Raw genomic sequence first — 115,343 nt, 5'->3', positions numbered from 1 at the left:
CGGGGGGCCACTCGTGGATGGCTTGGGTCGCGTGATCGGCATCAATACCGCGATCGAGACCCAGAGCGGCATGTTCGCGGGGATTGGCCTGGCCATTCCGATCGACATGGCTCTGAACATCGCTGCTGACCTACTGGACGACGGCAAGGTGGATCGCGGATTCCTTGGCATCCAGATGGATCCAGTGGACCCCAGCATGGCCGACTTTCTGGGGCTGAAGGACGAGGAGGGGGTGACGGTTACTCGTGTGGTCGAGAACTCTCCGGCCGCCAAGGCTGGCTTTGAGGAAGGGGACGTCGTGGTGGGCGCCAACGGTGAAAAGGTGGAGGAGCCCTCCAAACTCCGCCTCATGGTGAGTTCCAAGCGCCCCGGCGAGACGGTGAAGTTTGACGTGGTGCGGTTCAATGAGCAGTCCAAGAAGCCGGAGCGCATGGAGCTGAATGCAGTGCTCGAAAAGCTCGATACCGACAAGCTTGCTGCTGGTGGCGGAGCTCCCGGCGGGAAGCAGGCGAAGCCCACAGGCTTCCTTGAAGGCGTGCGCATCGAAGATGTGACCGAAGAGCTGCGCAAGGAGTACACGATCGAGGCAGATGTGACGGGCGTGGTCGTGACCTCGGTGGAAGAAAACAGCGCCGCAGCCAAGGTGGGCCTCCAGGAGGGTGACGTCATCCTTCAGGTAAACCGCCAGCCTGTGAAGACGGCTGCTGAAGCCAGATCCCACAAGGGCGACGCAGGAGCCGCGGTGCAGCTCAAAATCCTGCGTGCCGGCCAGACGAAGTTCCTGGTGATCCGGAACTGAGTATCTGCCCTTAAAGTTCCTACTCTGGCCGGGCTCCTCGGAGCCCGGCCTTTTCTTTTTCGCTCTCAGGCGGGCCGGGAGGCGGGCATTTCTTGACCCGTGCCGCTTCCGTGCTTCCTTGAGCGCCCTTTATTTTAAATCATGGACACCCATCACGATTCCCACGAAAGTGGCAGCTCTTTCTGGAGCGCTGTCAATGTTCTTATCGGCCTGGCATTTGGAGTTTTTGCGCTCGGTGCCGGTGCGGTGCTTATTGGGGGAGGCCTCATCAATTCGCTCAAGGGCAAGAAGACCCCAGAGGCTGCTCATGCTCCTGCGGCAGGTGCGCCGGCGGCGGCTCCCGCAGCAGCAGCTCCAGCCGCAGCAGCTTCTTCAGTGAAGGAAGAAGGCGGAGCGGCAGTGGTCACGCTGAAGCCCGGGGCGGCTAACCCCATGTCGTTCGATGTCACCAGCTTCACCGTGAAAGCAGGACAGAAGGTCAAGGTGACGTTTGACAACGACAGCACGACCCCGCTGCAACACAACTGGGTGCTCGGCGTTGCCGGCTCCAAGGACAGGCTGATCGCCGCTGCCAATGGCATGATGGCTGAGATGACCAAGTGGATGCCCCGCGGCTACGTTCCAGATGGTCCGGATGTGCTCGCCCACACGAAGCTTCTCAACTCCAAGGAAAAGGAAACGGTCGAATTCACCGCCCCTCAGGAAAAGGGCGACTATCCTTACCTCTGCACCTTCCCTGGCCACTCGATGATCATGCAAGGCACCATGAAGGTGGAATAGGCCTGCTTTTACGAGACTGATTCAATTTGAAAGCTTCCCGGTGAGAACACCGGGAAGCTTTTTTTTGACCAGAGGGGAGACTACTTCGGTGCGGGTTCTTTCCAGGTTCTGCCCCGTCCAGTGTGAATGGCGGCCATCACGCTGTTGTAGAGCGAGCCGAGGGCGGCTTCCGTTTGCAGCGCATACTCCACCGTGTGAGCGTGCGTGGAGGTCGGATAGTTTTTCACCACTTGAAGCTTTCCTGCGGAAGGGGCTACCCGGCTGGCGACCTGATTCTTCACCTCCTCCGCCCGGTTAAGGAGCATCTGGCCGGCGGCGATCGGGGTATCGCGCAGGACCGGTTCGAAGAAGTAGAATCTCGCGACCACCTCCGAGGAGGTGCCGATCGTCACTTCCACCACGCGAGCGGCAGCATCGGAGATGTACTCGTGTTTGGAGGCGCTGATGATGGCGCCCAGTTTCACAAGGTAATGACCGCCATTGCCAAAGGAGGCCTGCCAGAACTGGGGATTGCTATCCACTTCGTCAGTGGCACTGGCATTGGTGCTCGGGGCTGCTGTCTGTGCCGAGGCACTGGAAATGAAGCCTCCCTGCAGAAGGGCGATGGAGCCTAAAGTGAGAAAAAGTTTTTGGGTGACATTCATGAGAGGGCGAATCGTTACTCTGCGAGACTTGCAGATTCTGCCCCACAGGGAAAGTCCAACTTTTGGCGACACTCTTTCAGACGCCGTGTCCAGGACCTGTGTGGAAGGGGCCTCAGCACAGATTGCCGGGCGATTTCGCAACCGCTGGACACAACAAAGGCCCGGCCGCTCCACGCGGTCCCGGGCCTTTGTCGTTTTCCTTCGGTGTGCTGCGTTGGAAAATTTGAGTGGGTCTCTGAAGACCATGCCCGCTCACTTCATGAAAGGGCCAACCACAAGGAACAAGATTGCGATCAGGCGGATGACACGAAGCGGAGAGGTGATTTGCATAAATGATATCGTTTGCGACTACGCTTCGCATTATAGAGATGCTTATTCATCGGTCAACTCGATTTATAGCAAATATGCAAATCTATTTTGATTTGAGCAGATGGAGAATCTGGTTCCAGTTATGGAATCATCTCAAATATGAGATGTATTCAGTGAGTTTGGGCCCATTGCGTTGGCATGAGCGCCCGGCTCAATAGGTTGCCATGCCCCATTCGGAGGGGTGAAGAAGTGGTGGGATCGAATCGGCCTGTTTGCCGACCAACAGCTTCGGGCCGATGTCCTAATTCTGGCCGGTTACTGTACCGGCGTCGCTTTTGGGGGAACCCCTTCGGCCATCAACTGTCTGGCAATCCGCGTCTGTGCGCGCCCTTCAGTGATCATTTTACCCGTTTTCGGAAACAGGGTGACCTTTGTCCCTTGTTCAGCAGCAATCAATTCCTGGCCTTGTCCCTGAACCTTGGGCCAACCTGTGAGGAGCAAGGTGCCCTGTGCGGGAGTGTAAATGGCGGTGTTGGACTGACCGCGATACTTTTTCTCATCCGGCACGCCCGTGAGCTGCACATTCACTTCTCCTTTGGCCTCGGCGAACTTGAAAGACTTCTTGTCCTTCCCAAGGTGGACGATCAGCTGGGTGGCGGAAAGGTGGAACTGCGGGCTGGTCATCTTGACCTTGCCATTGAACACCACCCGCTCAGCCTGGATGTCCATTTTGGTGGCTTCATCCGCCGTGATATGGAATCCGGAATCGCTGGGGACGGTCTGGAAGATGGAGGTATCCTCCTCAGGGGCAGGGATATAGCCCGGAATATTCTCGAGAGTCTTCCCACTGGCCTTGGTCGCGACGTGACTAGGCTGATCAAGCCAGGGGACGGCTGCGCCTGACTGCCTGGAGCCCAGGGGGCGACGCAAAATATTGTCTCCCAACGTCGATCCGCCCACTGAGGGGTCAGTTTGGTCCCAGCCAAAGCGGCCGTGGTCCAATCTCGCGCCTGCGTCAGGCTCCGCATGCTCGCCTTTGTCAGGAAGAGGGGCGTGTCTCGCGACCTGCTGGATGTGCGAGGTGCGCGGAGAAGCCGCGAAACTGGTGTCCTGCATCCGGACTACCCAACCAGCTGCGGCAACGATGCCCAGCGGAACGGCAAGAAGGTATGACGATGGCGACACAACGTGGGCAATTTAGAAGTAATCCTAAAGATATCCTAAATATTGTCAATAGTTAGATGATGTCGCCCCCTCAAAATAGGGTCTGATGATTGAGCCTTAAAGATCACAATTTGTGCAAACTAAAGCACATCCCTATTGGAATCTCGCCAATCGGAATGGCTGGCTATCCGAGAGGTGTAAGGGGGGTAGGAAAATTCTTGTGGTCAGCAAAAAATTTATCTTGCTGGCACAAATGAAGTGGAGTGAAATCGGCCCAAATCCTCACCATTGAATCACTTGAGCAATACATTGTATATTTGCGATGCACCCGGATACCTGCTTTTTCAAAGCGTCCGGGAAGTGATTGTCTCCGCGGTGGGAGAGAAGTAGAAGAGATGATTTGGCCGCGTTTTCGAAACTCCTTCAACATGAACAACCTGAATTGTGGTTACACTGTAATGTTTTTGCAGCCTAAAGCCCTCCTTTTGGGAGCCGAGGCCAGCTGAGTTCAGGTTCGTGTTGACGATCATCTCTTGTTTCTAAATTTTTCGTTTCAAAAAAGACTCATCCAAGTTCGTATGCGCAAGTCCAGCCCACTCCTTCAAACCATGCGTCGACGCCTCGTCGTGCCGGTGAACGCTGCGCTGTTGGTCTGTTTTACAGCTTGGAGCTCAAAATCGATTGGAGGTGACGCCACATGGAATCAGACGTCATCCGGCGTGTATGATTGGGTTTCGGATGCAAATTGGAACCCGGCGTTGCACCCTGACTCAGTGGGGGCGACGGCCAGATTCACCCAGGCTTTGACTGGAAGCCAGACAATCGATCTGAATGAAGAGATTACCCTCGGGCGCTTAACCTTGGGAACGTACGGAAACCTAAGAGGCTACACGTTCGAGACGGGGGCCAGTGGATCGTTGGTGTTTGACGGAGCAGTTGTTGGGGGGACGGCTTTCTTGGAGCGCACCGGCCTGGGTACGGATGTCATCAATGCGCCAGTGACGTTGGTGGATTCTTTGACTGCGAATATTGGAAGCAATGTCAGCCTTTTGAACGCTGCCACTACGGCTGGTGTTTTCGACTTCTCAACTGTTAGAATCAATGGGGTTATCAGCGGTGGGTTCACCAGCACCTCAAACGCCATTATCAAGACGGGACGCGGTAACCTCATCCTGGCTGGAGATAACACCTACACTGGTCGCACGCTCATCAACCAAGGTGCGCTCACTGTATTGCATTCGAATGCGCTGGGTGGCGATGGAACGACCGTATCGGCCAGTGGGGCGCAACTCCGAATTGGTGGAGGTATTACCATCGGAGAAAACATCACACTTGCATCCCAAGCAGCAAACATTCGTCAATTCAGTGACGGTGGTTTGGTCAGCGTAGGGAACAACTCTTTGACCGGGACTCTGACTCTGACCGCCAACTCGAGAGTTTATTCCAATATTGGAACGCTGTCCCTCAACAACTTGGCGCTGGATGTGCGGCAAGTCATCTTCAATAGTGGTGGCAATGCCAACGGAAACGTAGTGCTCACAGGCAATGTGACCGGCACTTCGACTGCCGAAATTGTCAAAGAAAGTGGCGGCACGATGGTGTTGAACCCGGCTGATGCCACTGGATATGCGGGGCTTATTCGAGTCAACGGTGGAGTTCTGCGCGTGGACTCAGCGGCTGACCTGGGGACACGTACGGGCATTGATGCCATCCGGTTTAGCAATGCCACGTTGGAAGTTCGCTCTGACTCGCTCTCCACTGACACGGGCTTCGCCAACAAAGGCGTGACTGTGGATGTAAATACGGTGGGAACGATCTTCGTCGATCGAGCCATCGGTGGGACGGGTGTGAAGCAAAACATTACCCTCGCGGACTTGCAGATGAATAACCGCGACATCACCATGAATGGTCGCAACGGATACTCTGCAACTTTCGTTGACAGTGCAGATGCCGATACATGGGTGGCACGCATGACGGAAACTCGCACGTTCACCAACAACATGAACGGCGTCTTGACTCTTCAAGGTGACTTCTTGATGGACAGCACCGGCACTGCAAAAGTTGTCACTGCCGCGGCGACCAATGCGAACATCATCCTGACGGGTAACTTCATTCAGACTGCAGGTACAACGGTGGCGCATTCACTGGTAAAATCAGGCAATGCCACCATGATCGTACAGGGCACCGCGTCACAGTGGACGGGTACCACCAGCATCAATGCGGGCACACTAGAAGTTTCATCGCTTGCGGCACTTCCGACTGGGGCAATCAATATTGGAACAGGAACAACGGCTGCAGGGGGCACTTCGGCCCCGGCTCTTCGCTACGTGGGGGCTGGTGGAACGTTCGCCAGTGCTATCGTTCTCGCTGGAACGACTGGCAATGGTCGAATCGATGCCAACGGTACCGGAGCGCTCACCCTGAGTGGCAACATCACCTCAAGCGGAGCTGGCGCCAAGTCTTTGGTTCTCGGGGGCACGAATGTAGGAGCCAATACGATCAGTGGGGTGATCTCAGACAATGGTGGCACCAACACCACGGGCTTAATTAAGGTTGGAGCAGGAACCTGGGTGTTGTCTGGCAACAATACGTATACAGGGCTGACGCAGGTGATGAATGGCACGTTGCGGATCAATGCCAACGCAAGCGTCACCAGTGGTCTGGCAGCGACCGCTCTCACTTTCGCCGCAGTCGGTACCGGGGAAAACACGATTTTGGCACCAGGACAGACTGCCGGTGGAAAGTTTGAGTATGTCGGGAATGCGGCTGGTACGACGGAAAACTTGGGTGTGCTGACCTTTGCTGCTGGCGATGGCAGTGTCTCGCTTGAGCGGACCGGTGGAGCAACGGTGCTCGTCTTCTCAAACTTGGGAGCTCGTACGTCGGGTGCCACAGGAAACTTTGTTACCAGCGGCGGGGCCAATGGCACGGATGTGTTCCTCCGCCTTACTGCTGGAGGTACCAACGCCACCATTCTGAACAGTGGAATGTACTTTGGGGGAGCTGATTTTGCGGCCTACGACACCTCCAACGGGGGCTTCATTCGTGGGCTGGCCTATGGATCAGATGTGGGAACTGCAGCGTTGAACACTGTTGCAGCAGCCAGCCACGTCAAACTCACGTCGTCACCAGCCAGCCAGGCCTCGATCTCACTTTTGACCTTGAACCTGAGTGGCGCAGGAACCGACTTCGCCTTGAATGCTTCCGGAGTGCTCACTTTGAGCACGGGAGGCTTGATCAAAAGTGGAGGGGGGTCCAGTTCAATCACTGGCGGAGCCGGGGCATCAGTCACGACAGGTGGCGCTACGGAATTGGTCGTTCGAGTCGATCTCTCCGGGGAGACTCTCACCATCGGGTTGCCGATCACAGGGAGCACCGGTGGTTTGACCAAGTCCGGAGAGGGTACACTGATTCTTGAGGGGGCGAACACCTACACTGGCACGACAACCGTAAACAGTGGTACAGTGCGTCTTTCCGGTAGCGGAACCCTCGGTGCTGTCGCAAATGGTTTGACCACTCGGCAAGGGGGTACGGTTGACCTGAATGGGCTCAATCTTGGGGTAGGGGCGTTCGCTGGAAGCGGCACCATCAGCAATGCTGGTGCGCTGGCGACTCTTACCATTGGGAATGGCAACGGAGCCGGATTGTTCACAGGATTGATCACTGGCAACCTTGGCGTGTCCAAAACGGGAACGGGTGCCATCCGATTCACGGGCAACAACACCTATACCGGTGCTACCGTTGTGAACGGTGGCAACCTGGAAATCTTCACGATCGCAAACGGCGGCGTTAGCAGTGGAATCGGGCAATCGAGTAATGCTGCCTCTAATCTCGTGCTGAGCAATAGCGGTGCATTGGGATACTATGGCGAAACAGCCACGACAGACCGTCTGTTCAGCTTGGGGACCACTGGGGGGCGAATCAACAGCTTCACTGGGGCTCATCTACTGGGAGGGACAACCACCTATCAAGGTGCACTGATCTTTGCGAACACGGGAGCAATGGGCTTCGAAGGAAGCGGTAGTCGACTTCTAACTCTTGGCGGCGGTTCCTCTGGGGATAACGAAATTCGGCTGGCAATTGGTGACAATGGCGGTGAGGTGACTTCCATCACGAAAGTGGATGGCGGTTTGTGGATTCTTTCTGGAAGCAACACTTACACGGGTGCCACAACCATTAACGCTGGGGCATTGAGGGCCGTTGACGGTCAGGGCTTGTCAGCAGGCAGCGGGGTTGTGCTTAACGGTGGCGTGCTTGAGACGGACGGTACGTTTAATCGGGCCTACGGTACGGGTGCTGGCACAGTGCGCTTCACCTTGAACGTGAGCGGCGGCTTCGCGGCATGGCGTGACAAGCTGGTCGTCAACCTCGACACGAACGCCTATCCCTTTGACGTCGATCAGCTGATCTGGGCTGACACACTGGGAACTGGAGCATTGCTTCTCAGCAGTTCCACCGCGAACTATGAAACCGAATTCCAGAATCACCTGGAACTGGGTGGAGCCCAGCGCACGGTTACCGTCGGCAACAATGGCTTTCATACCATGGACTATGCGACCATCTCCGGAAACATTTCCGGTGAGGGTGCCATTCTCGCGAAAAACGGAACTGGTCTTTTGGTGTTGAGTGGGAGCAACAGCTTCACCGGCCCTCTGTGGATTCAAGATGGGCAAGTTGCAGTGAATACAATTGGAAGCACGACTGGCGCGGTCTATGCAACCAATGTTGGGGCTGCTGGTGGCGATGCTCCTATTGCCAGCATTCGGATCGGAAATGGCGGTACCGGTGCCACGTTTATCTACACGGGTTCGGGGGAGGTTACTGACAGGGTGTTTGACATGTTCGGCAGCACGGGTGCCGCTGTGATCGAGTCGTCCGGAACAGGGGCTCTCGTCATTACCTCCAATTTGGCTGTCTCGACCGCAGGTGCCAAGACGCTGACCCTTCAAGGTTCCACTTTTGATGCCAATGAGTTCCGGGGGATCATCGGAGACAGCACCAGTGGTGCCACAAGCCTGGCCAAGTCTGGCGCAGGATCTTGGATCGTCAGCGGAGCAAACACATTTACGGGTGGATTTACCTTCAACGGCAATGCTGGCACTCTGATCTTTGGCCACACCCAGGCCCTCGGTCTTGGAGCAAAGACGCTGACCTTCAATGATCAAACGGTCCTTGGGGCCCTTGTTGATTTCGCAATCACGTCAAACCAAACCGTGACTCAGGCGGGCAACATCTTGCGTTTGGTGGGGAACAAGAACTTCACTTTTGACGGTCTCTTCAACATCACTCGTACAGGTGACAACACCACGTTCGAAAACTTCCTGGAATACGGTGCAACCACCACCTTCAACAACACAATCACTTTCTCAGGAGATACCACGGCTCGCACGTTCGCGATGACCGGAAACGGCACGACCTACGTCAATGGCCTGATTCGCGACACCGCTGGCGCAGCGGATACGTTCCAAATCGCAGGCGGAATTTTGGTGCTTGGTGGTTCCGTTGCCAATACTTATGGAGGTACTACTCAGATCTCCAACGGTAGCACCTTCCTCAGAATCATGAGAAGCGGTGCCACCGATCCCATGGGGACCGCTGGCGTGCTTCAAATGGACAGCGGCTTCTTTGAGGCTGGCGTCAACCTCAGCGGTGCCAATGCCGTCAAAAACCAACTTCGGCTGAACGGCACTGGTGGTATTGTGGGGGCTGCTGATGTTGATTTCATCGCTGCTACCACAAACAGCGGCGGCGATCGCCGTCTCAACAGCAACCTGGCCGCAGCGAACAGGCTGCAACTGTCCGCCATCAACCTTTCCAACGATGCCACGAATCGCACTTTTACCATCGGTGGATTTGGCGCAACGGTGATCAGCGGCGTCATTGCAAACGGCGGTGGTAGCTCCGCCAGCGCGTTCACGTACAATGGCGGCTTGAGCGGCACGCTCACGATTGCCAACGGTGCGACGGCCAATACCTACACTGGGGCCACAATCATCAGTGGTGGCACGGTCATCCTGACAAATACTTCTGTGGACCAATTCGGAACAGGCACGCTCCAGCTGAATGGTGGCACGACAGGCGGTTGGCTCCAGTCCAATGTGGTCGGAGGTTCTACGATTGACAACGCCACCTTGCTGAACGGAGGCAACACCTTCTCAGTGAACGGTGCTCAGAATGTGACGTTCACCGGTGTGATGACCAACAACGGTGGGAACAGAACCCTCAACAGTGACATTACTGGCGGCAATCGGCTGACACTGGCGGGCGCCGTCAACCTTAGCCAGGACAATACCGGCCGGACACTGACTATTGGCGGCGCTGGCCTCACTAGAATCACAGGTGCGGTTGTCAACGGCGGGAGCGGAGCTGGTGTCTTTGTCAAAGCAGGCTCTGGCACTGTGACGATGCTGAACGACAACACGTACACTGGAGCTACAACAGTAATCGGCGGTGAACTGGCGCTGGACTACTCAACGAATGCAGCGACCAAGCTGGCCAGCGGTGCGGCATTGACTCTCGGAAGCAATACGTTCCCAACAATTACTGCCGTGACCAACTCCAACCTCGGGTTGGCCAATCCGACACTGCGGCTTTCCGGCAACACGTCAGCGGTCACTGAAACGGTCAACGGCCTGACCCTGAACCAAGGTGCCGCCAGGATCATTGTTACACCAGGTTCGGCATCACTCACTCTCGCGCTGGGTGCCATCACCCGCGGACAGACTGGAGCTACGATGGATGTTGCCTATGGCCCAGGAACTGCGGCCGTGACGACGAGCAATACGTTGACCAATGGCATCCTCGGCGGTTGGTTGACCGTAAACGGCACCGATTATGCCAAATTGAGCGGCACCACGATTGTGGCTCTGGCTGCGGGGGATTACACTACCACCAACAACGTGGCGTCCTGGGTAACTGGCACGACGAACATGACGAACAATGCGGCCTTTACCGGCACCATTGGATCGAGCATCGCCGTGAATACGGTGAGGTTTGGAGCCGCCGCTGCATCCACGATTGATATTGGAACCAACGCCACCCTTACGATTACCAACGGGGGGCTCCTGGTCAGCAGTGGTGTGGGTGCCAATGCCAGCAACATCACGGGCGGTTATCTTGACGCCGGGGTCGGAGGCGAATTGCTGATTCACCAGCACAACACTGCCGGTGATTTGACCATCAGTTCGAGGATTGCAACCGGCCGGGTCACGAAATCTGGCGATGGCGTCTTGGTGTTGTCGGGCGGGAATGCTTACTCTGGTGAGACCGTCATCAATGAAGGTACGGTTCGTGTCGTGGGCGGGTCGGGCATTGGTGACTACTCAACTGTTACTCTTCGCAACGACAGCACCGCTAAACTCCAGCTCCAGGCAAATGAAACGATCGGCAACCTCCAGGGTGGTGGTGATGTCGGTGGGAATGTTGAACTTGGTGCCAACACTTTGCGGATCAACCAGTCGGCGGTTACGAACTACGGTGGCGCCTTTGTCGGCAGCGGCCAGATCGTCGTTCAGGGCATCGGTCAACTTAGAAGCTTTGCGGCTTCGGCAGGGTTTACTGGCACTCTCTCATTGGATGGCCAGCAGGCTCTGTTGCTGCAATTGATGGGCGATGGCGTCCAGAACTTTGTCAACGCCAGCACCATCAACGTGAAGAACGCTTCACTGTTGATTGACAACAACGGCAGCAGGCCGACGGACAGGATCGGCAACACTGCCGCTCTCAAACTTGACAGCGCTCGCGCGCAATTTGGAGGCATTCACACTGGCCTCTGGGTTCGCACTGACCAGTCTAGCGCAGCCTACAACTGGAATCAGGCTGCCAACACCGCAGATTACACCAACCTCATCACCGAAGACGTGGGTGTACTCACCTTGGTGGCGGGTGACAACTATGCCCGGATGGAAAGCACGGGGGGCGGGGTTCTGCGATTCCGCGCTGACAGCCTGGTCCGTGGCGCTGGGGCCACCTTCGTCGTCAGGGGCACGAATCTTGGGCTTGGGCCAAACACTGGGGCCAACCCGAACACCCAACGTGTCATTTTTGGCTTCACGGGTACTGCGCCGACTGGCTCGCTCATTGGTGGAGCGGGAGCTGCCAACACGACAACCATCAGTGTTCTGCCATGGGGCATTGGTGAATCTGTCACTGGAAGCATCGCGGCAACGAACAGAGGGAACTCTTTCCTCACCTATGATTCAGTGACCGGCTCATTGCGCCCGTTGAACCTGACCACGGAATACTCTTCGAATTTCGATGGCCTCACCACAAACGTCCGATTTGCTTCAACAACCGCTTCGTTGAGCGCAATTCCCGGTGGTAATAACTCGGCGAACGTATTGGTGCTCGACAGCTCAGCGGGTGGAACGGTGACTGTGACCGGAGAGGCTCTTCGCTCTCTTACCCTGAACGCAGGGGGGATCCTCTCGACCTCACAAGGAGGCACGGCTGCGACGAACATCGGCGGCTTCTCCCAGATTCTCACCAACAGCAGCGAATATGTGGTATTCACCCAGGGCGCTCACACGCTCACCGTAAGCTCGGCACTGGCAACGGGCGGAGCTGGACTCGTTAAAGCTGGTGAAGGCCGTCTGATTTTGAGTGCCAACAACAGTTTCGGTGGGGCAACCTACGTGAACGATGGCGTACTCGAACTTGATGGTGCCATTGCCAATTCTTCCTCGGTCACAATCAATGGTGGAAGTCTGGTGGCTGATGTGGCCAATGCGCTCAACGACGCTGCGACCGTCAATTTGGCGGGATCTGGCACGACTTATTTCGTGAACGAAAGTGACACGATCGGCAAGCTCACCGGGGTCGCCGATAGTCGTGTTACTGTGGCCGCTGGGAAGATCCTGAAGGTGGTGGACAACACTGCTGGAAGCACGTCACTCACAACTGCAGTTTCTGGTGCCGGCGGATTTGAGAAGGCGGGCACCACCACGCTGGTGTTGAATGGAGAACTTCAGACTAGTGGTGACGTCATTGTCAGCAATGGAACCATGGTGCTTGGCAGTGGGCAGCCTTATCCAGAACAGATTCATGACCTTGCATCTGTGACGGTGCAGACGGGCGGCACTCTGGACCTGAACAATATCAGTGAAACCATCGGCTCTCTCGCCGGTGTTGGTGGCAATGTGGTGTTGGGTTCTGGAACCCTTACCGTGGGGCGCAATGGATTGAACGGGGTCTACGGGGGCACTATTAGCGGTTCCGGCGGCTTGATCAAAGTAGGCGCGGGAAGCCAGACCTTGTCTGGCACCGGGTCATTCACCGGCCCAGTCCTTGTCCGTGGAGGCAAGTTGGTCCTCAGCGGGGGCAGTGCCGTTGCTGACGGAAATGACGTTACAGTCTCCGGCTACGGTGCAACCCTTGAACTTAATACCAGCGAGACCATCCGCCTGCTCTCAGTGGCAGACGGCGCGACGGTCAACCTCGGCAGCGGTGCAATCTTGACCACCACAAACACTGGTGCGGCAACGATTGGGGGCTTTATAACTGGCCAAGGTGGTTTCACCAAGAACGGGGCCGGTGTTCTTTCCCTCGGTGGTACCATGACCCACAATGGTGCTACGACGATCAATGCAGGTTCTGTGGTGGTAGGTGTGGCCAACAAAAACGCGAACAACGTGCTCAGTGCCACGTCTCGTTTGCACTTTGCTGCAGGCACATCCCTGTCCTTCATCAATACCAACCAAAACATCCGCGGCTACTATGCTGTGGGGTCGCTGACAGGCGGTGCTGCCACAAACAACAGCATCAACCTCGTGAACGGCAGCAACGTCTCAACTTTGGTGGTTGGGGCTGACAACACGAACTTCAGTTTTGCTGGTGAGATCTTCGGTGACAACGCGGAGACCGCAGTGATGAAGGTGGGCACGGGCATCTGGGAAATCACCGGTGGCTGGGACGGTTCTGGCAATGGTTATGATGGTATCTTGCGAGCTGAACAGGGTACCATTGCCGTGAATACCGGAGCTATCGGCCTTGATGGTTCGAACAAGCTGGTTCTGAGCAACCAAACTGGAGTGAAGGTTACCTACAGCGTGGGCAATGCGACGGACACCATTACTGACATCACTGGCGGTGGTCGTGTGGTTGGCTTTACGCCCTACTCGCTCGGCGGCAATGCTGGCAATGCCAACTACGGTGGCAACTATCTCGGCCTGACAGGTGGTGAAATTGAAATCAACAACGTCAACACGGTGTTGTCGGTTAACTCTGCTTCTCCACGAGTGTTTGGTGGCGTTCTTTCGGGTATCGGTACTTTTGCCAAGACGGGCGCAGGGGTGTTGGATCTCTGGGGGGCAAACACCATCTCCAAGATTCGCGTCGATGGTGGTTTCCTCCGCTTGGGCGCTTTCGGCCAGGCAACGGGCATCGGTGGATTGGCTGCATCGGGCACGGGATCTCTGTCCGCCAATACAAATTTGACGGTGAATGCCGCCGGCACTTTCGACCTGAACGGTGCGACCCAAACTCTCAATACACTGACCGGAAGCGGAGTGGTCTCACTCCAAAACGGAACTCTCATCTTTGATCACGTGAATACCTCTATCGTATCCACGAGCGGGGCCTTCAGTGGTAGCATTCGTGGGAATGGTACGTTGATCGTCAACGGCACTACGGTGAACGGCTGGGATCTTTCCGGGGACAACACGTTCACCGGCAACTTGATCGTCAATGGCGGTCTGCTGCGGTTGAACCACACGGGGGTCCTTAGCACTGGGGCCGTCATGGATTCAGTGGTCGTCACGGTAAACAGTAGTGGCAACATGGTGGTGGTGATCGACGAAGCGATCGGCGCGCTTCAGGGGACCGGTGAAGTGGAGCTTCAGGGGAGGCTCACACTCACAGACGGTCGCGGAGCAGTGTTTGCGGGGATTCTCTCCGGCGGCGGGGGGCTGACTTTGAGCGGAGGAAGTCTGACACTGAACAATGCAAACACCTACGGAGGGGTGACCCGTATTGAAAATGGGGCTACCATCATTCTCGATCGCGGAGCCTCTGGGACAGATGTGGTGAGCAATTTTGCTGATTGGGAGTTGAGTGGGGCCACGGTGATTGTCGCTGGTTCTTCTGTCGGAACTGAGGAAAAAGGCAATACTGTGCTGACTGGCGGAGCCAACCGCATTGCTCAGTCTCTTGGGGTCAATGGAGTACCCAACTCCGGCGGTACTTTCGCGCTCAATGCGATTACCCGGGATTCCGAAAAAGGAGCGACGTTGCTAGTCGAAGGGGCGACGGCAACCACCGACACTTCCAACAACTCCACAGGTATTCTTGGGGGCTATGCTGTCTATAACAAGAACACTTGGGCTGTCAGCGATGTCGCTGCCAGCGACACGCTGATTACTGGACTGGCCAACAGTGCCTACACCAAGACTTCTACCCTTGGAGTTACCGCGCTCACTGGTGTGGAACACCTGGATGTTGACTCAAACTACACGACCCCTGGTGGAGACGGCCTATTCTTCGCGGATGATGCCGCGGCAACCATCCGGTTTAACAATGCGGCTTCACGGACGCTCACCATCATGTCGGAACTGACGTTGACTGGGAGCGGCATTCTCGTGACCTCGAATGTGGGAGCGAATGATTCATTCATCTCTGGCGGACGCTTGGGCGAAGCTGTGTCGCCCAGCGGAGGCACCAACACCTTGAACGAACTGATCGTGCATCAGTACAACGCCAAAGGGGACCTCATCATCAGTTCCGAGATCGGTGGAAATCTCTCGATGGACTTGACGAAAGTTGGCCAGGGGAAATTGATCCTGTTGGGTGACAATTCCTACGGCGGCACCACCTTTGTTCATGAAGGCGTGTTGGTCGTTGGTAATGGTGGAACCCAAGGCACAATCGCTCAAACGACAGATATTGTGTTGGGTGGCGTGCTGGACATCAACAAGAGCAACAACATCAGTCTCGCCGCTATTCGTAGCAGCAATCCCGGCACATCAGTCCCCGCATACCCCCGCGGATGGCTGCGCCAACTCGGAAGTGGTGTGACGGAACTCAAGTTCAACAACGCTGACTTCACTGGTCGGATCAGTGTGCGCAACGGCGTCTTGGATGTGCAACACTCTTCAGGTCTTGGCAGAAGTGGTATTGAGTCCGGTCAAACGACGGTGGAGGCTGGCGGGAAACTCCGGTACTCCGGGATTGCAGGGCTGACGATCGCCGAGAACATCTATTTGAAGGGCGGTACCCTTGAAGTTGCTACTACGGGCGGCCTCACCAGTGAGCAGTCAGGGGCTGTGGCTCTTATTGGCGCAACCAACAATGTCACTGTCGCATCTGGTGAGACACTTCGGATCACTGGCAGCATCTTGGGTTTGGAAGATACCAGCAGCGCCGTTGGCATGCAGAGCGCTGGTGTCGTCTTCGGTGGTGGCGGCACTGTTATTCTTGAGGGCACGAACTTGTACTATGGTCCTACGACCGTTGATTTGGGAACGACCCTTCGCCTGGGGAACAACTCGGCAGGCGGCAATTTGGGGCGCGGAGATCTCGCGCTGAACGGCACAATGATCCTGGATCGGACCAATGCCACGCTCTACATCGGGAACAAAATTTCTGGAGCAGGATCTATCAACGTGAATCGCACTGGTGTGTCCAACGTCGATCACCGCGTCTATTTCACGGGCGATCTTACTGGTGCCACCGGGCGTCTGAACCTCCTTGGGACAACCGGCCACACGGCGGTGACACTCGGCAATAACAGCTACATCGGTTCTGGTGTCACCCCAGGTTTCTCTGGGTACGACATCACAGGTAGCAGCACTGGGAACGTGGGAGTGCGCATCAGTTACATGGACAACGTGCAAGCAATTGCGGCGGACATTTTGATGAAGCCGGTCAATGATTCTGCTGGGACCAACAACCGGCTCAGCTTCTTTAACAAGACTGGTTTCGGCCTTTTGGAGCTGTCCGGCAAGATCGCTGGTGAGTTTGCCAGTGGTTCAACGGACGATCGTGCTTTCTTGCAGGTGGTCACGGGCGTGATGCGCATCAAAACGGATCAGGCGTCAGGCAACTACTTGATGGGGCTGACGGGTGGCAATGCTGACGGTTCCAAGGCCTTCGGAGGAGAGATCTCCCTCGCTGGAAACAACTCTGGAGCCCACGCCGCCACGAACTACGGCTATTTTGAGATTGTCGGCGATGCGAATCAGACCATCTTTGCCAACATCACGGGTGGCGGAGACACCAACAACGGTGGTATTTTCGTGTACAACAGCACGGGAACGACGGTGCTCACCGGCAACAATACGCTCTTCAACGACCGCAACCAAATCAACAAGGGTACGGTGGTTTTCCAAGGTGGAAATGCATGGCGTAACGACGGACGTATCTCAGTGGGGGCAGGTGCCACCTTGAGAGTGGACACTTCTGAGACCACCAACTACTCCATCATGCGTGGAGCTACGCTTGAGGTGGGGACTGGAGTGACCTTCAACAACAACGGGAATACGGGGGCATTCATTGGTGGCATTGTCACTGGGAACGGCGCGCTGCAGTTCAATGGCAACGTGACCAATCGTCTGCACTATGAAAACAACACCTATAGTGGTGGGACTATTCTCAATCGAGGCAGCATCCAATTCACTGCGGGCGGTTCATTTGGAACCGGCTTGATCAATATTGATGCGCTTGCAACGACGGAGGCTGAGGACAATCTCCTGCAATACGTGGGTGTGAAGCCTGGTACCCAGACGGTCACCAACGCAATTACCTTCAACGGAAGCAGCACCACCCGTCGTACGGGGTTGGCTTCCTATGGTGTGGGCCAGTTGATCTTCAGCGGACCCATCACCCTCAACCGCAATGCCTACCTTCGTGGCTCTGCCACGGGCATCAGCCCGAACTTGGCCCCGTTTGGCAACTGGACTGCAGGCACCCCAACCATCTCCGGATTGATCACTGGCGCGGGCGGTATCATCAAGGAAGATGCTGGCGCGTGGCTTCTCAGCAACGCAGGGAATACCTTCACAGGAAGCATCAGCCTGAACAACGGCAGGCTGGAAACCAACAGCATTGGTGCGCTCGGCGGTACCACAAAGACGTTCAACCTAGGATCTGGAGGGAACAGTCCGTCTTTGGTGTTCACCAGCGCATTCACAGGGGGAACTCTTGCGACCACCGTGGAGATGAACCTCTCTGGCACCGGAGGCACCACCCGCATTGTGAACCTGGGCAGCGGCGCTCTCACCATCGCAGATCCAACCTGGACTTCCACCGGAGCCGGATCGAAGACGCTCGCTTTGGGGCGATTCGATGACACGGCTGGTTTCGTGAACGTGATTCAGGGAGCCATCGTCAACAACTCCGGCACGAACATCACCTCGCTGGTCAAGGACGGGATGAGCACCTGGAGACTGAATGGGGTCAGCACTTTCACCGGCTCGCTTACCGTGAACAATGGTGTGTTGCAGCTGGGAAATAGTGCCGGCACCACACTCGATAACGCGGTTGACGTCGTCCTCAACAATAGTACCGGCCGCGGAGCCACCCTGGAATTGCTGTTCAATGAAACCATTGACCATCTTCAGGGCAACGTCGGATCGACTGTGGTGTTGGGAGCCAACCGGCTCACCATCGGGGCCAACAATGGTGCCGCCACGTTTAACGGTGTAATCTCCGGCACCGGTGGGGTAACCAAGACGGGCACGGGAACGATGACTTTTGGTGCAGCCAGCAGCAACGTTGGTCTTTTGCAACTTGGACAGAACACCTATACGGGTGCCACGCGCATCGAAGGCGGACGTATTGACACCTCAACGTTTGCCAACGGTGGTGTTGCAAGTGGTTTTGGGGCTTCCAGCAATGCTGCCAGCAATCTGGTTCTTGCTGGTGCAAACAATGTCAGCGACATCGGGATCCGTTACATCGGCACGGGACCAGCCTCGACAGACCGTTTGCTGACCATCTCTGGCAGTGATTCTGCCACCAGAACCAACAACAGCATTTGGGCGAGTTCCAGTCACGTTCTGGGCATCAACGATGATGCGGTGGTCAACTTCACCAACACTGGCAACATTGCGTTTGCTTCGGCGAACACCGTGAGCACGCTCACCCTGCGCGGCAACGAGACCGGGGCCCTTCTTGACCACACCTTTGGGTTGAAACTGGTCGACAATGGAACGGCGGCCTTCCACCTCAACAAGGTTGAGCTTGGCCTTTGGGTCATCACAAACGCCAACACTTATACGGGTACGACTACAGTCAGTGGAGGCACCCTTGCCATCACGAACAACACCGCCCTTGGGTCGACCACCGGCGGCACTACACTCAGCGGAGCTTCCGGTTCGGGCCTTCAGCTCCGTGGCGGCCTCACCATCACGGGTGAGACGCTCACCATCGCTACCGCTGACGCCTCATTGGTGGCAAAGACGGGTGCCAACGTTTGGACGGGTGGAGTCGTCTTGAGTCAAAACGGACGGCTTTCGGCAGCCACTGGCGCTTCGCTTGATGTTTCAGGTGTAATTAGTGGCTCAGGGCAGTTGTCCATCTTTGACACTGGTACCGTAGTGCTTTCCGGAGCGAACACACTTTCGGGGCAGACCAACCTTGCTGGCGGAACGCTGCGCTTGAACTACGCAACTGCCACGGGCAGTAAACTTGCAGATGGGGCGGCACTCGTGTTTGGCGGCGTCAATGTGGCCACTTTGGCTGGCGTTGATGACAATAACTACACGCTGTCATACCAGGTGGGCCTTTCAGGGGGGACGCTCGAACTCTCAGGCGGCAGCCATACCGAAGTGGTTTCTGCTACCACTATCAATGCTGGTGCCAACCGGATCATTCGCACTGGTGGCACTTCTGTCGTAGCGCTGAACGCCATCACCCGGGCTCAGGGTGGGACCATGGATTTCGGTGCTGCCAGCATCGCTACCACGGACACCAACAACACCAATGGCATCCTCGGTGGGTGGGCGACGGTAAACAAGACCGACTGGGCTCAGTCGATCAACACTGGTGCTGCCGACACCGCGATCACTGCGTTCACTGGATATGCTGCTAATACCTACACCTCGGCCAGCAACACCGATGTGACGACATTTGGGGCCGTGACGGCAGGCTTCACCACCAACAGCCTGCGCTTCAATGCCGCTGGTGGTGGCACGATCACTCTCTCAGGGACCAACAACCTGCAGAGCGGAGGTATCCTCATGACCGCAAACTCTGGTGCAGTGACCATTGGCGGTGGGGCGGGAGTGACGCTTCGGAGTGCGACGTCGAGTTCCACGGCTAACGCATTGGACGGACTGATCATCCACAATCACAGTTCGAACGATCTCACAATCGATGTTGTGATCGGACAAAACGTCACGGGTGCTGGCACACAAGGGATTACAAAGACCGGCGACGGCAAAGTGATCCTTACTCAGAACAATACGTTCCAGGGTCAGGTGTACATCACAGGTGGCATTCTTCAGATTGGAAACGGTGGCACTTCAGGCAGCCTGGGGACCGGAGGATCCTCCTTCAACCAGATCTTCATCCACAAGGGGGCCACGCTGCTCTACAACACGACCAGCACTTCCGAGTACAACTTCCAAACCCTCAGCGGGGAAGGTACTTTGAGACTCGCGGCCACCCACTCGCAGCCATTGTTGCTGGATGATGACAATGCCAACTTCGTCGGCAGTATCATTCTTGATGGAGGGATTCTTCGAGTCCGCGGGAATAACAACGCTCTCGGAAGCGGCAGGACGACGGTCATTGTGAACAGTGGAGCGAACCTCCAGGCGGCTGGAGCAGGGCAAACCTTCGGGGCTCTCATCACCTTCAATCAGGGGGCGACACTTTCGGCCATCTTTGGGAATGCCACGAACTCCACCGCAACCTTCAGTGGTCGCTTGGACTTCAACAACACGACTTCCGCTGGAATGACGGTGTTCACGGACCTGTCCCAGAACTTGACCATCAGTGGCATCATCAAGGGCAGCAACGGCTTCACCAAAACTGGGGACGGCACCCTCACCCTCAGTGGTCAGAACTTCTATGACGGTGCGGGGACGCTGTCTGGGCAAATCATTGTGAGCGGCGGGGTGCTCAACCTCGGAAACGCCCGTGCGTTGGGATCGTTCGGCATCGGCAACGAGACCATCGTGCAGAGTGGGGCGAGTCTCGACCTCCGTGAGCAGGATCTGAACATCGGCGACGATAGCAGCCCGCTTCGCGAGATCATTCATATCGCCGGTTCTGGATATCTTGGCACAGGTGCACTGCGCAACACGAACAGCACGTCGTCTGGTACCGTAAGCATCATCAAACTTGATGCAGATGCGTCCGTTGGCGGCAGCGCTCGAATTGACATGTCGGCCTATGACACTGACATCACTGCTGGCAACGTCGCCGTTCGTCCGACCATCGAAGGCAATGGCCACTCCCTCACGAAAGTGGGTGTGGGTGATTTTGCAGTGTTCGAAGGCGAGTTCAGCGGGCTGGATGAACTGATCCTGTCCGAAGGGGAGTTCCGCGCAGAGACGCGCACGCAGTTCCCCTATGTGGTGAACTCTCTCACTACCAATCCTAATGGTATCGGTGCGCCTGGAGTGGGGGGAGGAGCAACTCCGCTTACCGCCTATCCTCATACGCTGCTTTCACACACCACCATCACGGGCGGAGTGAAGGTGGTGTATGGTGGTCAAACAACTGACCCCAACAACGTGGCGATTCTGAACGCCATGGTCGGGGCACGGCTCGAGTTTTACCGTCAACACGGTGCCCACCACACGGCGGCGATTACCGCGTTCGGCCGCTCGGCTGCTTCTGGCGGCAATTTCAGCACCACCAGCTACATTGAGCTCAACTCGGACACACTGTCGAAGACCTATACCTTCTACGACGGCAGCATCACGTTGACTGGTCTTGCTGACGGCTCCAACACCTTCTTCAACATTGAAGGCGGTGGTGCGGGCACCAATCTTGGTGATGGTATCTTGGGCACGCAAAGCCCTGCGGGTGATCAGGTGGTGAATGCGCAGTCCATGCTGATCATTCAAGGAGCCATCACCGGGTCAGGCGGCTTTACGAAGTTGGGAAGCCGTGAGCTTCGCCTCACTGGCAACAACACCTACACGGGAGACACGGTGCTTACCCGCCTCACTGGTACGAGCCAGCCGATCGATCCTGACCAGGCAGATGAAGCACGTGTGGACTTGTTCGGGACCACTCTTTACGGGCAAGGTACCATGGCCAATACGGCGAATTTGGTGTTTGAGCGCCGTGGGGTGCTGCGGGTGGACAACACCAGCGATCTGGATGGGGCCAACATCACCTCGACACCTGGAGGATTCGGCAACACCAACATCGGTGCCAACTTGAGCAACCGCATCAATGACAATGCGACGCTGAGGATGCGTGAGGGCTACCTTGTGTTTGACAGCGGTTCCACCAATGTCACTGAAACTCTCGGTACCGTTAGGGCGGAGATTGGTCAGAACTACATCACGGTGAATCCCAAGAACGGATCCAACGCAGATACCCAAATCACCATCAGCAAGATTGAACGTTTGGCTGGTAGCACCTTGGTGCTGAGCAGTTGGGATTCCACGGCCACGTTCGGCCTCACAGATGCTGCTGCTGATGACAGCGTGCGGTTCCGTTTGCTGGACAGCAGTGGTCTGAGCTTCTCGGGTGCAGCGAACACTCAAACCAACAAGGCAGTGGCAAAAGGCCTGTTTGGTGGATTGGCACCCCTTGCAAACGATGAAGCGCACCTTTGGGGGAACGGTCAGGCTTCGGCCCAAAGTCGCAACAACCAGTTGTTCTCGGGACGTCACTTCATGACGCTTGATGGCGGTTATCTCCGCCCTCTGGATGATTCAGAGTACTACACCAACACTGCCAACATGGCGGGAGCGGCAGGGCAGAACCTCAATTTGAGTCTCCCCGCCACCATGCTCATGGAAAATCTCACCGTGAATTCCCTGAGATTCGGCAACTTGGATGACAACCTGAATAACAATGCTCCGGGATCCACGGTGCCAGGCACTCGCATGGTGGGCTGGCAGCAGTTCACTCCCACGCTGGTCATTGATGACAATGCCACGTTGAATATCACATCGGGTATGATCCTCTCCGCGAACATGGGGCAAGGGGTCAACCAGGACATGCAGACCTACATCAACGGCGGCACCATTAACTTCGGCGACAAGGAAGGTCTGATCGTCAATGTAAACGGCTGGTACAATACCTCCAGTGGCACCTACGCTGGTAACGCGATGTTCATCCGGTCCACTATTGCCGGAACGGTCGCTGCGAACGAAGTGGGGATTACCAAGGCAGGCTTCCAGGAAGTGTTCTTTGACGGCCGCAATACCTATTCCGGTATTACGAAAGTTACCAATGGCTCGCTGAGTCTGCGCCATGACCAGGCGCTGGGACAAGGGGGAACCGGCCATGGTGTCGTTGTGGAAGGTTCCGGACAGATCACCATCCGTGCGGGGATCAATATCGGTCACAAGAATGGCAACCTCAATGCCAGCCGCGAGGACATCTACGTCGGCACACTTGCGATCGACAACCAGAACGTCATCAGCAACATCGACTCCGTTAACCGCTGGTATGGCAACATCACCTTCGACAACATCAGCAATGGTGGTCAAACGGTGAACGCCACGATCGATCCTCGCATTCTGATTGGTGGCAACTCGACCCTGGTCATGGCGGGCAACCTGGGTGGTGGAAATACAGCTGTAACCAATGACACCTACTACATCAATCCCCGCCAATGGACACTTGATGGTGGTAGCAACGGGTGGCTCATCCTTCAGGGAACTGTGGGTGACAAACTCGACGCCAACGGGAACGCCATCTCGGTAAACGGGCCCATCTCGAACAAGCCCACGGGGACTGTCATTGGTGGCACAACCTACACCAACGAGAACGAGGTGCTGGTGTCGTGGCTCGGCGGCAGCGACGAAATGAATGTTGAGGCTCAGCAGCAGTGGAAGGCCGTGGGGCGAATCGAACTCATGCGCGGCTTCCTGCGCTACACGGGTGATGGGAGCTTCTACGACGCCAATACCCTGGATCTGATCAACCGCTCTGAGGCGGGGAATGGATTTGTCGGGTTCCAGATTGGTGGCAGTAACTACAAGACCGATCCTGGTGACAACTCCATGGTGAACTTCCTGCTGACAAAGGCTGGACAGTCGCTTGGGGTGAACAACTTCACGATCACCACCCACGCTAACGCCAACAACGGCGCGGTGATGATCGGCGGGGAGAATGAGTCTGGGGTCGTCACCTTCGGGGCGATTACAACCGCCACGAACAGCACGATCGCCTTGGGCCGTGATGTCCGGCTGTATGCTAACGCAGGTGGTACCGTGGAGTTCAACAGTCGCTTCACTGGTGGCAGCATCAGCAAGGTTGGTCGAGGCATAGTGTCGCTGAACGGCAGCGTCGTCGGAGCCTCCACTACGGCTTCATTCCTCATCAGCGGTGGCACTCTGAAGCTTGACTACACCACGCAGAATAACGTGCGATTTGCCGACAGTGGGGCGTCCAACTTCAATGGTGGTACCTTCCAGGTGGTGGGGAACACCGCTGCAAATACCACGCAAGGGTTTACCAACGTGAACAACGGCGCGCTCAATCTGCGTCCTGGAGCGACGGAGATTCTGGTGGAGTCCAGTGCAGGGCGGACCACCACTCTGAACCTGGGGCGACGTGCTTCGGCCACGGATGGTGCCAACATCAACCGCACCGCTGGCAGCACGATTAACTTCGTGGAAGCCAACAACGGCGGCACATCTGCAATCACGCTGGCGGCAAAATCATCCAACTGGGTGACCAACGTTCTCTTGGGCGGATGGGCCACTTACAGCAATACGGCACGCCAGGCTGCGGACTTTGCGATGATCAATGCCACCGGAAATGCGATCCAAGGGCTTACCCGGGTGGCGTCGGAAACTCAGAACGATGTTTCCAACTGGAGAAGCACGCTCGAGACAGGGGCCAACGTCACTGAAAATGGCACCGGCTTCACGGGGTCGCTCGGCACAGGTAGCAACCTGACGATCAACTCCTTGAGATTCGACACGGCATCTGACAATGCCATTGGACTTGGGACGACGACGCTTAACGTCTCGAGTGGTGGTATCCTTGTTTCCAGCAACGTGGGTCAGTTTAACAAGACCATCTACGGTGGCGTGCTGACAACTGTGAATGATGGCGAGCTTTATCTGCACCACTACGGGCAGAATCGACTGACCATCGCTTCGCAGATCGGGGCTGCTTCACTGGCCCCCTCGGTGGTGGTGGTGACTGGACCCAGTGTCACTGGAGCTGCTTCACTCGCCAACTGGGCCAATGAAGGAGCGCGTCAAGTCATCTTGACCGCAGACAACTCTGTCGCTGGCAAGGAAATGAAGTGGCATTTGACGGGCTCCGTGCTTTCCGTGAGCAACATGAATCAGCTCGGGAAGGTGGACTTCGCGGCTGCGACCAACGATGCCATCTACATGAATGGTGGTGCATTCCGGTGGACTGGAGGCACTGCTGATCTCGATAATGAGCGCAACGTTACGATCGGGGGCAATGGTGGTGTGATTGACATCGTGGATGGCGATGCCGTCTTCACCATCAAGGGGAACATCATCTCTGAGAACAACTACGCCTACGTCAACGGCTCGGCGAACGCAGGCTCGTTCGTCGGCGGCGATTTGATCAAGATGGGAGCTGGCACACTGGGGATCGAAGGGGAATCCGCTGCCAACGGCAGCTTTACGGGGATGATTGACGTCCGCGAAGGGACACTCCGATTGAATGGTGACAACACTGCCGCAACCAGCGGCACTCAGACCATTGCCATTCTGGGAACCAACCGGTCCTTCCTTGATGGCACCGTCTTCCGTCAGGGCACCAATTTTGAGGTGTACCTGGGTGCAGCCGGTGGTGGTGTTGAGTGGAGGATTGAAGAGTGGCTGCGCTTTGAGGGGAACAATACCATGCGCATCGGGCAGACTCCGGTCGCAGGGGTTACCAACCGGACGACGCACATCAACGGCGTCATCGACGTGCAAGGCACCCTCACGGTGGATGTGGCCGCAGGCCTGACTGCCCGTTTCAACCAGAGCAGTGGTGGGTATCTCACCGGTACTGGAGACATCATCAAGTCCGGCCAGGGCGTGCTGGAATTCCGTGACAACAACTTGCTCTGGTCTGGGGCGTTGAAAGTGGAGGAAGGTGTCATGCGTTTGATCAGCACTGGGATGGTTGCTGGCGTGGGCACCCAGGCCATTACTTTGGGAGCAAACAACCGTCAGGGTGTGGCCGAAATCCAGATGTACTGGGAGCAGGGCATCCCAGGTGCGGTTCATGAGGTGTTCCAGGACATCAACGTGATCTACAATCCGCTGCAAACGAAGCGCATCACCGCGGTTGCTGAAACAGCTGCTGGACTTGAAGCCTACTTCCATGGGGACATCACTCTTAGTGACAACCTGGGGCTCTATACGCAGCAGCCGTCCCGACTCAGTGGTGGCACCTACTCATTCATGTACTTCACCGGTGGGTTCAAAGACGACCTGATTAACGGTCGCTCCGGTAACCTTTCGCTGCATGTGGATGACACCAACAACGGCACTGCCAACAACCAGCAAGTGGGTGAAGGCATTGGTTACTTCGTGTTCCGCGGGGACAACTCGGGTTGGTCTGGCGATGTCATCCTTGGCCTGAACCAGAGCTGGGATCAGGACGAGCAAGTGGTGTTGCGCCTGGAAAATGACAAGGCCCTCACGGAGTTGAATGACGTGACGATGAATGGCTCGTCCAAACTTCAGGTGGCGGGTAGCAATGTCACCATCGGCAGCCTGCATACGAACAACGGTCCCCTGGGTACGACGACGCCCGGATCCGGCAACGATGGCCTGGGTAACTTCCAGGGAGTTGTCGGGAGCTCTGCATTCATTGAGAATGCCAGCACCACGGAAGGAACGCTGACGGTCACCCAGACGACACCCTCAAATACTGAGGCGCTTTGGGATGTGCATTTCCGCAACGGTACCTTGCCCAACCACCTGATCAGCAACAACACGGCGGTTAGCGCTGCGTTGCACGTGGTCAAAGCAGGCAATGGCTGGGCTACAATGACACTCGATAACGACTACACTGGCACGACCACGGTGAAAGCTGGTGTGCTTCAGATTGGTCGTGGCGGTGTGGGTGATACTGGAGCTGCAAATGCCCAGGGAACGATTGTAAAGGGTGGGGCAACTGTTGCTGGTACCGGATTTGTCCAAGGTGGTCTGACGTTGGAGCTAAATGGTCTCCTCAAACCAGGGGACAATGCTGGCAGCTCCATGGGCACTTTGACGATCAATGGCAACACCCTCCTGGGAACGGGCTCAGTCACCCAGCTCCAGATCCAGCGCGCCACCTACAACAACAGCTCGTATCTCGACTATCGCGATACGGACTATGCAAGTTGGGTGGCGGGCATCACCACTGACGAATTCTCCCATGCACTTTCAGATCCAGTCCTCGCCAACCAACACGACAAGTTGGTGGTGAATGGCACCCTGACCTGGACTGCTGGAACGAAGATCGAGGTGGTCAACAATGGGTACACCGCTACCGCAGGCGATGTCTTCAATCTCATTGATTGGTTCGCTGTGAGTGGCGGGATCAACACGGGAAGCGCCATTTACGCCGGCGGTATTTCCTGGAATGATCTGGTGCTCCCTGAGCTTGGCAATGGCTTCAGGTGGGACACGAGCCTGTTCAACAGCCAGGGGATCCTGTTGGTTGTTGCCCCGGAGCCTTCACGTGCTCTTCTGCTGATGCTCGGATTTGCGCTTCTCTTCATGCGCCGCCGCCGTCGTTAAGAGTCGACTCTACATTGACAGCTCCAGTGAGGATTGGCCTAAATGGCCCTCCCCTGGAGCTGTCGCTGTTTTGGGAACAATTGATCAACAAATGTGAATCTTTCTCTGCCCGGAGAAGGCGCAACTTCTCTTTTTTGTGATTTTCTTAACTTTTGCGACCCGGGTACTTCGACTTTTGCGGAAATCTCCCCGTAGGCACGTGTCTTTGTTGGTTTAATATCGCCAACTCCAACGAAATGAAGACTCTGCTTAATGAAAATCGGGAAACAGCTTGTCATTGTCCGCCAAAACGGAGATAAAGAGACCACTTCGTATTTACAATGAAAAATCCCCGTTCGTTGCAGATCCTCAAGTCCTGCTCCACAGCCGCTGCTTTGGCCCTCGGTCTTTGCGGTTCCGCTGCATTTGCTCAAGTAAGTTTCACTGAATGGACCGCAACAACTGGCACGCCAGGTTGGGGTACGGCGGCAAACTGGAGCCCCGGCGTCGTGCCGTCTGCGCCAGGAGCCATCGTCAACATCAATAGTAATATTGGTGCTGCTGGTTTGGTGATTACGATCCCCACTGGCACCACTGAGGTGGTTGGTGTGCTCAGTTTGGGAGATCTCTCTGGAAACGAAGGAGCGTTTACGATCAATGCAGCGGGGGCGGGTGCCACCCTGGAAATGAACGGCAATGGCGGATGGGCGTTCATCAATCGAATCACGGGCGCTTCATCCGCTGCAAACGTGATCAATGTGCCGATCACCTTGTCCAGCCTGTTGAATGTCAACATCAATACGGCGAACAACAACGCGGGGTTGACGATCAACGGAATCATCTCGGGCAGCAAAGGCCTCCTGCTGTCAGGTGGTGGCAGGCTTACGATGACCGGGGCCAACACTTACACCGGCAACACCCAGATCGCCAATAGAGGCTTTGGTGACTCGGCCAACCCGAATTTGATTCTTTCAAACGTGTCGGCAAATGTGGCTGACAACGCCATTGCGGGTCACTTGTTGATTGGCAATGCCAGCCGTGGTGGCACTGGATCCGCTGTCGTTCATTTAGGGGCCAGTGAGCAGATTGCTGATGACAAGTACATCCGCATGGATGGCACGAGCGGGAACAACGGCTTTTTCAAAATGCTCGGTCACGAAGAGACCGTACGAGGCATCATTGACCACACCCGAGAAGGTGTGATTGAAGTAACCCAGGATGAAGGTACCCCGACTGGAACTGTCGGGGGAATTGGGGCACAGGCGAATTCAACCCTCACCCTCAACACCCAGGCGGGGGACGTTTTTTACTATGGAGGTTACCTTAGGAATCGCAGCGGTGGCTCCAGTACCGCGGTGTTGAATTTGATCGTTAAAGGGGCCGGCACCCAAATCCTTGCTGGTGACCGCATCAGCTACACTGGGGTCACTCAGGTGGATGGGGCCACCTTGGTTCTCTTCGACGTCCGGGACGGCAGCAGCAACAACCGCTTTTCAAGCGATGTGACACTCTCGAACAATGCGACTCTTGAGTTTCGCGTCAATAACACTTGGAACGGGTTCAACCGCATTGTCTCAGGCACAGGGAACATCATCCGCACGGGTGACACGACGGCGACTCTGAACTACACCTCAAGCGTCACGGTGGCAGGGGATCTCACCATCGCCGGGCACGCGGGGGCGACCAATTTCAGTGGCGCAGTGACCTCGTTTGAGGACTTTAGAATGCTCAGGCCGCTCCTGAACATGGCGGACAATTCGATCGTCAGGTTTCAAGGGGCTAGCGCCACTTTCAGCGGAAGTTTCATGGTCGAAGGCCCGCTCTCGCAGGTCATCGTGCAAGGGGCGCTGAGTGTTGCAGGAGATGTGACCCTGAAGCGGAGCTACATGTCCATCCAACCAGGGGCTTCTGGAACGCTGACCGCCAATAAGATCTCACTCTACGGCCGGCCAGGGGTCAACGAGGGCTATCTTGAGATTCGAAATACTGGCTCAGCGAATCTTACCGACCGTGTCAACGCTGCCCCAATCGACTCCTATGGCGGGACGATCAGCTTTGCTCACGATGGAAGTGCCAACGCGTTTTCTGAAGGGTTGGGCACGCTGAATCTCATTCGCGGATCGAGTCAGATTATTACCACCAAAGCTACTGGAGGCACCAGTGCACTGAGCTTCGCTGGAATTACTCGTACCGCGGGATCTGGTGCGACGATTGACTTCACGGGGACTGATCTTGGTGCAGACCTGCAAAACCGGATCCTGATCGGTGGCGCTGTGCCCTCAGATGACGGCATCATTGGAGGCTGGGCTACTGTTAACGGGAATGAGTTTGCCGTTTACGGTGCCAATGGAGTGCAAGCACTTAACAATGCGGGCACGAACCAGGACGTTTGGACCGCAACGACCGTGAACGCCAAGATGATTGCGTCTCAGTCGGCCACGGTGGTGAAGACCATCAACTCTTTGAATATTCAGCAGACGAGCGGCGCGCTGACGCTGACTCTGGGTGCCGTCGCAGGAGCTGATTTGATCATCGAGTCGGGCGGTCTCCTTTCAAGCGGCAATAACCACGTTATCGCTGGTACCAACAGTGCCTCCATCACCGCTGGTAACGCGGTTGGAACTGCGAACGACGAGTTCTTCATCAACGTGCTTAACAACACGCTTCGAATTGATGCTTCGATCGTTGAGCGGAGTGCGGGTTCAACATTGAGTCTCGTAAAGAGCGGCGCTGGCACTCTTCAGCTGAACAATGCCAACACCTATCGTGGGCCCACCAGGCTCAACAATGGCATTCTGAGCATCAGCAATCAAAACCAGCTTGGAGCGAATACTGCGGACATTATCTTCAATGGCGGTACGCTTTTGGCAAATGCGGGTACTGTGACCATCAATGATGCGGGCCGTGACATCACCGTAACTGAGGCTGGAGGGACACTGCGTGTAAACCAGAATGCCACGTTGACGATCACCCGGCCGATCAATGCTGTCGGTGCCGTCGTGTTCGATACGACCAGCGGGGGGACGGGGCCAAATACCCTTAATCTTAACGGCAACAATACGTTTGCCGGCGGTCTTGAGACTATCAACGCGATTACCACCGCAGTGATGAACGTCACTGGGAGCAATACCATGAGCCACATTCGCGTCATTGGTGGCTCGGTAAACCTGGGCACCAACGGGGTGAGCACCAATACCATTGCCGGGGACATTCGGGTGGAAGTGGGCGATCTGACATTGTTCGGAACCAACAATTTCTCAGGGAAAGTCGTGCTAAACGGAGGGAGACTCATTTTGGGTGGAGCAAATTCGCTCACTCATACCTCAGGAAGCTTTGCACTGCAGGCTACTGGTGGCTTCAGCCTCAATGGAAACACTGTTACTGTTAACGAGCTCACCGGGGGATCGACCACCAACGGTAAGATTGACAACGGAAGCGCCAGTGCGGCGAAGATCATTATCAATCAAGAAAGCAACACCACTTATGCTGGTGACATCATGGATACCGCTTTCAGCCAGGGGACAGCAGGCAAGCTTAGCCTGACGAAAACTGGGAATGGAAACCTTACCCTGACAGGAAATGGTAGCGACTACAGCGGGGTCACTGAAATTCTTGGCGGTACAATTACGGTCAACAAACTTGGGCTTGGTGGCTATTCCGAGACAAGTAGCATTGGCTCAGGCTACTTGGCCACAGATCTCATCCTCAACGGGGGCGCATTGCGGTTTAATGGAACCAATCAATCCGTGACCGACCGATCCTTCACATTAGGGGTTGGCGACGAGGCGGGATTTTTGATCGCTGATGGCACAAGCCGCAATGCGATCCTCACTTTTGGTGATTCTACGTACTCCGACGCCGTGAAATTCACGGGGAGTGGGGCGCGGACATTGACATTGGGCGGATTTAACGTTGGTGACAACACCTTCAATCTCGTGCTTGGAGATGGTACGGGAGGGCGCACTTCGCTCAACAAGACCGGCAACGGCACTTGGATCTTGACCCGCGCCAATACATACACAGGCAAGACCGTCGTGACCGGCGGCGTGCTTGGGGTGACAGCGAACGGGGCGCTCGGGGCCGCAGCTGGTGATGCGGTGGTACTGATGGGGGGCCAGTCGGTGAGTGGTTTCCCAGTCGGAGGAGTTTTGGATCTGCGCAACGTCAACTATTCAGATGCGAAGACAATTGTCCTGGAGGGGGGATGATTGCGACCACGACGGGCGATAGCACATGGGCGGGCAAAGTGTTGGTAGGCGTGAACTCCAACGTTTTGGTCAGGGCAGGGGCGTCGTTGACTTTCAGCGGGGCTTTGGGAGGTCGTGGCAGCATCACCCAGTACGGTGAAGGCACCGTCGTTTTGGCCGGTAACAACATCATCACTGCTGGCGACAACGTTAGAAACGTGAGCTCCGCCAGCTATACCGTGCTCACTGGCACCTTGCGGCTTGACTACACCAACAATGCGGGCGGCAAGCTCGCGGATCAGGCTGACTTGACGCTCGGGGGAAGTCGGCAGGGTGGCAAGGTTGAACTCAAAGGTGGCGCGGCGGGGACTGTGGAGACGATCGCAAGCCTGACTCTTAACGCCGGCGACAACGAAATCACGCGGCTTGATGGTGGTGCCGTCTTGCAGTTGAACACGATCAACCGCAACGCTGGGAGCACTATAAACTTTGGCCAGGACGACATTGCATCGTTGGATCGCCTGAACGTCAACGGGATCCTTGGAGGGTGGGCGACCGTAGGGGGCACTGACTGGGCCATGAACAGTGGTTCTACTATTGTGGGCGGGGCCAACGGTGCGGTAGATGGAAACGGTAACGTGATCGGTGTCCTGGATGGCTTTGTCCGCAAGTACACCAATTACACAGTGGACACTTGGGGAGCGACAAGGAACACCACTGTCCAAAACAACAATACCCAGACCAATGCGACGACCAATACCCTTCGCTTTGGGGACGTCGGTCCGCGGACTGTCACCTTGAATGGCGTCAATACCATTTCAACCGGTGGTTTGCTGGTGACCGCTGCTGTCGGGGCCAACGATATCACCATCAATGGATCTGGTACTCTTACACCTGGCACTTCCGCCGCGCTGGCCAGCGAACTGGTTCTGATTCAGAACAACGTCGCAGGTGATTTGGTCATCTCGGCTGTGGTCGGCAACAACACGTCGGGCGGGCAGTTGAGTGGAATTGACAAGTTGGGTGATGGCAAGGTCGTGCTGGCAGGCTTAAACACCTTCACTGGCGTCACGACCATCAACGCTGGCGTGCTCTCAGTGAACACCATCTTCAATGCGACAGCCACCGCTGGCACCACGGCAAGCGCTCTGGGTGCCTCCAGCAATGCGGCATCCAACCTGATAATGAATGGTGGCACGCTCCAGTACACAGGTGGGACTACCAGCACAGATCGCGGTTTCACCATCAATTACGATGGTCGCTTTGATGTAACGAACGAGAATAGTAGCATTACCTTCACAGGCCAGATGGCTACTCCTGGCACGGAAGGGGACTACATTTTCACCAAGATGGGTGCCGGGACCATGGTGATGAACCCGACGGCGAGCACAGCGATGACTGGGTACGGCATCACTGGTTACAATGTCGTTGGTGGACGTCTGCAACTGATGATGCGGATGACCGGCACGGACGTGAATGCTGGCGGAAACAACAACCGATTTGCTCGTTCGGACATCGCGACCCTTACAGTGGGTGGAGGCACTTTCGAACTTGTGGGGGCGGCAACCGCCAACTTGCAGCAAGTTCTTCCAGGGCAGTTTACGGTGGGTGAGGGAGCTTCCCAAGTATGGGCAACATCTCAGATTGGAGCCAGCACCTCCCTGTTCCTGCAAGATGCAGTGGAACCAAAATCGGTGGTGCGCCTTGCTGGTGGAACTGTGACCTTCGTTGAAAATGCTTTCCGTGAAGCTGGGACGGCCAATATCTTCCTCCGTAACCTTGCGATCGAGCAGAACAAGGTGCTGTCATGGGCAACCTACTGGAACCGGACCGATCTGACCAACCTTAATGACTTCGTTGCTCCTGGTGTAAATGACTTTGCACTGGTGTCTAGCACCAACAATGACATCGTGGATGCTGACAGCCAGTCAGTATACTTTGTTGCCGCACCTGCTTCGAATGCGGCCAATGCCGCCAACTGGGACTTGGTGCCAATTGCCCAGCGCTATTTCTCTGAGGGTTCTGCAGTGTTCTCTGGCACTACTGACCCAGGCGATCTGACGATTCAGCTTCTTCGCTACTACCGTCAAGAGGCGAGCACTGTCAATATCTCGGGTAAGCTTATCCTTCAACAAGGTGCAATCCTTGCCGCAGCGCATATTGGCAACTTCAATAAGACGATCACTGGAGGGCAATTGACGAGCAACTTCCTCTCGTCAACAGGAGCCGACTTGATGATGCACAACTGGAATCCGGCTGCTGCATTTACGATTGGATCAACTATTGTCGATCCTGGAACCGTGTCACGGACCACATTTCAGATTGGCGATACAGTTCTTCAAACTCTTCCTACTGGTTTGGTCGTGGGCATGCCGATTTCTGGCACGGGCATTCCCGCTGGAACGGTGATCGTAAGTATTGATAGCGTCAATGGCTATATATTCCTTAACCAGCCGGTCAGTATTCCATCCAATCCTTCCGGCACTGCTGTAAACTATGGCTCCGGAAAGCTGAATTTTGTCCACACCGGTCTAAGCGTGAGCAATCAGACGCAGGATGTGGTCGTTACATCCACGACAATTATCGGCAATCTCACCAACGGGAATGCTACGGTGAATATGACCTCGGTAGATGGGCTCAAGATCGGGATGAAGGTGCTGGGTGCCAACATTCCGTTGGGTACGACTATCCTTGATATTGACACGGTCAACAACACCATTCTACTGAGCCAGAACCCCAACTCTACGATCGCGCAGGGGTTGAACTTCTATGAGATCGCCACTATTGGCTCTTATCAAACGGGGGTGGGTACGACGATCCTTACGGGTACGAACACCTACACCGGGACCACATTCTTACACGGCGGTGTGTTGCGCCTGAACAGTGCGGGAGCGCTTCCGGGTGGTATTGGGACCACGGGGGGACCAGTCACATCAAGTTCAACGGCGGTGTTTTGGGCCTTGGCTTCAACAACTTCACTCGTGGGCTTGGGCTTGGGGATCATCAGTTTCAATTCACGGGTAGCGGTGGATTCGCTGCTTATGGCGCGAATCGCTCGGTGAACATCGGGGGCGCAAGTGCGGTGATGACTTGGGACAAGAATTACTTCGTTCCTGCTGGGGGCACCTTGATTCTTGGTGCTCCGGACTCCGGATTCACGATCGATTTCCAGAACCCGATTAATTTAGGGTCTTCGGATCGGGTGGTGCGTGCTGACAACAGCTCTGCCGATGTGGACGCCATCTTGAGTGGAAATCTCACAGGTGCTGATACGGGGGCATTTATCAAAACTGGCCTGGGAACTTTGAGTCTGACGGGAACCAATACCTACAGAGGGGGAACGATACTTGGAAACGGGCGGCTCCTCGCGAACAATCCCGCTACGGCTTTCGGTACTGGCAATATCCGGATGGGTGATACCAGTGACTCGACGATTGACGATTTCATTCACCTTGATCTCGGTGCAGGAACTTTGTCCAACAACATTGTTGTTGGCACGAGGAACAGTACTGGCGTCTCCTTGTTGAGCGGTACGGGCAACGTCAATTTCAACGGAACCACTTCATTGGGCCGTAGGACCTACATCTCCTCCAGTGTGGGTGGGAAAAACACATTTAATGGTGTGGTGAGCGGCGCAGGTGGTATGACCGTGATTGGCGGTGGGACTGTAGAGTTAACCCAGGCCAACACCTACGGAACTGGGATGGGAACTGTCTCGGCGGATGCCATCAATGGCGGAACGATCATTCGATCTGGTACCGTTCGTGTGGGGCATAGCAATGGACTTGGAAGCAGCGTGGTTGAGTTGGGGGATGCAATTAAGCCGATCGTCGCCCCTGCTTCTACCGTGGATCGGGCAACGAATGGCGCGTCCATGACTTTAAAGGGTGGCGTCTTCATGGCCGATCACAATGGAGCTTCCACCACGCCGGATGGTGCGGGACCTGGCGCTTTTGTGGGGGTTGACCGAACCGTTGATGGCAACCTTTATACTGCGGCTGATGTCGGAAAGAGAATCCTCGTCAAGGATGAGGGGGGGAGCCCCGAGCAAAATGGTGTTTATGAGATCGTGAGCGTCACGGGCAATACCATGAACCTTCGGCGTGTGGCAGATCCTGATGGTTCTGTGAAGACCAAGTACGGCACCACTGTGCTTGTGCTCAACGGAACCAGTGCGAACACCACCTACTTTGCCGCTACACAGACCGTTAACAACTTGAACCGTGGCGATACGGATCCTGTGGTATGGGTGAAGGACGCGAACGCCAGCAATGTGGCGCTTCTCGCCTCGGTCAGTGGTGTCACCATCAACAACCTGGTGGATATCAATGCCAACGGCACTGCAACTTCAACCATCGGCGGCGCGTCGGACATGACGGGAACAGCGGTGTTCAACGGCAATGTCACCATGCGTAGCCTGGCAGCAGCGGCGGAGACGGAGGAACTGTTCCTGACATCCAGCTCCAACACTGGCAACGGAGTCACCTTCAACGGGATTTTCTCCGAGTCAGATTCCTTGGACATCTTGGCGCTGACGAAGATTGGAACTGGGGTGGTGACATTGAATGGAGCCAACACCTACAAGGGGCAAACCATCGTGAGCCAAGGGTTGCTTCGGATCAAGAGCAACACTGCTCTCGGTGCTACCACCGCAGGCACCAAGGTGAATGCTGGTGCCGGACTTCAACTCGACGGCTCAGGCGGCAATCTCAATATTGTTGATGAAAACATCACCCTGAATGGTGACGGCGTTTTGGGCAGCGGTGCACTTCAGAACATTGCTGGTAACAACGTCTACACCGGTGTCATCACTCTTGAGACCAACTCCGAGATTCAGATGGAGTCTGGATCCAGTTTGGAAATCGCTGCCACCAGTAGCATCACCGGGGTCAACCGGGATCTCACAGTGGATGGCGCGGGAAATCTGAACATTAAGGGAGTGATCTCGACTGGCACGGGTGGGCTAGCCAAGAACGGCAGCGGTAAACTGACATTGTCAGGGGCCAATACCTACACAGGGAATACCTTGGTGAATGTTGGTGAATTGGTGGTGAACAATCTCATCGGCTCCTCCGGAACGGGAACTGGCGGGGTCACCGTGGCTCAAAACGCACGCATGAGTGGCACAGGTTTCATCACTCCGGCTGCCGCCAAGACCATCCTTGTTCAGGGCACTCTTGCGCCAGGAGATGGCAATGTTGCTGGTAAACTGACCATCAATACTTCAGCCGCCGGATCCACGCTACAGTTTGCGAATACTGGGGTGCTCACCTTCGACCTGTTCACCGCAGGTGGTGATCAAACGGGGAACCTCGCGGCCAACGACCGACTGGCCATTACTGGTAATCTTGATATCCAGAGTGGTGCCAAGTTGCAGGTTAACACTGCGCTCGACTCGATGACATTTGTCGCAGGGGACTCGTGGAAGTTGTTCGAATGGGGTGCCGTCACACGTACGGGAACGGACTTCACCGTGACTCCCACGTTGGATCTTCCTCAGTTGAGTGCTGGATTGTCCTGGAGCTTGGCCAATCTCTATACCGCCGGCACGATCACGGTGGTGCCTGAACCAGGGCGCATGATGCTCATGTTGTTTGGACTGCTTGCTATTTTCGGCCGTCGCCGGAGGTAGCTGGTTGGTTCAGGTCCCATCTAGACGTGCCACCATCCGTCATCTAGTCTGCCAGAGGCTTTGGAATTGAGCATTCCTGATGGCGATGTATTGACATTGTGTGGCGGATTGCTATGCATTCTGAAAAGTTGGTCACCCTGGGTAATTACAAAGTAATTCCGTTGACTGCTCGCTCCAGATTTGATTGAATCGTGAAAATTATTTAGAGCCACCTATGAGATTACTTACATTCAAGCATGCCGTGGGGCGCAAGGGAATGGCCCTCATTACCGTTGTATCGGTGCTGGCTCTGGCTACCATCCTTTTGTTGGCACTATTCTCCAATGCCGATAACGAGTTCAAGTCGACTCAGGGGTATGCTGCAGGACAGACTGCGCGACAATTCGGTGATATGTCGGTGAATGTGGTCATGGGGCAGCTCCAAAAGGCTGCGCGCCAAGAAAGCCCGACGGTGAGAATGTTCCACGTCACCCAACCTGGCGGAGCCAGAAAGTACAATGCCAATGGTCAGTTTGCGGCAGGATACAAGCTGTTCTCTGATGCTGAAATGGAGGTGATTCAGGCGGGCGCAGCAGGGGAGAAGAGGTTTGTAGCGGGGAAAGATGGTGTGCCTCTGCCCACTGACTGGAATGGCCAACCCAATCGATTTGTGGATTTGAACGATCCTGTGGTCCGTTCTAAAGCCAATGGGTCGGGTCTGGATGTGTTTTTCCCGGTGGTTGATCCACGCAGTTTCACCACCAGTACCACCAACCCGTCAATTGAAGGGTTTAGCTACTCCAGTCAGTTTCCAACTGTTGGGGGCACCGGGGGGGGAGCATTGGCGGCGTTGTGCTTCCAGGTGGTGCCGCGACACCAGAGGCGCAGCGAGTGCCGATGCCCGTAGAATGGATTTACGTTCTCAAGGACGGGACCATGGGAACACTTTCGTCCAGCAACATCTTCATCCCGGCTCCAGGGGCGAGTGCTCCGACTGTCGACAATCCAATTGTGGGTCGTATCGCATTCTGGACGGATGACGAGAGCTGCAAAGTGAACATCAATACCGCCTCTGAGCCGACATTTTGGGGCGTGCCACGGTTCTATCATGAGCGTGAACATGAGTGGGCAGAAAAGCCATCGACTGCCAGAGAATATCAGAGATTCCCTGGGCATCCTGCCACTGTTGCACTGAGTTCGGTGCTCTATCCCAACCCTCAACAAATCCCTGCACGTGATCTTGTTGATCTCTTTGGGCGGACTTCTTCAGAGCAACAACGGATCATCAACATTAAGGAAGCCATCTACACGATGATCCCCAAGATCAATCTTGGGGGCTCGAAGTGCGGAACCCTGGTCTTTGCGCAAGACTCCTACACCGGTACAGAGGCCGCCAAGGTCGATCTGAGCGGCTCTTCACTGGAGCGTCTGTTTGCGTCCCTGGACGAACTGCTTTTCACTGAAGACCGAAACGGTGTCCGTCGTCGTGTAAACAATATCACGGATTCCAGTGGCAACGTGATCTTCGATGAGTCGGTGTTGGAACGTTCCCGCTTCTTCCTGACTGCACAGAGTCGTGCTCCGGAATTCAACATTATGGGGCTGCCCCGGGTCTCTATGTGGCCCATCAGTACGCAGAACAACGACAAGTACCGGACTCCTTACGATCAGCTTATTGCCTTCTGCTCCACTTTGAATGGCGGGGCGGGTCCTTCCGGATCGCATCCTTACTATTTTCAGCGGGAGCGTGCCCACGACTCCAATTTCGACATCAACATCACGAGGAATTCGAACCTGATGCTGTATTTGCTTAAGCTGATGCAAATGCAGCTGCCGAACACCGGAGCCGCGGGATCGTCAGCTAAAGCGTCATTTGAAGCCAAGTACGGTGCGGACAACGCGCGGCAGATCCTTGTGCAGATCTTTGACTATGTGCGTGCCACCAATCTTTACGACGACATTCTCTCAAAGAACAATAATTCCATTCTGGCTCCTGGTGCCGCCAAAGACGTTTACAATCAGTCTCCCAGTCAGTATTTCACCTATACTAACCCCTTGGCGCTCCGCAACAGAACCGCCGATGGGAGTACCACGGTAGCTGCCAGGAATGTGGCGGACAACGGATGGCCTGGGCATGGTCAGGTAACGCCATCCCACTGGAAGCCTGGCGGTGGCACGCAGGCCTCCACCTACATGGGATTTGGGCGCAACTTCACCATCTCAGAGGTGGGTATGCAGTTCATCTGTACCGCTGATGGTCAGAATGACGCCAATAGCTTCAAGTTTCCAGCCAACGACCCCGGTGGAGTCATTAGCGGTGGTGGTACCGCAGAGCGGATCAACGTAGATCTCGTCAACCAGTACAAGAATGAAGGCAACGGCCAAGCCTATCCTGCTTATCTGTTTCCTGATGGCGTTGCGAACGCCTATTGGTATTCCAACTACCCTCCCTTCCCCACTCCCGGTAAGTATGGTACCAAGTATCCAGCGCCCCCAGTTGATCCCAAAAATGCCAACAAGCATCCTGGCTACGATCCTCGTAACTGGAACTGCACTTTGGCTGAAGACACGGAGCTGAAGCCAACTGAAAAACGCGTCCAAGCGTTGCTCAATTTGGAGCTTTTTGTTCCGATGGAAGGGTGGACGTTGATCCACCCAGAGTATACCATCAAGCTGGACGGTGACTATATCAGTGCCATCACGGTGAACGGGCAGCCCATCTTCAGCACCGCCAAAGACACCATCGTCAAGTCTGCTGGCAACGTGTATACCCCGTCGGGCGTCCACCGCACAGGTGGTGTCTCGCCTCCCCGAGCACTATATAGTGGATTCAAACTGAAGGGGGCTGATCGCATGCCACCCGATACGGGTTATGACACGACTGACAATTCCAAGCACGGAAAATTAGTTAACTGCGACTTGGTTTCGAGCTTCTTTACCGTCGACAACACCAAAAACATGGAAGTTGTTTTCCCTGCGACTGGGGGCATGAACATCGAAATCTATGACAGTCACGATTGGGAGAATAAGGTGCCAGTTCAGAAGATGACTGTCAATTTTGCCCAAGCCTTTGGGACGGCCAAAATGAGTACGCCGGCGCCTACGCTTGCTAAGCGTGCTTGGAACAAAAGAGAGGATTATCCAAGTGGTCGTAAACGGATCATTCGTGCTGTGGAAGGACCGCGTTTCTGGGCCTTTAACGCTGATGGTGCCCTTGGTCGGTACTACCGCGAAGGCGCTTATAATCCATTCCATCTGAACGTGAAGGAAATGGGGGCGACAACCGGAAGTGTCACTTCAGATCCCAATGGCTTTGGTGAGCGTCTGTTGGGGCGTTTTACAGGCGTGGAAAGTTTCTCCACTCTCTATAGTGAACTGAGCACGAATCTCGGATCTGACGTCGTGAGGACTGTGATTCCCGCATTGGGCGACTATCGCATCATTGCCGCACGTTATGACGTGCCAGCAAGCATCTGGCAGCCCCACCGCTACTGGGCAGATGCTGGCCGACCGAATGCCCACAATTTCACCGCCCACAATGGAGATGCCGAGGCTGGAGTTGACTTGGGCAACGACAACACACCTGCTGCTGGTGCGTCTGCGGGCGGCACTCAGTTTGTGAAAGTTCTCAAGAAACGGTACCTGAACAGCAAGGTGCCAGATATGCCACGTACCGCTGTCGCGCTTCAGGCGCTTAACAGCTTCATGGACTATGACAACGGTGTCGGAAGTTCCCGCGATGGTGCGTTCGTGAACAAGCCCGACGAAGGCAACTTCAGTAAACTTAACTTCTGGCGCAATCCTCCTGGTGCCGAAAAGGAGCTGCGTAATGCCTATTTCACCGACAGCTGGGAGATGGAGCCAGATAAAACCAGCGATGATCGATACTTTACCCCCAACCGTTTGATTCCGTCCCCTGGCATGTTTGGATCCCTGCCAACCGCGGTGTTCAACAGTCCAACTGGTGGTGTTACCGGATACACTGGTCCTGGAAGACCTTGGCAAACCTTGTTATTCCGTCCTCATGCTCCGATGCCCAATCTTGCGGAGTCCGGAACCACGGCAAAAGATCACCCTGGTGCACAGAATCCACCTGACCACTTGATCATGGACATGTTCAACATGCCCGTGGTGGAACCCTATGCTATCAGTGAACCTTTGTCCCAAGCTGGTAAGATCAACGTGAATCAACAGATTGTGCCATTCACGTACATCAATCGCACGACTGGCTTGTGGGCGGTGCTCAAAGGTGAATTGTTAACTGCTGTGAATCGTTCCGCTGCAGCTGGAAAACTGGATGGAGGCCATGATGGTACGGCTCACTACAAGGGCTATTTGAGCGGGACTTTCCCTTACACTTTCTGGACGGAAGGGGCTGCTACCACGAATGCCTATTGGCATCGACGGGTGAATGTTGAGGAAACTGTGAAGCAGTTCACTGAACGGTTCAACTTCGATCCCGATGTGAAACCTGAAACTCGTCAGGGACTGCTGAGGTCGCCTACTCAGATTTGTGAGCTTCACTTGATCCCGACTTCGGTTACTGGAAGCAACATTCCTGCTACCAATGCGGCCAATCGGGACTCGGTTATGGGAGCGTTCTGGGAGGAGCACGCGCTGACTGGCGATAACTCAAAGGAGCGGGCTTACACGAACATCTATCCTAAGTTGACCACTCGCTCCAACACCTTCCGTGTCCACTTTAGGACGCAGGTGATCAAGAAGGCTCGGTCAATTGCTCCCTCCGAGTTCGCTGCTGACAAAGACTCCATCGCTAGCGAGTATCGTGGTTCCACTCTGATCGAGCGTTACATCGATCCGAATGATACTGCCAATCCATTGCCCAACTATGCCGATGGAACTAGTCCGTTGTCCAAAACACCGTTGGACAGTTTCTATCGCTTCCGTGTTCTTGAGCACAAGCGCTTCGCTCCTTAATGGGCGGTGCACGACAGGCAATAAGTTGACTTCAAACTTTTAAGGTATGAAAAATCCCAATTTTCGCAATCCTGGATCAGGTGGGTTCTCTCTTCCAGAAACTGCGCTGGCGGTTGCTATCGCTTCTCTAGGGTTGCTTGCTATCATGGGCTTGCTTCCGCAGGGGCTGGAGCTTTCCCGAAAAACAGGGAACTTGGCTGCAGAAACGCGAATCGTTCAGCAGATCTCAGGGGAGGTCCAGCAGGTCAACTGGTCGGACCAAACCACAGCGTTTCCTGTGGGGAATACCCCGAATCGTTATTACGATGATCAAGGGGTGTCCGTGGAAGGCAGTGAGACTCTTCGTATTGCTTATGTGGCCCGTGTGGAAGTGCCGGGAGAAACGGACAGCACTGTTTCCACCGTGACGATGCCTGGATCGAAGGACAATAAAGCTCATCCTTTCCTGCGGCGTCTCATTGTGAAAGTAGCGAGTGTGCCGAACACCAACTTTGATTTCGGGCCAAACAACAAGGCTCGTTACTCGATGCACAGTTTTCTCATTGCCAAGACCAACTGATCATCATGTTGCTTCGGAAGTTTCCTATGAGACCTACCTTTAATTGGCTTGCAGATGGACGTCGGCGCAAGTGCCTTGGATCTGCCAGCAGTGGCTTCACGTTGATCGAATTGCTGGTGTCTATCACCATTTTGGCGATTCTGATGACCATTGTTGCCGGCGTTATCGGTGAAACGCAGAAGGCCTGGAAGTATGCTTCTGGACGTGCAACCCAGTTTCGGGAAGCCCGTTTTGCATTCGACCTGATTACCAGGAGCTTGAGCCAGTCCACATTGAACGCCTACTGGGACTATGACCAAGGCGGTGTGACTGCTACCAATCAGATTCCCACACGTTATATCCGACAGTCAGAGCTCCAATTCGTTTGCGGACGTGCCGCAACACTCGTCAAGGGGGCGGGATCGGGCACGGGAGACGCGTCTCGATTGCCTTACCACGCAGTGTTTTTTCAGGCACCACTTGGAGTGGCGGAGCTTCCTGAGCACACGCAGTTCTCCAACATGCTGTGCGCGAGAGGATATTTTGTCCAGTTTGGAAACGACGCGGCTATTCGACCCCCGTTCGTGACCAAAGATAAGTTTCGATACAGGTTGATGGAGTATTCTCCTTCAGCAGAGCGCAACATGATCTACTACAACCGGCGTTCGGGGGCTTCCACGTTGGATTGGTTTTCTGATGCCGGCACGGAGTTGAACAAATCTGCTGAGGGGGGGGCCGTGAGCACTGGCAACTCGACGACGCGTGGCCTTACCCGCCCGGTCGCCGAGAACATACTGGCCCTAATTGTGGCCCCCAAGGTTTCCCGTGCGCCTTCAGCCACGGTGAACAATCCTTACTGGATTGCTAGTGACTACACCTACAATTCTGCGGTGGCGGCGCCATCAACCGCTACTTCCTTGTCACCCCAGGGAACTCAGCACCTCCTCCCTCCTCTTGTCGATGTCATCATGGTGGCATTAGATGAAAGTTCTGCCAGCCAGTTGGATTACAATCACGATTCTGCGCCGATTGATTTGGCTGGTACGGCTCCTTTCACCACGGCAAGCGAGAGTGCGATTGCGGCTGACTTGAAAAGTCTTGAAGTGCGGCTGGTGAACGAAAAAGTAAACTTCCGTATTTTTCGGACTACTGTCGAACTCAGGGGTTCCCGCTGGAGCCTGTGAGATTGAGTTGAGTTTGCTCGACAAGATTTGATTCCTCGCATGAAACTTAGCAATTTTAGTTTGCGTGCTCAATTGCGCAAATGCCGCTCCGGGTTCACCTTGATCGAAATGATCGTAGTTATCGCGATCATTGGGCTTTTGGTGGCTCTGGCCACTCCTGGTCTGATCGGTTCGATGAAGGCAAGTCGATTGACTTCTGCCGGTCAGAATCTCCTTGGACGGCTCGCCCAAGCTCAGCAGGCCGCGGCGTCAATGAACCGTCCGATTGAACTGAGGTTCTACAAATTTACTGAGCCAGATGATCCGCAGTATGGTGAGCAATTCGGAGCCTACCAATTCTTTAGTGTAGACGTGGCATCCAATGCCTCTGGCGTATCCACGGAAAATGTGAAAGTGATGGGGGCACCCTTCATCTTGGAGTCAGGAGTCATTATTTCTTCCTCAAACATTGCCAGTTATCCCGCGTCTCCGCTCCTTGCTAGTGACAAACTTCAACCTGACGGCTCTGGAGGGCCCGGAAGTCCGCGATTTGAGCGTGCAGAGGCCAAGTACGTTGCGCTTCGGTTCTATCCAGATGGGGTCGTCAAGCGGGTGGCATCAGGCTCTCCAGGTGGGGCTGGCACAGCGGGTATTAAAGTGGCTGAGTCGCTCTTTCTTCCAGATGCCTACCTCACCCTCGTTGCGACTTCTGATGCCGAAGGCGGTGCAGCGGTAGCAAACTACTTCGCCATCCAAATTGATCCCTATACTGGCCACTCGCGCACGTATCAGCCAGAGTTGTAGCGTTGGTACAGAGGGGCGCAATCGAAGTGAATTTGTGACCACTCGACAATTGAGAATGCAGAGTGTTTAGGGTTGTGATTTGATGAAGGCCCTTATCGGCCGATGATCTCCTGGTTCGCCCGCAATCACGTCGCTGCCAACCTCCTCATGCTCGCGGTGGTGGCGGCGGGGGCTTGGACTTTGTTCTCCGGAAAGATCCCGTTGGAGGTCTTTCCGGATGTGCCTTCCCGGATGCTTTCGGTCAGTGTGCCCTATCCAGGTGCCACACCGGAAGAGGTGGAGGAAATGATCGTGCTGAGGATCGAGGAGGCGATTCAGCAGGTTCAGGGCATCAAGCACATCAATTCCACCGCCAGTTCCAGCGGGGCGAACATCAGCATCGAAGTGGAGGAGGGGAGTGATCCCCGTCAGGTCCTGGAGGATGTGAAAATCCGCGTGGATGCGGTGCCGCAGTTTCCCGAAGAGGCTGAGAAACCCGTGGTGCAGCTGGATGACTGGTTCATGTCCGTGATCACCGTGGTCATCTCGGCAGAGATGGCGGATCGGGACCTCCGTCGGTTGGGGGAACAGGTGCGGGATGAAGTGGGGGCGCTGCCAGGGATTTCACACGTGTCTCTTGGCGGCATCCGGCCGCTGGAGATCAGCATGGAGATCCCAGAGGCGACGTTGCGCAAGTATGGACTCACGCTGGAATCGATCAGCCGGGCCATTCAAAGTGCCGCCATTGATCTCCCTGCTGGCGTGGTGCAGACGGAGTCGGGTGATGTGGCTATCCGTACGCGAGGCCGGGCCTACAGCGGTGATGACTATGCAAAGGTCGTGGTGCTCACCCGGGAAGACGGCACCAAGCTGACCTTGGGCGACATTGCGATGATCGAGGACGGGTTCAATGAAAACCCGCTGGTCGCCAGACTGAATGGCAAAAAGTGTGTGGTGGTCAACGTCATGCGCGAGGGCTCCCAGAATGCCATCAAGATCGCAGACGATGTCAAAAGCTACATTGAAGCCGCCCGCGGCAAGTTGCCGGATGGCGTCACCATCGAGTACTGGAACGACCGATCCAAAATCGTCAAAGGACGCATCGATCTCCTGCTGGGCAATGCTCAGAGTTCCCTGATTCTGGTCTTTCTCTGCATTGGTCTGTTTCTGCGGCTGGACTCCGTATTCTGGGTGGCATTGGGGCTGCCGGTGGCCTTTATGGGGGCCTTCGCCCTCATGCCGTGGCTGGGTATTACCATCAATACCTCCACACTGTTCGGGTTCATCCTCGTGTTGGGAATCGTCGTGGATGACGCCATCGTGATCAGCGAGCATGTGGACAAGCTGCAACGGCAGGGCATGCCTCCCTTGCAGGCAGCCATTGAGGGGACTCGGAGGATGGCAGTACCGATTACCTTCGGGGTGCTTACCACCGTCATGGCGTTCCTACCCATGGTGTTTGAGAAAGGGGATTGGGCGCGGATGTTCCAGCCGATCGCACTCGTTTTTGTGACCGTGATGCTGATCGCGCTGGTGGAGACAAAAATCATCCTGCCCGCTCACCTGGCGCACCCCTTCATGGAGCCGGTGATGAAGTATCTGGCGCCGTTTTACAACTTCACCGATGGCTGCCTGCAATGGGTGATCACCCGCCTCTACCGGCCCTCCATCAAGTGGAGCCTGCAGAATCGCTACACCGTGCTGGCCATATTCTTTGGCGGCCTGTTGGTTCTCTGCGGCTTCTTCTTTGGGGGGCGCATTCTGTTTGTAAAGTTCCCGAGGATCGACAGCGAGCGGATCGAGGCCCGGCTCACTATGCTGGATGGCACCCCGTTTGAGGTGACTGACCGCCACATCGCCAGGATCTATGAAATCGGCGAGCAGCTCCGGCGGGAGTACGTCGGGCCAGATGGCAAGCCAGTCATCCGCCACATCCTTGCCACCACCGGGACCACTCGACTCACTGGCAGTACGGGAGGCAGTGGGGGCGTGTCTCACTTGGGTGAGGTCAACATGGAGTGCTACGGTCCAGAGGAGCGCAGTCTCAAGGTGCGGACCCCTGACATCGCCAATGAATGGCGCCGCCGTATCGGCCAAATCGTTGGTGCAGAGGAGCTCAATTTTCGGGCGGAGATCCTGCGCAGCGGTGATCCGATTGACGTTCAGCTTTCCGGCACCAATCCGCAGGAGTTGCTGGCCCTTTCCAGCCAGATCAAAGAGAAGCTGGGTCAGTATCGCGGAGTGTTTGATATCGCAGACTCTCTCGACTCCGGTCGCAACGAGATCCAGCTACGGCTGAAGCCTGAAGCCCGGCAGTTTGGCGTGACAGTGAACGACCTTGCCCGCCAGGTGCGGCAGGCGTTCTATGGGTTCGAGGTGCAGCGCATCCAGCGCGGACGCAATGAGTTGAAGGTCATGGTCCGCTCCCCTCGGAATGAGCGACGCAACCTCGCCACTCTGGACACCATGAGGGTTCGTCTCCCGGACGGGCTGGAGTTGCCCTTCTCGAGCGTGGCGGAGATCAAGGTGGACAAGAGCTTCACCAACATCCGGCGGGTAGACCGTCGCCGAGCGTTGAATGTGACCGCGGATGTGGACAAATCCAGCACTGACGTGGCCGTGGTGCGTGCCGGCCTATCGGAGTATCTGACTGACCTCATGGCGGCGCACCCTCATGTGCACTGGAGCTTCGAGGGCGAGGCGAGATCAGAGAGGGAATCTGCATCGGCCGGCTGGATGGCGCTGATCGTCGTGGGGCTGGGGCTCTATGCGATGATGGCCATTCCGTTCAAGTCCTACACCCAGCCCCTCATTGTCTTGCTCGTCATACCCTTCGGGGTGGTGGGGGCCGTGCTCGGGCACTTGTTTCATGGCATGCCCGTCAGCATGATGAGCCTCTTTGGGATGCTCGCTGTGTCCGGAGTGATCGTGAATGACACGCTCGTCCTGGTGGATGAAATCAACTCGCAGCGGGACGAAACCGGGGACCTCCAGCTGGCCGCACGGGAGGGGGGCGCTGCGCGATTCCGTGCCATCCTGCTCACACAGATCACCACGTTCTTTGGACTGGTGCCGCTCATCTTCGACAACAGCCCGCAGAGCACCCACAACCAGTTCCTGCTACCCGTGTCTGTTGCCATGGGCTACGGCAGCCTCTTCGCCACGGTCATCACACTGTACTTGGTGCCCTTGTGCTATTTGGCGGTGGATGACTTACTGGGGCTCTTCAGGAAACAACCGCGCAAAGCTGCTCCCGTCAACGCTCCGGCTGACGATAGCGGAGCGGTGGTGGGAGCATGAATTAGATGAAAGGGAGGCGGGATTTTCAATCCCGCACTGGAGCGGAGGAGGGACGTGTGGTGGTGGGGCGACTTCCGCTTGGCCTGCGCGCTCTGGGCTGCTTGCACGTACGGGGTTGGAACCCCCTGCTCCTTTTCGTTGCGAAAGGACGTGGGGTGGGGTATGGAGAAAACATCTTCATGCCCCCTGAGTATTATCATCCAGAGGAGCCCGTTGCCAAGCATGGCCAAGTGCTGCCACATTGGCAGCAAGGAGAGGTCTATGTTTTTGTGACTTGGCGGTTGGCTGACGCGATTCCCCAGTCGAAACTGCGTAAACTGGCTGAACACCGTCGGATCTGGCTTGATCTGCATCCCCAGCCTTGGGCAGAGGAGGTGGAGGGTGAGTACCATCGACGCTTTTCCAACGAAGTGGACCGTTGGCTTGATGCTGGAAGTGGAAGCTGCATCCTCCGAAACTCTGAGATGAACCAGTTGGTTGCTGGGGCACTACATCATTTTGATGGATCGAGGTATGAACTGGACAGCTATGCGGTAATGCCAAACCACGTGCACGTGATCTTCCGCCCACTTTATCCGCATAAACTTGCGGCGATCTTACATAGTTGGAAACGGCACACGGCGCGACAGATCAATCACATTCTCGGCAGAAGCGGAGAATTGTGGCAGGAACGCTACTGGGATCGGCTTTTGCGACATCCCTTGCACCACTTGCTGTGCAGGCAGTATGTGCGAGACAATCCCGTAAAATCTGGCCTTCGTAAGGGAGAGTATTCGGTTTGGGAACGATCATTCCCATATAGCGATTCAGACTCTGAAAATGTGAAGTGAACGATGACCTGCGTGGAGGCGGGATTCTTAATCCCGCGCCCCAAGCTGAGACATATGTGGAATGGAATGACTGAAACGGGGTTGAAAACCCCTGCTCCTGTCGTCGTGTCTTCTGACACGCACCTTCTGTACTACTTCAGCGTCTTGATATAGAGAACGAGGGACTCGATTTGTGAATCGTTGAGGATCCCGGCGTAGATGGGCATCCCGGCGTCGAATTTCTCAAAGCCCTTCACCACCTTCGCGCTGGGATTGAGGATGGACTCACGGAGATAGGCTTCATCGGCGAGGGTCTTCTTGCCATCCTTGAGCAGCCGGTCACTGCCAAAGAGGCCCTTCCAGCTGGGGCCCACCTTGCCTACCACGCTTCCATCCGTCGAGTGGCAGGCCATGCAGCCGATCATCTGGTACAGCTTGAACCCTTCCTCCACGGTTGGCTTGGCTGCCTCCACCACCAACGCCTTGCGGGGCGTGAGATCCACTGTAAGCGACTCGAACCCTTCCTTTTCGGGTTCAAACTTGGTCAGCTCGTACGGGGTGAAGTAGGCGTTGTTGTGCGCTTCCAGGCCCTCGCTGCCCTTGATGCCCCATCCGGTACGCATTTGCATCACCGGCTTCATGTCGGGGATGCCGACGAAGACTGACTTGCCATCCTTGGAGAGATAGGCGCTGCTGGGCATCATCCATTCCTGGCCGGGAGTACCGTCCAGCTTCAGGTGGGGGGAACCGTAGTCAAAGGTGCGCTTGTAGTTCCAGCGCTCCACGCTGTAGCTGGCGGGATCCGTCGCCGACTTGGAGTCCAGCGGTTCGTTGAAACGCAGCAGCACGCCCTTGTCCATGGGCACCAGACCGGTGAGCAACACCCGGCGTCCGCCGGTGTAGTGGACGCGAGCGAGCCCGCTGATGCGCTTGGCCGTGGTGCCCCAGATTTGGAATCCCGTCACATAAAACTGACCGTCTGCCGGATTCACCGCCCCGTTGAGAGGCGCGAAATCCAGGTCTTGGGTGAAAGGCACCACGGCAGCCTGGGGCTTGGGCGCCCGGTCGTTCATGAGCACGCGGAACAGTTCCGGCCGGTTGTAGCCAATGTGGATCATCTCATCATTCAGGGGGCCCATCTTGGCACCCACCAGCCAGGTCTGCGTCACCGCGCTCGCATTGACGGGGTGGGGGATCCAGGTCAGAGGATCTGCGATGGCGCCGGGGTACTGTTCCTTAGGGGCGATGGTGGGAAGATGACCATAGAACTGGTCCCCCTTGATGATTTGCAGCGGAGTGGAGGGCACGTAGTTGCCCTGCTGGTCGCTGGCTGTCACGAGGCCCGTTTTGGGATGCACCCCAATGAAAGGCTGGCGCAGTCCGTGGCCCAGCACTTCGAAGGACTTCCCGTCCGGGGAGATGCGGATCACCGTGCCATTGTGCTTGCCATAGGTCGTCCCCTCCTGGCCGCCTTTGCTGATCACAAAGGAACCGTCCGGCGCCAGCTTCATGCTGTTGGGGAACTCACGGGTCTCCGCCGTCTGGCCGAAGAGGTCGCAGAACATCTCGTACTGGTCCACCATCCGGTCGCCGTTCGTGTCGCGTAGTTTCCAGATACCGTTGCGATCAAAGACAAAGAGCTCACCCTGCCGCGCCACCAGGCTCATGGGTTCGTGCAGTCCTGAGGCGTAGCGCTTCCAGGTCACCGCTTTGAGGTCATCCTTGAGACCAGAGATCAGCCACACGTCGCCATCCATCGTCACGGCCGCTGCATTACCCTGGTCGTCAAGGAACGCCAGATCTGCCACGCGGACATTGCGCTTCCACGGGTTCGGGTTGGGAAGGGGGATGTCCTCGATGGCGTAGGCATCCTTCGTGTTGGGATCGACTTTGCCAGCGGTGGTGATGGTCTCGGTCCAAGTGGTCGCCTTGGGGATGCTGAAAGTTTTTTCAGGCGTCTCCTGCGATATGGCTTTCGCTTCATTGGGAGCCACCTTTGAGCTCAATGCATAGTGCACCTGCAACGTCACAGGGGTCGGGCTCGCCGCCAGGGTCACATAGTTGACGCCAGCTTGGTTCGAGTGCTTGACGCTCCCGTTTCCCTGAATAGACGCCGAAAACGATGCCTCTCCCTGCTGACCCGCGACCAGCGTCAGAGACTGGGCGTGTGCCGGGACGAGGAAGTGCCGCTCCACCTTCGTCTGGCTACCACTCTGTGTGATGTTGATCCACTCCTTCAGTTCCACCCCGCCCACCACATACTTCAACACGGGACCCGGATTGCTGAGCTCAATCCCGAGGAACCGGCCCAACTTCTCATCCAGCGGCCCACGTCCCACCTCCTCCGGGGAGTTTGAGGGAGATCTGGGATCCTTCAGTTCAGCTTTGTCCCCCACCTGCCAGCCCGGGTAGATGCCATTGGCCACCCAAGGCTTGCCAATGGGTTTCACCAGATCCTCCTGACCATCCTTGGTCTTCTGTCCTGCCAGATGGTAGGAGCCGGTGGACAGCGCATTTTGAGTCATGGGCGGCTGTCCCTCCTCCCCCTGCCAGATCAGAGACACACGGAGAAGGTCCGTGTCAAAGCAGGCCCAAGTGTTGGAGCCCAAGTTCAGCACGATGCCACGAGGCGTGAGATTGTCTTTCGGCCAGCCTTCGCCCAGATCTCGGGCGTCCAGCACCGTGGAAAAAAATGGGAAGTCGGCCTCGACCCAGTCCCCGTAGGCAGAGGTTGCGCGGGCGGTCTGGATGGCTTTTTCCTTCTGCGCTCTGGCCTTGGCGGCGGCTTCCGCCTTTTCCTGTTCCTTGTCCTTGGCGCAGGAGACCGACGCCAGGGACGCGAGCAAGGTGGTGAAAAATGCAGTCTTCAGGATCATGGTGGCCATTGATTACGTGTGAATGGGAGAGCTCCTTCAGGTAACGGAGATTCTCCAGCCAGCGCAAATGTCTTCAGAATGGAAATGGTTAAAGGTTGCACCCGGTGCCGACGTTTGATGTGATCGAATCTCCAGTATCGTTTTTTCTCTGGTCTGCCTGAATCCCTTCCCTCCGTCGCCATGAACCGTTCGTTGCTGCTCCCCTTGCTTACCCTTTCTGCCGTGACCTTCGCACCTATGGGAGTCCGGGCCGAGGAGTGGTCCCGTTTTCGTGGGCCCAACGGCAGCGGCGTTGCCGATGCGACCAATCTGCCTGCCACCTTTGAGGGAGCCAACACAGCCTGGAAGGTTGCGGTCGGGCCGGGCTGGTCGTCTCCCGTGTTGTGGAAGGATAAGGTCATCCTCACCGCTGAGACCGGGGAGGGGAAGCGCGCTGTCGAGTGCCTCAATGCCTCGGATGGCTCAGTGGCTTGGAAGTTCGAGGTGCCGTACCACCCTCACAAGCAGCACAAGTTCAATGCCTTCGCTTCCTCAACGCCGTTTGTCGATGCCGAGCGCATCTACGTGAACTGGACGAATGGTGACGCGGTGGAGGCGCTTGCCTTGGATCACCAAGGGAAGCTTGTCTGGCGGAAGGAGAACCTCGCACCGTATGTTCATGAGCATGGCTCCGGGGCGTCCGCGGTGGTGGCGGAAGGGGTCATGCTCGTCCGTTGTGAATCAGAGCTCCCCGAGGGAGATGGCGGGGGTACTAGCTGCCTGCTGGGGTTGGACGTGGCCACGGGCAACACCAAGTGGAAGCTGCCGCTGCCCAACAGCAAAAATCCCTACAGCACCCCCTTGGTGCGGAAGACTGCCAAAGGGAGCGAGTTCATCATGGCCGATACTACCAGCGGATTCTTCGGCGTGGACGCCGCCACGGGCAAGATGACCTGGCAGCACAATCCCGGCTTCACCCAGCGCAGTGTCGGTTCATTTGCGTATGCCAAGGACATCATCTTTGGCACCATGGGGTCTGGCGGCGGCGGCAAGGAATCGGCCGTGCTCAAGCTCGGCGCGGACAAGCCGACAGAACTGTACCGCCTCGTCATGGGCATTCCCTACGTGCCGACCCCCTTGGTCATTGGCGATCTGATGTACCTCCTCGGCGACGGCGGCATCTTGAAGTGCGTCAAGCTGGAGACGGGTGAGGAAGTGTACAACGAGCGTGTCATCGGTACCCAGGGTCGCAGCACCAAGTACTTCTCCAGCCCTGTCGCAGCAGACGGCAAGATCTATTGCAGTTCCCAAACGGGAGACGTCGTGGTGGTCAAGGCGGGACCTCAGTTTGAGATCCTGGGGACCAACAAACTGGATGGGCCCATCAACGCCACGCCGGCCATCGGGCATGGCCGGGTGTACGTGCGCACAGACACCTCTCTCTGGGCTCTTGGGGCCAAGGCTGTGACGGTGCCTTGATTGGCGCAGCGCGAAATCAGTTGGAGCGTGCGGTGATCCGGATCTTGTTGTCCGGGCCCGTCACCGCCACGAAGCCGGTCGTGGTCTGCGGGCGTCTTGCCAGCAGCCACAGCAGGCCTGCCGCCACCGCATAGACGATCGCGAATTCTGGGGCGGCAAACCAGCCGAACTGATTCTCCACGCCGTTAGGGGTCAGCTTGTACGCGTGCATCAGGCCGATGGCCGAGAGAATGGCCGCCGCCAACATCCACGCGGCTGCCTCGCGGTATTTCCGGTCGATGACAAAGGCGATCACAGCGGAGTACACGATCGAGGTGACAATGAAACCCTGGCTCAGGGCGATGACACCTCTCACGTGCAGGGCCGAGCCGAAGAGATCCACCGTGTCGTAGAGTGTTTTGCCCGCCACCCGCAGGGTCTCTTGGATCTGGACCAGCAGCCATGCTGCCATGGAAGGGGCCAGGCCGGCCGCAACTGCCACGGCATGGTGGCTAGGGCTGGCCTGGAACGCCTGAGCGGTGATGACCAGACCGATCCAGAGCAGGATGCCCAAGCTCACTTCCAGTGGGACAAATCGAAGCACATCGCCCACGGCACCAAACAACGCGATGGCGCAGATCACCACGCCGTTCAGCCAAGAGTAGCTCCAACGTGCCCCCATGGCCTTCCACCCCGGGTGGCCGATGTAGAGCGTGGTCGCGAATGGACTTCCCAGACATGCCGCTATGATGCTTCCCACGCCGTTGGCGCATAGCGATGTGGTGGTGGAGTACCGGTCACCCGCCGCCTCAGCACTCTCCAGGCACTGGAGCGAGCCGATGATGTTGAAAAGCCCCATGGGGATGATCACCGACAGGTAACCCCAACCGACAGGCGTTATCAGGAACTCATACAGCTCTCCCCCATACCAAAGCGGAGGGTGAAAGCCGAGGGCACCGCCCTCGGCGGGGAGGGGCATGGGCAGTACGCCAAAGCCGCGCAAGATCCAGGCCAGCACCGTGCCGATCACCACTGCCACAAACCCCGCCGGCAGCCCTAGTGGCAGCTTCACCTTGCCAGCATACCCCAGAATGATGATGAGCAAGGGGAGCAAACCAATTGCCGGGTTGGCGAAGGCCTGGAAGACGAACCCCATGGCAATGAAGGTAATCGCGATCCCTGCCAGAGTGGACAGCAGTGCCGCCCGTGGGGTGTGCTGGCGTAGCCAACCTCCAAAGAGCGCTGCCACCAGCTCCATCAGACCGCTCACGAGACAGGCCAGCAGACCCGCCTTCCATGCCAGGCTCGCGTCCTGCGTCTGCCGGTACACGGGTGCCATGATGAAGACAATGTAGGCGATCAGGCTCACCGTGTTGATGCCGTAGGGCATCGCAGTCACATCACTCCGGTTCTCTTTCTTCGCCAGCAGCCATGCCTGCACCGCGAAGAAGATGTTCCCGACCAGAATCGAGATCGCTGCACCCGGAAGCACCTTTGTGGTGACCTCCGCATGCGACATCCCGCAAAACAGCGGGCAAAGGGTGAAAATCAGCAGGAGCTGAAGCAAATTATCGATAAAAAGACCAAAAAAGCCGTCTAGATCACCCTTTGTAATATTGCCAATTGAAAACAATCTCATGCTCCCTCAACAGGAGCAGGATTCGTGCATGAGAAAAGAGAAACACCGTAACATTTTTGTCCATAGGTGGTATAGCCCACCTTGGGACAAAAACTATCCGGGCAGCATGGCGCGAAAATCCGCTTCGGACAGCACCTTGACCCCGAGCTTGGCGGCCTTGTCCAGCTTGCTGCCAGCTTCCTCACCAGCCAGAAGGTAGGTGGTCTTGCTGCTCACGCTGGAGACCATTTTCCCACCATGGGTGCGGATCAGTTCGGCGATCACTTCACGCGATTCGCTCAGAGTCCCAGTGATCACCCAGGAGGTGCCTACGAAAGTGTCACTTGCCTGTTCCGTCTTGGGGTTTTCAAACTGCAGACCAGCGTTCCTCAGACGGTCAAGCAACTCCAGATTGGCAGGGACTTGGAACCATCCGTGGATGCTCTGGGCGACAATTCCTCCAATGTCCTGGACCTTGAGCAAGTCTTCGACGCTCGCCTTCGCGAGGGCATCGACGGCGGCAAAGTGATCCATCAGGGATCGGGCGGATGAGGCTCCGACGTGCAGAATGCCAAGTCCGAAGATCAGTCGCCAAGGAGCCTGCTTCTTGCTTTCCTCCAGCCCCTTGAGCAGGTTCTCGATGCTCTTGGTTCCTTGGCGTTCCAGTTTTGAGAGCGCCTGGGTGTTGAGGGCGTAGAGGTCGGCGGGATTGGCGGCCAGTTGGGCGTCCACGAGTTGCGCCACCATCTGCTCGCCCAATCCGCGGATGTCCATAGCCCCACGGTGGGTGAAATGCTCCAACCGACGCTTCACCTGCTCCGGGCAGTTGGGATTGGTGCAGCGGATCGCCACTTGGGTCTCGTCCTTCACGACCGGGCTCTGGCAGACCGGGCACTGGACGGGCACAGGGACAGCTTTCTCGTCGCCGGTGCGCTTCTCCTTGGTGACCGAGACCACGGCAGGGATGATTTCGCCCGCCTTTTCAATGATGACATAGTCACCCACTCGGATGTCCTTCCGGACAATCTCTTCGAAGTTGTGAAGCGTCGCGTTGGAGACCGTGCTGCCGCTGAGGAACACCGGCTCCAGCCGCGCCACCGGGGTGAGGGCACCGGTGCGGCCGACCTGGATGTCCACCGAGAGCAAACGGGTCTCCGCCTGTTCGGGTTGATACTTGTAGGCGATAGCCCAGCGGGGGGCCTTGCTGGTCGCTCCCAGATCTCGCTGCTCGGCAAAGGCGTCTACTTTCACGACGGCCCCGTCGGTATCATAGGGCAGCGACTTCCGTTTCTCATCCAGTTCATGAATGGCGGCGAGCACTTCGTCGGCCGATTCTGCATGCCAGATGTGGGCTGCCATGGGCAGGCCGGCATCATGCAGCAGCTTCTGGATGTCGTCCTGGCTGGTGAGACGGGCTTCACCCACATCGCCCACGCCGTAGAAGATCACCTGCAGCGGGCGTTTGGCCACCAGCCTTGGGTCCAGTTGTTTCAGGGAGCCGGCAGTGGCGTTTCTCGGGTTGGCAAAGCGGGGCTCGCCTGCTTCCTCCCGTTCCTGATTCATCTTGTCGAATCCCGCGCGGGTCATGTACACCTCGCCTCGTACTTCAAAGGTCTGCGGCACCTTGGCCGGGAGTCGGAGGGGCAGGGCACGGATGGTGCGGAGGTTCTGGGTGATGTCATCCCCCATACGGCCGTCGCCACGTGTGGCCGCGTACTTCAGCACCCCTGCCTCATAGCGCACGGCCACGGCCACGCCGTCCACCTTGGGTTCAATGGTGCAACGCACTTTCTCGCGTCCCAGGCCTTTCACCAGCCGCTGGAAGAAGTCCCGCATCTCCCCTTCGGAGTAGGTGTTGTCCAGGCTCATCATCGGCACCGGGTGGGCAACTTGTGTGAACCCTTCGAGCGGGGCCCCTCCCACTCTCTGGGTGGGGGAGTCCGGCGTTACCAGATCGGGATGGGTCTTTTCCAGGTCCTGCAACTCCCGCAGCAGGGCGTCGAACGCCTGGTCAGTGATCTCCGGGGCGGCGTTCTGATAGTACAGCCGGTTGTGATGCTGGATCTCCTCGCGGAGCTGGGCGGCACGAAGGGATGCGGATTCAGGGGCTGTTGCGGGGGGCATGGGCGGGATTTCTAGCGGCTAATCGGAGCGGCGACAAGCCTCTTTCCACCCACCCAACCGTATATCAGGGCCCCCAGGCCGGACGCGAGGAAACCACCCAAGACATCCGCCAGCCAATCGTACGGGTCATTGCCGGAACGGCCGGGCACAAAGCCCTGATGAAACTCATCCGACAAGCCCACCAGGGCACAGAATCCGATGGCGACGAGGGCTGCCTGCCACCAGGGACGCTCGGGGTTGCGAAGCCGGACACCCATGTAGAGCATCGTCGATCCAAGCATGAAGTAGGTGGCATGCATGATCTTGTCCATGTGGGGGATCTCTGGACCGGGCATGTGGGGCATGGGCCGGGAAGAAAGGAAGAACAGCACGGCAAACCATGCGGCGACACCGCAGAACCAGGGGAGGGGGCGTGAGAGCATCCCTCAAGAACGGCGGCATGAGGCGGGGTGCAAATGAAGAATCCGCTGCGCCCGATGAAGGGGCGCCTCCGGTTCGAGGACTGTCGCTGGGTGAAATCGTGTTTCTGCCCTGCGCCATGCTTTACTCAGCCCGGCATTTTTGCTTTTCTGCGGACATGTCAGCTGAAGCCAATCTTTTGCAATTGAACGTCGCTCTCCCCCCTGCGCCCACTCCGGTGGCCGTGTACAAGCCACTCGTGATCGCTGGCAATAAAGCTTATGTGTCCGGCCACGGTCCGATTCAGACGGATGGCTCGCTGATCGTTGGCAGAGTGGGGGCTGACTTGACGCTCGAAGAAGGGCACGCGGCCGCTCGTCAGGTCGGGCTGGCCATCCTCGCGACGCTCCGCAAGCAGCTGGGCTCTCTCGACGCTGTGAAGCGGGTGATCAAAGTCTTGGGCATGGTGAACTCTGCTCCAGACTTCTATGATCATCCCAAGGTCATCAACGGCTGCAGTGAGCTGTTTGCGGAGATCTGGGGCAAGGACAACGGAATCGGGGCTCGCAGTGCCGTCGGCATGGGCCCGCTTCCGGGAAATATTGCGGTCGAGATCGAAGTTATTTTCGAGATCAACCTGTCATCGTCCGACCAGATGGTAGACGACATCTAACAGCTCGGCCTTCTCTGCCGCTCATAGCGAGCACGCTGGTGGTTGGCGCGCATGCCAACCACCAGATGAAATACGCAGGCTGAAGATCAGTCTGCTTCAGTTGAGGCGGCCTTCTTCTTGCCTTTCCCGCCGCCTCCATTGCCCGTGCGGCCATTGGCATCCGCCTGATTGGTCTTGGGCAACCACTGGGCCAGCTGCGCCTTTTGCTCCGCATAGCGGGCATCCCCAGCCAGGTTCGTATGTTCCAGCGGATCCTTGGTTTCGTCGTAGAGCTCTTCGTCGCCGTTCTCGTACCGCGTGTAGCGCCAGCCCTCGCTGCGCACGGTGTGGTTGCCGAACTTGTAGGTGGTCAGGGCCGGGGTGGCCCATTCTGCCGTGGGATTTTGCAGCAGAGACTTGATGCTTTTCCCTTCTACATGGGCAGGCACGGGGATGCCGCTCAGGTCACACAGGGTGGGGTACAGGCTCATGAAGTCCACCGTGCGTTCGCAGACGCTGCCCGGTTTGGTCAGGCCGGGCACTACCCACAGGAGGGGCGCACGAGTGCTCTCCTCCCAGAGGGCGAACTTCCGCCAGTGCTCTTTCTCACCCAGATGCCAGCCATGGTCTCCCCAGAAGACGATGATGGTGTTGTCCCGCATGGGGGATTTTTCATAGGCGTCCAGCAGACGGCCGATGTTCATGTCTGTGTAGCTGATGGCCGCCAGATAGCCCTGGACCGCCTCCTTCCAGCGTCCGCTGGCCAGCATCTTGGCGTGGTCCCCATTTGGGCCAGCCATGCGCACGCCGGCCGGGGGTACATCAGTGAGATCGCCCTCGATGTGAGGCGGGAGTTCGATCTTGTCCAGCGGGTGCAGGTCGTAGTACTTCTGAGGCACATTCCACGGCATGTGAGGCTTGTGCAGACCGCAGGCGATGAATACTGGGCGATCGTGTTTTTTTCCGAGCTGCTCGATGGCGTAATCTGCGATCTGCCAGTCGCTCAAATCCTCATCTTTGCAGTCCAACGGGGCGAATTTGATCCCGCCCACGCCGTCGTTGCCTGTGGGTTTCGGGTCATTCTTCTTTTCGGCAGGGTATTCATTCCACTCGCTCTTTCGGTCGAATCCACCGTGGTAGATCTTCCCAGAGCCCAACACCTCGTAACCCGCTTTGCGGAAGGTGGTGGGAAGTGTCTTCTCTTCCGGGATGACCGGGCGCCAGTCGTCATCGTTGTCGTAGATGCCAGAGGTCGAGGGGCGGAGGCCCGTCATGAGAGCGGCCCGCGACGGATTGCAAGAGGGGGAGGCGCAGTAGCTGCGGGTGAAGCGGGTTCCCATCGCCGCAAGACGATCCAGATTGGGCGTCTTGCTCTGCATGTTACGGCCCAAATAACCGACCCAATGATTCAGGTCATCCACTGCGATGAACAGTACATTGGGTTGCTTGGGGGCCGCATCTTGAGCTTGGAGAGAGGCCTGGGATAAACTGAGAATCGCGCCCGCCAGCGACAGGGCGGCACAGAGGGGTTTCGACAAAGAAAAACGCATGCCTTCCAGACGAAAGGCATGCGTGGATGTTTCTGGGAAATTTGCTTTTGGCAGGCCGGAGCAAATGCCTGAAATCAAAGGCGCACCTGGCCGGTGCCGTTGACCAGATACTTGTAGCTACAGAGCTCTGCCAAGCCCATCGGGCCGCGGGCGTGCAGCTTGTCCGTGCTGATGCCGATCTCTGCACCGAATCCGAACTCGCCGCCGTCGTTAAAACGGGTGCTTGCGTTCCAGAGCACCACGGCGGAGTCCACTTCGTGTTGGAACCGGCCGGCCAACGCGGCATCTTCGGAAACGATGACGTCCGTGTGGTGGGAGCCGTAGGTGTTGATGTGCTGGATGGCTTCGTCGGCCCCTGAAACGGTTTTGATGGAGAGAATCTGGTCCAAGTATTCCGTGCTCCAGTCTTCTTCGGTGGCCGGTTTGGCGCCCGGCCAGACAGCGAGAACCTCGGCATCGCCCCGGACTTCGACACCACGCGGTCCCAAGATTTCCCGAAGGGTGGCGTAGAATCCTTCGGCACCTTCGCGGTCCACCAACACCGTTTCCACCGCATTGCAGGCGCTGGGTTTCTGGCACTTGCCGTTCAGAATCAGATTGGCGGCCATCTCGTGGCTTGCCGTGTGGTGCACATAGACGTGACAGACTCCGTCATAGTGTTTGATCACGGGCATACGGGCGGCTTGGACCACCCGCTCGATCAGTCCTTTCCCACCGCGGGGGATGATCAGGTCCAGATAGCGGTCCATCTTGGCCAGATGGTCCACGCTTTCCCGGTCGGTAAAGGGGATGAGCTGGATGCTGTCCTGGGGAAGTCCGGCCTTTTCACCCCCCGCCTGCAAAGCTGCTGCTAGAGCGGTGTTGGAGTGGATGGCCTCCGAGCCACCCCGCAAGATGGTGGCGTTGCCCGTCTTGAAGCAAAGCACGGCGGCGTCACTGGTGACGTTCGGGCGGGACTCGTAAATGATGCCGATCACGCCGATCGGCACCCGGACCTTTTGCATCTCCAGACCGTTCGGGCGCGTCCATTTTCCGAGCACTTCTCCCACGGGGTCGGGCAGATCGGCCACTTGCTCGATGGCTGCAGCGATGCCTTCCAGCGATTTTGGGTCGAGCCGCAGTCGATCCACCATGGGTTTGCTGAGGCCCTTCTGCTCTGCAGCTGCGATGTCTTGAGCGTTGGCTGCTAGGATGCTGTCGCGCTGCTCCCTTACTCCCGCTGCCATGGCGCGGAGGATATCGTTTTTCTGGGCCGTGGTCAGTTTGACCAGCTCATGGGAGGCTGCCCGGGCTTTGGCCCCCATGGCGAGGATGGCGTTGGCGATGTCGGACGGTTGGGACATTGAGCAGTGTTTGACGGGACTGGAGACGGGGGAGAGACGAAAAGAGACAGTTCTCCCCGGCGAGGGATACGCAGGGGATCAGGCTTTGGAGGCGGGCAGGGGGAATCGAGTTCCCGTGCCGTTGCCTTCCACGAGATCGGCGATCTGCTCCGGATGGCGTCCAGAGGCGATGATGCACTCCACATTGCCAGCCACCGCGTCGGCCACGGCGCGCAGTTTGGAAGCCATGCCACCCACGGAGAAGGCACCCTTGTCCTCTTGCGCCAGATGGAGGACCGAGTTCACGTCTTCCACCACCGGCACGATGTTGACTGCGCCGTCGCTCTTGAGATCCATCAGGCCAGGCACGCTGGTCAGAAGAATCAACAGGTCTGCGCCCCAAAGCTGAGCCACTCGGGAGGAAAGCTTGTCGTTGTCGCCGAAACGAAGTTCTTCCACCGCCACCGAGTCATTTTCGTTGATGATGGGGACCACATTGGGGTTCTCGAGCAGGCGCAGCAGAGTGTTCTTCACTTTCTCTGCGCGTTCTTTGCTCTCAAGGTCGGCGTGGGTGAGCAAAAGTTGCGCCACGTAGAGGCCATGGCCACGAAGATAGCTCTGGTAGGTGTGCATCAGGTAGGTCTGGCCCACTGCGGCACAGGCCTGCAGGGTCGTGATCTCCTGGGGACGTTCCCGGAAGCCCATGGCCTTGAGGCCGGACGCCACAGCACCGCTGCTCACGACAACCACGGCATGGCCGCGGCGCTTGAGTTCAGCAATTGCCTGTACCAGCTTGCACAACTGTTCCTCATCCATCTCTGCACGATCTGTGCGTGTGAGGATGCCGCTGCCGAACTTAAGGATGACACGTCTGCCGCTCATGACTGATTTTTTGGAATCCGCAGCATGGGCGAGACAGGCTCGCTTTGCAAGCGGAGGCAGAATGAGTGACTTTCCTTAATCGGAGTCTAATTCGTCTCTAATGAATTGCTGGGCCATTCGTTTTGAAATGCTCAAGTCCCCTGAAGGGGCGCGCGAAAAAATCGCTTTCTTTCAGGAAAAATAGCCTTGCCCATGTCCCGCCCTATCTTGCAAACTACCATTTGTGATGTTCGCCCTAGTGGCCGTGCGCTTATGAGACCGTTTTTCCTGCTCGCCTTCCTCTCCGTTGGTTCCGCCTCTCTCGTCTGCGGTCAAGCCCCTCCTCCTGCCCCTCCAGCAGCACCGGCCACCGCGCCGATGAATAAGGAACAGGAAATGGAGACCCTTTTCAGCGAGGCCCAGGCAGCATTTGGCCAGGGTCGCTTCGATGTTGCGTTGCAAAAAATTGGTGCCATTCACACCGCCACCAGCAACAAAGACTATGAAGCTGTCATGTACCTTGAAGGTGCAGCCCACTTCAATCTTAAGCAGTGGGCGGAAGCCATTAAGTTCTTCGAGGAATTCATCAAGAAGTTCCCGCAGAGCAACAGTCTCAATGATGCGAAGATCGCCGTCGGCGAGGCCTATCTGAACAGCGGGAATGCGGAAAAGGGGATTGCGGCCCTCAAAGAAGCTGCGGCTGTCCCGGAACTCCGGGATCGTGCGGGGTTGATGATCGCTTATCACCACAAGAAGGCCGGTCAGCCCGATGAGGCGCTGAGCATTCTTGAAGTGGTGCTCAAAGATCTGGCGGGTACGCCCTCTGCGGAGCAGCAGCAGGCCATCCTCATGGCCTCGGAGATATACGTGGGCAAGGGCGACACGGACAAGGCTGGTCAGATGATGGAAAAACTGCGCGCGGGAACTTCCGCTGATGAGAGCGTGGTCCAGCTCAACGTGCTCTCGCAACAAGTGGGTGATGCCATGCTGGAGCAGAAGCGCTACGGCGAGGCTCTCCGTGCGTATCAGAGCATGCGTCGCCAGGGCGAATTGCTCGCCATCCAGAAGTCGCGTATCGCAAAGATCGAGCAGTGGCAGACGCAGATTGCTGCAGGTGGCCGGGTGCAGTTCATGGGCAAGCTGCTCAGCAAAGAAGAGGCTGTGGCCCTGCTGGACACCAACAAAAAGGTCCTCGCTGACATTGAGGGGATCAAGGATTACGACGCCTCCATTATCTATCGGCTTGGCCAGTGCTTCTATGAAATGGGGCGCATGTATGAGGCCCTTTTGGCTTTCCAGACCATCTACAACGATTTCAAAGACAACAAGGATCGTGATCGCTGCCTCTTTGGCATGATCGTCTGCAACGCGGGTTTGCAACGCGCCGGCCGCGCCTATCTTCTCTGTGAGAAGTACATGAACGAGTTCCCCGAGGGGGCGAACATCGGGCAAGTGACGGACATGTTCGGCTCTCTGGCCTTCGAAAGCGGCAACATTGAAGCGGCCATCAAGGCGTTCGAGCGTGCCAAACTGGCCAAGGATGCAGACAAGGAGCGCCTTAACTACCTTCTGGGTGTGGTGCTTTTCGAGTCGCAACGTTTTGACGACTGTCGTCTTGCCTTCCAGGAACTGATCAGCCTGAACAAGACCTCCGCCTACAAAGACGAGGCCGAGTACCGCATCGCGCTGAGTTACTTCTTCCAGAACGACTCGCAGAAAACCCGCAAGGCCCTGCGTGAGTACGTCGCAGGCAATCCCAAGGGGCAGTACCTTGTGGATGCCAAGTACCGTCTGGCGTTCATCGACTTCCAGTCCGGCGACAAAAAGGACGCCATGGAGCAGCTTGAGAAGCTGGTCGTGGAGGCTCCCAACGATCCGAACGTGGGTCAGGTTTGGTCGCTCCTCGGCGATATCTACAGCCAGATGGTGGACGAGAATGGCAAGATCGACTACACCGCCAAATGTTTGGAGGCCTACCGCAGCGCGGTGGACAAGGCTAAAACGGAAGACGTGCTCAACTACGCGATCGACGCTGCCACCAACCTGATGGTGGACAAGAACATGTGGAAAGAGCTGACCCAGATGTGGTCCAGCTACTACCAGGCCAACAAGGACAAGCCCTCTGCCCTGAAGGCCATCTACTGGATCACCCGTGGGGTCGAGCGTGAAGCCAAGTCGTTGGAAAGCGAAGGCAAGCCCGACAAGGCCAAGGAAAAACTGGATGAAGGTCGCAAGCTCGTCGCTGGGGCGATGGCTCCTCATCTTGGCAATCCCGCCAACGAGCAGGTGGAAGTGCTCATCCAGCAGCTTGTGACGATGATGGTGCCGAAGAAGCGCCCTCGCGCAGCAGCACCTGCCACCAAGCCTGCGGCCGTGACGCCTGCGGACGCGACCAAAAAAGAAGGGGAGGCAGCTCCCGCCATGGCCGCAGACGCGACCAAGGCGACCGACTCCGCTCCTGCTGCCGCACCGGCACCCGCTCCGGGGCCGACGTTTGAAGAAGTGGAAGCCGACTTCAAGAAGCTCATGACTCCGCAAGGAGACGAGGGCCTGCTGAACGGTACTGCTGCCGCCCGCATCCTCTATGGTCGTTCCTTGATCGCCCGTGGATTCCGTGATGTGGCCAAGTATGAAAACCTCATGAGCATCATTCCTGATGCGGCAAAGATTGAGGAACTGAGCCCGTTGCTGCTCGCCGGCCTGGGTGAAATGCTGGCCAAGAAGGGTGACACGGAAAAAGCTGCTGCCTGCTTCCAACAGCTTCGCGCCAAGTATCCCAACAGTGAATTCGGCGACAAGGCTCCCGTGGGTCTGGGTGACATCGAATTTAGCAACAAGGAATACCAGAAGGCCCTCGATCTCTACAACGAGGCCATCGAGAAGTATGCCTCCAGTTCCAGCATCCTTGAGGCCACCCTTGGCAAGGCCCGGGCGCTGCTCGCTTTGAAGAAGTATGACGACGCTGAGAAGGTCTTCACTATGATTCAGGCCACCAAGGAATGGCGCGGGGCTCATCCTGCGGCCCTTCTGGGGCTGGGTGAAATCTACGAAGCGAAGAAAGACCTGAAGAAGGCGGTGAGCTACTATCAACGCATCATTCTGGCCTATCGCCGCGACAAGGGTGTGCTGGCCCAGGCCTACCTTCGTGCGGCCAAGTGCTTCATCGAACTCGCCGACAAAGAGAGCGCCCGGACAGTTCTCCAGCAGATGCTGGCCCAGAAGGATATTACGGAGTTCCCCGAGTTCAACGAAGGCAAGGCCCTCCTGAGCAAGACCAGCAACTAATTTTCCTCTCGATCCATGCTTTCAATCAAATCACTTTTGTTTCCGCTGGCTTGTCTTGCTCTCGGGGCTCCGGCGCTTCACGCTCAGGCTCTCGTGCTCAAGAGCAATGACCGCATTCCCTTCGGCAGTTTTAGCGTCGAAGGTGGCAAGGTCAGCCGCACGATCAAGATGAGCAATGGTGCCGAGGCCAAGGCCAGCATCAACATCACGGACATCGCCCGTCTGGAGTGGCCGGAAGTTCGCGAAGTGCTCGAAGCCCAGGCCATGCTCGGCGAAGGCAAGGCCAAAGAGGCCATCGAGGTGCTGGCGAAGGCCAAGGAGTTTTTCAAGCCCTTTAAAGCCATCCCGGGCAGCCCCTACAACGACATCTCGCTCGCACACGTCGAAGCTCTCGACCAGGCTGGGGACTTTGATGCGCTGATTCGTGTGCTCCCCGAAGTGGAAGCCATGAAGTGGGATGAGCAGAAGAAGCTGAAGGTTCGGATTCTTAAGCTCAACATGTCCCGCCGTACATCCGGCGACCAGGATGCCATTCTCAGTCAGGCGGAAGACCTGCTGAAGGACACATTGGATGCAGAAATTTCTGCCCGGCTCTGGATGACGGTGGCAGAGATCCATACCCGGAAGGAGCGGTGGGAAGATGCGCTGATGGCCTACCTGCACGTACCAGTATTCTACGGCAGTCAGGCTGCCTTCGTGCCTCAGGCGGAGCTAGCCGCAGCGCGCACGCTCACCAAGATGGAGCGTTTCAAGGATGCCGTGGGTTTCTACCAGCGCATCGCAGAAGCTTACCCCGGTTCCGAAACCGCTGAGACGGCCAAAAAAGAAATGGCCATCTACAACGGTCGTGACAACAAGCCTGACCGCCCCCCGACGGTTGGCGGTAAAGATTCCCCAACGAAAACTGAATCCAAGTAATGCAACGTCAAACCATGTATAACCTGCCCATGCACATCACACGCTCCCGCTTGAAACTTAGGCTTGGCCGCCTGTTGGTCTGCGCCACCCTCGCGTTCGGTGGATTGCAGTTTGGTATCTCGGCACTTCATGCAGAGGAAGCACCTGCGGCTCCAGCAGAAGGGGCGCCCGCCGGGCCTGTCGTCACGCACAAGTCCATGTTGCACAAGTTCAAAGAAGGCGGCTGGGTGATGTATCCCATTCTCGGCTTCTCCGTGTTGACCATCTGGCTCTCCACGGACCTTTGGATCCGTACCGGCAAGAAGAAGCTTGCTCCTGACGCGCATGTGAACGGGGCCAAAGACCTCTTCCGCATGGGGGACTACGTTGGTGCATATCAGCACTGCAAAAACAACCCTTCCGCCTTCAGCGATACGGTGCGTGTTTCCCTCAGCTTCATCGGCGACGGTCAGCATGCCACAGAAGACGCCATGATGGGTGAACTCAACAAGTTCAATGCCGCCACCACCACCCGAATCAACTATCTCTCCGTTATCGGTGTGTGCACCCCGATGGTGGGTCTGCTCGGTACGGTGACGGGGATGGTGACTGCGTTCGAGCACCTTGGTGCATCCGGCGTGGGTGATCCCTCCGGTCTCTCCGCAGCCATCGGTGAAGTGTTGATCGCGACGGCCTCCGGTCTGGCCATCGCTATCCCGGCCTTCATGATGTTCTACGTGCTTCGCAACCGCCTTCAGGGTTCGATCCACTATTGCCAGGACATCGTGGTGAGCCTCTTCCGCAAGATGCCTTACGAAGACCTCAAGGATTGCCATGTGGGTGAAGAAGAATTCTTCGCCGCCCGGCCAAACTGGGTGTCCGACGAAGACGCAGCTGCAGCAGCACTTCCCGCGTAATTGACTTTTGGTTCAGGCATTTCCTGCAGGGGCTTCGGCCCCTGCCCATTTGAGTTTTTCAGTTAGTTAACCCTTACCTTTTTCACACTATGGGCGGCGGCGGCGGCAGTATGGAAAGCGGCGAACCGGAGTTTCAGATTGCTCCGATGATCGACTGTCTTCTTGTCTTGCTCATTTTCTTTATGAGCATCACCACGGCAGAAGTGCTGCAACTGGACAAAGACATCCAGTTGCCGGCGGCTCCTGAAGCTAAAAAGAAGGAAAAGAGCAAGATGGCTGAAGGGGCTCTCAACGTGAAGTGGAATCCCAAGACCCAAAAGGGGGAGATCAACTTCGAGGGTAAGCCATACGATGACGTCAGCTCTCTCGTCGAGGTGCTGAAGGTAAAGAAGGCCAACGCTCCCGACTACCGCATCATCATCCGTGGCGACAGGCGTCTTCCAGCGGTGGAAATTCAGCGCACCATGAGTGTGCTGGGTGAAGCGGGCATGGATGATCTGGCCTTCTCGGCTTTGAACCAGTAACCCAACGAGTCATCTCACTCATCACATATGAGCGGTAACAGCAAAGGCCGGAAACAGATTGAAATGGAGCAGGTCGGAACTGGCTTCCAGATTGCTCCGATGATCGACGTGGTCTTCGTGATCATGCTTTTCTTCATGGTCATGGCGAATAGCGTGAAGGTGGAACATGAGCTGAAAACCGCCCTGCCGGGTGCAGTGACGGCAGCCACGGTTGAGGCTGAAACGCCACCGGATGAGATTCTGATCGCCATCTCGGAAGATGGCGCAGTGTCCATGAATGATGAGGAATTCGATTCGCCCACCGATACGAAGCTCCCCTCCCTCACGGACAGCCTTATCAAGCTGAAAAAAGACGCGGATCTTCGAAACAACAAGGTGCTCGTCACCCTTCAGACGGAGGAACAAACCAAGTATGAGCGAATCATCCAGGTGATGAACTCACTCGCCGCTGCAAGGATTGCGAACGTGACCTTCACCGTCGGTTCGGAAGAACTCTAAGAGAAGTTTGCGAGAAGGGGGGCTTGCCTCCGCTTTGTTCCGGTTCGCTCGGCTTATTCTTCAGACCCACCTTGCTTTGCGCAGGGTGGGTCTTTTTTTCAATGCGGATTTGAGACGAAGTCATATTTCCGCCCGGACATTCTTCCTTGCAGGTGTGGAGAAAATTTGGTGCAATGCCTGTGAGTGTGGAGTCTGTCCAATTTCTTGGACTACCTTCAACTGTTGAAAACTGAACCCCTTTTGTTCACCATGAGCAGTTCACATGGGCGCAGGCGAATCGAGTCGGAAGCCGTTGGCACGGGCTTTCAGATTGCCCCGATGATCGACGTGGTATTCGTGATCATGCTCTTCTTCATGGTCATGGCCAACAGTGTGAAGGTGGAGCATGAGCTTAAGACGGTGTTGCCGGGGCCCCCCAGTGGGATGGTGGTGGATACGTCGGAAGAGTTACGGATCGAGATCGCGGATGACGGGGCTGTCTTGATGAACGATGAAGAGTATGACTCGGCGTCCGATACCACGCTTCCGGCGCTGACAGCCAGCCTTATCCGGCTCAAGAAAGATGCAGATTTCCGTAACGAGCGGGTAGTCGTGACGCTTCAAACCGAGGAACAGGCCAGGTATGAACGGATTATCCAGGTGATGAATGCTCTGGCTGCCGCCAAGATCGCCTTCGTGACGTTCACCATTGGATCCGAGGGGTTCTGAACGGGGTGGGGGGATTTTGATCTGATTTAAAGTCGAAGGAACTGCCCGATTCTCCAAGTCGCCGGTGTTCTGATCGGGCCTCCTCAGGCATTGTCGTCCTTACGTGGACTCATTTCTTTCCGTAAACAGATGCTGGTTTCGAGGTCTTAGTTGGACATAAAGTGTCCAAATTGAGCAATGTCTCTTGCGTGTATGGATAAAAATTGATCTAATTTTGAGGAACGTTCTTGCTCGCGGGTGGTGAATTGAGTGCCGCGGCAGGCTCCAGCCGAGTTCCTCATGAATCCTGCATCCACTTCCCACCCGCTGCCTGCTGTCGAAGCTGACGTGCCCGCGCCGCTTCCACCTCCCTCCTCTGGCAGCGCCTCTGTACCTCTGGTTCAGATTCAGTCGTTGGACCCCACGGCTCCGTTAGGATCCCAGCCAGTGCAGATCCCGCAGTTTGAGAAAGCGACTCCGGCTTACCAGCATGAGGTTCCTCAGCAGGTCCACCACTTTGATGCGCCGCACTTCCACGCGCCCATCTCTCCCCCGGTTAAGAAGAACATCTTTGTCCAGTACTGGCGCAAGGCTGGCGGTGGCTCCTTCATGGTGAGCCTGCTCATTCACGCGGGCCTGCTGATCGGAGCCTATTTCCTGGTGGAGACCATCGTCACGGAAAAGAAGGTGGATTTCCTTCCTGGTGGTGGCAGCAAGCAGGGGGCGGAGGCCAACCAACAGCTGGCGCAGACGGTGCAGAACAAGAAGCGCAGCTCTCTGAACAAGAGCACGCCGATGAAGAAGGTGGTGAGCACGAGCGCGAACGCCGCGATCGCGCTCAACGACGTGCCGATGGAATCCATCGACATGCCAGAGATGAGCAGCCTGATGGGCGGTTCGATGGGCAGCGGTGGCTTTGGATCCGGTGGTGCGGGCGGTGGCTTTGGCAAGGGCATCGGCATGGGGGGCCAGTCGGGCTTTGTGAGTCTGCCACCGACGTTGAAAAGCCGTTGCAGCACAGCTGAGCGGCTTCAAAAGCTCAAGGAGAGCGGTGGGGTGGCAGAGTGTGAAAAGGCCGTGAGCACCGCGCTGGAGTATCTCAAGAGCAAGCAAAAGGCAGACGGATCCTGGGGCACCAACAACAAGGGGGCCATGACCGGCTTTGCCCTGCTTTGTTTCCTGGGTCGCTGCGAGACGCCTGACTCTCCCTTCTATGGAGACAATGTCATGAAGGGCATCATGTTCCTGATTGAGACCCAGAAGAAGCATCCGCAGAAACTGTTCTCCCAAGCCACGGCAGGTAACGGCCCGGTGTATGAGCACGGGATCGCCACTTACGCCTTGGGTGAGATGTACACCCTGGCTCGTATGGGCAGCAAGTCCCTCCCAGGGATGCGTGAAGCCTTCGAAGAAGGCGTGAAAGTGATCATCGACAACCAACAGAAGGGCGGGAGCTGGGTGTATGACCAGTCCACGGGATTCTATTCCCCAAGTCGTGAAGATCTCTCGGTGACGGGCTGGCAGTACCAGGCGCTCAAGGCCGCCAAACTCACGAACCTGAAAATCAACGGCTTGCATTCCTCCATCGACAAGACGGTGGAGTATTTGGAAGGAAAGCAAACCAAGGACGGCGGGATCGGTGGGACCAATCGGGAATCCCACTACAACCAGTGGAACTTGACCGGGGCCGGGGCTCTGGGCTTGCAGACGCTTGGCAACGGCAAGAAGTCCCAAATCAAGAAGGCCATCGATTTCTCCTACGAACTCTACAAGAAGGAGCCACCGCTTTGGTCGGATGGAAACAGCCAGCTCCTCTACACCTGGTACTACTACCAACAGGCCTTCTTCCAGGCCGGCGGCGAAGAATGGGACTATTGGAACAAGGCTGTCCTTCCGCAACTCCTTCAGAATCAGAACAAGGATGGCAGTTGGACGCACAAGAGTGCGGGAGCCGGTGGGGACAACGTCTATTCCACCGCTCTGTGCACCCTTATGCTGGAGGTTTACTACCGCTATTTGAAGGTGGGAGATCGCGAGCAAACCTCTCTGTTTGACCGCAAATAAGCGGTAGAATCGGAAGGGCCAATTTTCGACCAAGGGCGAGATAATACTTGTCTTTGAGTCTAATAAATGTTCGTCTCGAAGGGTTGCATCCTGCGGGTGGGCTAGGAATTGAGCAGATATTTTCTGCGAAAGACCAAGAACTGCCCCACTTGCCCGTCATCACTTTTGACAGGCAACGACGACTCTTCTGTTATGAATCCTTCCGACCCCGAGCACCAGGCTACTTCAGACCCCATTTCCGCGCTTCCTCCTACGACGGGCAGCGCCTCCGTACCTCTGGTTCAGATTCAGTCATTGGATCCCACGGCCCCGTCAGGGTCCCAGCCGGTACAGATCCCGCAGTATGAGCAAGCGGTCCCTGCCTACCAGCATGAGGCTCCTCAGCAGGTTCACCACTTTGAGGCCCCGCACTTCCACGCGCCCATCTCTCCCCCGGTTAAGAAGAACATCTTTGTCCAGTACTGGCGCAAGGCTGGCGGTGGCTCCTTCATGGTGAGCCTGCTCATTCACGCGGGCCTGCTGATCGGAGCCTATTTCTTGGTGGAAACCATCGTCACGGAAAAGAAGGTGGATTTCCTTCCTGGTGGTGGCAGCAAGCAGGGGGCGGAGGCCAACCAACAGCTGGCGCAGACGGTGCAGAACAAGAAGCGCAGCTCCCTGAACAAGAGCACGCCGATGAAGAAGGTGGTGAGCACGAGCGCGAACGCCGCGATCGCGCTCAACGACGTGCCGATGGAATCCATCGACATGCCAGAGATGAGCAGCCTGATGGGCGGTTCGATGGGCAGCGGTGGCTTTGGCTCCGGTGGTGCGGGCGGTGGATTTGGCAAGGGCATCGGCATGGGCGGCCAGTCGGGCTTTGTGAGCCTGCCACCGACGTTGAAAAGCCGTTGCAGCACGGCTGAGCGGCTTCAGAAGCTCAAGGAGAGCGGTGGGGTGGCAGAGTGTGAAAAGGCCGTGAGCACTGCGCTGGAGTATCTCAAGAGTAAGCAGAAGGCAGACGGATCCTGGGGCACCCAATACAAGGGGGCGATGACCGGCTTTGCGCTCCTCGCTTATCTGGGCCGCTGCGAGACGCCAGACTCTCCCTTCTACGGAGAGAACGTCATGAAGGGCATCATGTTCCTGGTGGAGACCCAAAAGAAGAACCCGAACAAACTGTTCTCTCAAGCCACCTCCGGCAACGCGCCGGTGTATGAACACGGGATCGCCACTTACGCCTTGGGCGAGATGTACACTCTGGCCCGTATGGGCAGCAAGTCCCTCCCAGGGATGCGTGAGGCCTTCGAGACGGGGGTGGGTGTGATCATCGACAACCAGCAGAAGAGTGGCAGCTGGGTGTATGACACGGACAAGGGCACTTATCTTCAGGGACGTGAAGACCTTTCCGTGACGGGCTGGCAGTATCAGGCGCTCAAGGCAGCCAAGCTTACCAACTTGAAGATCAATGGCCTGCACAACGCCATCGACAACACCGTCAAGTACCTCGAGAACAAGCAGACCAAGGATGGCGGTATCGGTGGCACCAACCGCGAGACCAGCTACAATCAATGGGAATTGACAGGGGCCGGTGCCTTGGGCCTACAGACCTTGGCCAATGGCCGGAAAACGGAGATCAAGAAGGCCATCGCCTTTGCCCACGAACTCTTCAAGAAAGAGCCTCCTGCTTGGGATCATGCCAACCTTTATTCTTGGTACTACTACCAGCAGGCGTTCTTCCAATACGGTGGTGAAGAATGGAACTACTGGAATGCAGCTGTGCTGAAAGAGATCCTGAAGAACCAGCAGCCTGACGGCAGCTGGAAGTCTCCCACAAACTTCCACAACGCCAGCGCTGGCGGGGACAATATCTATCCCACCTCCCTCTGCATCCTGATGCTTGAGGTGTACTACCGCTACCTGAAGGTGGCTGATCGCGAGAGCACTTCGATCTTCGACCGGAAGTAGTCAGCTTGATCTGAAACACGGCGGGGCTTCACTGGGTGGAGCCCCGCTTTTTTGTGTATGGAGCCGGGGTGCTGCAAAGAGGGAAGCCGGTGCGTCCCCAGTTCCTATTTCTCGGCGGGCTTCTTTTCGAGTTCAGCTGAGCTCTTGATTTCCCAGCCACCTGACGGTTCAAGGTGCAGGATCTGCTCGTGATGCCTGATCAGCGTATTGCGATGGCCGACGCTGATGTAGGCGATGCCGGACTTGCGCAGCAGTTCGTAGAGGTGTTGCTGGTTGTCTTCATCGAGGGCGCTGGTGGCCTCGTCCAGAAAGGCGAACTTGGGGTGACGCAAAAACAGGCGTGCGAATGCCACCCGCTGCTGCTCCCCGATGGAGAGCACGTTCGTCCAGTCCACCACCCGGTTGAGATCGTTGTCCACCCGGGCGAAGATGTCGGAGAGATTGACCTTCTCCATCACCGCGCTGATTTCCTCATCGCTCAGGCCCAGCTGCGGGTAGGGGTAGAGGAGTTGGTCTCTCAGGGTGCCTTGGATCATGTACGGTCGTTGGGGCAGGAACATGAGGTCGTTCAGGGCTGGGCGTTCCAGTGAGCCGGACCCGCTGGACCAGAGTCCTGCGATGGTTCTGAGCACTGAGCTCTTTCCAGTGCCACTGTCTCCCATGATGAGGAGGCTCTGCTTTCGCTTCAGCACAAAGGAGAGGTCCGTCACCAGGTCCCGGTCCCCATTCGGGGTGCGGACGGTGACGTCCTCCAGTTTCACCAGGCGGCTGTCGTCTTCCACTTCCAGTTCCGCCTCCTTCTCGATGCGCTCTTCCTCCGCGTCGTGTTCATCCAGGTTCTCCCAAAGACCAGCGAGCCGCTGTACCCCGGCCAGGTAGGCGCTCAGAACCCCGAACTGAGTGACGATCAACGTGACCGCCGCGAGCACCTGAGCGAAGGCTCCAGATGCCTGAGTGATCACGCCGAACTCGACTTGGCCGCGGATGTACATGGGGCCCACAATGACCAACGGCAGGACGAGGGCCGCGTAGTTGAAGCTGTTCGTGAAGAGTCCCAGATTGCGGTTCCAGAAGATGGTGTTCCGGGTGTTTACGACCACGCGGGCCAATCGCTCGATCAGGTCCAGATGCTCCCGTTTCTCCCCGCGATAGAAGGCGATGGACTCGGCATTGTCCCTGATTCTCACCAGCCCATAGCGCAGGTCGGCTTCCTTTTGGTACTGCATGAAACTCAGTCTCACCAGTGGCCGGCCTATGAGGATGCTTCCCAGCGTGCCCACGGCGGCGTAAGCGAAGAGGATGGCCACCAAGGTGCCTGAGATCGTCCACAATACTCCGGTAAAAGCGATCAACGTAACCAGGGAGTTCAGCAGGATCAGCAGGAAGCTCAGGGTGCTGACTGTGAAGTTGCGGACGTCTTCACTGATACGCTGATCTGGGTTGTCCACATTGGGAGAGCCCCGTAGCCGATAGTAGGCGCGGTTGTTGAAGTAGCGTTTGATCAGGTGCTGGGTGAGCCACTCCCGCCAGAGCAGGGCGAGACGCTCCTCGGTCCAGCGGTAGTAGGTGCCAATCGGCACCGCCAGGGCAAAGGTGGCGAGATACCACCCAAGGCTGCGCCAGTAGGCCTCGCCGTCCTTGCGGGCGATGTCGTTCATGAAGTCCCGACCGGCATAGCTCATCAGCACCTGTACACCGCCGACAGCCAGTGAGAGGGTGAGCAGGACGGCGAGGAAGCCCCTGGCTTTGCGCCGGCTTTTGGAGCTGAAGAACGCTCTGGTGATGATCCAGAATTGCCGCAGGGTTCTTCCTAGCGGGGGCTTGGTCTGGGCGCTTTCTTCAGAAGTTGGACCTTTGTCATTGGGAGTCCCCATGCCACCAAAACGGATTCGCCCCCCTCCGCGAGTGCAAAAGAGATGCGGAGGGGAGGCGGAAGGCTCAACCAATCTTCAAGATTGATTAAAAGCCTGGAATTCATGGCGTTAGAGGAATCCGCCGGGAGCAGGCTAGCTTTGCATCAACCCGGAGCGCATGGCCTCAAGCGGGACTGGCTCTCCGAACCAATGTCCAAATGAGATGGCCCCCTGGTGAAGCAGAAGCTGGAGCCCATCACAGGTGCGTGCGCCTCCCGCCCTGGCGGCACTGATGAAGGGGGTGGGGGAGGAGGCTCGGTACACCATGTCATAGGCCAGATGCCGGGGCTGGATGCGCTGGTAGTCGAAGAGCGGTCCATCGCCGTCTTTCATACCTACCGGAGTGGCATTGACGATGAGGTCCACGTCGTCGAGGATCGAGGAAATCTCCTCGTCCGACCAAGTGAGTGCGGTCACCTGGGTGGTAGGCGAGAGCTGCTGGCAGTTTTTCACGAGTGGCGCGAGCTTGGTCACGGTGCGATTGGCGAGCCGCAGGCTGGGGCAGCCCTCCAGCGCACTCTGGATGGCCACGGCCTGGCCAGCACCACCGCCAGCGCCGATGATGAGGACCCGCAGATCCTTCACCGATTTGCCGAAGGCCTCTTCCACGGACCGGAGAAAGCCGGGGCCATCGCTGTTGTAACCGATCTTTTGACCGTCATGGAGATGGACGGTGTTCACCGCGCCCAGTGCGACGGCCAGGCCATTAAGTTCATCCATGGCCTCCAGCGCCTCGAACTTGTGAGGGATCGTGCAGTTCACTCCCACAAAACCATGCTGGGCAAAAAGGTCCAGAGCCTCCGCCACTGAGCCCGGGGCCACATGCACCCTGATGTACTGCGCGTGGATGCCCCGGGCCTTGAGGGCGGGGTTGTGCATCTGGGGTGAGCGGGAGTGAGCGATGGGATCGCCGATGACAGCGAGCCGTGCGGGTGGATCGATTTCAGCAGAGACGGAGGCCCAGTTTCGGAGGTCCTCCAGGGTGTAGCAAGCCTTGGACATGTATCAGGTTATTTCTGGGAATCTGAGGAGGCAGGAATGAAGCCGAGCTTGAACCCGCCGAACTCCGCCCAGCAGGGCCGGGTGGGGGCCCAAGTCTCATCGCTGCCGCCGTGAAAGGTTTCAAAATAGAGCGAGTCCACGCCAAAGCTGGCGTCGTCCCGCCATTGTAGATCGGCGCGATCGACCATGAGACGAGCTGGGGCGGCCGCCGTGGTGATCCAGACGCGCAGGGTGCCATTGCGTTGGCCAGCAGTGTTCATGCCCACCTGAATTTTCACCTGCACGGGCGAGTCGGTGGGAAAACGGAAGTCGTCGGGGAAGTTGAACTGGTCGCCGTAGTTCGTGGGCTGGTGTTTGTGGTACACGTAAGCCTGTCCCCGGCCATCTTTGCGCCACATGAGCCGGGCGGAGAAGCCGTTCTTGCCATTGGCGGGGCGGCCGCCGCTCACATGATCCGGACCACCACATAGGCCGGGCAGTTTCCCCCCCTTCACCCAGTCAAAATCCGGGCTGAAGCGGAGGGTGTAAGTGAGCTCCGCGAACTCATGCGTGCCGAACGGAAACCTCCAGCCCGCTCCGCCTTTCTCCGGACCGATCTGACCTGGGATAAAGGAAACACGCAACCAGCGCTGGTTGTTCGCATCCGTCAGAGAGACTCTGCCATCGCGGATGCCGCCTTCAAAGGTGCAGCCGGGCCAGTCCTTTTTCCACTGGCCCAGCGGGTAGATGCCAGCCGGTCCATTGAGGGAGATGAGGCGTGGGCCTTCTTCCGCAGCGTGTCCGAGTGGGCTAAGGGCCAAGTTCGTGGCCAGCGCCATCCCCAACGCCAGGGCGGGGATCATCCGTCGAGCGGCAAGAATGGCGGGGCGGAATAACATGGGGCTTCTATGAATCACGCGAGGAGAGCGGCGGCGCGGCCGAGGCGGGCAATGGACCGCTCTTGACCGAGCACGACCATCATCACCTTCACATCCGGACCGCGGGTCTGACCGCTCAGGGAGAAGCGCAGCAGCGGCATGAGGGCCCCGGCTTTTACGCCTTCCGAAGCAGCCACTTTGGTCACAGCATCACCCAAGCCGGCCTCGGACCAGTCGGTGGTGGCCTGGAGTCCTGACTGAAGCGCGGCCAGCAGTTTGGGAGCTTGGGCATTGGCCTTCAGCTTGGTCATCACTTCGTCTTCAAACGCGAAGTCCTCTGTGAAGAAGAAGTGCACCCACGAGGGGAACTCGGAGGCCAGGCTCACCTTTTCCTTCACGCTGTTCAAGGTGTGGGCGATGTAGGCATCGTCGCTGCCCGGGGTGATGCCGGCCTTCTCCAGCCAGGGGCGGGCATAGGCCACGAGATCGGCATCGTCCAGCAGACGCAGGTGCTGCTGGTTCACCCAGGTGCACTTGGTCATGTCAAACCGGGCATTGCTATGGTGCACGTCGCTGATGTCGAACAGTTCGACGGCTTGCTGCGCGGAGAAGGTTTCGCCTTCGAGCTTGGGGGTCCAGCCCAGCAGGCACAGGTAGTTGAACACCGCCTGCGGCAGGAAGCCCGCCTGGATGTAGCTGTCGATGCTGGCCCCGTCATCCCGCTTGCTCATCTTGGAGCCATTTGGGTTGAGCAGCAGAGGGATGTGGCCGTATCTCGGTGGCGTGTGCCCCAAGGCCCGGAACAGGTCGATGTGCTTCCAGGTGTTGGAAATATGATCTTCACCCCGGATCACGTGGGTCATGCCCATTTCAATGTCATCCACGACATTCACAAAATGGAAGATGTATCCGCCATCCGGGCGGCGGATGGTCATATCCGGCTCTTCTGTGGGCGCGAAACGGATATCGCCACAGACCACGTCGGGGATGGTGATGGCTTCACGGCTGAACTTGAAGCGGGCAGCGCCGTTCGCTTCGAAGTACACGCGACCGGCTTCTTCGAGCTTTTTGAAATAGGCATCGTAGATCGAGCGGCGCTGGCTCTGGAAGTAGGGGCCGTAGTCCCCACCTTTCTGGGGGCCTTCATCCCAGTCGATGCCCAGCCAGCTGAGCCCTTCGAAAATGGCGTTCATGGCCGCCTCGGTATTGCGTGCCTCGTCAGTGTCTTCGATGCGCAAAATGAAGGTGCCGCCGCTTTTCCGGGCGAGCAACCAGTTGAACAAGGCCGTGCGGGCGCCTCCAACGTGGAGGTAGCCGGTGGGGGAAGGGGCGAAGCGAACGCGAATGGACATCCAACGATGTAGAGGGGAATGACGGGCTTCTCAAGCGTCAATCCCTGCGGGCTCCGCGAGGTTTGTCGCTTGAGGGGCTTGTATCCCACCGTATGGTCTCCGCCATGAAGAAGAAGGTGCTCATCGCGGGATCGGCTTTCATTGTCCTCCTCGCCGGACTCGGCGTGGCAGGCCATCAGTGGCTGTTGGGGCGGTTCGACAAGGACGCGGTCATTGCCCAGATGGAGGCCTCGTGGAGCTGCCGTGCCCAGCTGGATTCCACCCAGGTGAATATTCTTTCCTCACCTGCGAGGTTGGAACTGCATGGCCTGAAGCTGGCCCCCAAGGATGACCAGTCGGCCCTGCCAGCTTCTCAGCGGCAGGCGCTCGCTCCAGAGAAAGTCCTCCTCGCTACGGAGGTGGCGGTGCTGGAGGTGGAACTTAAGGACCTGGTGGATGGGAAGATCAATGTAAAGGAGCTTCACATTGGCGGGGTGTCCGTCAAAACCGAGGTGGACGAGGACGGTCGAAGCAGTCTGCAGGCTCTGTTTAAGTCTCCGGGTGCGGTTGATGTGCCCAAGGTCTCTCCCGCAGCAACGGAACAAGCGGTCACGGGTGACGCAGGTGCCACGACGGCCAAGGGCGTGCAGGTCACTGAACTGAAGCCGGAGCCCGGGACACCGTCAGAAGCTGCGACCAAGGAACCGAAGCCCAAGAGTGTGTTCCGGGCCAGCGACATGAAGGTGGCTGTGCAGGTGGACGAAGCCAGTCTGGAGCGCGGGAGTGTGGAAATCACCAACCAGAAAAACGCCTCGAAGATCCAGCTCAGTGAGGTGAACCTGGTGCTCAAGCAGATCGATGTGAACGCGGCAGATCTGGCGGCGCACAATCATTGCGGCTTTGAGCTGGCTGGAGCAATCCGTGTGGAAAACCTGGAGAAGAAACAGCAGATTGCCGACATCAAGGTGAACTCCAAGGGCACGATGGAGCCCTTTGACGTGAAGACCGGCGAATGGATGCCAGACCTGAATCTGGAGGTGACGCTGGCCAAGGGGAGCCTTCTCGGCGGCATGGAACTGGGCGACCAGTTGAAGAAGAAGGATCGTGAGAAGCTGGCTGAATACGGGCTCAGTCTGGAAGGCGTGTTGCTGGGCGGCGCTCTTTTGGAAGACGCCTTCGTCAAAGTGCATCAAGTACGTGGCAAGGTGATCATGAAAGGGGAGACCCGCCTCGTGTTTCCCCAGTATGAGATCATCCTCAATGACGGCAGCTGGGTGAACGCCTCACAAGACCTGCACAACGTGAAGGCGCGGCTGGTGCTCAATGCGGATCTCACCGCCAAAAAGCTGGAGGAGGTGAAGAAGACCCTTTCCGAGCGGTTCGGCAAAGACATTACCGAGGCGCTGTTCCCGCTGGCCGTAGGGACGCTGATCGACTCTCAGAACCGCCTTTCCCTGCCCTTCAAGTCCAAGGGCAGTCTGGCAAAGCCTGACTTTGGCTTCGACAACATCTTTGGCGACTTGAAGGACATGGTGAAGGACTCGGCAGCGGGTTTCCTGAAGGGATTGCTTGAGAAATAACGCCTGCTGATTTCCAAGGGCACTGGACCGATGTTCTTATTCGGCCGGTGCCTTGTGCTCAAAGGTGCCGGAACTGCCCAGCGCGGTCGTGAACCCGCCTTCGTAGAACCATTTCCTCGACTCCGCCTTGTTCTTCAGATGGGCATCCCAAAAGGCGGTGGTGCTTTTGCTGATGAGTTTCTGAAAGACTTCATCGGCCGCTTCACGCTCAGGATCCCGCTGCATGCGACCTGAGAAGATCATGTGATCGCCGTCTTTGAAGATCACCAGGGAGGTGGAGGAGTGCTGCATGCGATCATAGGGAATGCGGCGGTCGGCGGCGGCGGTCTCGCCCACTGGGCTGTCGTCGAGTGTTCCCGTCATGTGAAAGACGGGGATACGAATGTTGTCGAAGTTCTCCTGTGGGACCCTTTGCCCTCCGATGACCGGGGCGCTCATCTGAATGACCGCCTTCACCCGTGAATCTGCCAGGGGCGAGACCCCGCCGCGGAAAGACTGACCCGCGATGGCCATGACGGTGAAGCCGCCAAAGGAGTGGCCCGCTGCACCGATGTGGCTGAGATCGAGCCGACTGTGGAGAGGGGATTTCGGGTCTTGGTTCTGTCGGGTCAGTTCATCGATCACGAAAGTGACGTCGGCTGGTCGGGCCAGCGCATTGGCCGGGGTGGCAGCAGCGCGTTTTACCGCCTGCATGCGTTCCGCTGGGCGGGCTTCCCGCCAGACGGCGTCATCACTGCCGAGATGCTGGACATGTACGCTGGCGTAGCCTGCCTGGGACCAGTGGCGCCCCAAGTAAGAGTAGCCCTCCCGAGAACCGCCCAAGCCGTGGGAAAAGATGATCACCGGAACGGGCTCCGGCTTGGACGCCGGGGGGGCAGGTGGAAGATAAACTAGAACCGGTACAGAGCGCTGCCGGGAGGCGTCCACCCAGTCCAGCTTCAAAGGGGCGCTGGCAGAGGCAGCTGGGGCGGCAGTCGAGGTCGCTGGGGCCGCTGGGGCGGTGGCGGGGCGGGGCCGGGGATCCGCCTGGGCCGTGGAGGGGGGGAGGATGCTCAGCCCACTGGGAATGAGCAGCGCAGAAAGCAGGGCCCGGTGCAAACGACGCATCGGTGCAGGAGGGTGAGGAGCGGTAGAGGAGAGGGGCTTCATCGGTTACCCTTTCGAAGACGCCTCCGGGTTCTGTCTGGTTACGCCGGATGGTCCCTGACCAGATTGATTGTTCAAGGTTCGCCAGCTTCAGCTGTCCGAGCCACCAAACCGCGATGGGACCTCCTGCGGTGAAGGGACTTTGGCGGTCAATCGCTCCGCTTCCCCTCCGGCGGTTGCGCAAAGCACAAACCGCCGCTCCTTGGGGGGGCAGGCCTTTGATGGCCTGCTATCACGGACGCAGGGTGATGCGATTGACGTGGATGATCTGGCTCACGGCCTCCGGCACGGGATGGGACTCTGGCTTCCAGCTGTAGACTTTGATAGTCGGCCGGCTTTCATTTCCGGTCAGCACCAGGGCATTGATCTGGAGCACGCGTTTCTCACCCTCTGGGATGGGAAGCTGCTTCACCGCCAGTTGCAGCGGGTTCTCTCCGTCGCGAAGGCCGCCGATAATGATGTGCTCTTCGGCATTGTTCTCCACCGTGGCGGCATCGAAGCCGTTGACCACTGCGGTGGTCTGGTAGCCAAAGGAGGCAATCTGGAGGACGCCGATGCGGTCCGGTACCGGGCAGGCCTTGGGGACAGGGGGCACGACACCCGTGGGCGCAAACTCAGGCTCGTTGAGAAAGCCCGAGCTGCCACCATTCTTGAGCGTGGCCCGCACATCGGGCACGCTGGCAAGATTCACAAGACGGGTCGTGTCGAATCTCCAGCCGGTGTCTTCCCGGATGAATTTCAGGATGAGGAGATTCTCCGGGACCTCAGAGGAGTCCAGCAAGCCGATATCGACCTTGCCAAAGTAGGCGAGTTGCCCGGTGGCCCCGTTGATGTCCATCTTAAGGAAACGGAGGGTGGCGGTTTCCGGGGGACGGACAGGAAGATCGAAAAGGGCGGCGGGGAAGGCCTGCTTCTGACTGACGATCAGATTGCGCGTCATGAGCTGCCGCGAGGTCGCGGTGGCCTGCTGCCAGGAGGCAAGGCTCCGGGTGACCATGGCCTCCCGCCAGCGGGAGTAGGCCTGTTCCATCTGCCGGCGGGCGGCAGCGTCCTGTCCGCGGGCTTGAGGGAGGAGGGTGCAAAGGATCAAGAGGGCAACGAAAAGGGGGGCTGGCGCAAATCGGGTCATTTTCTGGAAGACTAGCAACATTGGTTGATCAACGCAAAACCAAGGATCTTCTGGACAGCGGGAAAGCATCCTTTATGGAGAGAAGGTTTCTTGGGAAATCTGGCAGGCCAAATGCTCTTTAACGACCTTCTCCGCTCGCGTTTGTGTCGGATTCGTAAAAGTATTTGCCGAGCCTGATATTCTCTGGAAGATCGCCGCCTGCTTTTTATGCTGCCTCACGAAGACAGTCTCACCAAACTCCCTCCGATTGATCGCAATCGCGAGCTTTTGAAGACTGCCCGGGAAGAAGTTTACAAGACGGTGGGGGGGCACGATCTGCCGGTCTATTTTTGGGAACCCACGGCGGAGAAGGCTCCTCCGTACCCGAAGAGTGTGATCGCGTTCTTCTTCAGCAGTGGCTGGGATAACGGTCAGGTCAGCCAGTTCGCCCCACATTGTTTGTACTTCGCCTCCCGTGGCATGACGGCGATGGCTTTTGACTATCGGGTATCGGCCAGACATGGGTCCACTCCGGTTGACTCCCTGTCGGATGTTCGCTCTGCGATGCGCTGGCTGCGGCTGAATGCCGTGGAGCTGGGTATCAACCCTGGCAAAATTGTCGGGGCAGGCGGCAGCGGCGGTGCTCACATGATCGCTGCTGCGGCCATGGTGCAGGGTTTTGACGAACCCGGCGAAGACGAAAGCATCTCCTGTGCTCCCAACGCCCTCGCGCTGTTCAACCCTGTGCTGGACACGTCCAAGAAGGGTTTTGGTCACGACCGCTTTCTCCATCCGGATGATGCCAAAAAGGCCAATCTGATGGCGGCCATCGCGCCCAATCTTCCTCCCACCCTGATTTTCCACGGCACGCATGATCGTGTGGTGCCGTTCGAGATCTCGGAAGAGTTTGTCCGCAAGATGAAGAAGAAAAAGAATGTCTGCGAACTCATGGTCTATGAGGGGCAGGGGCATGGCTTCTTCAACTTCAATGTTTCCTTTGACCTCTATCAAGGGACGCTGAATGCCCTGGACGACTTCCTGGTCACCCAAGGGTTCATTGAGCACGATCCCGACATGCAGGTGGATCTGATGTGACCTGGCAGGTGTGAGGCAAACCGGTCCGACAGTGCCAGGCGTATAAAACCCCGCTCCGTCATCGTTTTCTGACTCTCCTGCCATGCAATATCCCTTAAGGCTCCGTTTCAAGATCCTGGCGCTCGCGCCGCAGTGCTTCGTGGAAGACGCCTCCGGCGCAGAAGTCTGCTATGTGAAGCAGAAGCTCCTGCGTCTGAAGGAGAAGGTGGAAGTCTTCACCGACTCGTCCCGCCGCGAACTGCTCTGCACCATTGCTGCGGACCGGATGATCGATTTCAGCGCCTCGTACACCTTCCGGACGCCGGATGGTCAGGTGATGGGTGCGGTGCGCCGTCGGGGACTGAAGTCTCTGTGGCGTGCGTCGTATGAGATCCTGGATGCCCAGGGCCAGCCGACCTTTGAGATTCACGAGGAGAACCCTTTCGCCAAGGTGTTGGACTCCGTGCTGGGCGAGATCCCGGTGGTGGGGCTGCTGACGGGCTTCTTCGCCCATCCCCGCTATGCGGTCCGCCAGGAAGGGCGGACGCTACTGCGGATGACCAAGCGGCGCGCCTTCTTCGAGGGGCGGTTTGACGTCGAGCAAGTGGAGCCGGTCCAGCCACAGGATGAGCTGGGAATCGTGCTTTCCCTGCTCATGTTTGTGCTTTTGGAACGTTCTCGTGGCTAACACTTGAGCGTCAGCCTTGTCTGACGATTACGTTCCCGCAGCCATTTCATAGACCTGCCGGTTCAGGCTGGTCTGTATTTCCCGAATCATCATGACGACACGCAAACTCTCTCTGAGTCTCGTGGCGCTGCTCCTTGCGGCAGTGCCGTTTTCACCCCCTCGCCTGTCTGCGGAACCCTGGACGCACGAGGAAAGCGACCTCAAACCTGATGGCAAGGCGGTCTTTGGCCGGCTGGAGAACGGGTTGCGTTATGTCATCTATCCCAACAAGTTCCCGGTGGAGGGACGTGCCAGCATCCGCCTTTTTGTGGATGCCGGTTCTCTGATGGAAGAGGACGACCAGCAGGGGATGGCCCACTTCCTGGAGCACATGGCCTTCAACGGGTCCAAGAACTTCGCGGCCGGTACCATGGTGGAGCGCTTCCAGCGCCTCGGGATGGGGTTTGGCGCGGACACCAACGCTCACACCTCCTTCCGGGAGACGGTGTACAAGCTGGAGCTGCCCAAGGTGGATGAAAAGATGCTCACGGAAGGCCTGCACCTCTTTCGCGATGACCTCGACGGCATGCTGCTGGGTGAGGGTGAAATCGACAAGGAACGGGGCGTGATCCTGAGCGAGAAGCTGGCGCGGGATTCCGTCGAGACCCGGGTTATGGAGGCAGGCTATGAGTTTGCCATGCCGGACTCCCTCCTGCCGAAGCGATTCCCGATCGGCAAAGAAGAGACGATCAAGGGCATGAAGCGGCAGCGTTTTGTGGACTTCTACCAGAAGTGGTACACCCCCAAGCGTGCGGTCGTGATCGTCGCTGGCGATGTGGACGTCCCGCTCGTGGAAAAGCTGATCAAAGAAAACTTCTCAGATGCCAAGGCCCAGCTTGGAGACTCGCCAGATCAGAGCCTCGGCAAGATCACCGAAGGTCGCGGTCTGGTCGCCAAGCTCCACACGGAGCTGGAGGCCCCGGCCACGGAAATCAGCATTGAGGTGGTGAAGCCTGCCGACAAGGAGGGCGATTCCGTCAGCCGCCGCCGTGAAAAAATGATCCGCAATCTGGCGGATGGCATGGTGAACCAGCGTCTGTCTGAACTGGCGAAGACGGAAAACTCTCCGGTCATCGAGGCCGAGGCCTACAACTTCGACATGTTCAAGTTCGTCGCCAACAGCGGCGTGTACGCGAAGTGCAAGCCGGAGAACTGGGAGCCTGCGCTGAACCTCGCTGAGCAGGAGATTCGTCGCGCCTTGCAGCACGGCTTCACCGCAGCAGAGTTCGCAGAGGCCAAGGCCACCTATCTGAAGGGCATCCGGCTCCGCGCCGAAGGCAAAGACACCCGCAAAAATGCCGAACTGGCCGATGGCTTCGTTCGGGCACTGGGATCGGAACTGGTCTTCACCGACCCGGAAGATGACCTGAAGCGCGTTGAGAAAGAGCTCGCGACCGTTACTGCAGAAGACTGCCTTACCTCCCTCCGTGATGCTTGGAAGGGGACGGACATTCAGGTCTTCATCGGCGGGAATCTGAAGCTCGACAATGCCACCGATACCATCCTGGCGGCCTACAAGGCGAGTGCCGCGAAGCCCGTGACGGCACCCACCCAGGGGGCTGAGGCGGTCTTTGCGTACTCCAACTTCGGGGAGCCCGGCAAAGTGGTGACTCGCAACGAGGTGAAGGATCTGGAGATCACGCAGGTGGTCTTTGCCAACCAGGTGCGCTTGAACCTGAAGAAGACCGACTTTGAGAAGAACAGCATCCGTCTCGCGGTGAACTTCGGTGGCGGTAAGTTGGATGCCCCAGCGGACAAGCCCGGTCTGGTGCCCTATGCGCAGAGCGTGTTCCGCCAGGGTGGGCTGGAAAAGCATAGTCAGGATGACCTGCGGCGCATCTTCGCCAGCAAGACGGTCTCCACGGAGTTTGCGATTGGGGATGATACTTTCACCCTGGCAGGCAAGACCAATCCTCAGGATCTGGATGCTCAGCTCCAACTGCTGTGTGCCACCATCTCCGCACCTGGCTACCGCGAGGAGGCGGATCGCCAGTTCAAGATGAACCTCGAAGCCGTTTACCAGGAACTGCAGCACACCGCAGAAGGGGTGATGCAGGACAAGGTGGTCGGTTTCATTCACAGCGATGACTTCCGGTTTGTCTTCCCTCCCCGGGAGGAAATGGGGCGTCGGAACCTGACGGAGCTCAAGGCGTGGCTCACGCCGACGCTCAAGGACGGGTACATGGAGATCACTGTGCTGGGTGACATTGATGTGGACAAGACCATCGAACTGGTGGCAGCCACCTTTGGCACTCTGCCCAAGCGTGCTGACAAGCGTCCCAACTACGATGAGGCCCGCAAGATGACCTTCCCGGCAGATCCCCGCACGAAGGACATCAAGTTCACCACGGAGATCCCGAGAGCCTATGCCCTGGCTTACTGGCCTACGGACGACATGCTGGATGTGAAGCGCACCCGCCGCCTCATCCTGCTGGGACAGATCCTCGATGACCGTCTGCGTCTCAAGATCCGCGAAGAGCTGGGGGAAACCTACAGCCCGACCAGCTACCATGTGGCCAGCGACACCTTCCCTGGATATGGGTACATGACGGCCATGGCCACCCTGAAGCCAGAACAGGTGGAGCAGGTGAAGCCGATGTTCCTGGAAATTGCCGAAGGCATTATCAAGGACGGTATCTCCGATGACGAGTTCCAGCGTGCCCGGGAGCCTCAACTCCAGCAGCTGGTGCAGATGCGCCGGGACAACCGCTACTGGCTCACCCGGGTGCTACCCAACTGCCAGTCCCAGTCCTACCGTCTGGACTGGTGCCGTTCCCTCGTGGACGACTTCACCGGCATCAAGAAGGAGGAACTCGAGTCCCTGGCCAAGACCTACCTTGGAGCGACCAAGAGCATCACTATCGGATTGTTGCCTGAGCTGGAGAAAGCCCCTGAAGCAGGTGGCAAGGCTGCGGCAGCCGGCTCGGTAAGCAAGTAGTCCTGCCCGTTGATGGCCTGAAACAACGGCCTGAGATAAGAAATTGAACCCGTCCCTCCGCATAGGGGAGACGGGTTTTTTGCGCTTGAGGGAGGGGGGCGTGAGAGACGGTGATGTCGTTTGTGAACGCGTCACAAAGACCGGGAAGGGGAGCGCGATACACGCCGCGCGCAGAGGGTTCCGGAGGTCAAATGAAAGGCAATCTCAGTGGCCTGGTTGAGCCAAAAAAATGTGCTGGATTCGTTGTAACTCCTTCTAAATCGAGGTAGAATGTCACCCCGAATTGGCCCTGATTTTGAGGTATTTAACGCACGTTAACCATCGCATTTACACGGCGAAATCGGTCAAGAAAAGCAAAATCCTGCTTGCAAGCGTTGATTCTCATGCTAGACATGCCGACTCCCCGCCCCGCTAACACTTGGTGCGGGACTGTTTCCACCACCCCTCAACATGCGAGTCCGTCCCTCCGTCAAACGCCTTTGTGAGTCTTGCCGTGTCATTCGGCGCAAGGGCACCGTGCGCGTTGTCTGCAAGAACCCGCGGCACAAGCAGCGGCAAGGCTAATTTCATTCACTGACACAACACGTACGCATATGGCACGTTTGCTTGGAGTAGAAATCCCTAACGAGAAGCGCATCGAAGCGTCGCTTCCATACATCTATGGCATTGGTCCTTCCCTTACCCGGAAGATCCTTGCTGAAACTGGTATCGACCCGAACATTCGTGCGGGCGAACTTACCGACGAACAGCTCGCTGAGATCAGCCGCGTCGTTGCCGCAAAGGGCATCGTGGTGGAAGGCGACCTTCGTCGTGAGTTGGGTGCGCACATGAAGCGCCTGACGAGCATCAACTGCTACCGCGCCACCCGCCACCGTCGCGGACTTCCGGTTCGTGGTCAGCGTACCAAGACCAACTCCCGCACCCGCAAAGGCAAGCGCAAGACCGTGGGCGTCCAGCGCAATCCGAACGCCAAATCCGGCAAGGTGTAACCCTCGGGCTGATCTCAAATTTCATTGCATACCATGTCCGAAGAAAATGTGACACCCGCAGCGCCTGCTGTTGAGCCTGTGACCCCCGCACCCGCCGCTCCTGAAGCAGCGGCTCCTGCAGCCCCCGCTGCAGCTGCACCCGCCGCTCCCGTTGAAAAGGAGAAGGAAAAGCCGAAGACCATCAATGACGTCTTCCTGAGCCTCGAAGGTGGTGCTGCTGAAGCGCCCAAGATCATCAAGGCCAAGGGTAGCAAAAACGTCTCCAGCGGCATTGTTCACGTCACCGCGACGTTCAACAACACGCAGGTGTCCGTCACCGATCGCAATGGCAACCTCATCGGTTGGTCCAGCTCCGGCAAGATGGGCTTCAAGGGCTCCCGTAAAGGCACGGCATACGCCGGCCAGGTGGTGTCCCAAGACGCCTGCCGTCAGGCCATGGGTCACGGTCTTCGTGAAGTGGAAGTGCGCCTCAAGGGACCTGGCTCCGGCCGTGAGTCCGCTGTGCGTGCCGTCCAGGCTCTGAACATTGAAATCACCGTCATCAAAGACGTGACCCCGGTGCCGCACAACGGTTGCCGTCCTCCCAAGGCGCGCCGCGTCTAAACTTAGCCCGTTGCTGCACACACCTTATTCGTCATGGCTCGTTACACTGGTCCTAAAGAAAAAATCGCCCGTCGCTTTGGCGTGGCCCTCTTCGGCCCTTCCAAGGCCCTTGAGCTGCGCAACTTCCCGCCTGGTCAGCACGGCGCGCGCAACACCCGCCGCAAGCTTTCCGACTACGGCATCGCTCTTGCTGAGAAGCAGAAGCTCCGGCACACCTACGGCGTTCTTGAGAAGCAGTTCCGCCGCTTCTTCGCCGAAGCCTCCCGCCGTAAAGGCGTGACTGGTACCATCCTTCTTCAGATGCTCGAGCAGCGTCTGGACAATGTGGTTTACCGCATGGGCTTCGCCAACAGCCGCTTCGCCGCCCGTCAAATGGTGGGTCATGGTCACGTGACCGTGAATGGCAAGCGCTGCAACATCTCAAGCGCCCAGATCAAGGCTGGCGATGTGGTCGCCGTCAAGGGCACCGCTCGCTCCCAGCAGCTGGCCAACCGTTTCCTCGATCTCACCCAGGGCGTGAACTCCCCGGACTGGATGACCGTGGATCGCGACAAGCTCACGGGCACCGTCAACCGCTCCCCCGAGCGTGAAGAAATCGACGTGTTCGTCAACGAGCAGCTGGTGGTGGAACTCTACTCCCGCTAGTCGAGCTGGTTCGAGAGAACTTTTCTTCCTTTCAAAGAAGCACGGCCTCACCGCCGTGCTTTTTTGTTTTGTGGTGAGGGCTTGGGCGGGATCAAGCCATATGCAACTTGGCCGCGGAGTAAAGGAGGCGGGGTCTCCGGCCCCGCGGTCTGTTGGGTGGCCGGAGCGGGAAGGGGATCAAGGGACGTCTGACCCCTGAGCGGGGCTGGGACCCCCCGCCTCCTGTATCAAGGAAACAAGTCACGCGTGGCTTGGCTGCGGGTCGAAGCCCTCACTCGAACCTCTTCGTGCCTTTGTGCCTTCGTGTGAGAATAATGTATTCCTCGAACTCGCTTACCCTCCCCCTCTGCACGATTCCTCTCCGCCGCGTCTACATCTGCCGATGGCTCTTCAACACCGCGTTCCAGGCGTGGACTTGTCTATCACTCGCTTCTGGTGCCGGCGTGAGTGTGCCGCAGAGCTGGCCCTCATCATCGTAGATTTCCAACGTGAGCCGGGACTGGATGGGCCAGGAGCTGTGGCGGGTGGCCCAGGCTTCCCAGGGCTCGCGATTGTGCCGCAGCGTGAGCTGGGCAAAGGGGCTGAAGAAGGTCAGCCCGGCATCGCAAGGGTTCGAGTGAGTGGGAGTGAACGGAGCGGGCAGGAAGACGCCCTGATTGTTCACGGCGCAGCGCAAGGGGATGCCCTGAGCAGTAGCGATCTCCAGAGCGCGCATCACCACCATGCCTTGGCAGTCCCGGGCCAGCTCGTCGCCCAACAGCGGGAGCGCATCGCGGCGCTTGAAGCGGGACAATCCGGGGAGATGATCGTCAGGACGGGTGCGCGCCGCATCGCGCCAGAGGCGGCGCACGAGATCGGCGTCCGGCACCTTGGCTGTCGCCTTGCAGCCGGAGCAGATGGGTGCATCGGGTTCCACCCCGGAATCAAAAGGCACAGCGTGCTTCTTCACGAGCCGGTCGAACGCGTCCAGATCGGAGAAGTTGGTCAGCATGAGCTTGAGGCAGCCCCGACCCTGGCGGTCAAAGAACTGGATGCTGGCTGTTTGCTGGTGGCCGTGATCGTCCACCACCGCAATGGCGGAGGCGAGGTGATGCCACTTGATCTCGGCAGTCGACTCGAGGTCGTACAGGCATCCGGTTCCGGGAAATAAAGTGAAATCCGGGCGCTCCCACGTGTCCGCCAGGCTGATGGGGCCAGCGGCGGCGGCTCCTAGAACGACGTGCAAGTGCCGCACCATCTCAAACAGCCGCACCCACTGGAGACGCAGGCCCACATAGGTGGTGATGCCATCCTCACTGGCCAGGCAGAGATTGCCCTGGGTGTGTTGCAGATCAAAGGTGCCAGCAGGAAAGCTGTAGGCCACACGGCCGCTGCGCTCAGCCTCAGAATCCATGGTCGAGAGTCGAGTCCGGTTGGAGGGAAAAAGGAGAAGCATGCCAGAACAGATGGGATGCCTGTCCAGGCATGCGGGCTAGTTTCATCCGGCTTCCTCGCGCCTAGGCGGCGAGGGCCTGCTGGGGCTCAGCGAGAGCTTTGAAAACACCGGCGATCCAGCCGTCGCAGGGTTCGTCGTAGTCGGTGTCGCACTCCACCAAGGGATGGAAGCGGGTGCCGCCTACGGCTTCCAGGGCGGCGTCGTAGTCCTTGCCGCACTTGCAGAACTGGTCGTAGGAGGTATCGCCTAGGGCGAGAACGGAGAATCGGAGTTCCGGAAGGGACAGGCGCTGCTTGGTGACCACGGCTTCAAAGAAGTCTTCCGTGCCATCGGGTGGCTCACCGTCGCCGTAGGTGCTCACCACCAGGAGGGCGGTCTTGTGCTCCGTGAGCACTTCAGGATGGGCATCCAGCATGCTCTCAAGCCTCACTTCGAAACCAAGTGCCCGGGCCTGCTTGGCGGCCTTCTCAGCGCAGTATTCAGAGTTTCCGGTGACAGTGCCGTAGAGAATAAGGATGCGTTCAGACATGGTAAGTGAACAGGGTGGTTGAACCCGTTTCGCTTACCGCAGGATGTTGTCTCCTGCTTGCCCGCAAATGCCATCACCTGTCCCACCGTTGGCGGCGTGAATCACGGGGTGCTGGAGGCGGTCACCGACGACTTGGCGGCAGGGCTTTCAAAGACAGGCGGATCCAACTCTGCCACGCGAGTAGCCAGTGAGAGATAGCGGGGGCGGCTGGAGGTCATGGCGGTGTCTAACTCCTGCCCAAATCCTGTCAGCTTTTCCTGAAGCACTTCCCGAAGCTGGGGTTCCGTGGTCAGCCTGCCGTTGTATATGCGGATCTTTTCCCGTAGGGAGCTGCTGGGGCGCAGCGTCTCCACTGCCTCCTGACCGAGTTGTTGCAGGCGGGCGTCATCCGTAAAGACGAGAAATCCGTCGGTGACGTCCTTCCAACTTTTGTCAGGCCCATGGGCATCCAGCTTGGTGGCGGCTTGGAGGGCATCTTGCAGCACAGTCTTGTGCTTCCAGAAGCGCTTCACTTTTTCCTCGTGCCGCCGGGCGGCGTCCTTCGCCTCCGTGATGGCTGCTTCCTTGCGCTGATTTTGTTCACGGAGCACTTGCCGGGCCTCGCTGACGTACAAGGTGCCCCAGACGACGAGCAACATGAGCCCAATCAGGGCTGAGGTCATTAGAGCAGGCCGCGAAGTAAGCATGACCAGGAGGAGAGGGTGATCGCGGCAAGATTGCTGGAGATGCCCTCATCAGTCCAGCCTGAATTTACTCGGCCCCGGTCTGCGGGGGGATGACGGACTTTTGAGATCCGTCATCCCTGATCAACCATCCCGTCACCATCACACGCTGACGATGACCTTCCCGATCTGCACATTGCTTTCCAGGTAACGATGGGCTTCCACGATCTCTTCAAACGGGAAAACCTTCGCAATCTGGGGGCGGAGTGCTCCCGAGTTCAGGCCGTCCAAGACGAACGCTTTGGCCTGGGCGAGCTTCTCGTCATCGGGGGCAATCTCAAACAGGACATAGCCGCGGATGGTGAGGCTTTTGCCGAGCACCTCGATCAGTGGCAGGGGCGTTTGATCCGGGCTGAGGGCGCCGTAGATGAAGATGATGCCTCGTTCGGCTGTGGCTTGTGCCAGTTTCGTGAAGGTCTGGCCTCCCACGGGATCGAATAGGACGCGGGCGCCTTTTCCGTTGGTGATGCGTTGGACTTCGGCGACGAGGTCTTGTTCCTCAGTGGCAATGACGTGGGCGGCACCCGCTTTGGTCAGCTCGGCGGCTTTCGCGGAGGTGCGGGTCAGTGCTACCGGCACTGCGCCCACGCTCAGGGCAACCTGGATGGCGGCGAGGCCGACGCTGCTGGAGGCGGCGGGCAACAGGACGACATCCCCCTGACCCAGCTGCGCGATGTCGATGAGTGCGCCCCAAACGGTGACATAGGCCATCCAGACGGCCGCGGCCTCATTCCAGCTCAGGTTGGTGGGGTGTTTGACCACCGCCCGGGTGGGGGCCAGCACTAGCTCGCCGTAGAGGCCGTAGTCGTGCAGGTTGAAGGCGGGGATGACGCTGACGGCGTCGCCTGGGACGAAGTCGGTGACGTCAGGGCCCACAGACTCCACGATGCCGGCAGCCTCGTAGCCGAGCTGGGCGGGGAACTTGGGTTCAATCAGGTAGGCACCGGAGCGGTACATGCTCTCCGCCCGGTTCAGACCGATGGCCTTGACCTGGATGCGGACTTCGCCGGCTTTCGGCGCAGGGACCGTGACATCTTCGATTTTGAGGACTTCAGGGCCGCCGGTTTCGTGGAATAGGACTTTGCGTGACATGAGCAGAGTCTTCGTCGATGCTTCCAAAACGCGCAATACACCATCTTTGGCACATACTGAACAAAAGTATACTACCCCTGGGGAGCCATGAAACTCGACAACTACGACAAGGTGCCGGGCTGCACGATGTACGCGGCCCTCAATCTCATCAGCGGCAAATGGAAGGGGGTAATCCTCTATTACCTGCTCCAAAGCGGCACGCTGAGATTCAACGCGCTGAACCGCAAGCTGGAGAACTGCTCCCAGCGTCTGCTCATCAAGCAGCTTCGCGAGCTGGAGGAGGATGGCCTCGTGGCGCGCACGGTCTATGCCGTCGTGCCGCCCCGGGTGGACTACTCAATCACCGAAGAGGGGCGTACACTGGAGCCCATCTTGATGGGCCTGAGAGACTGGGGGCATGGCTGGCTGAAGCGGAGGAACCTGACCGCGCGGGATGATCACTTCGTGCTGCCCAAGTAGGGTTGAATGTCGCCTCTTGAGAGTAGCTACTCTACCAGTGTGCCTTCAGTGTCTATCAGTGGTTCTGTTCTGCTTCTTTGTTATGCTGCACCAAGAATGGAGCCGACTTTTTCCCATTCTGGGAGGGAAGTCGCAGATGAGCCAGGGTGTATTCCAGCATCGCCTGCCGTACTTGCAGCGTCATCCGCCCGGATTTGAGATCGTAGTCCGCCTTCACGGCCTCTTGCTGTTCCTTGGAGAGTGCCGGGTTGGGCACCAGGTCCAGCGTGAGCCATGAGTGCCACTCCGCATCGGGTTCCAGCCGCCCCGCCGGCAGGGTGGGCCACTCGGTTTCCTTGATCCGACCCAGCACAAAGTCGCGGTACGCTTTGTTTTCCTCGCACCACGCTCTGACGTGCCAGCGGTAGCCGTCATGGGCAAAGGCATGAGGGGTGATCCAGCGCCAGCCGGGCCGGCGCTGGGTGAGGGAGAGGTAGTGGATCCGCACGCGCAGCTCCTGCAAGCTGGCCAGAAAGATGGCGCGTTGCACTGCCGGTTGTGCGGTCCGTTGAGGCAGGCCCACCCCCGCCACTCGCGTTCCGGGGTGGGTCTCGGTTTCGGCGACTGAGGCGGAGGAATCGAGTGCCCCTCCCGATAAAGAGCCGCCCCAGCCACCTGCCCCTCCTGGTGCGGCGGGTTCGAGGAACTGGCTGAGCGCTTCCTCAAGCTGAGGCCGGTGCAGCACGCATTTCATGCCCGGCGCGCCCTCGTAACGCTTGCGCTTCAGGCTGTAGTTGAGCGCCGTGGGATTGAGCTCCAGGTACTTTTGCAGATCCGCCGATGCCTGGGCCTGGGAGACGCCATACACCTGCTGCAAGTCATTCCGGTTCACCATGCCCCGCCACCACGCGCTGCGCTCGATGAATCGGAGCCGCTCCAGAGCGGCCCATTGGGAAGGGTTGGTATTGTTACCCATCGTTAAAAACGATTGACAAGTGAAACTGTCTGGAATAGAAAGGGACGACTCACGACCTCTTTTACGAGGGAGTGGAGATAGTTTACATGTCTTAATTAATGTTGGCAATGGGTGTCTTCCGATGCCTGGGCCAGTGCCAATGGGGATTCCTATGAGTGAGCTGTCACACCTCTCTGATCGTCGAGTCAGCCGAACTGCAATCGTGGAACCAGTTCACTGTGGGCAGCTTTTTTGGATGGAGGAGTGAGGTTGTCTGGCTTTTTTGTTGACTCAACCAGAAAATTTAGTCGATAAACTTGTTAAGCCGTAGAATCTGAGCTTCATTTGAACGAGGTATGTCAGCGATCCTCCATTTCAAACCCAATGTTGCCGGGGTTGACATCGATCATGTGAACTCCGTGTGCTCGCAGGCTTTGGAGGATTTTTTTGGTGGCTGCCCAATTTTCACCGAACATCTCTTTCTTGTCCTCTTCCCACTGATCCCATGCTTCAGGGGTGAATTGAGGTTCGTCACCGTCAAGGTAGGCACCTGCAAAGTCCAGAAGGAACGGTCGCCTTACCGTGGTCATTTCTATGGCCAGGAGCTCATTGGAATATCGAAGCATCAGGGGCACATTGTGTCCGCGAATTTTGAGGATTCGACTCTCCTCAAAGTGTCTGTAAACCAGGACTTCTCGCTCGTAGGCCTCTGCATAACGGTGGACCTTCAGCGCCGCCGTGCCACCATTCAGATTGTCTTCCACCAGAAGAACGATACCATGGAGGCCATCACCCAATTCATCGGTGATGTGCATGCCATTCCTGGCGAGGTACAACTCCGTCCTTCGAATCAATTCATCATCCATGGTCGCCCGAATTTCTCCAGCAGGTCATTCTTCCGTAGTGACGATGGAGTTGGTCACCTCGGAGAGGACAATTGCGATCAATCAGATGGGCCTGGATTTCGTCCTCATCGATCCACTGAAGGCTCCACTGGTTCCTGGAACCATGGACCTGCATATGAGCGTCGATGGTCGCAACCGCCAGTGGAGCGTGCTTCTGCCTTTCGGTGCAGAGATTGGGGCCGAGCGAGTCTCGATCACGAGAGTAGCCAAGCAGTAGCTCCGGCATTCGACTATGCAGGTTGGAATTCAGGGGCTGGGCCCTTCGATGCCTGTTTGCCTTCATGTCGGGATAAAAAGGGTCCGCACTCTTTCGAGTGCGGAAGTTTTTTCATGCGAGTGCCACCTGCTTTCAGACATACGGCTTCAATGGTACCTCGACTCAAGAGTGAGGAATGCCGCTATCCTGCTTTCAGATATACGGAAAGTAAATGAAATCTTTTTGAGCTGATCGCGTTATGAAGAAGACATTGACCCGCACCCGCTAGGGAGACGCCTGCTCTGCACCAGGAGTCTTCAACAAATGCAAGTACCGAGTTCTATGGTCTCAACAGACTTTTCCAAACTCTTCTTCCATCTCGCTGGGGTGGAGCCATTTCCATGGCAACGGGCGCTCTACGAATTGTTCGTTCGTGGAGAGATACCCAAGGTGGCCAATATCCCCACCGGTCTCGGGAAGACATCCATAGTCGCTATCTGGCTTATCGCCTTGGCTACCCATCCTGACCGGGTGTCGCGACGGCTTGTTTATGTCGTTAACCGTCGCACCGTGGTTGATCAAACGACGGAGGAAGTTGTACGACTTCGCAAGGAGTTGATCAAACCTGCTCTCGCTGAAGTGCGCCAATCGCTTGCATCGTTGTGTGCGCTTCCGCTTCCGACGCTCGATGCGCCTCCGCTCGCTATTAGCACTTTGCGAGGCCAGTTTGCCGATAATGGTGAGTGGTGCGCCGATCCGAGCCGACCGGCCATTATTGTCGGTACCGTGGACATGATCGGAAGCGGTCTCCTCTTCAGTCGATACACACGAGGCTTCAAAACACGGCCTCTTCATGCCGGCTTCCTGGCTCAAGATGCACTGGTCGTCCATGACGAAGCTCACTTGGAGCCCGCATTCCAGACGCTGCTCGACGCAATTGTTACTGAGCAGAGGCGCAACGCGGACTTTCGCGGACTGCGTGTCATCGAACTCACTGCGACCAGTCGTAGCGCTCATTTAGAGAGTGATGTAAAGCCGTTTAGGTTGGATGAGGATCCAAACGACAAGGATACAGACAACGACACCGTCAAAAAGCGGCTCAACGCCGTTAAGCGGCTTGCCCTTGTCTCCGTTACCAGGGTCGATGGCGGCAAGGACAAGTCAAATGATGGCTCCGTACGTGACAAGATCCTCGAACTTGCCTTGGCAAAGCGCGACAGCTACCGTGCTGTGCTCATCTTTGCTCGTTCAGTGGAGGCTGTAGGGAAAATTGTCAGTGGCCTCGAGAAAGCAAAACAAGCTGTAGCCGCACTCACGGGCACGATGCGTGGCAGGGAACGTGACGAGCTCGTGTCTCGTAACGCTGTGTTTCAACGGTTTCTGCCTGATTCAAGTCGTGCCGCTGATGTTGAAGCAGCTACTGGCACCGTTTATCTTGTTGCTACAAGCGCAGGCGAGGTTGGCGTGAATCTCTCTGCTGACGACCTTGTTTGTGATCTTTCCACTTACGAAAGCATGGCCCAGCGTTTTGGTCGTGTGAACCGTTTTGGCGAGCGTAGTGACAGCGAAATTTCCGTTGTCTATCGCGAGAACCTTCAAACCGGCTACGATGAGGGGCTGGAGAAAGCCAAGGCTGCAAAAAAAGATGCGGACAAAAAAGTCGCCGCCTATCAGCAGAAAAACCTGAGTATTCTCCGTTTCATCAGGACGTTAGACGTTCTGAGAAAGCTTCACGGCAACGCAAGCCCCGCCGCCCTTGACTTACTGCCTGTAGACGACCGTGTTGCGGCGTTTTCTCCTCTGCCCACGTTGCGTTTCGCTACCGACGTTCAGTTCGACGCATGGGCTTCTACCTCCATACGTAAATACATTTCGGCTCGCCCGCCAATCGCACCCTATCTTCATGGCGTCGCCGAGTGGCAGCCTGCGGAAACATACCTCGCATGGCGTGAGGAACTTGATGTGATCACTACACCGCAGCTTCGCGCTGCCTACCCTCCTGCGGAGCTCCTCGAAGATTTTCCTCTCAAACCACACGAACTTCTGCGTGATTCCACTGATCGGATTATTGATCAGCTCATAAATATTGTGTCGGAACGGATGAAAGGCAATGCATCTCTGCCTGATGCTTGGCTTGTGGGCGCGGACGGCGAAGTGGAGTTGTTTCCGCTGACTCAGTTGTTCTCTGATCAGGAAGCAGATGATGATATGGAGGAAGCTGGCGAGGAGGTGGAGTCTGCAAGTGCTAGCGATGACAAAAAAGTGGAAGAGGCACAGAGGAAACGTGCTGTTTCGCGCCTGGGCGACGCCACTCTCATCCTTCCTGCGTCACTCGGTGGCATTGACAAAAATGGTATGCTCTCACCAGGTGCCTCTGGTGCTGCAGCAGGTGAAACTGATGTGGCCGATATTGTGTCAGATGACGCGGTGTGTAAGCGCAAGCGTGAATGGACCTTATCGCCTGAGGTGCCTGCTGGTTTCCGTCTCGTTCGCACTATCGACAAACTGGTCGCCGTAGAAGGCGGTGATGACACAGCTTCTAGTCGTTACTGGGTTTGGCTCGAAACTAGAAACGTTGCCAGTGAAGAGCGCCGTTTTACCCAGAACAATCAACCGGAAACGCTTGCGTCGCACACTGCATCTGTCGAAGCCAATGCGACCGCAATCGCCAAGAAGCTCCTACCGCCAGATCTCGCGAAGCTGCTGACCATCGCCGCACGCTTGCACGATCTGGGGAAAAACCGGGCCTCATGGCAACGCAACATTGGCAACGTAAAATATGACCCTGGCAAGCAGGAGACTATTCTTGCGAAATCATCTCCAGGGATGAATGCCCGCACAGTTGCCGAGCATTACCGACATGAGTTTGGTTCGCTCAGCGACGTCACCAACTCCGCCGATTTCACCTCGCTCAATGATGTTGAGCGCGACATCGTCCTGCATCTAGTAGCCGCCCACCACGGGCGTGCTAGACCACACTTTCCCGAAGCCGAGATTTTCGACAGCTCCGATAAAGTCACACGCGAGAGCATCCTTACTCTTGCGACAGATGTTCCACGCCGTTTCGCCCGGTTGCAGTGCCGCTTCGGACGTTGGGGGCTTGCCTGGCTTGAATCTCTGCTCCGTGCTGCAGACTACGCTGCCAGTGCAGGCATTGTAGCCCAAGGCAGTCCTGAGACTAGCCCTTTCCCCCGCCAAACTCCAGCGACGCAAGTTCGGCCTGAAACCAATCCAACGATCACTCTTGATGTAAATCCGACCAATCCTGGTCATTACTTTGCCTGTTGCGGTCTTTTGGAGCTTGCTGCCCGCTTGTCACCCAATTCGGTTGGATGGTTTCAACAACTTATCGCTACAGGCGGATGGAGGTTTCATCTGGCCAATACAACAACCATTGCCGACCTCCTTGAAAAAGTTGTGAAGGCTGAAATCAACGCGCTTGATCCGGACGATGCCACTGCCTCGGCGCTTATGGTTGAAGCGCCTTTTAATGTTCGCCTTGATTGGTGGAAAACGGCTGATCGAAACACCGCTGCACTCAAGGTTTGGGCAGGTACGATGGAAGGGCCTCGTATTGCCCGCGCTATGCAGGCTGCGGTTAAGGGTGGTTGTTTTGCCGCCGATTTCGATCACGAGAGGTTGCTCTTCGACTCTCGCATTGCCTATGATCCTGCGAATCTTGCGAACAAGGTGGAGCCGTTTTACTTCGATTCCAATCGCGGACCTAACGCACATTCGCGTGACGTCGGTTTTGCAGCAAATGATCTGAAGCTGGAAACCCTAGCTTCTCCAGCCGTAGAGTTGCTCACGCTCGTTGGTCTTCAGCGCGCTATTCCTGCGCCCGTGCCAAACATACAGCGAAATTTCGATTATCACGTTTGGACCCATCCGCTTCCCGTTTCACTCGTGTCCGGAGCCATCAACGGTGTCCTGCCCGATAGTCATAGCCATGGCTTCCGTTTCGAAAGTTGGTTTCGGACGGGGCAACGGAAACACAAAGCTTTCCTCAATGCTCGAGCCATTTCGAACAAATAAACTGTTATTTTGCACATCTACCGAAAATAACCTTATTAACTAAGACTATGAGTGACAACATTCTGAAAAGGTTTGACAACTATCTTGCTGTTGACGGCCCGGCTGCTCTGGTTGTTCGCGAACAACTCGTCCCCGTGGAGGGCGCCGACGCCGTTTTCTTCCCGGCGACCTACGCAGCCTCCGAGGACAAGACTTTCAAAGGTGGATACAACATTAATGGCTTCTCTGACGGGACGAATGTTGTTCTCGTTGACAGCATTGGATCCCAATCCAACCGGATAGAGCCGCTGTTCAAGCTTGATGACTATGCTGGGCTTGTGCCACAGATTATCATCAAAGCTGGGGAAAAGGAGATTAATCTCCTTGATGCGGGACATCGTGCGGGGGACGCTATTGTGCGCTGCTCGTCATTGCAGGCGGAGTTGCAAGCCGCGTTCAAGGCCCTGCTGAAGGGTGATGCTGGATCTCTTGCTAGAATAGCGCCTACTTCGCTCGTGTTCGGAGTTTGGGACTCTCGTGACACTCAGGCCAAAGCGCCGCGACTCCTCTCTTCCACCATCCGAGCGTACGACGTGAAACAACTCACGCGTTCGGCGCAATATTGGGCCGGTGGCAGCGCAGATCCCGTGACTGTGTATGACGACGAACGGGTACTTGGTCCTATCAAGGATGAGAAGGACAAGAAAGAACGCTCTACTTCAGGATTCACGCATGTTCCTGCGACTGCTACCCACGGCGGTGTGATTGCAGGTGAAAAAGGCATCCGACGGGACGCCACACTAGCGCTTTCTGCATTGCGGTTACTTTCCTCTGTCAACGAGGTGGAGACAAAAAAACTCCGTCGCTACATTCTCGGTCTAGCCTTGGTTGCATTTACCAAACTTCCTGGGGGATATCTCCGCCAAGGCACGATTCTGGTGAAAAAGGAGGACGGAGAGCATTTGTTCCAAGAGGTCTCAGCAGACGGCAACCGCACGAATGTCGCTGTCACTCATGCCGACGCGCTTGAATACGCTCGAGTGGCAACAAGGGCATTTTGGGCAGGAGTCGATCTGAAGGACGAAGAAAAGAGCACCTTAGGGGGATGGAAGGGTAAAGCAGTCGATTTTGAACCTTCGGTGGCCAGAGACGACCTCGCGGGTAAAGCTGCTGCCAAAGCGGCTAAGGCCGCAAAGAAGGGGAAAAAAGGGCCAGGAACTGAAGCGGCTTCCGACTCAGAAACCTTCGCCGAAGCGACACTCTCCGCTTAAACCTTATCATGGCCGAATATTTCCGCATCAGCATCCACTTTCTCGGCGGAGAATTCCATGGTCGCAGCGACAACGGCGAGTCTGAATGGCCACCTTCGCCGCTGCGCCTCTTTCAAGCACTCACCAATGCAGCGGCTCGACTAGATGGCAGTGGTATCGCAGAACAAAACGCCGCTGCCCTGCGTTGGTTTGAAGCCTTGACGCAACCACCGGAAATATTCGCCGACAAGGCCACGCCAACAACTGGCTGCCAGTTCTACGTTCCCGACAACGTGGGAGATCTTGTGGCGAAGCAGTGGTCAGATGGTAAGTACTTCGACAGCAAGAATCACCCCATAGACATTGCAGGGTTCCGTACAGAGAAAAGAGTCCGCCCTTTAGTTTTGAGGGGAAGTTGTGCAGTCCACTACATCTGGAAGCTTGGCGAGAGCTCTTCCATAGCTTCAATCCGGGAAACGATAGCTGTCATCGCCAAGGCTACCTCGAGGCTCGGTTGGGGAGTTGATCTTGTGGTCGTCGATGCCGCCTTTGAAGAGTCAACGCATATCGACTCTTCCCTTGAACGCTGGCTCCCTGTTGAAACATCTGGTGGCTCTCCATTGCGTGTACCCGTTTCTGGTACATTCGCCGCATTAGAAGAACGCCACACGGCCTTTCTAAGCAGACTTCAGACAACCGGAGATGGGAAGCAATTCTTCAGCCCGGTTCCCCCATTGGAGCAATTCCGCGTGGTAACCTATCGGCGTGAAACAGAGATTGCTCGACCTCCATATGCAATTTTGGCTCTGCGCAATCTTGACGACAGGACCTATGCTTCCTTTGACGCGCAATGGCGTCGCTTGCATTTGGCGGGCATGTTGCGTCATACAGCGAGCCAGTCGGACTTCGCCGCAGCTCTAGGGTGGGACAAGAAGCGTGTGGACTCCTTCGTCCTAGGGCATGACAAAGGTGGTTCCACAAACTCCGATGTCCCTCAGGACTCTGCCCGACTGGTTTTTGTGCCGCTTCCTTCAATCGAATGGCGTGGAGAAGAACGTGGATTTACAACAGGTGCGATCCGACGTGTATTGGTGACGGTTCAAGGGTTCTGCCCGAATTCTGAGTTTTCACGTATTGTCCGAGTCCTGGAAGGTCGCGAACTCATTGATGAAAAGAGTAAGCTTCCTGCTGCTTTTCTTCGGCGTCAGTCGGAAAAGGACAGGGCGGTAGACAGTTATTTTTCGAAGGAATCTGCAGTCTGGGCGACGGTGACTCCAGTCGTTCTTCCAGGTCACGACGATCCGCGCCAGTTGCGTAAACGCTTGCGCCCTGAAGCGCCAGCCCTCTCCGCTGAAGAAAAAGCACAGATTCTTCGCAAACTCGATGTGCGGATAGAACGTCTATTGCGGAAAGCGCTACTCGATTCCGGTCTGCCTGCACCTCTTGTAGCCAATGCCGAGTTGCAATGGCGCGATACTGGCTTTGTTCAAGGGGTCGATCTTGCATCGAGATACTCCGTTCCGGACCATTGCCGGCGCTTCCGCCGCTTGCACGTGCGCATCTGCTGGCGTGAGCACATCTTGGAGGGCAGTGCTCAGCCTATCAAGCTCAAGGGGCCCTTCTGTATTGGAAGTGGCAAATTTGCTGGTCTCGGTCTTTTTGTGCCACTAGAGGGATGATTCGTAGACCTCTTTGATCACTAGTTTTTTGCGAGTCGATCTCATTCTCTCGCCCATGCAATGACTGATCCTTTTGAAGCGGAAATCCAGCCCCTGGCCTACCCCTACCTCGAAGAAGTCCTGCCCGGCTTCCATCGGGCTCGAGACCTCATCAAAGGGGCGGGGGATCGGATGCAGGTGCTGGGGTTCGTGGGGGAGAAGCAGGAGTTCTACCGGTTTGCCAACCGGTTGAGGCTCGCGGCGTGCTTTGGCGGGCTGCACCTGAAGGGGTTCACGGAAGAAACAGCGACGGGGTATGATGCTCTGACGCAGATCTTCTGTAAACGTCACCGATGGTTCCGTCTTTTAACATTTGAGGGCTCTGGGCGTCAGGCGGCCATGGGCCGTTGCCAGGCCAGCATCCCAGCCACGGCGGCCGGTGTCACGTCCTTGATCTGACGGTTGGTCATCGTTGGCATCCGGCTCAGCAGGTCGCGAAGGTACTCAAACGAATTGAGCCCCCATCGGCGGCAGTTCTCGATGATCGTCAGGCACACCGCCGTGAGTTGCCCCGCCCCGGCCTCCCCAATGAACAGCCAGTTCTTGCGCCCCAATGCCGCAGGCCGCATCGCGTTCTCGATGCGGTTGTTGTCAATCTGCAGCCGGCCATCCTCCACATACACCACCAGGCGCTCCCACTGGTTGAGTGCATAAGTCAATGCCTGCCCCATCGCGCTCTTGGGGGTAAAGCGCGCCTTGCGGCTCATGACTTCGATCATCCTGTGGAGGCGCTCCAAGATGGGTGCAGACTCCTGCTGACGCACCACCTCACACAGGCGCGGCCCGGCCCGCTGCTCCCGCAGCCTGGCTTCCACCGCATACAGATGACGGATCTGCAGCAGGATCAGTCCCGCGTATTGCGGCGCTTCATCTCTGGCCTCCACAAAGTAGCGACGGGCATGGGCCCAGCACCCCAGCAGTGTGATGGCCGCTTCACTCTGCGCCACATGGCTGCCATAGGCCGCGTAGCCATCGCTCTGTACGTGCCCGCCAAAGTTCACCGGCAGGATGTTGGCAACACAGTCGGCCCCCCGGCCCAGCTGCCAGGTGTAAAACACTCCGCCCTGTGGATTGCCGCAGGCCCATAACTGACCGGTCTTGGTCCGCCCGTGCCCGGGGCTCAGGTAGTCAATGTGCGTCTCGTCCATCTGCACATAACCGGTGGCCAGCACCTCCGCCTTGATCTGCTCATACACCGGCTGCAACCACTCCACCGCCAGCTTCAGCCACCGGCACAGGCTCTGGCGCGGCAGCTCCACGCCGTGTCGCGTGGCGTAGATGCGCTCCTGGCGGTACAGCGGCAGGTGGTCGCAGTACTTGGCCGTGATGATCTGGGCCAGCAATCCAGGAGCCGCGATGCTGCGCTCTTGAAGCGTGCTCAGTGGAGCGATCACAGGTGCTTCATGGCCGGCATCGCGCCGGACATACTTGCGGCGGATCAACCGGCGGCGCAGGAACTGGCCCGGCTCAAAGTCCAGCAGCTCGGTGACCTCCTGGCCAATGCAGCGCCAGTCCTGCGGGTTGTTGGTGACCTCTACAGGATCGACCACCTCTTCCACGGCGGGCAGGTGTTCGGGCACCCGCGGCTGAGGAGCGCGGCGCGGCTTGTTGGGCTTGGGATGGCCTGGTGCGGGTTTGGCCAGTTCAGCCTCCAGGGCGGCGCAACTTGCGCTGGAGGCTTCGGCTTTTTTTGGCCCGTCATCCCCTTGCAGCAGCAACAGCAGCTGGTTGGCGTCGAGCTTCTCGCTGCTGGCCCCAAAGAGCCGCTTGATGAGGGCGTCGACCTTGTCGCGCAGAAGCTTGTTCTCCTGCTCAAGCAGCTGGGTCTTCTCGCGCAACAAACTGACCTCCTGGGTCAGCTGGGCTTCGCGGGGGCTCATCATGGTGGGACACCATGATGAACATGACGCGCAGGGCTGCAAGAAGAGTTGTTTCCTTTTTATGCCGGCACCGCCGGGGTGCGCTCGTACCATGGTCGCATCTTGGCCTGGTGGAGGTCGATGCCGTCGGTGAGCAGCGCAAAGATCTCCGGGGTGAGGGCCATCTTGGTCTGGCCCGCCTGGGAAGAGCGCGGCCAGAAGAACGTGCCAGCGTCCAGCCGCTTGGTCAGCAGCCACATCCCGGTGCCATCGCAGTAGAGGATCTTGAGCCGGGTACGCCGCTTGTTGGCAAAGACATAGAGCGCCCCGTTGCGCACGTCCTCTTTGAGATGGTCGTACACCGCCCCACAGAGACTGCCAAAGCCCTTGCGCATATCGCAGGGTTCGAGGGCCACGAAGATCTTGAGCCCGCCGGTGAAGCTCAACATGGGTGGGCGAGGTTGCGCAGGAGTTCACCTGCCAGGGGCACCTGACTGGCATGGTGCAGTTGCAGGGTGATGCCCGCGGCCAGCTCAATGATCAGCGGCAGCGTCGGCTCCGGGGCAGGAGCTGCCTCCACCTCAACAAAGCGCGGCGGTCGCTGGGCTGACACTGTTCTGCCCGAGCGGCGGTTTTGCTTGTGCACCCAGCCCATGAAGGTTTGATAGTTCACGCCAGCCAGGGTCGCAAAGCGTGCCCCGCTCAGGCCGCTGCGGGCGAACTCCGCGAGCAATGCCTCTCGTCGTGTCACCGGGGTGCGCACACGCCCCAGCCCGTCCTGCTTCAAAACCAATGACGTCGTACTCATAGACGTCATACCTTTTCAAACCTCGACATCTATGATGCTATCGAGATCATAAGGCACTGGGCGTCACGCTTACGATCTTCTTCACGTGGTCGGTCTTCGAGAGGTATGCGGACCTGGCAAATGACCGCCCGCCGTACCGGAATCTCTTCGCCCACCATCCGCGGAAGCTGGTGCACGATCTGGCCGGTGAATGTCGGGCGCAGGACCCTGAACACAAACTCACGGAATTCCTCATCACCCAGTCGATCCTGCCAGTGCACGAGGAGTTCCTGAAGCGCTATCGGGAGGGGCATGACTTCTCCGTGCTCACGCTGGGGGCCTGCATCCGTCACATCTTTGTGCATGGGCACCTGACGGCGAATCCCTATCGTCTGCCGGCGCAAAACCTCGCGCTGGTGTGTTGTTCCCTGAATTCCTTCCTCATGAACTTCATGCGCAGTGACCTGCTGAGACGGGTGCAACTCGCGGAAGCGGGTTCCACCAAGCAAAACGGCTGAGGGGCAGGGGGAACTCGGAGGCTGGGAGCGGCGATGACCGTCGCCCTAGGGAGGGCAGTATGTTTGCTCCAGAGTGTGGTTGGAATGGGGGCTTGGTCGTTTATTGCAAGCTGTCACATATTTTTTGCTTTGCTATTGCGAATAAGGGCGCATATTGAAATCCCCGCTGATTTGCCGCGATGGACCCGCCCACGCCACCTCGCATTCGCACTGCTCGTGCGCCGGCTCCGCTGACGACAGGGGAGGAAGGCGCGGAGATTCTGTTGCCGTTGCCGGAGGCTCAACCACCTGTCGGGCATCCAGAGCTGGAGCTCTTTTCAGGTGGGGGTGGGAAAGGTGAGCCGGTGCAGACCGCGCCAGACGTGGCGGAACAGGAAGCGAAATCGGAATCAGTGTCGGCTCCTGTCGAGCAGGGTGGTGTCACCAACGAGGCTGCAAAAGGAGTTGGGCAACACCCGAATACAGTTGCGACACCGCCTGTGCAGGGGCCTCTGCGGGCGGCTCCGCGGCGGTTGGCAGTGCAGCAGCAAGAGTTGGATTGGGGAACTCCTGCGCTGAAAACCACGGCGGAGCAGAAAGCGGAGGTGCCGAGGCCGCTGGATGAGAAAGGTGCTGCCGAGCAGGGCCTTGAGGCAAGGGGTGACAAGGTATCGCCGGAGACGCCAGAAGAGTTTGAGCCTGATGGGTTGCGCTTTTCGGAGGTCGTCGCAAAGGTGGACCCTGGCCATGTCCCGGAGACGCTGCCGCAGCAGGAGGTGTTGCCTTCGCGGATGCTCAATGAGTTTGTGTATTGCCCCCGGCTCTTCTACTACGAGTATGTGGAGGGTGTGTTTGTGGCCAACGCGGACACGGAGCGGGGCAGTGCGCTGCATGCCAAGGTGGACAAAGGCAAAGGTGATCTGCCGCAGGCAAAGAAAGCAGCAGGAGGGAAGAAGGGGGCGCCCAACGCAGAGAAGGAAGGTGACGATGGGGATTGGTTCGCTGAAGGGGCCAAGGCAGCGGCCGATCCTGACGAAGTGCCTGATGAAGGGGGCGCGATTTCTCAAGTTGATGCCACATCAGAAAATGTGGAGGTCGAACCGGACGGCGGCGGGGCCGGGGCTGCTGTCGAAGAAAAGGACGGGGATCGCATCATTCACTCGCGCTCGGCCACGCTGAGCTCAGTGCGGCTGGGGGTGCTGGCGAAGATGGATCTGATCGAGGTCCGAATGGGGACCGTGACAGGTGAGAAAGGGGCCAAGTCACGGGAGATCAAAACGGTGACGCCCGTGGACTACAAGGCGGGTGCCCCCAAGAAGGGGGCGGACGCCAACGAACTGTGGGATGCTGACAAGATGCAGCTGGGGCTGCAGATTCTGATCCTGCGGGACAACGGTTACCAATGCGAGGAAGGGGTGATCTACTACCGGGCGACGAAACAGCGGGTGCGCCTGCCGATGACCGAAGGGCTGGAGAGGTGGATCATCGCTCAAATCGCCCTGGCGCGAGAGACGGCCCGTGGGCCGATGCCGCCCCCACTGGTGGGCTCGCCCAAATGTGTGCGGTGCTCGCTGGCACCAGTGTGCCTGCCGGATGAGACCTGGATGCTGGCTGAACGGAAGCCACAGAGGGAGGAAGGATTGCCTGAAGGGGAGCTCGCGGGCGAAGCGGGATCAGGAAAGCAAGTCGCTGCCAACGGGGCGCCCCGCCGACTGATGGCGGCGCGGGACGATGCGCGGGCGTTGTATCTGTCCACTCCCGGTTATCACGTGGGGCGCAGCGGCGAACTGCTGGTGGTGAAAGACGGAGCCGCCGTGGTGGAAGAGTTTCGCCTCAGTGATCTGACGCATGTGGCGCTCTTCGGCAATGTGCAGATGACGACCCAGGCGGTGCAGGTGCTGTGCGAGAAGGAGATCCCGCTCGCCTACTTCTCCACCGGCGGGTGGTTCTATGGTTTAACGCGTGGTCATGCGACGAAAAATGTGTTCACACGCATCGAGCAGTTCCGTGCTGCGGATGATCCAATGCGTTGCCTGGCGGTATCGCGGAAATTTGTAGCGGGAAAGATCCGCAATCACAGGACGCTGCTGATGCGGCTGCATGTGGAGCCCCCGGCAGCCGTGCTGGCCCGGCTGAAGCAGGCGAGTCAGGACGCGCTGGGGGCGAGGTCTCTGGAGGAACTGCTTGGCATTGAAGGCGCGGCGGCGGCATTGTACTTGCAGCACTTTGCCGGGATGATCAAGGTGGGGGCGGCGGATGATGATGACGAGATCCCAGGGCTAGAGTCAGCCTCTGCCACGCGAGCACCGGAGGAGAGTGTCTTCACCTTTGACTTTACCAAGCGCAGTCGGCGTCCACCCACGGACCCGGTGAATGCGCTGCTCTCTCTGGCCTACAGTTTGTTGGCCAAGGATTGCACGATCGCGGCTCATGCGGTGGGGTTTGATCCCTATGTGGGCTTTTACCATCAGCCGCGCTACGGCCGCCCGGCTCTGGCGCTGGATCTGATGGAGGAATTTCGCCCTCTAGTGGCAGAGAGTGTGGTGCTCACTGCCATTAACAATCGCATGCTGGTGCCGGACCATTTCGTGAGGGCAGGCGAGGGCGTCAATCTCACGTCTCATGGACGCAAGGTGTTCTTCCAAGCGTACGAACAACGCATGGGCAGCATCATCACGCATCCGGTGTTCGACTACAAGGTCAGCTACCGGCGGGTGCTGGAACTGCAGGCGAGAATTCTGGCCCGGTATCTGACGGGGGAAATCAAGGAGTACATCCCGATGGTGACGCGCTAAGCACAGGGAAAAGGGAAGAGGGATAAGGGGAAAGCAGATTCTGAATGATCCAAACACTTGTTACAAAACTCTTCACCACTCTCACGCCATGTCCCGTCATTCCGCCTCGGTGATTTCCAGCCGGATCACGTATCTGGTGTGCTACGACATCGCTGACGACAAGCGGTTGAGAAAGGTGTTTAAGGTCTGCAAGAACCATGGTACCCATTTGCAGTACTCGGTTTTCGAGTGTGATCTGAACCCGAGAGAGCGAACCCGGCTGGAGCGTGAACTGAGAGATGTGATCAAGCACGATGAAGATCAGGTGTTGTTTGTCTCTCTGGGCCCCAGTGAGGGCCGGGGAGACCGTGTCATCGCGTCGGTGGGGCTGCCCTACGCACGCTTTGACGCTCCCTGCTACGTGGTGTGAAGCACCGCAGGGGAAGGGGGAACAGGGAAGGAGGCGATCTTTGACATTCAGTAAATCAAGACGAGTGGGAGCGCCCGCCATGGCGGGCGAGTGGTCAGGTGCAGTCGGAAGGTCCGGGAGGCGCTCGCGTATTGATGTCGAGGAGTTTGTGGCTCGTTCACGGCGTCGCATGGTTAAGTGCGAGGGGATTTCATGTGACCGCTCGCAAATGAGCCTGTTGCATTTTGATGCTGAATGCCCTACATGGAGGCTGTCTCCGCTCTCGCAAGAGAGCGGCTTCGTTGAAGCGGCGTAATCCTTGATGACATCCCTCCAAGTAATGGGTTGTCTCCGCTCTCGCAAGAGAGCGGCTTCGTTGAAGCACAGCAGCGAGCAACGACTCTAGATCCGCGATGCCGGTCTCCGCTCTCGCAAGAGAGCGGCTTCGTTGAAGCAATCTGGATGACCTGACTTCTTTGGAGGTTATTTCAGTCTCCGCTCTCGCAAGAGAGCGGCTTCGTTGAAGCCAGCCAAGCCGCTGGGATTCGCCCAGAGGTCAAGTAAGTCTCCGCTCTCGCAAGAGAGCGGCTTCGTTGAAGCAATTTCCGCCTGGCGCGCAGACTGGGCCGTTTTAATAGTCTCCGCTCTCGCAAGAGAGCGGCTTCGTTGAAGCCAAGTTCGTAAGCGTGACTTACGTCGCGGCAGGCCTCTGTCTCCGCTCTCGCAAGAGAGCGGCTTCGTTGAAGCCACGGAGGCTGCTGGCGAGTGGGCCAAATTCAAAGGTCTCCGCTCTCGCAAGAGAGCGGCTTCGTTGAAGCTATTCGAAAGCTGCGGCGGTGAAGCATTTCAGCGAGTCTCCGCTCTCGCAAGAGAGCGGCTTCGTTGAAGCCCCGCCCACTCCGCCACTTGGCCATAGCTGTTTCCCGTCTCCGCTCTCGCAAGAGAGCGGCTTCGTTGAAGCTCATTGGATGAGCCGAAGCGGTGGGGCGCAATGATGGTCTCCGCTCTCGCAAGAGAGCGGCTTCGTTGAAGCACGTAGATTGAACCAAGGGCCGCAGCGTGATGCCTCAGTCTCCGCTCTCGCAAGAGAGCGGCTTCGTTGAAGCCTTTCCGCCATGAAAACAATCTTGCTCGTTCTTTTCTGTCTCCGCTCTCGCAAGAGAGCGGCTTCGTTGAAGCTATCTCAAGACGCTCTGCCGTAAGCTCGTCGAGCTCGGTCTCCGCTCTCGCAAGAGAGCGGCTTCGTTGAAGCGTTTCAGTCAGAAACACATACTCAAACAAACCAAATAGTCTCCGCTCTCGCAAGAGAGCGGCTTCGTTGAAGCAGGTCAAACTGGAAGGTCTCCAGAGCAAAGCCCGTGGTCTCCGCTCTCGCAAGAGAGCGGCTTCGTTGAAGCCTATCCCCCAGAAAGACGGCAGTCGGATTATGCCAGGTCTCCGCTCTCGCAAGAGAGCGGCTTCGTTGAAGCCAGCGGGCCTGCAAATGCTTCGCGGTCTCCCCCGGTTGTCTCCGCTCTCGCAAGAGAGCGGCTTCGTTGAAGCGCGGATGAATGAGCAGGGGCGCGATTTCATAGGGTTGGTCTCCGCTCTCGCAAGAGAGCGGCTTCGTTGAAGCAGGGCCATGAGGCGCTCCCGCCCCTCGGCATCAATGAGTCTCCGCTCTCGCAAGAGAGCGGCTTCGTTGAAGCAGTGGCCTGGCGGCTCTGCAGGCGCTGCAGCAGAACCGGTCTCCGCTCTCGCAAGAGAGCGGCTTCGTTGAAGCCGGCTGATGGATCGGCATGGGGAGCCGGTGCAGTCCAGTCTCCGCTCTCGCAAGAGAGCGGCTTCGTTGAAGCATAGTATGTTCAGTTTGAGTTGTTTAGTAGAGTCTGAGGTCTCCGCTCTCGCAAGAGAGCGGCTTCGTTGAAGCTAAGGGAGTTGATTGGCAGCATAGGCCACCAGCCAGTCTCCGCTCTCGCAAGAGAGCGGCTTCGTTGAAGCCCAGCACACCGGCAGAAGCACTAGCAGCCATGATCGACGTCTCCGCTCTCGCAAGAGAGCGGCTTCGTTGAAGCCCTGAAGGAGATCCCGCGAATCAAGGAGGCAATCGGTCTCCGCTCTCGCAAGAGAGCGGCTTCGTTGAAGCATTCCTGCCGTCACGATTGACCCCACTGCGGACATGATGTCTCCGCTCTCGCAAGAGAGCGGCTTCGTTGAAGCTAGATGCAGTCTGCTGGGTCCGTAGAAGTCTCTTGGGTCTCCGCTCTCGCAAGAGAGCGGCTTCGTTGAAGCCGTCCAGCCGGGTAATGGAGGACGACCCTCATCCCGTCTCCGCTCTCGCAAGAGAGCGGCTTCGTTGAAGCTGTGCAATGGGCGATCGACCGGCACAACGACGTGAACGTCTCCGCTCTCGCAAGAGAGCGGCTTCGTTGAAGCAACTACGACCGATCCCTGGAGCGTTTTTTGCATAGGTCGTCTCCGCTCTCGCAAGAGAGCGGCTTCGTTGAAGCTGCGCCTGCGCCTGCTCCTTGAAGTCCAGCAGAACCCGTCTCCGCTCTCGCAAGAGAGCGGCTTCGTTGAAGCAGAGCCTTGGCCATCGCATCCATTTCCACATGGGTGTAGTCTCCGCTCTCGCAAGAGAGCGGCTTCGTTGAAGCCCTGCGTGGGAGCTGGTGCGAGTGATCCCACGCAAGGTCTCCGCTCTCGCAAGAGAGCGGCTTCGTTGAAGCGACGTGTGCCGGATCGTATCGAGTGCATCGGGTGAAGTCTCCGCTCTCGCAAGAGAGCGGCTTCGTTGAAGCCCTGACCACAAGGTCTATGTGGAGCCCTATGGCGGCGGTCTCCGCTCTCGCAAGAGAGCGGCTTCGTTGAAGCCAGGGAAGGGGGACCTTGAAGTCCAACACCAAAAGTGTCTCCGCTCTCGCAAGAGAGCGGCTTCGTTGAAGCGTTGGAGAGTTCGATCAGGCCTGTGGCCCAGCAGTAAGGTCTCCGCTCTCGCAAGAGAGCGGCTTCGTTGAAGCGAGTCTGGGTGGGTGCGCAATGCCGCGCTGTTGTGGAGTCTCCGCTCTCGCAAGAGAGCGGCTTCGTTGAAGCAACGACTTGAGTCTGATCCAACCAGTGCTGGGAGCCTGAGTCTCCGCTCTCGCAAGAGAGCGGCTTCGTTGAAGCAAACAGGTGGGCGTCTGGGCCTTCAAAGTGCATCCCCGTCTCCGCTCTCGCAAGAGAGCGGCTTCGTTGAAGCAGGAGGCTACTCTGGGCGATATCTGCAAGGAGGGGCTGTCTCCGCTCTCGCAAGAGAGCGGCTTCGTTGAAGCAGCGAGGTACCGTCCCCTTCGTCGATCAGGCCCACCGGTCTCCGCTCTCGCAAGAGAGCGGCTTCGTTGAAGCAAATCAGAAATGGCAAATGGGATACCACACGAAATCCGTCTCCGCTCTCGCAAGAGAGCGGCTTCGTTGAAGCCCGTTTTCGAATTCGAAGTCTTCGGGCCAATCACGTTGTCTCCGCTCTCGCAAGAGAGCGGCTTCGTTGAAGCGCAGGCATTGGCAGTGAGGGCTACTGCGCTCTTCAGAGTCTCCGCTCTCGCAAGAGAGCGGCTTCGTTGAAGCTGCCAGCGTCCGCAGTGTGTGAGCAGATGTCATGCAGGGTCTCCGCTCTCGCAAGAGAGCGGCTTCGTTGAAGCACGCCATTCGCTTTTTCGAGCGACTCCTTCATGAAGGTCTCCGCTCTCGCAAGAGAGCGGCTTCGTTGAAGCAGGGCATTGGCGGCGCTATTGCTGGGGCCTTCGCTCTAGTCTCCGCTCTCGCAAGAGAGCGGCTTCGTTGAAGCCAGCCTGATTTAGTGGCGGGAAGGTTCCCTTGTGTCTGGTCTCCGCTCTCGCGAGAGAGCGGCTTCGTTGAAGCCTGGGCAAGCTGAAGGGCAAGGTGGTGGTCTCTGGAGTCTCCGCTCTCGCGAGAGAGCGGCTTCGTTGAAGCAAGATGGAAAAGGCTACAGGAGAGGTGGAGACTCTGAAGTCTCCGCTCTCGCGAGAGAGCGGCTTCGTTGAAGCCGGTTCGAGTAGCTCGTGAGCTGGTACTTTGCGGCCTTGTCTCCGCTCTCGCGAGAGAGCGGCTTCGTTGAAGCTAGACGCCGCAGTAAGAGTCGGCCACGTCCTTCGATCGTCTCCGCTCTCGCGAGAGAGCGGCTTCGTTGAAGCCTGGCCTCCAGCAAATCAATTTGCGCTTTGGCGTCCGCGTCTCCGCTCTCGCGAGAGAGCGGCTTCGTTGAAGCGGATTTCAAGGGTTCCAGGGCGTGCCCGGAGCCCAGGGGTCTCCGCTCTCGCGAGAGAGCGGCTTCGTTGAAGCTAGGTGGGGGTAGGTAGCTTCGGCTAGGGCCTCACTCGTCTCCGCTCTCGCGAGAGAGCGGCTTCGTTGAAGCTGTCACGAGCGATCCTTGAGGCCCTGACCTGGCCTCTGTCTCCGCTCTCGCAAGAGAGCGGCTTCGTTGAAGCATGTGCTGGAGTAAAAGCAGGGCGGCGAACTCCACCGAGTCTCCGCTCTCGCAAGAGAGCGGCTTCGTTGAAGCGTTGCGTGGTGTGACGGGGTGCAGGTGCAGAAGGGCGGCGTCTCGGCTCTCGCAAGAGAGCGGCTTCGTTGAAGCCAGTCCGTGGCGAGCCAGGGGGAGACCCTCAATCTGTGTCTCCGCTCTCGCAAGAGAGCGGCTTCGTTGAAGCCGGACCCCGCGGGCACCAGCCGCCATACTCCAGACCGTGTCTCCGCTCTCGCAAGAGAGCGGCTCCGTTGAAGCGAGATGTTGAACCGCAGCCAGGGATGCTGCTCAAACCGCGCCGTCCCCGCACTCGCAAGAGTGCGGGGACCGCACCTTTGAATCTACCCGTTTGTCGCAGACGGTAACTCACCCGCATTCCGCCAGCTCTCTACCTCAAAAAGGAACTCCACTTGGCGGCGGGTTTCGACGGCGCCGGGGCGGACGCTGCGGACGGCGAGGACGGCGGATTGAGGATCCTGACCTTGGGTGACGAGATAGGCGGCGAGGAGGACGCCGGTGCGGCCCAGGCCTGCTACGCAGTGGGCGACAACCGGGTTGCGGGACGCGGCTTGCTTGTGCATGAAACGAAGGAACTCCTCGAACTGCTCCCGGGTGGGGATGCCGCCATCCACGATGGGCAGCCAGCAGTAGTCGAAACCGGCGCTCCGATAGGTTTCAGGGGCGCTGGGAATGTTCAACAGACCGACGACGGCGCGAATGCCGGAGTGCCAGAGGACGGGGAGCTCGTCGTCGAAATCCGTGAGTGCTGCGGTCTCCACGTCATAACGAAAGGGATGCACATAGGGCATCGACGTGCCAGCAAGAAGGCCGGGCACAGCCCACCAGAGATCGACACACACAGGCTTGAAGGGGGAGGGGGCAGGGACGGAGTTTCCGTCTGCGTTGGAGGCAGGAGTGCGGCCATGACCTGTGTTGAGGGGCATGCCCGCAAGGTACCGGCGGAATCAGCGCGGATCAAACTGGACCCAGTCCAAGTTCATGAGGCCGCCCTTGCCGGGATTGACGAAGACGGCGTACACATCGGTTCGCCCCTCGATCGGGCTGGCAAAACGGGAAGCGGGTTCGATCCACTTGTCCCAGCCACCGGTGTTGGGCACCTCCACCTTGCCCAGAAGCGCGCCGTCCGGGCTGCCGGTGCGGAGTTCCACCACGCCGCCGACATTCCCCGAGGAGGCGCGAACGGTGAACCCGCCGACCTGGGCGAGATTGACGTGTTCGAACCGGATGGTGTGCTTGTCATTGATGGAGCCGAGGACCTTCTTGCCACTGGCGCTGCCGTTGCCACTGATCCGGGGGCCGTTGACCTCGCCGTCCTCCGCCTCCCAGCGGCGGGTGCGGAGGGCAACGCTAGCCTTGCCGGTGAGCGTGCCTGCCGGAGCCCGGCCCGCGTCGGTGTAGGCGGCCTCCAGCACGAACTGCCCCGGAGTGCCGGTGTTGGGGGCGGTGATGGTGCCGCTCAGGCCGCGGGTGAGGGTGGGGCCGCCCTTGCCCTTCTCCAGACCAAAGACCCAGCGGAGCATGATCGTGACCTCATCCGTGGTGTGCTGAGGGTGGGGCAGCATGGGGAGCGGACCCCAGACGCCCGTGCTGCCCTGTCGGACACGATTGACCGCTGTCTCCAGCGCGGCGGGCTGGCCGCGATACCGTTCCGCTATTTCCAACAACCCTGGTCCGACGATCTTCTGCTCCACGCCGTGGCAGTTGAAGCAATCACTGCTCTTCATGATGGCGAGGCCGGGATCGGAGGCCTGCTCCTTGCCCGACGCATCCAGAAACAGGCTGCTGACCAAGGTCCGAATTCCAAACTCGTCCGGCTTGGCGGAAGAGGTGCCGTCCTCGACATCCGAGGCGCTGACTTGATAACTGACGGGCTTGCCGGGATCGAAGAAATCACCTGACTGGGGGGCATCAAAGTGCACCTGGGGCTGGGTGTTGCCGACGAGGAAGGAAACGGTGGCGGATCCGGTGGCACCGTGTGAATCGGTCACGCGCAGCTCGGCCTGATAGTTGCCGGGCTGGTCGATGCGCACCTCCGCATCGGGGTTGGATGAAATCACCCGACCCTCCGGGAGCAGCCGCCATTCATGCTTGAGCGCGTCGCCTTCGTGGTCCTTGGAGCCGGCGCTGCTCAGGCGGACCGTGAGGGGTTCTCTCCCCGAGGTGGGGGCGGCACTGGCCCGGGCGAGCGGGGGCAGATTGCCGCGCAGGTAGCTGATCTTGAGCATGCGGGAGTCCTTGTTTGGCCCCCAGGTCTCCCCGTAGTCCATGATGTAGAGGCAGCCATCGGTACCGAAGACGGCATCCACGGGGCGCTTCACGAGCGTGGCGCCGCCGGCGATCTGCGGCTGCACTTTCTCAACGGCCTCAGGCTTGTTGGCGGTGACGACCGCCCCGGTGAAGGGCTCGATCCCGAGGAAGTTGGAGTCCTGATCCAGCCGGGCCCAGCGGATGGTGGGGCGTTCCCAGTCCCAGAAGAGCAGCCAGCCGTCGAAGTCCTTGAGGAAACCTGCGGTCTTCTCGAACTCCGGCCGCCAGTGGAAGACGGGGCCGGCGCAAGCGGTGCGGCCGCCTTCTCCCATCTCGACAAAGTCCCGCGGTTCCCGGTACGGCCAGTAGATCATAGCGGGCTGGGCAGGGGGGAGATCGCGCAGACCGGTGTTGTTCACCCCGCATTCACCGGGTGGGCGGGGTCGAAGGGCGCGCCCACCGTCTTGGTGTTATAATCGTAGTGATGGTACGGGTAGTTGTTGGCGATGAAGTAGGGCCAGCCGAAGTTTCCCGGCGCGGCGGGCTTGATTGATTTCATCGTACCCGCGGGGT

66 protein-coding genes and 1 CRISPR repeat array (1 of these 67 running past the window's edge) are annotated in these 115,343 nt (G+C 57.7%); of the genes, 40 read left to right on the top strand and 26 right to left on the bottom strand.

The window, feature by feature from the left end:
- Together BV106_RS30385 and BV106_RS30380 are read left to right on the top strand one after the other, a co-directional pair.
- Window positions 1–799 carry part of the coding region annotated (locus BV106_RS30385; protein WP_038171152.1) for a Do family serine endopeptidase on the top strand (this coding region is incomplete at its 5' end). Its footprint begins 538 nt before the window's first position, so 799 of the 1,337 annotated nt are shown.
- Window positions 800–940: 141 nt separating this feature from the next.
- A complete protein-coding gene (locus tag BV106_RS30380) occupies window positions 941–1,579 on the top strand; it encodes a plastocyanin/azurin family copper-binding protein (RefSeq protein WP_038171149.1) in 639 nt (212 codons plus the stop codon).
- Between the two features lie 80 nt (window positions 1,580–1,659).
- On the opposite strand, the gene BV106_RS30375 is transcribed toward BV106_RS30380, so the two are convergent.
- The gene (locus tag BV106_RS30375; RefSeq protein ID WP_051946544.1) at window positions 1,660–2,223 is read right to left on the bottom strand and encodes a hypothetical protein; all 564 of its coding nucleotides are present in this window, start codon (window positions 2,221–2,223) and stop codon (window positions 1,660–1,662) included.
- Between the two features lie 624 nt (window positions 2,224–2,847).
- Complete coding sequence (locus tag BV106_RS30370) at window positions 2,848–3,717, bottom strand: LptA/OstA family protein (protein ID WP_265596233.1); 870 nt, start codon at window positions 3,715–3,717, stop codon at window positions 2,848–2,850.
- 1,028 nt (window positions 3,718–4,745) lie between these two features.
- Here BV106_RS30370 and BV106_RS38975 point away from each other — a divergent pair.
- From BV106_RS38975 to BV106_RS37715, 11 genes are all read left to right on the top strand, one after another.
- Complete coding sequence (locus BV106_RS38975) at window positions 4,746–27,539, top strand: autotransporter-associated beta strand repeat-containing protein (protein ID WP_265596232.1); 22,794 nt, start codon at window positions 4,746–4,748, stop codon at window positions 27,537–27,539.
- 320 nt (window positions 27,540–27,859) lie between these two features.
- On the top strand, window positions 27,860–31,726 hold the full coding sequence (locus tag BV106_RS30360; RefSeq protein WP_081892459.1) for an autotransporter-associated beta strand repeat-containing protein: 3,867 nt from the start codon (window positions 27,860–27,862) through the stop codon (window positions 31,724–31,726).
- Complete coding sequence (locus BV106_RS30355) at window positions 31,723–34,767, top strand: autotransporter-associated beta strand repeat-containing protein (RefSeq protein ID WP_038171141.1); 3,045 nt, start codon at window positions 31,723–31,725, stop codon at window positions 34,765–34,767. Before BV106_RS30360 ends, BV106_RS30355 begins: the two co-directional genes overlap by 4 nt.
- Window positions 34,768–34,790: 23 nt before the next feature.
- Window positions 34,791–37,337 (top strand): autotransporter-associated beta strand repeat-containing protein, encoded by a 2,547-nt coding sequence (locus BV106_RS30350; protein ID WP_265596231.1) that lies wholly within the window; start codon window positions 34,791–34,793, stop codon window positions 37,335–37,337.
- Between the two features lie 214 nt (window positions 37,338–37,551).
- Window positions 37,552–38,223: a hypothetical protein gene (locus tag BV106_RS30345; RefSeq protein ID WP_038171136.1), complete on the top strand. Its 672-nt coding sequence runs from the start codon at window positions 37,552–37,554 to the stop codon at window positions 38,221–38,223.
- Window positions 38,169–42,254 carry a Verru_Chthon cassette protein A gene (vccA, locus tag BV106_RS30340; protein ID WP_306301644.1) on the top strand — a complete coding sequence of 1,362 codons (4,086 nt, stop codon included), beginning with the start codon at window positions 38,169–38,171 and terminating at the stop codon, window positions 42,252–42,254. The genes BV106_RS30345 and vccA overlap by 55 nt, the downstream gene beginning before the upstream one ends.
- Window positions 42,255–42,300: 46 nt before the next feature.
- Window positions 42,301–42,813 carry a Verru_Chthon cassette protein B gene (vccB, locus tag BV106_RS30335; RefSeq protein WP_038171132.1) on the top strand — a complete coding sequence of 171 codons (513 nt, stop codon included), beginning with the start codon at window positions 42,301–42,303 and terminating at the stop codon, window positions 42,811–42,813.
- 26 nt (window positions 42,814–42,839) lie between these two features.
- On the top strand, window positions 42,840–43,976 hold the full coding sequence (gene vccC, locus BV106_RS30330; protein ID WP_265596230.1) for a Verru_Chthon cassette protein C: 1,137 nt from the start codon (window positions 42,840–42,842) through the stop codon (window positions 43,974–43,976).
- A 39-nt stretch (window positions 43,977–44,015) separates the two neighbouring features.
- Window positions 44,016–44,759, top strand: coding sequence for a Verru_Chthon cassette protein D (vccD, locus tag BV106_RS30325; protein WP_081892456.1), 744 nt, complete (start codon window positions 44,016–44,018; stop codon window positions 44,757–44,759).
- Between the two features lie 102 nt (window positions 44,760–44,861).
- Window positions 44,862–48,038, top strand: coding sequence for an efflux RND transporter permease subunit (locus tag BV106_RS30320; RefSeq protein ID WP_038171125.1), 3,177 nt, complete (start codon window positions 44,862–44,864; stop codon window positions 48,036–48,038).
- A gap of 179 nt (window positions 48,039–48,217) precedes the next feature.
- Window positions 48,218–48,868 (top strand): transposase, encoded by a 651-nt coding sequence (locus BV106_RS37715; RefSeq protein WP_081892463.1) that lies wholly within the window; start codon window positions 48,218–48,220, stop codon window positions 48,866–48,868.
- 131 nt (window positions 48,869–48,999) lie between these two features.
- On the opposite strand, the gene BV106_RS30315 is transcribed toward BV106_RS37715, so the two are convergent.
- The gene (locus tag BV106_RS30315) at window positions 49,000–51,723 is read right to left on the bottom strand and encodes a DUF6797 domain-containing protein (RefSeq protein WP_038171180.1); all 2,724 of its coding nucleotides are present in this window, start codon (window positions 51,721–51,723) and stop codon (window positions 49,000–49,002) included.
- A gap of 180 nt (window positions 51,724–51,903) precedes the next feature.
- Between BV106_RS30315 and BV106_RS30310 the strand changes: the two genes are divergently transcribed.
- Window positions 51,904–53,181, top strand: coding sequence for a PQQ-binding-like beta-propeller repeat protein (locus tag BV106_RS30310; protein WP_038171123.1), 1,278 nt, complete (start codon window positions 51,904–51,906; stop codon window positions 53,179–53,181).
- A 16-nt stretch (window positions 53,182–53,197) separates the two neighbouring features.
- Here BV106_RS30310 and BV106_RS30305 read toward each other — a convergent pair whose 3' ends face one another.
- From BV106_RS30305 to BV106_RS30295, 3 genes are all read right to left on the bottom strand, one after another.
- Window positions 53,198–54,799, bottom strand: coding sequence for an NCS2 family permease (locus BV106_RS30305; RefSeq protein WP_265596229.1), 1,602 nt, complete (start codon window positions 54,797–54,799; stop codon window positions 53,198–53,200).
- Between the two features lie 93 nt (window positions 54,800–54,892).
- Complete coding sequence (gene ligA / locus BV106_RS30300) at window positions 54,893–56,902, bottom strand: NAD-dependent DNA ligase LigA (RefSeq protein WP_038171121.1); 2,010 nt, start codon at window positions 56,900–56,902, stop codon at window positions 54,893–54,895.
- Window positions 56,903–56,913: 11 nt separating this feature from the next.
- Window positions 56,914–57,324: a VanZ family protein gene (locus tag BV106_RS30295; RefSeq protein WP_051946538.1), complete on the bottom strand. Its 411-nt coding sequence runs from the start codon at window positions 57,322–57,324 to the stop codon at window positions 56,914–56,916.
- A 155-nt stretch (window positions 57,325–57,479) separates the two neighbouring features.
- On the opposite strand from BV106_RS30295, the gene BV106_RS30290 reads away from it, so the two are divergent.
- A complete protein-coding gene (locus BV106_RS30290; RefSeq protein WP_051946536.1) occupies window positions 57,480–57,974 on the top strand; it encodes a RidA family protein in 495 nt (164 codons plus the stop codon).
- A gap of 86 nt (window positions 57,975–58,060) precedes the next feature.
- Here BV106_RS30290 and BV106_RS30285 read toward each other — a convergent pair whose 3' ends face one another.
- The 3 genes from BV106_RS30285 to proB all read right to left on the bottom strand — a co-directional run bounded on the left by BV106_RS30285 (window position 58,061) and on the right by proB (window position 61,707).
- On the bottom strand, window positions 58,061–59,503 hold the full coding sequence (locus tag BV106_RS30285) for a sulfatase (protein ID WP_265596228.1): 1,443 nt from the start codon (window positions 59,501–59,503) through the stop codon (window positions 58,061–58,063).
- Between the two features lie 74 nt (window positions 59,504–59,577).
- A complete protein-coding gene (locus BV106_RS30280) occupies window positions 59,578–60,846 on the bottom strand; it encodes a glutamate-5-semialdehyde dehydrogenase (protein ID WP_038171119.1) in 1,269 nt (422 codons plus the stop codon).
- Window positions 60,847–60,924: 78 nt separating this feature from the next.
- Window positions 60,925–61,707, bottom strand: coding sequence for a glutamate 5-kinase (gene proB / locus BV106_RS30275; protein WP_038171117.1), 783 nt, complete (start codon window positions 61,705–61,707; stop codon window positions 60,925–60,927).
- A gap of 252 nt (window positions 61,708–61,959) precedes the next feature.
- Here proB and BV106_RS30270 point away from each other — a divergent pair, with 252 nt between their 5' ends.
- From BV106_RS30270 to BV106_RS30235, 8 genes are all read left to right on the top strand, one after another.
- Window positions 61,960–64,971: a tetratricopeptide repeat protein gene (locus BV106_RS30270; RefSeq protein WP_265596227.1), complete on the top strand. Its 3,012-nt coding sequence runs from the start codon at window positions 61,960–61,962 to the stop codon at window positions 64,969–64,971.
- 15 nt (window positions 64,972–64,986) lie between these two features.
- Window positions 64,987–65,889 (top strand): hypothetical protein, encoded by a 903-nt coding sequence (locus BV106_RS30265; protein WP_038171113.1) that lies wholly within the window; start codon window positions 64,987–64,989, stop codon window positions 65,887–65,889.
- Window positions 65,890–65,939: 50 nt separating this feature from the next.
- Window positions 65,940–66,785 (top strand): MotA/TolQ/ExbB proton channel family protein, encoded by an 846-nt coding sequence (locus BV106_RS30260; protein WP_265596226.1) that lies wholly within the window; start codon window positions 65,940–65,942, stop codon window positions 66,783–66,785.
- A gap of 89 nt (window positions 66,786–66,874) precedes the next feature.
- A complete protein-coding gene (locus tag BV106_RS30255; protein WP_038171112.1) occupies window positions 66,875–67,309 on the top strand; it encodes a biopolymer transporter ExbD in 435 nt (144 codons plus the stop codon).
- Between the two features lie 27 nt (window positions 67,310–67,336).
- Window positions 67,337–67,807 carry a biopolymer transporter ExbD gene (locus tag BV106_RS30250; protein ID WP_051946534.1) on the top strand — a complete coding sequence of 157 codons (471 nt, stop codon included), beginning with the start codon at window positions 67,337–67,339 and terminating at the stop codon, window positions 67,805–67,807.
- Between the two features lie 249 nt (window positions 67,808–68,056).
- Complete coding sequence (locus BV106_RS30245; protein ID WP_051946552.1) at window positions 68,057–68,515, top strand: biopolymer transporter ExbD; 459 nt, start codon at window positions 68,057–68,059, stop codon at window positions 68,513–68,515.
- Between the two features lie 279 nt (window positions 68,516–68,794).
- Entirely contained in the window at window positions 68,795–70,558 is a 1,764-nt protein-coding gene (locus BV106_RS30240) for a prenyltransferase/squalene oxidase repeat-containing protein (RefSeq protein WP_081892460.1), read from the top strand.
- A gap of 192 nt (window positions 70,559–70,750) precedes the next feature.
- Window positions 70,751–72,505: a prenyltransferase/squalene oxidase repeat-containing protein gene (locus BV106_RS30235; protein WP_038171109.1), complete on the top strand. Its 1,755-nt coding sequence runs from the start codon at window positions 70,751–70,753 to the stop codon at window positions 72,503–72,505.
- 104 nt (window positions 72,506–72,609) lie between these two features.
- Here the strand turns inward: BV106_RS30235 and BV106_RS30230 are convergent, their stop codons facing one another.
- The 4 genes from BV106_RS30230 to BV106_RS30215 all read right to left on the bottom strand — a co-directional run bounded on the left by BV106_RS30230 (window position 72,610) and on the right by BV106_RS30215 (window position 77,629).
- Window positions 72,610–74,379 carry an ABC transporter ATP-binding protein/permease gene (locus BV106_RS30230; protein ID WP_265596225.1) on the bottom strand — a complete coding sequence of 590 codons (1,770 nt, stop codon included), beginning with the start codon at window positions 74,377–74,379 and terminating at the stop codon, window positions 72,610–72,612.
- Window positions 74,380–74,511: 132 nt separating this feature from the next.
- A complete protein-coding gene (gene aroE / locus BV106_RS30225; protein ID WP_051946532.1) occupies window positions 74,512–75,420 on the bottom strand; it encodes a shikimate dehydrogenase in 909 nt (302 codons plus the stop codon).
- Between the two features lie 8 nt (window positions 75,421–75,428).
- Window positions 75,429–76,298, bottom strand: a complete 870-nt coding sequence (locus tag BV106_RS36490; RefSeq protein ID WP_265596224.1) for a polysaccharide lyase — start codon at window positions 76,296–76,298, stop codon at window positions 75,429–75,431.
- 14 nt (window positions 76,299–76,312) lie between these two features.
- Window positions 76,313–77,629 carry a glutamate--tRNA ligase family protein gene (locus BV106_RS30215; protein WP_038171107.1) on the bottom strand — a complete coding sequence of 439 codons (1,317 nt, stop codon included), beginning with the start codon at window positions 77,627–77,629 and terminating at the stop codon, window positions 76,313–76,315.
- Window positions 77,630–77,733: 104 nt separating this feature from the next.
- On the opposite strand from BV106_RS30215, the gene BV106_RS30210 reads away from it, so the two are divergent.
- Window positions 77,734–79,188, top strand: coding sequence for a hypothetical protein (locus BV106_RS30210; protein WP_265596223.1), 1,455 nt, complete (start codon window positions 77,734–77,736; stop codon window positions 79,186–79,188).
- A gap of 36 nt (window positions 79,189–79,224) precedes the next feature.
- Here BV106_RS30210 and BV106_RS30205 read toward each other — a convergent pair whose 3' ends face one another.
- Entirely contained in the window at window positions 79,225–80,295 is a 1,071-nt protein-coding gene (locus BV106_RS30205; RefSeq protein WP_051946528.1) for a hypothetical protein, read from the bottom strand.
- Between the two features lie 271 nt (window positions 80,296–80,566).
- Window positions 80,567–81,424 carry a hypothetical protein gene (locus BV106_RS30200; RefSeq protein WP_265596222.1) on the bottom strand — a complete coding sequence of 286 codons (858 nt, stop codon included), beginning with the start codon at window positions 81,422–81,424 and terminating at the stop codon, window positions 80,567–80,569.
- 246 nt (window positions 81,425–81,670) lie between these two features.
- Between BV106_RS30200 and BV106_RS30195 the strand changes: the two genes are divergently transcribed.
- From BV106_RS30195 to rpsD, 7 genes are all read left to right on the top strand, one after another.
- Window positions 81,671–82,537: an alpha/beta hydrolase gene (locus tag BV106_RS30195; protein ID WP_051946526.1), complete on the top strand. Its 867-nt coding sequence runs from the start codon at window positions 81,671–81,673 to the stop codon at window positions 82,535–82,537.
- Window positions 82,538–82,619: 82 nt separating this feature from the next.
- Window positions 82,620–83,204 (top strand): hypothetical protein, encoded by a 585-nt coding sequence (locus BV106_RS30190; RefSeq protein ID WP_038171102.1) that lies wholly within the window; start codon window positions 82,620–82,622, stop codon window positions 83,202–83,204.
- A 91-nt stretch (window positions 83,205–83,295) separates the two neighbouring features.
- Entirely contained in the window at window positions 83,296–86,181 is a 2,886-nt protein-coding gene (locus BV106_RS30185) for an insulinase family protein (protein WP_051946525.1), read from the top strand.
- A 450-nt stretch (window positions 86,182–86,631) separates the two neighbouring features.
- Window positions 86,632–86,745 (top strand): 50S ribosomal protein L36, encoded by a 114-nt coding sequence (gene rpmJ / locus BV106_RS37710; RefSeq protein ID WP_009963702.1) that lies wholly within the window; start codon window positions 86,632–86,634, stop codon window positions 86,743–86,745.
- A 29-nt stretch (window positions 86,746–86,774) separates the two neighbouring features.
- The gene (gene rpsM / locus BV106_RS30180) at window positions 86,775–87,170 is read left to right on the top strand and encodes a 30S ribosomal protein S13 (protein ID WP_038171100.1); all 396 of its coding nucleotides are present in this window, start codon (window positions 86,775–86,777) and stop codon (window positions 87,168–87,170) included.
- A 33-nt stretch (window positions 87,171–87,203) separates the two neighbouring features.
- Window positions 87,204–87,773 (top strand): 30S ribosomal protein S11, encoded by a 570-nt coding sequence (gene rpsK, locus BV106_RS30175; RefSeq protein WP_038171098.1) that lies wholly within the window; start codon window positions 87,204–87,206, stop codon window positions 87,771–87,773.
- A gap of 33 nt (window positions 87,774–87,806) precedes the next feature.
- A complete protein-coding gene (gene rpsD, locus BV106_RS30170) occupies window positions 87,807–88,418 on the top strand; it encodes a 30S ribosomal protein S4 (RefSeq protein WP_038171096.1) in 612 nt (203 codons plus the stop codon).
- 370 nt (window positions 88,419–88,788) lie between these two features.
- Here rpsD and BV106_RS30165 read toward each other — a convergent pair whose 3' ends face one another.
- The 4 genes from BV106_RS30165 to BV106_RS30150 all read right to left on the bottom strand — a co-directional run bounded on the left by BV106_RS30165 (window position 88,789) and on the right by BV106_RS30150 (window position 92,196).
- Window positions 88,789–89,853, bottom strand: a complete 1,065-nt coding sequence (locus tag BV106_RS30165; protein WP_081892454.1) for a hypothetical protein — start codon at window positions 89,851–89,853, stop codon at window positions 88,789–88,791.
- Window positions 89,854–89,914: 61 nt separating this feature from the next.
- On the bottom strand, window positions 89,915–90,382 hold the full coding sequence (locus BV106_RS30160; RefSeq protein WP_038171094.1) for a flavodoxin domain-containing protein: 468 nt from the start codon (window positions 90,380–90,382) through the stop codon (window positions 89,915–89,917).
- Between the two features lie 101 nt (window positions 90,383–90,483).
- The gene (locus BV106_RS30155) at window positions 90,484–91,044 is read right to left on the bottom strand and encodes a hypothetical protein (RefSeq protein ID WP_038171093.1); all 561 of its coding nucleotides are present in this window, start codon (window positions 91,042–91,044) and stop codon (window positions 90,484–90,486) included.
- Window positions 91,045–91,206: 162 nt separating this feature from the next.
- Entirely contained in the window at window positions 91,207–92,196 is a 990-nt protein-coding gene (locus tag BV106_RS30150; protein WP_038171092.1) for a zinc-dependent alcohol dehydrogenase family protein, read from the bottom strand.
- Between the two features lie 87 nt (window positions 92,197–92,283).
- On the opposite strand from BV106_RS30150, the gene BV106_RS30145 reads away from it, so the two are divergent.
- Window positions 92,284–92,655 carry a helix-turn-helix domain-containing protein gene (locus BV106_RS30145; RefSeq protein ID WP_038171091.1) on the top strand — a complete coding sequence of 124 codons (372 nt, stop codon included), beginning with the start codon at window positions 92,284–92,286 and terminating at the stop codon, window positions 92,653–92,655.
- A gap of 55 nt (window positions 92,656–92,710) precedes the next feature.
- On the opposite strand, the gene BV106_RS30140 is transcribed toward BV106_RS30145, so the two are convergent.
- Complete coding sequence (locus BV106_RS30140; RefSeq protein ID WP_038171090.1) at window positions 92,711–93,610, bottom strand: WYL domain-containing protein; 900 nt, start codon at window positions 93,608–93,610, stop codon at window positions 92,711–92,713.
- A 338-nt stretch (window positions 93,611–93,948) separates the two neighbouring features.
- Window positions 93,949–94,455: a hypothetical protein gene (locus BV106_RS30135; protein ID WP_051946522.1), complete on the bottom strand. Its 507-nt coding sequence runs from the start codon at window positions 94,453–94,455 to the stop codon at window positions 93,949–93,951.
- Between BV106_RS30135 and BV106_RS30130 the strand changes: the two genes are divergently transcribed.
- From BV106_RS30130 to BV106_RS30110, 5 genes are all read left to right on the top strand, one after another.
- Complete coding sequence (locus BV106_RS30130; protein WP_265596221.1) at window positions 94,454–94,711, top strand: hypothetical protein; 258 nt, start codon at window positions 94,454–94,456, stop codon at window positions 94,709–94,711. The two genes, BV106_RS30135 and BV106_RS30130, sit on opposite strands and share 2 nt — an antisense overlap.
- A gap of 321 nt (window positions 94,712–95,032) precedes the next feature.
- Window positions 95,033–98,725, top strand: a complete 3,693-nt coding sequence (gene cas3u, locus BV106_RS30125; RefSeq protein ID WP_038171088.1) for a type I-U CRISPR-associated helicase/endonuclease Cas3 — start codon at window positions 95,033–95,035, stop codon at window positions 98,723–98,725.
- A 47-nt stretch (window positions 98,726–98,772) separates the two neighbouring features.
- On the top strand, window positions 98,773–99,975 hold the full coding sequence (gene cas7u / locus BV106_RS30120) for a type I-U CRISPR-associated RAMP protein Csb1/Cas7u (protein ID WP_063768027.1): 1,203 nt from the start codon (window positions 98,773–98,775) through the stop codon (window positions 99,973–99,975).
- Between the two features lie 8 nt (window positions 99,976–99,983).
- Complete coding sequence (gene csb2, locus BV106_RS30115; RefSeq protein ID WP_038171087.1) at window positions 99,984–101,633, top strand: type I-U CRISPR-associated protein Csb2; 1,650 nt, start codon at window positions 99,984–99,986, stop codon at window positions 101,631–101,633.
- A 60-nt stretch (window positions 101,634–101,693) separates the two neighbouring features.
- Entirely contained in the window at window positions 101,694–102,071 is a 378-nt protein-coding gene (locus tag BV106_RS30110; protein WP_038171086.1) for a hypothetical protein, read from the top strand.
- On the opposite strand, the gene BV106_RS30105 is transcribed toward BV106_RS30110, so the two are convergent.
- From BV106_RS30105 to BV106_RS30095, 3 genes are read right to left on the bottom strand one after another with little or no spacing between them, the layout of a single operon-like run.
- A complete protein-coding gene (locus tag BV106_RS30105) occupies window positions 102,002–103,555 on the bottom strand; it encodes an IS66 family transposase (protein WP_265596220.1) in 1,554 nt (517 codons plus the stop codon). The genes BV106_RS30110 and BV106_RS30105 overlap by 70 nt on opposite strands.
- 56 nt (window positions 103,556–103,611) lie before the next feature.
- The gene (gene tnpB / locus BV106_RS30100) at window positions 103,612–103,980 is read right to left on the bottom strand and encodes an IS66 family insertion sequence element accessory protein TnpB (RefSeq protein ID WP_038171084.1); all 369 of its coding nucleotides are present in this window, start codon (window positions 103,978–103,980) and stop codon (window positions 103,612–103,614) included.
- Window positions 103,974–104,339, bottom strand: a complete 366-nt coding sequence (locus tag BV106_RS30095) for a hypothetical protein (protein WP_265596219.1) — start codon at window positions 104,337–104,339, stop codon at window positions 103,974–103,976. The genes tnpB and BV106_RS30095 overlap by 7 nt, the downstream gene beginning before the upstream one ends.
- A 170-nt stretch (window positions 104,340–104,509) precedes the next feature.
- Here BV106_RS30095 and BV106_RS30090 point away from each other — a divergent pair, with 170 nt between their 5' ends.
- The 3 genes from BV106_RS30090 to cas2 all read left to right on the top strand — a co-directional run bounded on the left by BV106_RS30090 (window position 104,510) and on the right by cas2 (window position 108,019).
- Window positions 104,510–104,836, top strand: a complete 327-nt coding sequence (locus tag BV106_RS30090) for a hypothetical protein (RefSeq protein ID WP_038171079.1) — start codon at window positions 104,510–104,512, stop codon at window positions 104,834–104,836.
- Window positions 104,837–105,015: 179 nt separating this feature from the next.
- Window positions 105,016–107,610 carry a CRISPR-associated endonuclease Cas1 gene (gene cas1 / locus BV106_RS30085; protein ID WP_063768026.1) on the top strand — a complete coding sequence of 865 codons (2,595 nt, stop codon included), beginning with the start codon at window positions 105,016–105,018 and terminating at the stop codon, window positions 107,608–107,610.
- Between the two features lie 88 nt (window positions 107,611–107,698).
- Complete coding sequence (gene cas2 / locus BV106_RS30080; RefSeq protein ID WP_038171077.1) at window positions 107,699–108,019, top strand: CRISPR-associated endonuclease Cas2; 321 nt, start codon at window positions 107,699–107,701, stop codon at window positions 108,017–108,019.
- Window positions 108,020–108,271: 252 nt separating this feature from the next.
- A CRISPR array of direct repeats spans window positions 108,272–112,760; the repeat unit is 36 nt; unit sequence GTCTCCGCTCTCGCAAGAGAGCGGCTTCGTTGAAGC.
- Between the two features lie 83 nt (window positions 112,761–112,843).
- Here the strand turns inward: cas2 and BV106_RS36485 are convergent.
- Window positions 112,844–113,446: a protein-tyrosine phosphatase family protein gene (locus tag BV106_RS36485; protein WP_051946520.1), complete on the bottom strand. Its 603-nt coding sequence runs from the start codon at window positions 113,444–113,446 to the stop codon at window positions 112,844–112,846.
- Window positions 113,447–113,467: 21 nt separating this feature from the next.
- Window positions 113,468–115,144, bottom strand: coding sequence for a carbohydrate-binding protein (locus tag BV106_RS30070; protein WP_038171074.1), 1,677 nt, complete (start codon window positions 115,142–115,144; stop codon window positions 113,468–113,470).
- Window positions 115,145–115,343: the final 199 nt, after the last annotated feature.

Origin of the sequence: Verrucomicrobium sp. BvORR106, assembly GCF_000739655.1 — a bacterium.
Lineage (GTDB): Bacteria > Verrucomicrobiota > Verrucomicrobiia > Verrucomicrobiales > Verrucomicrobiaceae > Verrucomicrobium.
Note: the sequence above shows the minus strand (reverse complement) of the source record. Positions and strands in the feature narration are given on the sequence as shown.

What these genes read in the sequence shown, in the direction of transcription:
- rpmJ (WP_009963702.1), top strand. Translation starts at nt 86,632, where the DNA reads ATGCGAGTCCGTCCCTCCGTCAAACGCCTTTGTGAGTCTTGCCGTGTC.
- BV106_RS36485 (WP_051946520.1), bottom strand. Translation starts at nt 113,446, where the DNA reads ATGCCCCTCAACACAGGTCATGGCCGCACTCCTGCCTCCAACGCAGAC.
- BV106_RS30135 (WP_051946522.1), bottom strand. Translation starts at nt 94,455, where the DNA reads ATGGATGATGAATTGATTCGAAGGACGGAGTTGTACCTCGCCAGGAAT.
- BV106_RS30345 (WP_038171136.1), top strand. Translation starts at nt 37,552, where the DNA reads ATGAGATTACTTACATTCAAGCATGCCGTGGGGCGCAAGGGAATGGCC.
- BV106_RS30070 (WP_038171074.1), bottom strand. Translation starts at nt 115,144, where the DNA reads ATGATCTACTGGCCGTACCGGGAACCGCGGGACTTTGTCGAGATGGGA.
- BV106_RS30195 (WP_051946526.1), top strand. Translation starts at nt 81,671, where the DNA reads ATGCTGCCTCACGAAGACAGTCTCACCAAACTCCCTCCGATTGATCGC.
- BV106_RS30165 (WP_081892454.1), bottom strand. Translation starts at nt 89,853, where the DNA reads ATGCTTCTCCTTTTTCCCTCCAACCGGACTCGACTCTCGACCATGGAT.
- cas2 (WP_038171077.1), top strand. Translation starts at nt 107,699, where the DNA reads ATGTCCCGTCATTCCGCCTCGGTGATTTCCAGCCGGATCACGTATCTG.
- BV106_RS30310 (WP_038171123.1), top strand. Translation starts at nt 51,904, where the DNA reads ATGAACCGTTCGTTGCTGCTCCCCTTGCTTACCCTTTCTGCCGTGACC.
- BV106_RS30375 (WP_051946544.1), bottom strand. Translation starts at nt 2,223, where the DNA reads ATGAATGTCACCCAAAAACTTTTTCTCACTTTAGGCTCCATCGCCCTT.
- proB (WP_038171117.1), bottom strand. Translation starts at nt 61,707, where the DNA reads ATGAGCGGCAGACGTGTCATCCTTAAGTTCGGCAGCGGCATCCTCACA.
- BV106_RS30240 (WP_081892460.1), top strand. Translation starts at nt 68,795, where the DNA reads ATGAATCCTGCATCCACTTCCCACCCGCTGCCTGCTGTCGAAGCTGAC.
- BV106_RS30380 (WP_038171149.1), top strand. Translation starts at nt 941, where the DNA reads ATGGACACCCATCACGATTCCCACGAAAGTGGCAGCTCTTTCTGGAGC.
- BV106_RS30255 (WP_038171112.1), top strand. Translation starts at nt 66,875, where the DNA reads ATGGGCGGCGGCGGCGGCAGTATGGAAAGCGGCGAACCGGAGTTTCAG.
- rpsD (WP_038171096.1), top strand. Translation starts at nt 87,807, where the DNA reads ATGGCTCGTTACACTGGTCCTAAAGAAAAAATCGCCCGTCGCTTTGGC.
- BV106_RS30155 (WP_038171093.1), bottom strand. Translation starts at nt 91,044, where the DNA reads ATGACCTCAGCCCTGATTGGGCTCATGTTGCTCGTCGTCTGGGGCACC.
- ligA (WP_038171121.1), bottom strand. Translation starts at nt 56,902, where the DNA reads ATGCCCCCCGCAACAGCCCCTGAATCCGCATCCCTTCGTGCCGCCCAG.
- BV106_RS30320 (WP_038171125.1), top strand. Translation starts at nt 44,862, where the DNA reads ATGATCTCCTGGTTCGCCCGCAATCACGTCGCTGCCAACCTCCTCATG.
- csb2 (WP_038171087.1), top strand. Translation starts at nt 99,984, where the DNA reads ATGGCCGAATATTTCCGCATCAGCATCCACTTTCTCGGCGGAGAATTC.
- cas7u (WP_063768027.1), top strand. Translation starts at nt 98,773, where the DNA reads ATGAGTGACAACATTCTGAAAAGGTTTGACAACTATCTTGCTGTTGAC.
- BV106_RS30190 (WP_038171102.1), top strand. Translation starts at nt 82,620, where the DNA reads ATGCAATATCCCTTAAGGCTCCGTTTCAAGATCCTGGCGCTCGCGCCG.
- BV106_RS30350 (WP_265596231.1), top strand. Translation starts at nt 34,791, where the DNA reads ATGACTTGGGACAAGAATTACTTCGTTCCTGCTGGGGGCACCTTGATT.
- BV106_RS30150 (WP_038171092.1), bottom strand. Translation starts at nt 92,196, where the DNA reads ATGTCACGCAAAGTCCTATTCCACGAAACCGGCGGCCCTGAAGTCCTC.
- BV106_RS30290 (WP_051946536.1), top strand. Translation starts at nt 57,480, where the DNA reads ATGTCAGCTGAAGCCAATCTTTTGCAATTGAACGTCGCTCTCCCCCCT.
- BV106_RS30285 (WP_265596228.1), bottom strand. Translation starts at nt 59,503, where the DNA reads ATGCGTTTTTCTTTGTCGAAACCCCTCTGTGCCGCCCTGTCGCTGGCG.
- BV106_RS30265 (WP_038171113.1), top strand. Translation starts at nt 64,987, where the DNA reads ATGCTTTCAATCAAATCACTTTTGTTTCCGCTGGCTTGTCTTGCTCTC.
- BV106_RS30230 (WP_265596225.1), bottom strand. Translation starts at nt 74,379, where the DNA reads ATGGGGACTCCCAATGACAAAGGTCCAACTTCTGAAGAAAGCGCCCAG.
- BV106_RS30235 (WP_038171109.1), top strand. Translation starts at nt 70,751, where the DNA reads ATGAATCCTTCCGACCCCGAGCACCAGGCTACTTCAGACCCCATTTCC.
- tnpB (WP_038171084.1), bottom strand. Translation starts at nt 103,980, where the DNA reads ATGTTGAGCTTCACCGGCGGGCTCAAGATCTTCGTGGCCCTCGAACCC.
- BV106_RS30140 (WP_038171090.1), bottom strand. Translation starts at nt 93,610, where the DNA reads ATGGGTAACAATACCAACCCTTCCCAATGGGCCGCTCTGGAGCGGCTC.
- BV106_RS30305 (WP_265596229.1), bottom strand. Translation starts at nt 54,799, where the DNA reads ATGAGATTGTTTTCAATTGGCAATATTACAAAGGGTGATCTAGACGGC.
- BV106_RS30145 (WP_038171091.1), top strand. Translation starts at nt 92,284, where the DNA reads ATGAAACTCGACAACTACGACAAGGTGCCGGGCTGCACGATGTACGCG.
- BV106_RS30160 (WP_038171094.1), bottom strand. Translation starts at nt 90,382, where the DNA reads ATGTCTGAACGCATCCTTATTCTCTACGGCACTGTCACCGGAAACTCT.
- BV106_RS30205 (WP_051946528.1), bottom strand. Translation starts at nt 80,295, where the DNA reads ATGCGTCGTTTGCACCGGGCCCTGCTTTCTGCGCTGCTCATTCCCAGT.
- BV106_RS30210 (WP_265596223.1), top strand. Translation starts at nt 77,734, where the DNA reads ATGAAGAAGAAGGTGCTCATCGCGGGATCGGCTTTCATTGTCCTCCTC.
- vccC (WP_265596230.1), top strand. Translation starts at nt 42,840, where the DNA reads ATGAGACCTACCTTTAATTGGCTTGCAGATGGACGTCGGCGCAAGTGC.
- aroE (WP_051946532.1), bottom strand. Translation starts at nt 75,420, where the DNA reads ATGTCCAAGGCTTGCTACACCCTGGAGGACCTCCGAAACTGGGCCTCC.
- BV106_RS30315 (WP_038171180.1), bottom strand. Translation starts at nt 51,723, where the DNA reads ATGATCCTGAAGACTGCATTTTTCACCACCTTGCTCGCGTCCCTGGCG.
- BV106_RS30105 (WP_265596220.1), bottom strand. Translation starts at nt 103,555, where the DNA reads ATGATGAGCCCCCGCGAAGCCCAGCTGACCCAGGAGGTCAGTTTGTTG.
- BV106_RS30110 (WP_038171086.1), top strand. Translation starts at nt 101,694, where the DNA reads ATGACTGATCCTTTTGAAGCGGAAATCCAGCCCCTGGCCTACCCCTAC.
- BV106_RS30130 (WP_265596221.1), top strand. Translation starts at nt 94,454, where the DNA reads ATGGTCGCCCGAATTTCTCCAGCAGGTCATTCTTCCGTAGTGACGATG.
- vccB (WP_038171132.1), top strand. Translation starts at nt 42,301, where the DNA reads ATGAAAAATCCCAATTTTCGCAATCCTGGATCAGGTGGGTTCTCTCTT.
- cas1 (WP_063768026.1), top strand. Translation starts at nt 105,016, where the DNA reads ATGGACCCGCCCACGCCACCTCGCATTCGCACTGCTCGTGCGCCGGCT.
- BV106_RS30095 (WP_265596219.1), bottom strand. Translation starts at nt 104,339, where the DNA reads ATGAGTACGACGTCATTGGTTTTGAAGCAGGACGGGCTGGGGCGTGTG.
- BV106_RS30245 (WP_051946552.1), top strand. Translation starts at nt 68,057, where the DNA reads ATGAGCAGTTCACATGGGCGCAGGCGAATCGAGTCGGAAGCCGTTGGC.
- BV106_RS30270 (WP_265596227.1), top strand. Translation starts at nt 61,960, where the DNA reads ATGAGACCGTTTTTCCTGCTCGCCTTCCTCTCCGTTGGTTCCGCCTCT.
- BV106_RS30355 (WP_038171141.1), top strand. Translation starts at nt 31,723, where the DNA reads ATGATTGCGACCACGACGGGCGATAGCACATGGGCGGGCAAAGTGTTG.
- vccD (WP_081892456.1), top strand. Translation starts at nt 44,016, where the DNA reads ATGAAACTTAGCAATTTTAGTTTGCGTGCTCAATTGCGCAAATGCCGC.
- BV106_RS30250 (WP_051946534.1), top strand. Translation starts at nt 67,337, where the DNA reads ATGAGCGGTAACAGCAAAGGCCGGAAACAGATTGAAATGGAGCAGGTC.
- BV106_RS37715 (WP_081892463.1), top strand. Translation starts at nt 48,218, where the DNA reads ATGCCCCCTGAGTATTATCATCCAGAGGAGCCCGTTGCCAAGCATGGC.
- rpsK (WP_038171098.1), top strand. Translation starts at nt 87,204, where the DNA reads ATGTCCGAAGAAAATGTGACACCCGCAGCGCCTGCTGTTGAGCCTGTG.
- BV106_RS30280 (WP_038171119.1), bottom strand. Translation starts at nt 60,846, where the DNA reads ATGTCCCAACCGTCCGACATCGCCAACGCCATCCTCGCCATGGGGGCC.
- BV106_RS30215 (WP_038171107.1), bottom strand. Translation starts at nt 77,629, where the DNA reads ATGTCCATTCGCGTTCGCTTCGCCCCTTCCCCCACCGGCTACCTCCAC.
- cas3u (WP_038171088.1), top strand. Translation starts at nt 95,033, where the DNA reads ATGGTCTCAACAGACTTTTCCAAACTCTTCTTCCATCTCGCTGGGGTG.
- rpsM (WP_038171100.1), top strand. Translation starts at nt 86,775, where the DNA reads ATGGCACGTTTGCTTGGAGTAGAAATCCCTAACGAGAAGCGCATCGAA.
- BV106_RS30185 (WP_051946525.1), top strand. Translation starts at nt 83,296, where the DNA reads ATGACGACACGCAAACTCTCTCTGAGTCTCGTGGCGCTGCTCCTTGCG.
- BV106_RS30295 (WP_051946538.1), bottom strand. Translation starts at nt 57,324, where the DNA reads ATGCTCTCACGCCCCCTCCCCTGGTTCTGCGGTGTCGCCGCATGGTTT.
- BV106_RS30360 (WP_081892459.1), top strand. Translation starts at nt 27,860, where the DNA reads ATGAAAAATCCCCGTTCGTTGCAGATCCTCAAGTCCTGCTCCACAGCC.
- BV106_RS36490 (WP_265596224.1), bottom strand. Translation starts at nt 76,298, where the DNA reads ATGTTATTCCGCCCCGCCATTCTTGCCGCTCGACGGATGATCCCCGCC.